Annotated in this window: 116 protein-coding genes and 9 pseudogenes (2 of these 125 only partly in view); 48 read left to right on the top strand and 77 right to left on the bottom strand. The window is 68.9% G+C overall.

Features of this window, described 5'->3' with window-relative positions; genetic code table 11:
- The 4 genes in view from rnr to F1642_RS10465 are tightly spaced (at most 4 nt apart) and all read right to left on the bottom strand, a layout consistent with a single transcriptional unit that may run on beyond the window.
- On the bottom strand, nt 1-148 hold the 5' end (the start) of the coding sequence (gene rnr, locus F1642_RS10480) for a ribonuclease R (RefSeq protein ID WP_046000803.1). Its footprint begins 2,102 nt before the window's first position; 148 of the gene's 2,250 nt are visible here — the first part of the coding sequence; the start codon lies at nt 146-148; its stop codon lies beyond the left edge, outside the window.
- Between the two features lie 4 nt (nt 149-152).
- On the bottom strand, nt 153-572 hold the full coding sequence (locus tag F1642_RS10475) for a GNAT family N-acetyltransferase (protein ID WP_046000802.1): 420 nt from the start codon (nt 570-572) through the stop codon (nt 153-155).
- Nucleotides 569-1,708, bottom strand: a complete 1,140-nt coding sequence (gene dapE, locus F1642_RS10470) for a succinyl-diaminopimelate desuccinylase (RefSeq protein WP_194886185.1) — start codon at nt 1,706-1,708, stop codon at nt 569-571. Before dapE ends, F1642_RS10475 begins: the two co-directional genes overlap by 4 nt.
- Entirely contained in the window at nt 1,708-2,475 is a 768-nt protein-coding gene (locus F1642_RS10465; protein ID WP_046000800.1) for a sulfite exporter TauE/SafE family protein, read from the bottom strand. Before F1642_RS10465 ends, dapE begins: the two co-directional genes overlap by 1 nt.
- 179 nt (nt 2,476-2,654) lie before the next feature.
- Here F1642_RS10465 and F1642_RS10460 point away from each other — a divergent pair, with 179 nt between their 5' ends.
- Both F1642_RS10460 and F1642_RS10455 read left to right on the top strand, forming a co-directional pair.
- Nucleotides 2,655-4,253: an acyl-CoA dehydrogenase family protein gene (locus F1642_RS10460; protein WP_370582867.1), complete on the top strand. Its 1,599-nt coding sequence runs from the start codon at nt 2,655-2,657 to the stop codon at nt 4,251-4,253.
- 81 nt (nt 4,254-4,334) lie between these two features.
- Nucleotides 4,335-4,790, top strand: a complete 456-nt coding sequence (locus F1642_RS10455) for an META domain-containing protein (RefSeq protein ID WP_052715267.1) — start codon at nt 4,335-4,337, stop codon at nt 4,788-4,790.
- A 3-nt stretch (nt 4,791-4,793) separates the two neighbouring features.
- Here the strand turns inward: F1642_RS10455 and recO are convergent, their stop codons facing one another.
- The 10 genes from recO to F1642_RS10405 form a co-directional block, all read right to left on the bottom strand.
- Entirely contained in the window at nt 4,794-5,537 is a 744-nt protein-coding gene (recO, locus tag F1642_RS10450) for a DNA repair protein RecO (RefSeq protein WP_194886262.1), read from the bottom strand.
- A gap of 101 nt (nt 5,538-5,638) precedes the next feature.
- Nucleotides 5,639-6,568: an EamA family transporter RarD gene (gene rarD / locus F1642_RS10445; protein WP_194886183.1), complete on the bottom strand. Its 930-nt coding sequence runs from the start codon at nt 6,566-6,568 to the stop codon at nt 5,639-5,641.
- Between the two features lie 40 nt (nt 6,569-6,608).
- On the bottom strand, nt 6,609-6,944 hold the full coding sequence (locus tag F1642_RS10440; RefSeq protein ID WP_194886182.1) for a DUF1491 family protein: 336 nt from the start codon (nt 6,942-6,944) through the stop codon (nt 6,609-6,611).
- Nucleotides 6,937-7,896 carry a GTPase Era gene (gene era / locus F1642_RS10435; protein ID WP_045981023.1) on the bottom strand — a complete coding sequence of 320 codons (960 nt, stop codon included), beginning with the start codon at nt 7,894-7,896 and terminating at the stop codon, nt 6,937-6,939. The genes F1642_RS10440 and era overlap by 8 nt, the downstream gene beginning before the upstream one ends.
- Nucleotides 7,893-8,582, bottom strand: a complete 690-nt coding sequence (gene rnc, locus F1642_RS10430; protein ID WP_127897782.1) for a ribonuclease III — start codon at nt 8,580-8,582, stop codon at nt 7,893-7,895. Before rnc ends, era begins: the two co-directional genes overlap by 4 nt.
- On the bottom strand, nt 8,579-9,370 hold the full coding sequence (gene lepB, locus F1642_RS10425) for a signal peptidase I (RefSeq protein WP_045981024.1): 792 nt from the start codon (nt 9,368-9,370) through the stop codon (nt 8,579-8,581). Before lepB ends, rnc begins: the two co-directional genes overlap by 4 nt.
- 73 nt (nt 9,371-9,443) lie before the next feature.
- Complete coding sequence (gene acpS / locus F1642_RS10420; RefSeq protein WP_045981025.1) at nt 9,444-9,854, bottom strand: holo-ACP synthase; 411 nt, start codon at nt 9,852-9,854, stop codon at nt 9,444-9,446.
- Nucleotides 9,855-9,891: 37 nt separating this feature from the next.
- Nucleotides 9,892-10,626: a pyridoxine 5'-phosphate synthase gene (locus F1642_RS10415; protein WP_045981026.1), complete on the bottom strand. Its 735-nt coding sequence runs from the start codon at nt 10,624-10,626 to the stop codon at nt 9,892-9,894.
- A gap of 30 nt (nt 10,627-10,656) precedes the next feature.
- The gene (locus F1642_RS10410) at nt 10,657-11,475 is read right to left on the bottom strand and encodes a 4-(cytidine 5'-diphospho)-2-C-methyl-D-erythritol kinase (RefSeq protein WP_194886181.1); all 819 of its coding nucleotides are present in this window, start codon (nt 11,473-11,475) and stop codon (nt 10,657-10,659) included.
- Nucleotides 11,472-13,280, bottom strand: coding sequence for a tetratricopeptide repeat protein (locus F1642_RS10405; protein ID WP_232303336.1), 1,809 nt, complete (start codon nt 13,278-13,280; stop codon nt 11,472-11,474). Before F1642_RS10405 ends, F1642_RS10410 begins: the two co-directional genes overlap by 4 nt.
- 1,296 nt (nt 13,281-14,576) lie before the next feature.
- On the opposite strand from F1642_RS10405, the gene F1642_RS10400 reads away from it, so the two are divergent.
- Nucleotides 14,577-16,406, top strand: coding sequence for a family 16 glycosylhydrolase (locus tag F1642_RS10400; RefSeq protein ID WP_194886180.1), 1,830 nt, complete (start codon nt 14,577-14,579; stop codon nt 16,404-16,406).
- Nucleotides 16,407-16,471: 65 nt separating this feature from the next.
- Here F1642_RS10400 and F1642_RS10395 read toward each other — a convergent pair whose 3' ends face one another.
- From F1642_RS10395 to F1642_RS16540, 10 genes and pseudogenes are all read right to left on the bottom strand, one after another.
- Nucleotides 16,472-17,320 carry a fumarylacetoacetate hydrolase family protein gene (locus F1642_RS10395; RefSeq protein ID WP_045981030.1) on the bottom strand — a complete coding sequence of 283 codons (849 nt, stop codon included), beginning with the start codon at nt 17,318-17,320 and terminating at the stop codon, nt 16,472-16,474.
- Nucleotides 17,321-17,335: 15 nt separating this feature from the next.
- Entirely contained in the window at nt 17,336-18,049 is a 714-nt protein-coding gene (locus tag F1642_RS10390) for an SDR family oxidoreductase (RefSeq protein ID WP_206692742.1), read from the bottom strand.
- 30 nt (nt 18,050-18,079) lie between these two features.
- A pseudogene (locus tag F1642_RS10385) lies at nt 18,080-19,546 on the bottom strand (UxaA family hydrolase).
- A gap of 47 nt (nt 19,547-19,593) precedes the next feature.
- Entirely contained in the window at nt 19,594-20,580 is a 987-nt protein-coding gene (locus F1642_RS10380; RefSeq protein ID WP_194886178.1) for a zinc-binding alcohol dehydrogenase family protein, read from the bottom strand.
- 21 nt (nt 20,581-20,601) lie between these two features.
- A pseudogene (locus tag F1642_RS10375) lies at nt 20,602-21,385 on the bottom strand (ATP-binding cassette domain-containing protein).
- A gap of 53 nt (nt 21,386-21,438) precedes the next feature.
- Entirely contained in the window at nt 21,439-21,705 is a 267-nt protein-coding gene (locus F1642_RS15125; protein ID WP_219729289.1) for a substrate-binding domain-containing protein, read from the bottom strand.
- Nucleotides 21,647-22,213: a substrate-binding domain-containing protein gene (locus F1642_RS15120; RefSeq protein ID WP_255522360.1), complete on the bottom strand. Its 567-nt coding sequence runs from the start codon at nt 22,211-22,213 to the stop codon at nt 21,647-21,649. The genes F1642_RS15125 and F1642_RS15120 overlap by 59 nt, the downstream gene beginning before the upstream one ends.
- The gene (locus F1642_RS15115) at nt 22,203-22,379 is read right to left on the bottom strand and encodes a hypothetical protein (protein ID WP_219729287.1); all 177 of its coding nucleotides are present in this window, start codon (nt 22,377-22,379) and stop codon (nt 22,203-22,205) included. The genes F1642_RS15120 and F1642_RS15115 overlap by 11 nt, the downstream gene beginning before the upstream one ends.
- Before the next feature lie 33 nt (nt 22,380-22,412).
- Entirely contained in the window at nt 22,413-22,886 is a 474-nt protein-coding gene (locus F1642_RS15110) for an ABC transporter permease (RefSeq protein WP_219729286.1), read from the bottom strand.
- A 160-nt stretch (nt 22,887-23,046) separates the two neighbouring features.
- Nucleotides 23,047-23,229 (bottom strand): annotated as a pseudogene (locus F1642_RS16540) (ABC transporter permease); the annotation flags it as partial.
- Here F1642_RS16540 and F1642_RS15845 point away from each other — a divergent pair.
- The 3 genes from F1642_RS15845 to F1642_RS10360 all read left to right on the top strand — a co-directional run bounded on the left by F1642_RS15845 (nt 23,147) and on the right by F1642_RS10360 (nt 24,460).
- Entirely contained in the window at nt 23,147-23,332 is a 186-nt protein-coding gene (locus F1642_RS15845; RefSeq protein ID WP_255522358.1) for a hypothetical protein, read from the top strand. The pseudogene F1642_RS16540 and the gene F1642_RS15845 overlap by 83 nt on opposite strands.
- Nucleotides 23,333-23,556: 224 nt before the next feature.
- A complete protein-coding gene (locus tag F1642_RS15040) occupies nt 23,557-23,808 on the top strand; it encodes a GntR family transcriptional regulator (RefSeq protein WP_206692719.1) in 252 nt (83 codons plus the stop codon).
- Nucleotides 23,765-24,460: a GntR family transcriptional regulator gene (locus F1642_RS10360; protein WP_206692718.1), complete on the top strand. Its 696-nt coding sequence runs from the start codon at nt 23,765-23,767 to the stop codon at nt 24,458-24,460. The genes F1642_RS15040 and F1642_RS10360 overlap by 44 nt, the downstream gene beginning before the upstream one ends.
- Here F1642_RS10360 and F1642_RS15840 read toward each other — a convergent pair.
- The 3 genes and pseudogenes from F1642_RS15840 to F1642_RS15830 form a co-directional block, all read right to left on the bottom strand.
- Nucleotides 24,431-24,664 (bottom strand): hypothetical protein, encoded by a 234-nt coding sequence (locus tag F1642_RS15840; RefSeq protein WP_255522357.1) that lies wholly within the window; start codon nt 24,662-24,664, stop codon nt 24,431-24,433. The two genes, F1642_RS10360 and F1642_RS15840, sit on opposite strands and share 30 nt — an antisense overlap.
- Nucleotides 24,645-25,256 carry an aldo/keto reductase gene (locus F1642_RS15835; protein WP_255522356.1) on the bottom strand — a complete coding sequence of 204 codons (612 nt, stop codon included), beginning with the start codon at nt 25,254-25,256 and terminating at the stop codon, nt 24,645-24,647. Before F1642_RS15835 ends, F1642_RS15840 begins: the two co-directional genes overlap by 20 nt.
- A gap of 10 nt (nt 25,257-25,266) precedes the next feature.
- A pseudogene (locus F1642_RS15830) lies at nt 25,267-25,386 on the bottom strand (aldo/keto reductase); the annotation flags it as partial.
- A 408-nt stretch (nt 25,387-25,794) separates the two neighbouring features.
- On the opposite strand from F1642_RS15830, the gene F1642_RS10350 reads away from it, so the two are divergent.
- Nucleotides 25,795-25,989, top strand: coding sequence for a hypothetical protein (locus tag F1642_RS10350; RefSeq protein WP_194886177.1), 195 nt, complete (start codon nt 25,795-25,797; stop codon nt 25,987-25,989).
- A 337-nt stretch (nt 25,990-26,326) separates the two neighbouring features.
- Nucleotides 26,327-26,551 (top strand): L-rhamnose mutarotase, encoded by a 225-nt coding sequence (locus F1642_RS10345; RefSeq protein WP_206692717.1) that lies wholly within the window; start codon nt 26,327-26,329, stop codon nt 26,549-26,551.
- Nucleotides 26,552-27,197: 646 nt separating this feature from the next.
- On the opposite strand, the gene F1642_RS15035 is transcribed toward F1642_RS10345, so the two are convergent.
- The 5 genes and pseudogenes from F1642_RS15035 to F1642_RS10335 form a co-directional block, all read right to left on the bottom strand.
- A complete protein-coding gene (locus tag F1642_RS15035; RefSeq protein WP_206692716.1) occupies nt 27,198-27,344 on the bottom strand; it encodes a hypothetical protein in 147 nt (48 codons plus the stop codon).
- Nucleotides 27,323-27,445 (bottom strand): molybdopterin-dependent oxidoreductase, encoded by a 123-nt coding sequence (locus F1642_RS15030; RefSeq protein ID WP_206692715.1) that lies wholly within the window; start codon nt 27,443-27,445, stop codon nt 27,323-27,325. Before F1642_RS15030 ends, F1642_RS15035 begins: the two co-directional genes overlap by 22 nt.
- A gap of 189 nt (nt 27,446-27,634) precedes the next feature.
- Nucleotides 27,635-28,864, bottom strand: coding sequence for a molybdopterin-dependent oxidoreductase (locus F1642_RS15025; RefSeq protein WP_206692714.1), 1,230 nt, complete (start codon nt 28,862-28,864; stop codon nt 27,635-27,637).
- The gene (locus F1642_RS15020) at nt 28,851-29,237 is read right to left on the bottom strand and encodes a molybdopterin cofactor-binding domain-containing protein (RefSeq protein WP_206692713.1); all 387 of its coding nucleotides are present in this window, start codon (nt 29,235-29,237) and stop codon (nt 28,851-28,853) included. Before F1642_RS15020 ends, F1642_RS15025 begins: the two co-directional genes overlap by 14 nt.
- Before the next feature lie 178 nt (nt 29,238-29,415).
- Nucleotides 29,416-29,850, bottom strand: a pseudogene (locus tag F1642_RS10335) ((2Fe-2S)-binding protein); the annotation flags it as partial.
- Nucleotides 29,851-30,174: 324 nt separating this feature from the next.
- Here F1642_RS10335 and F1642_RS10330 point away from each other — a divergent pair.
- The 4 genes from F1642_RS10330 to F1642_RS10320 are packed head-to-tail and all read left to right on the top strand — an operon-like array spanning nt 30,175 to nt 33,540.
- Entirely contained in the window at nt 30,175-31,692 is a 1,518-nt protein-coding gene (locus tag F1642_RS10330) for an ATPase domain-containing protein (RefSeq protein ID WP_194886176.1), read from the top strand.
- Nucleotides 31,689-32,543, top strand: coding sequence for a PAS domain-containing protein (locus F1642_RS16535; RefSeq protein ID WP_370582857.1), 855 nt, complete (start codon nt 31,689-31,691; stop codon nt 32,541-32,543). Before F1642_RS10330 ends, F1642_RS16535 begins: the two co-directional genes overlap by 4 nt.
- Nucleotides 32,519-33,133 carry a sensor histidine kinase gene (locus F1642_RS15820; protein ID WP_370582856.1) on the top strand — a complete coding sequence of 205 codons (615 nt, stop codon included), beginning with the start codon at nt 32,519-32,521 and terminating at the stop codon, nt 33,131-33,133. Before F1642_RS16535 ends, F1642_RS15820 begins: the two co-directional genes overlap by 25 nt.
- Before the next feature lie 32 nt (nt 33,134-33,165).
- Entirely contained in the window at nt 33,166-33,540 is a 375-nt protein-coding gene (locus tag F1642_RS10320; protein WP_194886175.1) for a response regulator, read from the top strand.
- A gap of 11 nt (nt 33,541-33,551) precedes the next feature.
- On the opposite strand, the gene F1642_RS10315 is transcribed toward F1642_RS10320, so the two are convergent.
- From F1642_RS10315 to F1642_RS10305, 3 genes are all read right to left on the bottom strand, one after another.
- Nucleotides 33,552-33,767, bottom strand: coding sequence for a hypothetical protein (locus F1642_RS10315; RefSeq protein ID WP_127897767.1), 216 nt, complete (start codon nt 33,765-33,767; stop codon nt 33,552-33,554).
- A 173-nt stretch (nt 33,768-33,940) separates the two neighbouring features.
- Entirely contained in the window at nt 33,941-34,162 is a 222-nt protein-coding gene (locus tag F1642_RS10310; RefSeq protein WP_127897766.1) for a hypothetical protein, read from the bottom strand.
- A 499-nt stretch (nt 34,163-34,661) separates the two neighbouring features.
- Nucleotides 34,662-36,317, bottom strand: coding sequence for an electron transfer flavoprotein-ubiquinone oxidoreductase (locus F1642_RS10305; protein WP_046000776.1), 1,656 nt, complete (start codon nt 36,315-36,317; stop codon nt 34,662-34,664).
- Nucleotides 36,318-36,562: 245 nt separating this feature from the next.
- On the opposite strand from F1642_RS10305, the gene greA reads away from it, so the two are divergent.
- Entirely contained in the window at nt 36,563-37,033 is a 471-nt protein-coding gene (gene greA, locus F1642_RS10300) for a transcription elongation factor GreA (RefSeq protein ID WP_046000775.1), read from the top strand.
- A 4-nt stretch (nt 37,034-37,037) separates the two neighbouring features.
- Complete coding sequence (locus F1642_RS10295) at nt 37,038-37,955, top strand: hypothetical protein (RefSeq protein ID WP_255522355.1); 918 nt, start codon at nt 37,038-37,040, stop codon at nt 37,953-37,955.
- Here the strand turns inward: F1642_RS10295 and F1642_RS10290 are convergent.
- Nucleotides 37,952-38,428 carry an N-acetyltransferase gene (locus F1642_RS10290; protein WP_052714859.1) on the bottom strand — a complete coding sequence of 159 codons (477 nt, stop codon included), beginning with the start codon at nt 38,426-38,428 and terminating at the stop codon, nt 37,952-37,954. The genes F1642_RS10295 and F1642_RS10290 overlap by 4 nt on opposite strands.
- A gap of 70 nt (nt 38,429-38,498) precedes the next feature.
- On the opposite strand from F1642_RS10290, the gene F1642_RS10285 reads away from it, so the two are divergent.
- Nucleotides 38,499-39,296, top strand: a complete 798-nt coding sequence (locus F1642_RS10285; protein ID WP_194886173.1) for an AzlC family ABC transporter permease — start codon at nt 38,499-38,501, stop codon at nt 39,294-39,296.
- The gene (locus tag F1642_RS10280; RefSeq protein WP_045983097.1) at nt 39,277-39,603 is read left to right on the top strand and encodes an AzlD domain-containing protein; all 327 of its coding nucleotides are present in this window, start codon (nt 39,277-39,279) and stop codon (nt 39,601-39,603) included. Before F1642_RS10285 ends, F1642_RS10280 begins: the two co-directional genes overlap by 20 nt.
- On the opposite strand, the gene F1642_RS10275 is transcribed toward F1642_RS10280, so the two are convergent.
- The 4 genes from F1642_RS10275 to F1642_RS10260 are packed head-to-tail and all read right to left on the bottom strand — an operon-like array spanning nt 39,591 to nt 43,150.
- Nucleotides 39,591-40,214: a hypothetical protein gene (locus F1642_RS10275; protein WP_194886172.1), complete on the bottom strand. Its 624-nt coding sequence runs from the start codon at nt 40,212-40,214 to the stop codon at nt 39,591-39,593. The two genes, F1642_RS10280 and F1642_RS10275, sit on opposite strands and share 13 nt — an antisense overlap.
- 16 nt (nt 40,215-40,230) lie before the next feature.
- Complete coding sequence (locus F1642_RS10270) at nt 40,231-40,383, bottom strand: aa3-type cytochrome c oxidase subunit IV (protein WP_064503561.1); 153 nt, start codon at nt 40,381-40,383, stop codon at nt 40,231-40,233.
- Nucleotides 40,384-40,436: 53 nt separating this feature from the next.
- Entirely contained in the window at nt 40,437-41,456 is a 1,020-nt protein-coding gene (locus tag F1642_RS10265) for an MBL fold metallo-hydrolase (RefSeq protein WP_370582855.1), read from the bottom strand.
- On the bottom strand, nt 41,453-43,150 hold the full coding sequence (locus tag F1642_RS10260; protein ID WP_194886171.1) for an acyl-CoA dehydrogenase: 1,698 nt from the start codon (nt 43,148-43,150) through the stop codon (nt 41,453-41,455). Before F1642_RS10260 ends, F1642_RS10265 begins: the two co-directional genes overlap by 4 nt.
- A gap of 111 nt (nt 43,151-43,261) precedes the next feature.
- Here F1642_RS10260 and F1642_RS10255 point away from each other — a divergent pair, with 111 nt between their 5' ends.
- The gene (locus F1642_RS10255) at nt 43,262-44,209 is read left to right on the top strand and encodes an L-threonylcarbamoyladenylate synthase (protein WP_194886170.1); all 948 of its coding nucleotides are present in this window, start codon (nt 43,262-43,264) and stop codon (nt 44,207-44,209) included.
- 75 nt (nt 44,210-44,284) lie between these two features.
- Here the strand turns inward: F1642_RS10255 and F1642_RS10250 are convergent, their stop codons facing one another.
- The gene (locus tag F1642_RS10250; RefSeq protein WP_046000768.1) at nt 44,285-45,712 is read right to left on the bottom strand and encodes a Glu/Leu/Phe/Val dehydrogenase; all 1,428 of its coding nucleotides are present in this window, start codon (nt 45,710-45,712) and stop codon (nt 44,285-44,287) included.
- Nucleotides 45,713-45,942: 230 nt separating this feature from the next.
- Between F1642_RS10250 and F1642_RS10245 the strand changes: the two genes are divergently transcribed.
- From F1642_RS10245 to F1642_RS10230, 4 genes are all read left to right on the top strand, one after another.
- Nucleotides 45,943-46,581 carry a TetR/AcrR family transcriptional regulator gene (locus F1642_RS10245; RefSeq protein ID WP_194886169.1) on the top strand — a complete coding sequence of 213 codons (639 nt, stop codon included), beginning with the start codon at nt 45,943-45,945 and terminating at the stop codon, nt 46,579-46,581.
- A 138-nt stretch (nt 46,582-46,719) separates the two neighbouring features.
- Complete coding sequence (locus F1642_RS10240) at nt 46,720-47,214, top strand: hypothetical protein (protein WP_194886168.1); 495 nt, start codon at nt 46,720-46,722, stop codon at nt 47,212-47,214.
- Nucleotides 47,215-47,219: 5 nt separating this feature from the next.
- Nucleotides 47,220-47,501, top strand: coding sequence for an I78 family peptidase inhibitor (locus F1642_RS10235; RefSeq protein ID WP_045983098.1), 282 nt, complete (start codon nt 47,220-47,222; stop codon nt 47,499-47,501).
- A gap of 46 nt (nt 47,502-47,547) precedes the next feature.
- On the top strand, nt 47,548-47,874 hold the full coding sequence (locus F1642_RS10230) for a DUF2794 domain-containing protein (RefSeq protein WP_045983091.1): 327 nt from the start codon (nt 47,548-47,550) through the stop codon (nt 47,872-47,874).
- On the opposite strand, the gene hrpB is transcribed toward F1642_RS10230, so the two are convergent.
- Nucleotides 47,871-50,318, bottom strand: a complete 2,448-nt coding sequence (gene hrpB / locus F1642_RS10225) for an ATP-dependent helicase HrpB (RefSeq protein ID WP_194886167.1) — start codon at nt 50,316-50,318, stop codon at nt 47,871-47,873. The two genes, F1642_RS10230 and hrpB, sit on opposite strands and share 4 nt — an antisense overlap.
- Before the next feature lie 116 nt (nt 50,319-50,434).
- Between hrpB and F1642_RS10220 the strand changes: the two genes are divergently transcribed.
- Nucleotides 50,435-51,805, top strand: coding sequence for a YcjX family protein (locus tag F1642_RS10220; RefSeq protein WP_046000766.1), 1,371 nt, complete (start codon nt 50,435-50,437; stop codon nt 51,803-51,805).
- On the top strand, nt 51,802-52,866 hold the full coding sequence (locus tag F1642_RS10215) for a YcjF family protein (protein ID WP_084693825.1): 1,065 nt from the start codon (nt 51,802-51,804) through the stop codon (nt 52,864-52,866). Before F1642_RS10220 ends, F1642_RS10215 begins: the two co-directional genes overlap by 4 nt.
- Here F1642_RS10215 and F1642_RS10210 read toward each other — a convergent pair.
- Together F1642_RS10210 and F1642_RS10205 are read right to left on the bottom strand one after the other, a co-directional pair.
- On the bottom strand, nt 52,863-53,312 hold the full coding sequence (locus tag F1642_RS10210; RefSeq protein ID WP_370582854.1) for an N-acetyltransferase family protein: 450 nt from the start codon (nt 53,310-53,312) through the stop codon (nt 52,863-52,865). The two genes, F1642_RS10215 and F1642_RS10210, sit on opposite strands and share 4 nt — an antisense overlap.
- On the bottom strand, nt 53,309-54,751 hold the full coding sequence (locus F1642_RS10205) for an MORN repeat-containing protein (protein WP_194886165.1): 1,443 nt from the start codon (nt 54,749-54,751) through the stop codon (nt 53,309-53,311). The genes F1642_RS10210 and F1642_RS10205 overlap by 4 nt, the downstream gene beginning before the upstream one ends.
- A 124-nt stretch (nt 54,752-54,875) precedes the next feature.
- On the opposite strand from F1642_RS10205, the gene F1642_RS10200 reads away from it, so the two are divergent.
- Nucleotides 54,876-56,534 carry an NAD+ synthase gene (locus F1642_RS10200; RefSeq protein ID WP_194886164.1) on the top strand — a complete coding sequence of 553 codons (1,659 nt, stop codon included), beginning with the start codon at nt 54,876-54,878 and terminating at the stop codon, nt 56,532-56,534.
- A gap of 3 nt (nt 56,535-56,537) precedes the next feature.
- Here the strand turns inward: F1642_RS10200 and F1642_RS10195 are convergent, their stop codons facing one another.
- Nucleotides 56,538-57,227: a hypothetical protein gene (locus F1642_RS10195; RefSeq protein WP_194886163.1), complete on the bottom strand. Its 690-nt coding sequence runs from the start codon at nt 57,225-57,227 to the stop codon at nt 56,538-56,540.
- 76 nt (nt 57,228-57,303) lie between these two features.
- Complete coding sequence (locus F1642_RS10190; protein WP_370582852.1) at nt 57,304-58,959, bottom strand: MFS transporter; 1,656 nt, start codon at nt 58,957-58,959, stop codon at nt 57,304-57,306.
- A 354-nt stretch (nt 58,960-59,313) separates the two neighbouring features.
- On the opposite strand from F1642_RS10190, the gene F1642_RS10185 reads away from it, so the two are divergent.
- The 3 genes from F1642_RS10185 (at nt 59,314) to F1642_RS10175 (ending at nt 62,272) form a co-directional block, all read left to right on the top strand.
- Complete coding sequence (locus F1642_RS10185; RefSeq protein ID WP_194886162.1) at nt 59,314-60,279, top strand: L,D-transpeptidase; 966 nt, start codon at nt 59,314-59,316, stop codon at nt 60,277-60,279.
- Nucleotides 60,280-60,408: 129 nt separating this feature from the next.
- Complete coding sequence (locus F1642_RS10180; protein WP_194886161.1) at nt 60,409-61,230, top strand: hypothetical protein; 822 nt, start codon at nt 60,409-60,411, stop codon at nt 61,228-61,230.
- Between the two features lie 49 nt (nt 61,231-61,279).
- Nucleotides 61,280-62,272 carry a lytic transglycosylase domain-containing protein gene (locus F1642_RS10175; RefSeq protein ID WP_255522351.1) on the top strand — a complete coding sequence of 331 codons (993 nt, stop codon included), beginning with the start codon at nt 61,280-61,282 and terminating at the stop codon, nt 62,270-62,272.
- Here the strand turns inward: F1642_RS10175 and F1642_RS10170 are convergent.
- Nucleotides 62,214-64,414 (bottom strand): annotated as a pseudogene (locus tag F1642_RS10170) (primosomal protein N'). The gene F1642_RS10175 and the pseudogene F1642_RS10170 overlap by 59 nt on opposite strands.
- Nucleotides 64,415-64,535: 121 nt before the next feature.
- On the opposite strand from F1642_RS10170, the gene fsa reads away from it, so the two are divergent.
- The 5 genes from fsa to F1642_RS10145 are packed head-to-tail and all read left to right on the top strand — an operon-like array spanning nt 64,536 to nt 68,298.
- On the top strand, nt 64,536-65,189 hold the full coding sequence (fsa, locus tag F1642_RS10165) for a fructose-6-phosphate aldolase (protein WP_046000760.1): 654 nt from the start codon (nt 64,536-64,538) through the stop codon (nt 65,187-65,189).
- A gap of 24 nt (nt 65,190-65,213) precedes the next feature.
- Nucleotides 65,214-65,894, top strand: coding sequence for a DUF484 family protein (locus F1642_RS10160; protein ID WP_194886160.1), 681 nt, complete (start codon nt 65,214-65,216; stop codon nt 65,892-65,894).
- On the top strand, nt 65,891-66,802 hold the full coding sequence (locus tag F1642_RS10155; protein ID WP_127897752.1) for a tyrosine recombinase XerC: 912 nt from the start codon (nt 65,891-65,893) through the stop codon (nt 66,800-66,802). Before F1642_RS10160 ends, F1642_RS10155 begins: the two co-directional genes overlap by 4 nt.
- A gap of 51 nt (nt 66,803-66,853) precedes the next feature.
- Entirely contained in the window at nt 66,854-67,429 is a 576-nt protein-coding gene (msrA, locus tag F1642_RS10150; protein WP_084697183.1) for a peptide-methionine (S)-S-oxide reductase MsrA, read from the top strand.
- Nucleotides 67,429-68,298: a 50S ribosomal protein L11 methyltransferase gene (locus tag F1642_RS10145; RefSeq protein WP_046000758.1), complete on the top strand. Its 870-nt coding sequence runs from the start codon at nt 67,429-67,431 to the stop codon at nt 68,296-68,298. The genes msrA and F1642_RS10145 overlap by 1 nt, the downstream gene beginning before the upstream one ends.
- Before the next feature lie 83 nt (nt 68,299-68,381).
- On the opposite strand, the gene F1642_RS10140 is transcribed toward F1642_RS10145, so the two are convergent.
- Nucleotides 68,382-68,576 carry a DUF1127 domain-containing protein gene (locus F1642_RS10140; RefSeq protein ID WP_042250734.1) on the bottom strand — a complete coding sequence of 65 codons (195 nt, stop codon included), beginning with the start codon at nt 68,574-68,576 and terminating at the stop codon, nt 68,382-68,384.
- Nucleotides 68,577-68,767: 191 nt separating this feature from the next.
- On the bottom strand, nt 68,768-69,487 hold the full coding sequence (locus F1642_RS10135; protein WP_046000881.1) for a 16S rRNA (uracil(1498)-N(3))-methyltransferase: 720 nt from the start codon (nt 69,485-69,487) through the stop codon (nt 68,768-68,770).
- 15 nt (nt 69,488-69,502) lie between these two features.
- Here F1642_RS10135 and ubiA point away from each other — a divergent pair, with 15 nt between their 5' ends.
- The 3 genes from ubiA to F1642_RS10120 all read left to right on the top strand — a co-directional run bounded on the left by ubiA (nt 69,503) and on the right by F1642_RS10120 (nt 72,991).
- Nucleotides 69,503-70,441: a 4-hydroxybenzoate octaprenyltransferase gene (gene ubiA / locus F1642_RS10130; protein ID WP_164871390.1), complete on the top strand. Its 939-nt coding sequence runs from the start codon at nt 69,503-69,505 to the stop codon at nt 70,439-70,441.
- Between the two features lie 61 nt (nt 70,442-70,502).
- Nucleotides 70,503-72,665 (top strand): OmpA family protein, encoded by a 2,163-nt coding sequence (locus F1642_RS10125; protein ID WP_194886159.1) that lies wholly within the window; start codon nt 70,503-70,505, stop codon nt 72,663-72,665.
- Nucleotides 72,662-72,991 carry a hypothetical protein gene (locus F1642_RS10120; RefSeq protein WP_045980936.1) on the top strand — a complete coding sequence of 110 codons (330 nt, stop codon included), beginning with the start codon at nt 72,662-72,664 and terminating at the stop codon, nt 72,989-72,991. Before F1642_RS10125 ends, F1642_RS10120 begins: the two co-directional genes overlap by 4 nt.
- A gap of 18 nt (nt 72,992-73,009) precedes the next feature.
- On the opposite strand, the gene F1642_RS10115 is transcribed toward F1642_RS10120, so the two are convergent.
- The 3 genes and pseudogenes from F1642_RS10115 to smpB all read right to left on the bottom strand — a co-directional run bounded on the left by F1642_RS10115 (nt 73,010) and on the right by smpB (nt 75,578).
- The gene (locus F1642_RS10115; RefSeq protein ID WP_194886158.1) at nt 73,010-74,191 is read right to left on the bottom strand and encodes an amino acid aminotransferase; all 1,182 of its coding nucleotides are present in this window, start codon (nt 74,189-74,191) and stop codon (nt 73,010-73,012) included.
- A pseudogene (gene sseA, locus F1642_RS10110) lies at nt 74,191-75,043 on the bottom strand (3-mercaptopyruvate sulfurtransferase). The gene F1642_RS10115 and the pseudogene sseA overlap by 1 nt, the downstream one beginning before the upstream one ends.
- A 61-nt stretch (nt 75,044-75,104) precedes the next feature.
- Nucleotides 75,105-75,578 carry an SsrA-binding protein SmpB gene (smpB, locus tag F1642_RS10105; RefSeq protein WP_045980939.1) on the bottom strand — a complete coding sequence of 158 codons (474 nt, stop codon included), beginning with the start codon at nt 75,576-75,578 and terminating at the stop codon, nt 75,105-75,107.
- An 89-nt stretch (nt 75,579-75,667) separates the two neighbouring features.
- On the opposite strand from smpB, the gene F1642_RS10100 reads away from it, so the two are divergent.
- The 5 genes and pseudogenes from F1642_RS10100 to F1642_RS10080 all read left to right on the top strand — a co-directional run bounded on the left by F1642_RS10100 (nt 75,668) and on the right by F1642_RS10080 (nt 80,789).
- Nucleotides 75,668-76,105, top strand: coding sequence for an ion channel (locus F1642_RS10100; RefSeq protein ID WP_046000753.1), 438 nt, complete (start codon nt 75,668-75,670; stop codon nt 76,103-76,105).
- A gap of 3 nt (nt 76,106-76,108) precedes the next feature.
- A complete protein-coding gene (locus F1642_RS10095; RefSeq protein ID WP_194886157.1) occupies nt 76,109-77,767 on the top strand; it encodes a thiamine pyrophosphate-binding protein in 1,659 nt (552 codons plus the stop codon).
- Nucleotides 77,764-78,753: a P1 family peptidase gene (locus tag F1642_RS10090; RefSeq protein WP_046000751.1), complete on the top strand. Its 990-nt coding sequence runs from the start codon at nt 77,764-77,766 to the stop codon at nt 78,751-78,753. Before F1642_RS10095 ends, F1642_RS10090 begins: the two co-directional genes overlap by 4 nt.
- 211 nt (nt 78,754-78,964) lie before the next feature.
- Nucleotides 78,965-80,435, top strand: a pseudogene (locus tag F1642_RS10085) (NAD-dependent succinate-semialdehyde dehydrogenase).
- Between the two features lie 99 nt (nt 80,436-80,534).
- Complete coding sequence (locus F1642_RS10080) at nt 80,535-80,789, top strand: GlsB/YeaQ/YmgE family stress response membrane protein (protein WP_198143153.1); 255 nt, start codon at nt 80,535-80,537, stop codon at nt 80,787-80,789.
- 152 nt (nt 80,790-80,941) lie between these two features.
- On the opposite strand, the gene F1642_RS10075 is transcribed toward F1642_RS10080, so the two are convergent.
- Nucleotides 80,942-81,703, bottom strand: coding sequence for a DUF1013 domain-containing protein (locus F1642_RS10075; protein ID WP_194886156.1), 762 nt, complete (start codon nt 81,701-81,703; stop codon nt 80,942-80,944).
- On the opposite strand from F1642_RS10075, the pseudogene F1642_RS16530 reads away from it, so the two are divergent.
- Nucleotides 81,588-82,211: pseudogene (locus F1642_RS16530) on the top strand (hypothetical protein); the annotation flags it as partial. The gene F1642_RS10075 and the pseudogene F1642_RS16530 sit on opposite strands and share 116 nt — an antisense overlap.
- Nucleotides 82,212-82,377: 166 nt before the next feature.
- Nucleotides 82,378-82,527: a hypothetical protein gene (locus F1642_RS16525; protein WP_370582851.1), complete on the top strand. Its 150-nt coding sequence runs from the start codon at nt 82,378-82,380 to the stop codon at nt 82,525-82,527.
- Here F1642_RS16525 and F1642_RS10065 read toward each other — a convergent pair.
- Nucleotides 82,524-83,510, bottom strand: coding sequence for an NAD(P)H-quinone oxidoreductase (locus F1642_RS10065; RefSeq protein WP_045980946.1), 987 nt, complete (start codon nt 83,508-83,510; stop codon nt 82,524-82,526). The genes F1642_RS16525 and F1642_RS10065 overlap by 4 nt on opposite strands.
- On the bottom strand, nt 83,492-84,175 hold the full coding sequence (locus tag F1642_RS10060) for a COQ9 family protein (RefSeq protein ID WP_255522345.1): 684 nt from the start codon (nt 84,173-84,175) through the stop codon (nt 83,492-83,494). The genes F1642_RS10065 and F1642_RS10060 overlap by 19 nt, the downstream gene beginning before the upstream one ends.
- Before the next feature lie 92 nt (nt 84,176-84,267).
- Between F1642_RS10060 and rpsU the strand changes: the two genes are divergently transcribed.
- Nucleotides 84,268-84,474, top strand: coding sequence for a 30S ribosomal protein S21 (gene rpsU, locus F1642_RS10055; protein WP_081994671.1), 207 nt, complete (start codon nt 84,268-84,270; stop codon nt 84,472-84,474).
- An 86-nt stretch (nt 84,475-84,560) separates the two neighbouring features.
- On the opposite strand, the gene F1642_RS10050 is transcribed toward rpsU, so the two are convergent.
- The gene (locus tag F1642_RS10050) at nt 84,561-85,295 is read right to left on the bottom strand and encodes a hypothetical protein (RefSeq protein ID WP_194886155.1); all 735 of its coding nucleotides are present in this window, start codon (nt 85,293-85,295) and stop codon (nt 84,561-84,563) included.
- A gap of 69 nt (nt 85,296-85,364) precedes the next feature.
- The gene (locus tag F1642_RS10045) at nt 85,365-85,826 is read right to left on the bottom strand and encodes an Lrp/AsnC family transcriptional regulator (protein ID WP_046000877.1); all 462 of its coding nucleotides are present in this window, start codon (nt 85,824-85,826) and stop codon (nt 85,365-85,367) included.
- Between the two features lie 134 nt (nt 85,827-85,960).
- On the opposite strand from F1642_RS10045, the gene ald reads away from it, so the two are divergent.
- Nucleotides 85,961-87,079, top strand: coding sequence for an alanine dehydrogenase (ald, locus tag F1642_RS10040; protein ID WP_194886154.1), 1,119 nt, complete (start codon nt 85,961-85,963; stop codon nt 87,077-87,079).
- Nucleotides 87,080-87,082: 3 nt separating this feature from the next.
- Here ald and mscL read toward each other — a convergent pair whose 3' ends face one another.
- The 3 genes from mscL to F1642_RS10025 all read right to left on the bottom strand — a co-directional run bounded on the left by mscL (nt 87,083) and on the right by F1642_RS10025 (nt 88,820).
- Nucleotides 87,083-87,526, bottom strand: coding sequence for a large conductance mechanosensitive channel protein MscL (gene mscL, locus F1642_RS10035; RefSeq protein ID WP_045980951.1), 444 nt, complete (start codon nt 87,524-87,526; stop codon nt 87,083-87,085).
- 115 nt (nt 87,527-87,641) lie between these two features.
- Complete coding sequence (locus F1642_RS10030; RefSeq protein WP_052714547.1) at nt 87,642-88,265, bottom strand: DsbA family protein; 624 nt, start codon at nt 88,263-88,265, stop codon at nt 87,642-87,644.
- A 30-nt stretch (nt 88,266-88,295) separates the two neighbouring features.
- Nucleotides 88,296-88,820: a DUF721 domain-containing protein gene (locus F1642_RS10025; RefSeq protein WP_045980953.1), complete on the bottom strand. Its 525-nt coding sequence runs from the start codon at nt 88,818-88,820 to the stop codon at nt 88,296-88,298.
- A gap of 85 nt (nt 88,821-88,905) precedes the next feature.
- Here F1642_RS10025 and mutY point away from each other — a divergent pair, with 85 nt between their 5' ends.
- The 3 genes from mutY to F1642_RS10010 all read left to right on the top strand — a co-directional run bounded on the left by mutY (nt 88,906) and on the right by F1642_RS10010 (nt 91,654).
- Complete coding sequence (gene mutY, locus F1642_RS10020; protein WP_046000743.1) at nt 88,906-89,931, top strand: A/G-specific adenine glycosylase; 1,026 nt, start codon at nt 88,906-88,908, stop codon at nt 89,929-89,931.
- A gap of 9 nt (nt 89,932-89,940) precedes the next feature.
- The gene (locus F1642_RS10015) at nt 89,941-91,071 is read left to right on the top strand and encodes an alkane 1-monooxygenase (protein WP_194886153.1); all 1,131 of its coding nucleotides are present in this window, start codon (nt 89,941-89,943) and stop codon (nt 91,069-91,071) included.
- 121 nt (nt 91,072-91,192) lie between these two features.
- Nucleotides 91,193-91,654 (top strand): BLUF domain-containing protein, encoded by a 462-nt coding sequence (locus F1642_RS10010; protein WP_052714550.1) that lies wholly within the window; start codon nt 91,193-91,195, stop codon nt 91,652-91,654.
- Between the two features lie 90 nt (nt 91,655-91,744).
- On the opposite strand, the gene F1642_RS10005 is transcribed toward F1642_RS10010, so the two are convergent.
- From F1642_RS10005 to F1642_RS09980, 6 genes are all read right to left on the bottom strand, one after another.
- Nucleotides 91,745-92,875, bottom strand: coding sequence for a site-specific DNA-methyltransferase (locus F1642_RS10005; RefSeq protein ID WP_045980956.1), 1,131 nt, complete (start codon nt 92,873-92,875; stop codon nt 91,745-91,747).
- Between the two features lie 90 nt (nt 92,876-92,965).
- Nucleotides 92,966-93,595, bottom strand: a complete 630-nt coding sequence (locus F1642_RS10000) for a ribonuclease HII (protein WP_194886152.1) — start codon at nt 93,593-93,595, stop codon at nt 92,966-92,968.
- Nucleotides 93,592-94,071: an ureidoglycolate lyase gene (locus tag F1642_RS09995; protein ID WP_127897734.1), complete on the bottom strand. Its 480-nt coding sequence runs from the start codon at nt 94,069-94,071 to the stop codon at nt 93,592-93,594. Before F1642_RS09995 ends, F1642_RS10000 begins: the two co-directional genes overlap by 4 nt.
- Before the next feature lie 9 nt (nt 94,072-94,080).
- On the bottom strand, nt 94,081-94,935 hold the full coding sequence (locus F1642_RS16520) for a glycosyl transferase family 90 (RefSeq protein ID WP_194886151.1): 855 nt from the start codon (nt 94,933-94,935) through the stop codon (nt 94,081-94,083).
- Between the two features lie 14 nt (nt 94,936-94,949).
- Nucleotides 94,950-95,627, bottom strand: a complete 678-nt coding sequence (locus tag F1642_RS09985) for a hypothetical protein (protein WP_194886150.1) — start codon at nt 95,625-95,627, stop codon at nt 94,950-94,952.
- Between the two features lie 63 nt (nt 95,628-95,690).
- On the bottom strand, nt 95,691-96,878 hold the full coding sequence (locus F1642_RS09980) for an MFS transporter (RefSeq protein ID WP_194886149.1): 1,188 nt from the start codon (nt 96,876-96,878) through the stop codon (nt 95,691-95,693).
- A gap of 196 nt (nt 96,879-97,074) precedes the next feature.
- On the opposite strand from F1642_RS09980, the gene F1642_RS09975 reads away from it, so the two are divergent.
- Nucleotides 97,075-97,830 carry a GntR family transcriptional regulator gene (locus F1642_RS09975; protein ID WP_052714552.1) on the top strand — a complete coding sequence of 252 codons (756 nt, stop codon included), beginning with the start codon at nt 97,075-97,077 and terminating at the stop codon, nt 97,828-97,830.
- On the opposite strand, the gene F1642_RS09970 is transcribed toward F1642_RS09975, so the two are convergent.
- The 11 genes in view from F1642_RS09970 to F1642_RS09920 are tightly spaced (at most 13 nt apart) and all read right to left on the bottom strand, a layout consistent with a single transcriptional unit that may run on beyond the window.
- Nucleotides 97,827-99,320 (bottom strand): class I adenylate-forming enzyme family protein, encoded by a 1,494-nt coding sequence (locus F1642_RS09970; protein ID WP_194886148.1) that lies wholly within the window; start codon nt 99,318-99,320, stop codon nt 97,827-97,829. The two genes, F1642_RS09975 and F1642_RS09970, sit on opposite strands and share 4 nt — an antisense overlap.
- Complete coding sequence (locus F1642_RS09965; RefSeq protein ID WP_194886147.1) at nt 99,317-100,126, bottom strand: oxepin-CoA hydrolase, alternative type; 810 nt, start codon at nt 100,124-100,126, stop codon at nt 99,317-99,319. The genes F1642_RS09970 and F1642_RS09965 overlap by 4 nt, the downstream gene beginning before the upstream one ends.
- Nucleotides 100,123-100,521, bottom strand: a complete 399-nt coding sequence (locus tag F1642_RS09960; RefSeq protein WP_194886146.1) for a PaaI family thioesterase — start codon at nt 100,519-100,521, stop codon at nt 100,123-100,125. Before F1642_RS09960 ends, F1642_RS09965 begins: the two co-directional genes overlap by 4 nt.
- A complete protein-coding gene (locus tag F1642_RS09955) occupies nt 100,518-101,516 on the bottom strand; it encodes an acyl-CoA dehydrogenase family protein (protein WP_194886145.1) in 999 nt (332 codons plus the stop codon). The genes F1642_RS09960 and F1642_RS09955 overlap by 4 nt, the downstream gene beginning before the upstream one ends.
- Nucleotides 101,517-101,520: 4 nt before the next feature.
- The gene (locus F1642_RS09950; RefSeq protein ID WP_194886144.1) at nt 101,521-102,702 is read right to left on the bottom strand and encodes an acyl-CoA dehydrogenase family protein; all 1,182 of its coding nucleotides are present in this window, start codon (nt 102,700-102,702) and stop codon (nt 101,521-101,523) included.
- Nucleotides 102,702-103,877 carry an acetyl-CoA C-acyltransferase gene (locus tag F1642_RS09945; protein ID WP_194886143.1) on the bottom strand — a complete coding sequence of 392 codons (1,176 nt, stop codon included), beginning with the start codon at nt 103,875-103,877 and terminating at the stop codon, nt 102,702-102,704. Before F1642_RS09945 ends, F1642_RS09950 begins: the two co-directional genes overlap by 1 nt.
- Nucleotides 103,874-105,958: a 3-hydroxyacyl-CoA dehydrogenase NAD-binding domain-containing protein gene (locus F1642_RS09940; RefSeq protein WP_255522343.1), complete on the bottom strand. Its 2,085-nt coding sequence runs from the start codon at nt 105,956-105,958 to the stop codon at nt 103,874-103,876. The genes F1642_RS09945 and F1642_RS09940 overlap by 4 nt, the downstream gene beginning before the upstream one ends.
- Before the next feature lie 13 nt (nt 105,959-105,971).
- Nucleotides 105,972-106,805 (bottom strand): IclR family transcriptional regulator, encoded by an 834-nt coding sequence (locus tag F1642_RS09935; RefSeq protein ID WP_045980968.1) that lies wholly within the window; start codon nt 106,803-106,805, stop codon nt 105,972-105,974.
- On the bottom strand, nt 106,805-108,133 hold the full coding sequence (locus F1642_RS09930; RefSeq protein WP_045980969.1) for a TRAP transporter large permease: 1,329 nt from the start codon (nt 108,131-108,133) through the stop codon (nt 106,805-106,807). Before F1642_RS09930 ends, F1642_RS09935 begins: the two co-directional genes overlap by 1 nt.
- On the bottom strand, nt 108,133-108,639 hold the full coding sequence (locus F1642_RS09925; RefSeq protein ID WP_194886141.1) for a TRAP transporter small permease: 507 nt from the start codon (nt 108,637-108,639) through the stop codon (nt 108,133-108,135). Before F1642_RS09925 ends, F1642_RS09930 begins: the two co-directional genes overlap by 1 nt.
- Before the next feature lie 4 nt (nt 108,640-108,643).
- Nucleotides 108,644-109,309 carry the 3' portion of a C4-dicarboxylate TRAP transporter substrate-binding protein gene (locus F1642_RS09920; RefSeq protein ID WP_046000728.1) on the bottom strand. The gene runs 393 nt beyond the window's last position, so only the last 666 of its 1,059 coding nucleotides appear in the window; its start codon lies beyond the right edge, outside the window; the stop codon is at nt 108,644-108,646.

Genomic DNA, 109,309 nt, shown 5'->3' with positions numbered 1-109,309 from the left:
CCAGCTCCTTCAACAGGCGCTTCAGCTCGATCCGCGCGGCGCCCTTGATGCCGAAGGCCTTGGCGATGTCGCGCTTGGAATTGGCGTCCGGATTGTCGGACACCCATTCGAGGATCTGCGCCTTGCTGGGGATCTGGGTCTGGGTCATCGGCTCACTTCAGGTCCAGGGCCATGTCGCGATGCGGGATGCCCGCGTCGTCATAGACGGGGCCCTCGGCGACAAAGCCCAGCTTTTCATAGAAACCCATCGCATGGGTCTGCGATCCCAGCCGCACCTGGCGCACGCCGCGGGCGGCCAGCGCGTCGATGGCGGCCCGCATCAAGGCGGCCCCCATGCCGGTGCCGCGCTGGTCGGCCAGCACGCAGACGCGGCCGATCTTGCCGATGTCGTCCTTGACCAGCAGGCGCGCGGTCGCGACCGGACGGTCCTCCGCATCGGTCGCCAGCAGGTGGACGGCGTCGCCGTCCAGGTCGTCCATCTCCTCGGCCTCGGGGACGTTCTGCTCCTCGATGAAGACGGTGCGGCGCAGCGCGTGGCAGGCGGCCAGGTCGGTCGTCTCGACGATGGTCATGCAAAGAACCTTTCCAGGATACGCTGATAGATCACCTGCAGCTGGCGGACCTGCTGGGCGGGGACACGTTCGTCCACCTGGTGCATGTGGGCACCGACCAGCCCGAATTCCACCACCGGGCAGTGATCCTTGACGAAGCGCGCGTCCGAGGTGCCGCCCGATGTGGACAGGACCGGCTGTCGGTTCGTCTCCTGCTGGACGACGCCGCGCACCATGTCGACGAAGGGGCCGGGCGCGGTCAGGAACGCCTCGCCCGAGATCTGGGCCTCGACGCTCAGCGTCACGCCGGTCTGCGCCTGCACCGCCGCCGCGCGGTCGCGCAGGCGGTCCAGCAGGCCCGCCCCGGTATGCAGGTCGTTGAAGCGGATGTTGACCACCGCCACCGCCCTTTCCGGGATCACGTTCGACGCGGGGTTGCCGCAGTCGATCGTGGTGATCTGCAGCCCCGAGGGGTCGAAATGATCCGTCCCTTGGTCCAGCGGTTCGACGGTCAGGTCGGCCAGATAGCGGGTCAGCGCGTGCAGCGGGTTCAGCGCCTTGTGCGGATAGGCGGCATGCCCCTGGCGACCCTTGGCGGTGATGGTGTAGGTGGCCGATCCGCGGCGGCCGATCTTCATCATCTCTCCCATCACCTCGGGGTTCGACGGCTCTCCGACGATGCAGGCCTCCATGCGTTCGTCGTTCGCGGCCATCCAGTCCAGCAGGGCGATGGTGCCGTCGCGGGACGGGCCTTCCTCGTCGCCGGTGATGGTCAGGATCACGGCCCCGTCCGGGGGCGTCTGGCGCACGAAATCCACCGCGGCGCAGACAAAGGCCGCGACGCCGGATTTCATGTCGGTGGCGCCCCGGCCCCAGATCACGTCATCCGCGTCCCAGTGACCGGAAAACGGCGGATGCGTCCAGGATGCCGGATCACCCGGCGGCACCACGTCGGTATGTCCGTTGAAGCCGATGGCCCGCGCCCCCTTGGCGCCCCATCGCGCGAACAGGTTCGGCGTGCCGTTGCGGTCGACGCGGTGGCAGTCGAAGCCCGCCTCCTCCAGCACCTCCTGCAGCAGGACCAGGGCGCCGCCCTCCTCGGGCGTCACCGAGGGACAGCGGATCAGGCGGGCGGTCAGGTCGGCGGCGTCAGGCATCACAGGCTCCAGAGATCAAAGGCGCGGCGGATCAGGTTCAGCCCGGTCAGGATCAGCAGCAGCAGCGTCCAGCGGCGGAACTGTTCGACATCCAGCCGGTCCTGCAGCGCAAACCCCGCCATCATCCCCGCAAAGGCCGGGATGCACAGGACCGCGGACAGGGGCAGGGTCGATGCGTTCAGCAGGCCGGAAAACAGGTGCGCCACCGTCAGGACGACCGCGCCGATCAGGAACACGACGCCCTGCACCCGCACCTGTTCGCGCTTTTCGGTGCCCACCGACAGCAGATAAACGATCAGCGGCGGCCCCCAGATGCCCGAGATGCCCCCGTACAGTCCGCCGATGACGCCCGACCACCCCTCAGCCCGCCTGCGGTGGCGCAGGTTCAGGACCAGCGGGCGGCCCGACAGCTGCCACAGCGCGAACAGCGTGATCGGCACGCCCAGCAGCGCGTACATCACCCATTGCGGGATCACCGCCGCGAACCCGGCGGAGACGCAGATGAAGATGCCGACCATCGCGATGTGCAGGCGGAACTTGACGGCCGAGGCCACGGCGGCGGGCCGCCCGTCGCGCACGGCCTGCTGGATGTTGGTGAACAGCGTCGGCAGGATCATGGCCGCCAGGGCCACCGGCGCCGGCATGATCGACCCGAAGGCCGAGATCATGATCATCGGCATGGCAAAGCCCAAGGCCCCCTTCACGAAGCCCGCGAAGGCGGTAACCCCGAAGGCCGCCACGAATTGCCAGGGCTCCAGTCCGAACATGGGGGCACGCTAACCGCGACGTCGGGAAAGGAAAAGGCCGCTTTGACGGATCAGCGACATGCGAATCCAGTGCGACACATTAGGTCGCAAGGCGGTCGCTGGACGCAAAATTGTTGCGCTGCAGGTGCGAAGGCGCTACCCATGCTGCAATGCCGCGAAAGGACGAATCGATGAAAGACATGACCCATCAGTCCCAGACCGTCCTGTCCGAACTGGACGATCTGCTGGCCCGCGCCAAGGATGCCCTGCGCGCCCGCGTGACGGTAGACGGCCGCGTCGACGCCGACGCGCTGGAGCGGCACCAGCATGCGGCGCATGCCCTGTCCTGGCTGGCCACCTATGTCATGTCGCTGCGCCAGCTGGCCGACTGGTCGGCGCGCGTGGACGGCCCCGTCGAGGCGCTGATCACCCGCATCGGCATGGGCGAATACCTGACCCAGATCCTGGGCGGCATCCCGATGAGCCAGACCGAATTCGCGCGCCTGTCCGATCTGGGCGTGACGTGGCAGCCGTCGGAACAGGCGCTGTCGCTGATGGCGGGCAACACGCCCGAGGCGCGGGCCGAACTGGCCGCCCTGATGGCGCGCGACGCCGGCGCGGCGATTTTCGGCGCCAGCGGCCTGGACGGGGATCTGGAGATGATCCGCGACCAGTTCCGCCGGTGGAGCGACGACAAGGTCGCCCCCCATGCCCATGGCTGGCACCTGCAGGATCAGTTGATCCCGATGGAGATCATCAGCGAACTGGCCGAACTGGGCGTCTTCGGCCTGACCATCCCCGAGGAATTCGGTGGCCTGGGCCTGTCCAAGGCCGCGATGGTCGTCGTGTCCGAGGAGCTGTCGCGCGGCTATATCGGCGTGGGCTCTCTTGGCACGCGCAGCGAGATCGCCGCCGAGCTGATCCTGTGCGGCGGCACCGAGGCGCAGAAGGCGCACTGGCTGCCGCGCCTGGCCAGCGGCGAGACGCTGCCCACGGCCGTCTTCACCGAACCCAACACCGGCAGCGACCTGGGCAGCCTGCGCACCCGCGCGGTCCGGGACGGCGACGATTGGGTGGTGACCGGGAACAAGACCTGGATCACCCATGCCGCCCGCACGCATATCATGACCCTGCTGGCGCGCACGGACCCCGCGACCGACGACTATCGCGGGTTGTCGATGTTCATCGCCGAAAAGACCCCCGGCACCGATGCCGACCCCTTTCCCACCCCCGGCATGACCGGCGGAGAGATCGAGGTCCTGGGCTATCGCGGGATGAAGGAATACGAGCTTGCCTTTGACGGGTTCCGCGTCGACGGCGCGAACCTTCTGGGCGGAGAGACGGGCCGCGGCTTCAAGCAGCTGATGGAGACGTTCGAATCCGCCCGCATCCAGACCGCGGCGCGCGCGATCGGGGTGGCGCAGAACGCGCTGGACCTGGGGTTGCGCTATGCGCTGGACCGCAGGCAGTTCGGCAAGCCGCTGGCGGCCTTTCCCCGCGTGGCCGACAAGCTGGCGATGATGGCTGTCGAAATCATGATCGCGCGGCAGCTGACTTATTTCAGCGCGTGGGAAAAAGATCACGGTCACCGCTGCGATGTCGAGGCCGGGATGGCCAAGCTGCTGGGTGCCCGCGTGGCCTGGTCGGCGGCCGACAATGCCCTGCAAATCCACGGTGGCAACGGTTTCGCGCTGGAATATCCGATCAGCCGGGTGCTGTGCGATGCCCGCATCCTGAACATCTTCGAGGGCGCGGCAGAAATCCAGGCCCAGGTGATCGCGCGCAGGTTGTTGGGCTGATGCGCGCGCGGGCTGGATCGGCGCCGAAAATGACGTTAGACCACCTCAGCCCCGCTTGTCTGCGCCCATAGGAGCCTGCCCATGTCCCTGACGATCCGCCCCGCCCTTGCCCTGGCCGCCATCGCCACGTTGACCCTGTCCGCCTGCTCGGAACCAGCGGGCGACCCGATGGGCGGCATCCCGGCCAACGACTATGTGCTGGTGGGCATCGGAAACGGCACCGTGCCGCTGCGCAACATCACCCTGACGACCCGCCCCGAGGGCGTGTCCGGTCGCGGGCCGTGCAACGGCTATGCGGCCAAGAACACCGTCCCCCTGCCCGCCGTCGCCTTCGAGCCGCTGCAGACGACCGGCGTCACCGACTGCAAGGACCTGGCCGTCGAACAGCGCTTCTTCGAGGCGCTGCAGCAGGCCAGTTCGATGGAGTTCTATGGCGGCGTTCTGCGCATCAAGGGCCCGACCTGGCTGATCTTCGAAAGCGGCCGCCCTGCCGAACAGGCCACCGACGCGCTGTCGGCCGCCCGCGGCAACCAGTAGGCCTCAGCCGTCCTGCGGCCCCGCGGCGGGCCGCAGCAGGCGCCGCACAAGCCGCCCCCGCGCGGCGGGCAAGGGGCGTCCGACCAGGTCGGGCGCCAGCCGCCGTTCCAGGAAATGCCCGGTGATGGCCAGCCCCTGGGCCAGATCGCGGCCGCGATTGTCGCCCGCCCCGCCCATGACCGCCGGCAGTGGCAGCAGGCGGTCCGCCCAGTCCCCCGCCCCCTGCCGGCTGACCGCACGGCCCGATCTTGGGCTGACATAGGCCAGCCCCTCGGTCGCGCCGGTCACCGCGCAGCTGGCAAGGTCCAGGCCGAACCCCATCTCGTCCAGCAGCAGCATCTCCCACGCCAGATAGGCGGGCGGCCAGTCGGCACCCGCCTCGATCTGGTCCAGCAGCGCCTCGGTCCGCTGGACCAGCATCGGGTGCGGATCGCGTTCGGGCAGCGCAAAGACCAGCAGCGCGCAGACGGCGTTCAGGCCGGCAAGCGCGGTCGGATCGGCCATCAGCCCCGCCCGCATCCGCAGCGGCTCGACGGCAAAGCTGCCCAGCTGGTCCGACTGGCGCGCGCGCCAGCGCAGGGTCAGCCGCGCGCCGGGCTGCAGCATGGCGGCGCGTTTCTGCGATGCCCCGCCGGGGACGACCCCGGCATGGCGCCCGCGTTCAAGGGTCAGCACGTCGATGATGACGGCCGTCTCGCCATGGGGACGGCGGCCGATCACGGTGCCTTCTGCCTGCCATTCCATCACAGCCTCCGGGTCCGCCGACACAGCTTGCGCGATCCGGCCTGCGGGGGCCAGAGGGCGTCACGCGGGCCACGGTCGCGCGCCCCGCCGGCATGGGGTGCCTATTACATGCGCCGGGCGGCCAGGTCGCGACGGTCGCGGCGTCTCTGGCCCGCCTGGCGGACCAGCGTCACCGAATAGATGACCAGCGCCGCCCAGATCATCGGGAACGCGATCAGGCGGGCCCCGTCGAAGGGTTCGCCGAACAGCACCACCGCGCACAGAAAGATCATCGTCGGCGCGATGTATTGCAGGATGCCGATGGTCGACAGGCGGATCAGCTTGGCCCCGTTGGCATAGAACAGCAGCGGGATCGCCGTGACCGGCCCGCATCCCAACAGCAACAGCGCCTGGCCCCAGCCGGCGCCAGTGAAATGCGACTGACCCTGCAGCGCCTGCCAGATCAGGAAGCCCGCCGCCAGCGGGGTCAGCAGCAGCACCTCCAGCGTGAAGCCCTGGTTGGGGCCAAGCGGCAGGCTTTTCTTGCAATACGCATAGAGGCCCCAGGACAGCGTCAGGCCGATCGCCACCACCGGCAGGCTGCCCGCCTGCACGGTCAGCACGATCACCGCGGTCGCCGCCAGCGCGATGGCCGCGACCTGCCCCCGCGTCAGCCGTTCCCCCAGCAGCGTCGCGCCCAAAAACACGCTGAACAGCGGGTTGATGTAATAGCCAAGCGCCGCGTCAAGCGCGTGATCGTTCGAGATCGCCCAGACATAGATCAGCCAGTTGACCGAGATCAGAACCGCCGTCAGCGCCGCCATCGCCAGCAGGCGCGGCTGGCGCAGGGCCTGGCCCACCTCGGCCGCGCGGCCCTGCCACAACAGGACGGCCGCCGCGATGGGCAGCGACCAGACGATGCGATGGGCGATGATCTCGGCCGCGGGCAGATGCGCGAGCGCCTTCATGTAGATCGGCAGGAACCCCCACAGCCCATAGGCCGCGACGGCATAGGCAAGGCCCTTGGGCGAATCGGTTTGCGGGGTGCTGCTCATGGCGTGATGCATATTCTGCAAACGGCGACCCCGCCAGAGGTCAGAACAGCCCGTCGCGATCCAGCAGCGTGGTGCCGTCGCGCGATTCGATCTCGATCACCCACAGGTCGCGGTCGCGGGACCGCTGGCGGGCGATGGCAGCGTCGATGTCACGCTCGGTGCCGCTGACGGTCGCGACCCAGGGACGGGTGTCGCTGTCCATGTCCCATTCGCGCATCCACAGCGCGGCGGTGCCGTCCAGATGGGCGCACTTCACCGCGATCGCCCCCGCCGTGTCGTCGCCGCGCGCCAGCACATAGGCGGGGATGGTGGCCTGCGCCAGGCGGGCCAGATAGGCCGCGACCCACAGGGACGCGGCCAGGCGGGCCTCAGCCATCGCCGTCGCGGAAGTTCAGGCCGATCTCGTCATAGCGTTCGGCCTCGTTCTCCCAGTTCTCGCGGACGCGGACCTGCAGGAACAGATGGACGCGGCGGCCCATGAACTCCTCCAGCTCGACGCGGGCGGCCTGACCCACGGCCTTGATCGTCTCTCCGCCGCGGCCCAGGACGATGCCCTTGTGGCCCTGGCGGGCGACATAGACGACCTGCTCGACGCGGGCGCTGCCGTCGTCCTTCTCCTCCCAGGCCTCGGTCTCCACCGTCAGCTGATAGGGGATCTCCTCATGCAGACGCAGGGTCAGCTTCTCGCGGGTGATCTCGGCGGCGATCATGCGCATGGGCAGGTCGGCGATCTGATCCTCGGGGTACAGCCACGGGCTTTCGGGCAAGCTGCGGGCCAGCCAGCCGCGCAGCTGCTGGCAACCATGGCCGCGCATGGCCGAGATCATGAACGTCTCGGTGAAGGGATAGGCCTCGTTCAGCTGCTGAGACAGGGCCAGCAGGGTCTCGGCCTTGACGCGGTCGATCTTGTTGATGATCAGCGCGACGGGCGTCCCCTTGCCCAGGTCGACCAGCTGATCCAGGATCGCCTGCGTGCCGTCGGTCAGGCCGCGATGCGCCTCGACCAGGACCAGCACGATGTCGGCGTCCGACGCCCCGCCCCAGGCCGCGGCGACCATGCTGCGGTCCAGCCGGCGGCGCGGGCGGAAGATGCCCGGCGTGTCGACAAAGACGATCTGCGCGGGGCCGTGCATGGCGATGCCGCGGATGCGTGCGCGGGTCGTCTGGACCTTGTGTGTCACGATGCTGACCTTGGCGCCGACCATCTGGTTCAGCAGCGTGGACTTGCCCGCATTGGGCTCTCCGATCAGGGCGACGAAGCCCGCGCGGGTGGGCCCGTCGGGTTGCGCCGCGGGCGGCTGATCGGGGGCGATGTCGTCGTCGGTCATGTCAGTCCTTCCAGCCGGTCCAGCAGCGATTGCGCGGCGGCCTGTTCGATGCTGCGCTTGGTGCCCGTGCCGCGGGCCTGCGCGTCGCGGCCGTCTTCCAGCCGCACGGTGATCAGGAAGACCGGCGCATGGTCGGGGCCGCTGCGTTCGGTCTGTTCATAGACGGGGGGCGGCATGCCCTGGGCCTGGGCCCATTCCTGCAGGGCGGTCTTGGCGTCGCGGCTGTCGGCATCGACCCGCGCCAGACGCGGCGCCCAATGGCGCAACACGACCTGACGGGCCGCATCGAAGCCCGCATCCAGATAGACGGCGGCCAGCACCGCCTCCATCGCATCGGCCAGAAGGGCATCCTTGCGACGCCCGCCCGACAGCATCTCGGACCGGCCCAGCTTCAGCACGTCGCCCAGGGACAGCTCGCGGGCCACCGCGGCGCAGGTCTCTCCGCGCACCAGCGCATTGTAGCGCGGGGCAAGCTGGCCCTCGCTGGCGGCGGTATCTGCGGTAAACAGCGCCTCGGCCATGACCAGACCCAGGACGCGGTCGCCCAGGAACTCCAGCCGCTGGTTGTCGGGCCGCGTGACGCTGGCGATCGAGCCATGCGTCAGCGCGCGGATCAGCAGTTCGGGCCGCGCGAATTCATGCCCCAGACGGGCCATGAAGGCCCTGATGTCGGCCGAGGGCGTCAATTCACCGCCTTGAAGAAGCGGTCGGACCGCCACGTCCAGAAATACAGCAGCGACCGCCCCGCCGACGAGAACATGATGCGGTCGGCGCGGCCGATCAGGTATTCGGCCGGCACGAAGCCCAGGCCGCCGATCTCGGCCGGGAAACGGCTGTCTTCGGAATTGTCGCGGTTGTCGCCCATGAAGAAGTACTGTCCTTCGGGGACGGTGAAGGTCGGCGTGTCGTCGGCCACCCAGCCATCGACGATGTTCAAGATGTCATGGGTGTTGCCGCCCGGCAGCGTCTCGGTCATGCGTTCGCTGATGCAGTCGCCACCCTCGGGCACCGGGTCGTTCACGCAGCGCGGGATCAGGCCCTGCGGCCCCTGCTGTTCCTTGACCTCGATGAACTCTCCGGCGGGGGTGACCTGGACCGGCTCTCCGTTCAGCCACAGGCGGCCGCCGCGCATCTGCACGGTGTCGCCCGGCAGGCCGATCACGCGCTTGATGAAATCGACGTTGCGGGTCGGGTGGCGGAACACGGCCACGTCGCCGCGCGCCGGTTCGCGTTCCAGGATGCGGCCGCTGATCGGGCACATCGAGAACGGGCAGCTGTGCGCGGAATAGCCATAGGCCATCTTGTTCACGAACAGGAAATCACCGATCAGCAGCGTGTCCTTCATGCTGCCCGACGGGATCCAGAAGGGCTGGAAGAACAGCGTGCGGAAGATGCCCGCGATCACCAGCGCCCAGAAGATCGTCTTGATCGTCTCCCAGATGCCGTCCTTTTTCTCGGGCGCTGCCGTTGCCATTCCGCGTGGTCCTCTTATCCCTCGGGCCGGGGGCCCTGCGTCGCGTGTTCATGGGCCGGGCACAGGGTCAAAGTCAAGCAGGCGCAGGGCCGGGACGCGCCTCGATCACCACGAAGGCCTGCGCCCAGGGGTGGTCGTCGGTCAGCGTGACATGCACGACCGCGTGATGATCGGCGGGCGTCATCGCCGCCAGCCGGTCCGCGGCCCAGCCCGTCAGCGCCATGACCGGCTGGCCCGACCGCAGGTTCGTCACCGCCATGTCGCGCCAGCTGATGCCCATGGCAAGACCCGTGCCAAGCGCCTTGGAGCAGGCCTCCTTGGCGGCCCACCGCTTGGCCAGGGTGCCGGCCTCGTCGGCGCGGCGGGCAGCCTTGGCCAGTTCGGTCGGCGTGAAGACCCGGTTGCGGAACCGGTCGCCAAAGCGGTCCAGCGTCCCCTGGATGCGGTCGATGTTGGCCAGGTCCGTGCCGATGCCCAGGATCATGCCGTACGTCCAGACGGGGCTTTGGACAGGAAAGGGATCACGCCCGCGCCGCGTCCATGCGCGCGCGCATCTCGCGGATCGCGCCCTCCAGCCCCAGGAACACCGATTCCGAGATCAGGAAATGCCCGATGTTCAGTTCGGCCACCTGGGGAATGGCCGCGATGGGACCGACCGTGTCGAAGGTCAGCCCGTGGCCCGCATGGACCTCCAGCCCCAGGTCATGGGCCAGCGCGGCACCCTCGCGCAGGGCGGCCAGTTCGGCGTCGCGCTCGGCGTGGCGGCCTTCGGTGTCCAGGTCGCAATAGGCGCCGGTGTGCAGTTCGACCACCGCCGCGCCGATCCGGGCGGCGGCGCGGATCTGGGCGGGTTCGTGACCGATGAACAGCGACACCCGACAGCCGGCCTCGCGCAGCGGCGCGATGTATCCGGCCAGCGCATTGTCGTTGCCCGCGACGTCCAGACCGCCCTCGGTCGTGCGCTCCTCGCGCTTTTCGGGAACGATGCAGACGGCATGCGGACGATGGCGCAGGGCGATGGCCTGCATCTCCATCGTGGCGGCCATCTCGAAGTTCAGGGGCTGGGTCAGGTTGGCCATCAGCGCGTCGATGTCGGCGTCGCTGATATGGCGGCGATCCTCGCGCAGATGGGCGGTGATGCCGTCCGCGCCCGCGGCCTGGGCGATCAGCGCGGCCCGCAGCGGGTCGGGCCAGGGCGTACCCCGCGCGTTGCGGATGGTGGCGACGTGGTCGATGTTGACGCCAAGGCGCAGCATGGGTTCCTCCGGGATCGGGTCGGGCGCAGTCTAGCCGCGTGCCGGGGCGGATGCCAGTTCGGTCGCCACCGCCCACCAGCCGTTGCGCGCAAGGGCCGCAGCCGCGCGGTCCGCGGCGCCGGGGTCGGCAAAGATGCCGAAGCAGGTGGCCCCCGATCCCGACATCCGCGCCAGCCCCGCGCCCTGCCCTTCCAGCGCCTGCAGCACGTCGGCGATGACCGGCGCCGCGGCGATCGCGGGGGGCTGCAGGTCGTTCCGGGTGGTGCCCAGCCAGCCCAGCAGCGCATCGACATCGGCAAAGGCGGGAATGGGCGGCAGGGGCGGATTGTCGCGCGACCCCAAGCCCGCGAAGATCGCCGGGGTGGGCACCGCGATGCCGGGATTGACCAGCACCAGGTGCAGCGGCGGCAGGGCGGGCAGCGGGGTCAGCACCTCTCCGACGCCCTGCATGCGCGCGGGCGTCGAGGCCAGGCAGACCGGCACGTCGGCTCCAAGCCGTTCGGTCTCATCGGGCAGCGGATGGCCCATTCGCGCCAGCCCGCGCAGCACCGCCGCCGCATCGGCGGACCCTCCCCCGATGCCCGAGGCGACGGGCAGCGCCTTGGTCAGCCGGATCGCGGCCTGTCCCCCGACCAGACGCGCGGCGCGCAGGCACAGGTTGTCGTCGGTGGACAGACCCGCCGCGAAGGGGCCGTCGATGCTCAGGGACAGCGGGCCGGGGGTCAGGGCGATGCTGTCGCCGACCGCCGCAAAGCAGACCAGCGAATCCAGCAGGTGATAGCCGTCGGGCCGCCGACCCGTCACGTGCAGCGCCAGGTTCAGCTTGGCGGGGGCCGCCTCGATGATCATTCGGCCGCGTCGGCCTCGGTCTGCGGGGCTTGGGTGGGGTGGCTGGCGACGGGGCCGTCCTCCTCGTCCATCACCGCGTTCAGGCCGCGATCCAGCTTGGCGCGGATGCGGTCGGCATCGACCTCTCCGCTTTCGCCGGGCTCCAACGACAGGGCGCGCTGCCACTGGATCTGCGCCTCGCGGTGGCGACCGACCATCCAGTAGATGTCGCCCAGGTGGTCGTTGACCAGCGGATCGGCGGCCATCGTGGCGATGGACTGCTCCATCGGGGCCACTGCCTCCTGATAGCGGCCAAGCCGGAAATAGGCCCATGCCAGGCTGTCCAGGATATAGCCGTCGCCGGGCGACAGCTCGACCGCGCGCTTGATCATGTCCAGCGCCCGGTCCAGGTTCTGGTTCCGGTCGATCCAGGAATAACCCAGATAGTTCAGCAGGCTGGCCTGATCGGGGCGGATCTCCAACGCGGCCAGCAGGTCGGCCTCGGCGCGGTCGAACTGGCCCGCACGCTCCAGCGAGATGCCGCGCGCGTAAAGCGGGAACCACCGCGCCTCGGGCGGGGCGTCGGCCAGAAGGTCCAGCGCCCGGTCATAGCTTGGGATCGCCTCGGCGTATTTCTCCTGCTGGCGGGTCACGTCGCCAAGCGCGATCCAGGACTGTGCCAAGCCCGGATAGGCCGCGGTCAGCGCCAGGGCCGCACGCTCCGCCTCGGCGGGGCGTTGGGCGCGCGACAGGGCGTCGATGCGCGACAGCTCGGCCTGGGGGCGCATCTCGCCCATGCGGCGGACGGCATCGAACTCGGCCTCGGCCAGGTCGAACTGCTGGCGGTCCTGCAGCAGCTGCGCGGTGGTCAGCCGGGCCTCGGGGTTCTGGGGCGCGATCCAGGACGCCAGCCGCGCATGGATCAGCGCCAGCGGTTCCGGGTCCGGGCTGCTGGACAGGGCCGAGGCAAAGGACAGCAGCAGATGCGCGATCCCGTCCGCCGGGCCGCCCACCACGTCGAAGGGCACCGGCTGCCCCTGTTCCAGGCGCTGGCGCAGGGCCAGCAACTGCGGCTCGGCCTCCAGCCCGTCGATCTGGGACAGCAGCGCCAGCGCCTCGTCGCCGCGATCCAGCTGCGACAGGATCTGGACGCGGGCAGTCAGGCCCATCAGGTGGCCGCTGGCCTCGGACTGCACGATCAGGCGGTCGGCGGCCTCATAGTCGCCCGCCAGCGCCCGGGCCAGCGCTAGGTGATAGTTCACGATGGGGGCCAGGTCCGCATTCGCGGCCATCGCCTCGAATGCCGCGATGGCGTCGGTGGCGCGTCCCGCACCCAGCAGCGCCCAGGCACGGATGGTGCCGTCCATCAGGTCCTGGTCCAGCGGGACGTCCGGCGCATGGGTCGCATCGATCAGGTCGACCACGCCCTGCCAGTCCTCGGCCCGGACCAACTGCGCGCGGCGCAGAAGGCCGGCCAGTTCCGTCGGACGATCCTCGTCGAACAGCCGTTCGGCCATGGCCACAGCCTGATCGACATCGCCCGCAGATGCCAGCGCGACCAGCGCACTGTCCTGCAGATAGACGTCCTGCGGATCCTGCGCCGACGCCATGACGAAATAGCGCGCCGCCGCGCGAAAGTCGTTCTCTACGGTCGCCATGCGAGCGGCAAGATAGGGGCCGGCCAGGCCGCTGATCTGCGCAGGCTGCTGCGTCGGCTTCGGTTCGGGCGGGCCGTCCTGCGCCAGAGCCGGCAGGGCGGTTCCCGTCGTCAGCGCAGCCAGCACGGCAAGACGCAGCAGGGCAGCAAGGGGGCGGGTCTGGGTCAAGGGCGGCACTTCCCGAAATCACATTTGCGTTGCCCGCAAGCCTAGCGGCCGGGGCCAAAGCAGGCAACGCCCCTGCCCCAAGGTTTCATCACATATTCGAGTTATCAGGCATGTTTTGGATTTTGACAGGGTCCCTTAAGGCATATCGCCGGCTGCCGTTGAAGACTGCACGATGCGCTGTCTGTAGCGCACGGCGACGAGGGATACCCGCCCTGATCAGTTTGCAATTGTTAGCCGACGCACCGTCACGCTTGCCAAAAATTGAGGCATCGGCAGCAATCCGTGAAAATCGAACCATGTAACGGCATGATTTCGCCGCTTTTGTCCCGGATGTCACCTCTGCCTAGGCGTTTTGCCAATGTGCATGGTACGATCCATTAACCAAGATCGAAACGGTCATCTGCTCGCATCCTGGTTTCTGAATGAAACGCTGTGGCCACCTGTCCTTGCAGGGGGTCGGCTATCGAATGGAGGGGTCGGATGATCGCAGCCAATCTTGCCTTTGCCCTAGCCGTGGCCATCGGCGTCATGATGCTGTTCCTGTTTAACGGGTTCGCATATTGGGAATGCCTGACGGCCTATGCACTCTGCGGAGGATTCTCGGTGCTGGCATTTGCATGGGCATCGGCATCGCGGATGCCCGTCCGCACAGACCAGAGGTCATGACGGACGGGCACGTTGCCTGACTGGTAACCTGTGACACAAGGGAACGACCGGCGACGGGACGAACCTTATCTCTGACAATCGATACGCACGTCTTAGACTTGTGCATATGGTGCAATACGTCAATCTAATATAAGGTTGAATATAAATTAACAATTCACGCTTAAGTTGTTAATAAAAGTTTTGATATTGCCATAGTGGTCGTATGCGATCGCTTTCTGAAAACTTTTTAGAGCTTTGATAAAATAGCAAGCGCATCAACATTTTACGCCTTATCCGACGGTACACTCCCCACTCTACGCCTCAGGTATCGCGTAGATTAGATTTGCGAACCGAACCCGCGCAGGGGCAGCACACAATGCAGTGTGTCTTCTGCTGGATCTTCCGATCACTTTTGACGGGGCCATTAATATAGCTCGCCGACAGAATATAGCGTTGTTCTGGCAGATCCGACGCCCATCCTAACTCCAAGCTCGTCCCACATGGGACAAAGCACAAACCGCGCAGCGCAAGATCGCGTTAAAGTTGCATTAGGGTGTCCGGGTCATACTGAACCTTCCGGCTTCCTGATCGGACCGCGTGCTGCCCTGCCCGTCTCGGCCGCCGCCGTCCCTGCGACCATCTGAGGTGAGCATGACCACGACCCCGACCGCCCCTGCCCTTGATCTGTACGAGATCGGCGAACAGCACGACAATGACAGCTGGCTGATCTCGGACTGGGCGGCCGGGCAATCAAGCATCATGCAGTGGTCGGACGACAATGTCCGCGTCGGCGCGGATGGTGCCATCGAACTGGTCCTGGGCCGGTCCCCATCCGGATCGCCCCGTCCCTATCAAGGCGGCGAGATTCAGGGCGCCCAGATCGCCACCACCGGAACATGGGGATGGACCGTGCAGGCCCCCGACATGCAACCGGGCGCGGTATTCGGACTGTTCACCTACAAGGCGGACTGGCAGCATCAGCCTTGGGTCGAATTCGATTTCGAATTCGTGGGGGGCGACACCACGCAGGTCCAGCTGGCCATCCACATGGAGGACGCTGCCGGAAACCACATCACGCTGAATGACGCCGGTCAGCGACGCGCGGTGATCGACCTGGGCTTTGACGCGGCGGAAGGCTTTCACACCTACGAAGTCACCGTGACCGACCGTTCCGCCGTCTTCTATGTCGATGGGCGAGTTGTTGCGCAATTCAGCGCCGCGGACATGCCCGGCGGCATCTGGAACATCGGCCCCATGTCCAGCTATGTCGATCTGTGGGCTGTGGCGCCGGGGCAGGAAAGCTGGGCCGGACGATGGAGAGATCCCGAAGAACCCCTGGTTGCCCGCATCGCCGGGGCAGAGATCAGGCCCGGCGAATACGGCAGTAGCGTTCCCCCCGACCCCGTGGTCGGCGGGCCGGGTCCGACCCCCGATCCGGTCCCCGGCTTTCCGCTGTTCCCCGCCGATGCCCCTCCGGGCAGCATCATCGGCAGCGCGGGTGCCGATCGCCTGCGCGGGACCGCGGCAAATGACACGATGTTCGGGCTGTCGGGCAATGATGTCATCGACGGCATGGCGGGCGCCGACAGGATGCACGGCATGGCCGGCGACGACGTCTATCACGTCGACAACGCGGGTGACCGGGTGATCGAAACGGCGAACGGCGGTCGGGACGTGGTGCATGCCGGCGTGTCCCACGCGCTGTCCGCCCATGTCGAGCATCTTGTGATGACCGGCACGGGGCGGGTGACCGGTATCGGCAACGATCTGGCCAACCGCATGACCGGCAATGGGGCCGATACCATCCTGCGCGGCGCGGGAGGCGCGGACACGATCGCCGGGGGCGGCGGGGCCGACAGCCTTTTCGGCGGGAACGGAAACGACGTCCTGCATGGCGGGGTCGGCGACGACATGCTTTGGGGCGGGGCGGGCAACGACACGATCGATGGCGGCGCGGGAACGGACTGGGTCTCGTTCATGGGTCAGGCGCGGGCCGCGCGGATCGATCTGGCCATGACGGGTGCGCAGGCCACGGGGCACGGGGCCGACGTGATCCGCAACATCGAGAACATTCATGGCGGGATGGGCCGCGACATCCTGCTGGGCGACGCCCGGGCGAACGTGATTTGCGGCGGGTTCGGTGCGGACATCCTTCACGGAAGGCAGGGCAATGATCGCCTGGACGGTGGGGCCGGAAACGACAGCCTGAACGGCGGTGCGGGACGCGATCAGCTGTGGGGCGGCGCGGGGGCCGATGTCTTCGTCTTCGGTCACGGTGCCGGGCGCGATGCAGTCATGGATTTTCAGGACGACATCGACACGATCCGCATGGTCGACTTCGGGATCGCCAGCTTGGCGCAGGCGCGGGACCATGCCGCACAGATCGGCGCGAACGTCGTCTTCGATCTTGGGGACGGTGACGTGCTGACGGTGCGCAACATGACGATCGACGGGCTGGGCAACGACCTGATCTTCGTCTGACCAGGATTGGCCCGTGACGCCCGGCCCACGCGGGGCCAGGCGTCACGGGCGACGGCATGCGCCCATCAGGCCGGGTCGGCAATGACCTCTTGGCGCTGCTGGCCCAGCCCCTTGATGCCCAGCTCGACGACATCGCCCGCCCGCAGGAAGCGTTGCGGCCGCATCCCCATCCCCACGCCCGGAGGCGTTCCGGTGGAAATCACGTCGCCCGGATGCAGCGTCATGAACTGGCTGAGGTAGTGGATCAGGAACGGCACCTGATAGACCATCGTCGCCGTCGACCCGTCCTGCATCGTCTGACCGTTCACGCTCAGCCACATCGCCAGGTCCTGGGGATCGGCGATCTCGTCCGGGGTGACCAGCCAGGGGCCGATCTGGCCGAAATTGTCGCAGGACTTGCCCTTGGTCCACTGGCCCGCGCGTTCGGTCTGGAACGCCCGTTCGGATACGTCGTTGGTCACGGCAAAGCCCGCGACATGGGACATGGCGTCGGCTTCGTCGACATATTTGGCGGGCTTGCCGATGATGACGGCCAGTTCGACCTCCCAGTCGGTCTTTTCGCTGCCGCGCGGGATGATGATCGGATCGTTCGGGCCGCAGATCGCGCTGGTAGCCTTCATGAAGATCACAGGCTCGGGCGGGACCTGCATGCCGGATTCGGCGGCATGGTCGGCATAGTTCAGGCCGATGCAGATGAACTTGCCGGTACCCGCGACGGGCGGGCCCAGACGCGGATCGCCCTGGACCAGCGGCAGCGTCGCCGGATCAAGGCGCGCCAGGCCGGCCAGTGCATCGGGGTGCAGCGCCTGTCCGGACAGGTCCGACACATGCGCCGACAGGTCACGGATCTGGCCGTCCGCGTCGATCAGGCCGGGTTTCTCGGCGCCCGCGGCACCAAAGCGAACAAGTTTCATGTCGTCTTCCTTGGGTCAGAGTGTCCAGCCGCCGTCGATGCAGACGGCTTGGCCCGTGGTATAGGTCGCGCCCGCCAGATACACGGCCAGATCGGCGATTTCCGCCGCATCGGCGATGCGCCCCATGGGCTGGCGCGCGACGAAGGCCGCGCGGGCCGCCACGGCATCGCCCGTCGCGGCAAGGCGGTCGTCCAGGGACGGCGACTGCACCGTGCCGGGGCAGATCGCGTTGCATCGGATGCCGTGGCCCACATGGTCGGCGGCGACCGACTTGGTCAGACCCAGGACGGCGGCCTTGGTGGTGGAATAGGCAAAGCGGTTGGGCACCCCCTTGATGGACGAGGCGACCGAGGACATGTTGATGATCGCCCCCCGCCCCCGGTCGACCATCCCCGGCAGGACCGCCCGGATCGTGCGCATCATCGATCGCACGTTCAGGTCGAATGCGAGTTCCAGGTCGGCCTCGGATGCCTCCAGGATGCCCCCCGCATGCACGACCCCGGCGCAGTTGAACAGCACGTCCACCGGTTCCAGATCGGTAAAGAACGCCGCCACGGCGGCGCCGTCCAGCACGTCCAAGCGCGCGGTGCGGCACCCGTCCAGCGTCGAGAGCCCGTCCATGTTGATGTCGGTGGCGATCACCTCGGCGCCCGCCGCGGCAAAGGCCAGCGCGCTGGCGCGGCCGATCCCCTGGGCCGCCGCGGTGATCACGACGCGCTGTCCGGTCATGGGGGTTGGTGTCATTCGCTGTCCTTTCACTTACATCACCGCGCCGATCTGCCAGGGCACGAACTCGACCGCGCCGAAGCCCTGCGCCTCGCTTTTCGTCGGGGCACCGGAGGCGACGGCCAGCATCAGGTCGAAAATCTCGCGCCCCTTCTCCTGCAGGGTCGCCCCGGAGAGGATGGCACCGCAATCGACATCCATGTCCGGCTCCATCCGGCGCCACAGGTCGGGGTTCGACGCGATCTTGATGCAGGGCACAGGGCGATAGCCCGACACGCTGCCCCGCCCGGTGGTGAAGGCGATCAGGTTGGCCCCCGACGCGACCTGCCCCGTCACCGAACAGGGGTCATAGCCGGGGCTGTCCATGAAGACGAAACCCGGCCGGTCGATGGGTTCGCCATAGCGATAGACCGCCGACAGCGGCGCGCTGCCCCCCTTGGCCACGGCGCCCAGGCTCTTTTCCAGGATCGTGGTCAGGCCGCCGCGCTTGTTGCCGGGCGAGGGATTGTTGTCCATCTCTCCGAAGTTGCGGGCGGTGTAATCCTCCCACCATTCGATCAGGTCGATCAGCTTGCGGCCGGTCTCGGGATCGGCGCGACGGGTCAGCAGATGTTCGGCGCCATAGATCTCGGAGGTTTCCGACAGGATCGAGATGCCCCCCTGCGCCACCAGCAGATCAGAGGCGATCCCCAGGGCCGGGTTGGCCGTGATCCCGGAATAGCCGTCCGACCCCCCGCATTGCATGCCATCACCAGCGCGGATGCCGGGGCGGTCCGGCGCGTGGCACGGTCGGCCTCGGCGGCCAGTTCCCGCAGGATCGCCACGCCCTTGTCGACGGTGGCCTGCGTGCCGCCCGTCTGCTGGATGGTCATATAGCGGAACCGGGCGCTGTCCTTCAGCGCGCGCCGGTCGATCAGGTCGGGGATCTGCATGACCTCGCAGCCCAGGCCCACCATCAGGATGGCGCCGAAATTGGGGTTGTGGCCATAGCCCGCGATGGTGCGGAACAGCGTCTCGTACCCTTCGCCCTTGCCGGACATGCCGCAGCCGGTGCCGTGCACGATGGGCACGATTCCGTCCACGTTGGGGTAATCGGCCAGCCAGCCCTGACGCTCTGCCTCCTCGGCGATGAAGCGGGCGACCGATCCCGCGCAATTGACCGAGGTCAGGATGCCCACATAATTGCGCGTGCCCACCCGCCCCGATGGCCGGTGAAACCCCTGGAAGGACGCCGGCGCATCGGGGGCGGGCAGCGCACCCGCCGCGCTGCCAAAAGCCGTAATCCTGCTTGTGCGCCCCCATGCCCAGGTTCTGGACATGGACATGCGCCCCCGCCGCGATGGGCCGGGTGGCGATGCCGATGACCTGACCATATTTCAGGACCGGTTCGCCGGGCGCGATGGGGCGGATGGCGACCTTGTGGCCCGCGGGGATCGCCTCTGTCGCGGCGCATCCGGCATCAAGCGGCGCACCGGGGGCCAGGGCGATCAGGGCGACCATGATGTTGTCGCGGTCATGCAGGCGGATGGCGGTCGGCGGGGCTTGCGTCACGGGGTCACCAGGATCTTGACGATGTCGTCGCGGTCATCGACCAGCGCGGCGAAGCGGTCGGGCAGATCGGCCAGCGGCACGACCTCGGACAGCAGCGCATCGGTGGGGATCAGCCCGTCGCGAATGGCCGCGATGACCCGGTCGAAATCGGGGGCCTGCGCGTTGCGGCTGCCGATGATGCGGGCCTCGCGCTTGTGGAACTCGGCATCCGAAAAGCGGATGTCGCCCTTGACCACGCTGACCAGCACCGTGCTGCCGCCATGGGCCACAAGGGGAAAACCCGCCTCGATGGCCGGCGCGCTGCCGGTCGCGTCGAAGACGACGTCGAAGCCCTGCGCCAACTCGCCGGTCAGGATGTCGTCGCCCGGACGATGCAGCAGGTCGAACCCGCACAGGCGCTGCGCCAGCGCCAGCCGCCGGTCGCTGAGATCCATCAGATGCACCTGGGCCCCGGCCAGCCGCGCGAACAGCGCGGTGCCAAGCCCGATCGGCCCCGCCCCCGTCACCAGCGCCAGATCGCCCTGCCCCACGCCCGAACGGGCGACGGCATGGGCGCCGATGGCCAGGAACTCGACCATCGCGGCCTGATGCACGCTCAGCCCGTCGGCGGGGTACAGGTTGCCCGCCGGAACCGCGATCCGCGCGCACATGCCGCCGTCGCGATGCACGCCCAGCACCGCGATCGCGGCGCAGCAGTTGGGCTTGCCGCGCAGGCAGGCACGGCAGGCCCCGCAGGACAGGTATGGGTTCACCACGACCAGGCGCCCGGCATCCGGTCCGCTGGCCACATGCCCGGACAGCTCGTGCCCGATCACGCGGGGATAATCCAGATAGGGATGCTTGCCCTCGAAGATGTGGTAATCCGTGCCGCAGATGCCGATGGCGGCGATGTCGACAAGCACCCAGCCCTCGGGAGCATGGGTCGGCAGGGGGCGCGTCTCGATGCGGAACCGGCCGGGTTCGACGCAGACGCCGCATGCCATCGTGGGTGGCGGATGCGTCCTTCATTGCACCGGCTCCGGCCTGCGGGCGGACCAGTCGGACGGCAGCTCTCCCTTGACGATCAGGCTGAGGACGTCGTCCTTGCTGACATCGCCGATGGCATGGGCGCCCACGACGCGGCCCTTGTTCATCACCACGACCCGGTCGCACAGGTCGAACACGTCATGGATGTCGTGGCTGACCAGGAATATCCCGATCCCGTCGGCCTGCAGCTTGCGGATCAGGTCGGCCACCATCGCCGTCTCGGACGGGCCCAGGGCTGCGGTGGGTTCGTCCATGATCAGCACGCGGGTGTCGGAAATAGATCGCACGCGCGATCGCGATCACCTGGCGCTGGCCGCCCGACAGGCTGGACACGGGGTCGCGCAGGTTGCGGAAGTTGGGGTTCAGCCGGGCCAGCACCTCGCGCGCGGCGCGCAGCATGGCCGCGTCGTCCAGGTTGCCGAACCGGGTCTTCAGCTCCCGCCCCAGGAACAGGTTGCTGGGCGCGTCCAGATGATCGGCCAGGGCCAGCGTCTGATAGATCGTCTCGATCCCCTTGGCGCGGGCATCGTTGGGTTCGGCAAAGCGGACCGCAGTGCCGTTCACGCGGATCTCTCCGCTGCTGGGGGTCATGGCGCCCGACAGGATGCGCATCAGGCAGGACTTGCCCGCGCCGTTATGCCCCAGAAGGCCCACCACCTCGCCCGGATAGAGGCTGACCGAGACATGATCGACGGCCCGGACGCCGCCGAAATGCTTTTCGATGTCGATCATCTGGACCAGCGGCTGGTCTGACATGGGCATGCCCCTTGCAACGTGTCGGTGATCGGGGACCGCGCAGGCGGTCCCCGGCAGCATCAGTAGAGGACGTTCCTGGCCTCGTCGGACTCGATGTTGGCCTTGTCGACCATCACCACGCCGGTGTTGATGAACGGCTCGACCGTCTCTCCGGCCAGGATGTCCATCACGGTCTGCACGCCCATCTCGCCCATGGCGAACGATCCCTGCACCGCCGTCGCCGTCAGCACGCCGTCGCGCACGAACTGCTGCAGGTCCTCGTTGCCGTCAAAGCCCAGGGCGGTCAGCTGGCCCGCCTTGCCCGCCTGCTCGATCGCGCGCCCCATGCCGACGGCCGTGGGTTCGTTCGCCCCGAAGATGCCGGACCAGGTCCGGGTTCGACGCCAGCATGTCGGTGGTCTGGTTCAGCGCGTTGGCCATCTGGCTTTGCGAATAGAGCGGACCCACGATCTCCAGGTCGGAATTCTCCTGCAGGTAGGTGGTGAAGCAGCCGACGCGCCCGATCTCGGACCCGACGCCCGCGACATAGGACATGATCCCCACCTTGCCGGTTGTGCCGGCCTCGTCGATCATACGCTTGGCCACCTGCTCTCCGGCGCGCAGTTGTCGGTCGACCAGGAAGGCCTGGAACGCGCCTTCTACGCCCTCGCCCAGGGCGCTGTCGATGATCACGACCGGGATGCCGGATTCATAGGCGCGCTGCACCACGGGGATCAGCGCCTCGGGGTCGGACGGGGCCAGGACCAGCCCGGCCACGCCGCGGTTGATGGCGTTCTCGACCAGGCTGACCTGGTCGGCCACCGCGCTTTCCGCGGCCGGACCGTCAAAGCTCAAGCGTATGCTCGGACTGGCCCTCGATCGCGGCCTGGGCGCCCAGGTTCACGTTCTGCCAGAAGTTCGAGTTGGTCGTCTTGACGATGACCGCGATCTCTCCGGCCTGGGCGCCGGCGGCGGTCAGGGCAAGGGCGGATACGGCCAGGCATGTCTTCAGCAGTGTCATCTTGGTTCCTCCTCCGATGATGATGATACGGGCCTAGCGGCGGTTGCGGACCTGATCGATCCAGACCGCGCCGATGACCACGAAGCCGATGACGATCTGCTGGATGAAGGCGGACACGCCCGACATGTTCAGACCGTTTCGCAGAATGCCGATAATGAACGCACCGATCATCGTGCCCGCGACGGTGCCCACGCCCCCCGACAGGGACGCGCCGCCGATCACCGCCGCCGCGATGGCATCCAGTTCGTACATCACCCCCTCGCTTGGCTGGGCGGTGACCAGGCGCGACATCAGCACGTTGCCCGCCAGCCCCGCCAACGCGCCCGACATCGTGTAGGCGTACATCTTGGTCCAGTCGACATTCACGCCGGACAGGCGCGCGGCCTCCTCGTTCGACCCGGTCGCATAGATGTGGCGCCCGATCTGGCGGCGGCGCAGCAGATAGGTCGCGACCACCGCCACGACCAGCAGCAGGATGGCCGGATAGGGGATGCCCGGAAAGATCACGCGCGGGAAAGCCGTTCGGCTGCATCTCGACCACGCGGAACAGCGCGCCGTTGCCAAGCCGCCCGAAGCCCGCGCCCAGCTGCGAGATCGGCGTGGCCCCGGTCAGCTGCAGCGCCACGCCGCGCGCGATCAGCATCATGCCAAGCGTCGCCACGAAGGGCGGGATCCGCAGCCGGGTGATGACAAGGCCGTTGAACGCCCCGCAGGCGGCCCCGGCCAGGACGCCTGCGCACATCGCGGGCACTACCGGCAGGCCGGCCTTGACCGCCATCGCCGATACCACGCCCGACAGCGCCAGCACCGAGCCGACCGACAGGTCGATCCCGCCGGTGATGATGACCATGGTCAGGCCGATCCCCAGCAGCCCGATGACCGATGTCTGCAACAGTACCGTCAGCCCGTTGTTGACGACAGGAACGCCGGGCTGGCCATCGCAAAGCCGATGATCAGCAGGCACCAGCGTCAGCAGGGCCGATGCGCGGTGCAGCTGGTCGCGGGCGATCGTCAGCCGACGCGCCTTGCCGTCGGCCCAGGGCTTGCTTGCGTCCGTCATCGTTCCTCCCGACCGATTTCGTCCTGATGTCGGCAAAGCATGTGCAGGCACCTTGCACCTGTCAATTGTTTTTAATAATTTAGGACAAGAACCGCCTGACCCAAGGAAACTCCGACCATGGCCCGCAGCGACACCCGCTATCGCGAGGCGTACAACCGCCTTCTGGACCACTGCGCGACCCTGACCCCGGGGGCCGACCTGCCCGCCGAGGCCGCGCTGAGCGAGATCGCCGGGGTCAGCCGCACCGTCGTCCGCCGCTGCTTGGCGCGGGCTGGCGGAGCTGGGGGTGATCGCGCTGGACGGGAGGGCCAAGCGGGTGCTGCGCATGCCGGACCAGGACGACCGGATCGCCGTGATCCGCGCCGCTGACGGCCTGCAGGCGCTGGAGCAGCGGTTCCTGGACTGGATCCTGCGCTTCGACGTGCCCGCCGAAACGCCGCTGTCGGTGGCCCGAGCTGGCGCGGACCTTCGGCGTCACCCAGCATCAGCTGAACGAGTTCCTGGCCGGGCTCAGCCGTTCGGCCTGGTCGCGCGCAGGCCCAAGGGCGGCTGGATGCTGCGCGGCTTCACCAAGGAATTCGCGGTCGAGCTGTCGGACTTTCGACTGGTCCTGGAACTGGACGCGATCGCCAAGCTGGTCGAGGCACCGGTCGATCACCCCGTCTGGCCACGGCTGGCCACGCTGCGCGTCCAGCACCTGGCCCTGGCGGACCAGATCGACACGCATTTCCACGAGTTCTCCAAGCTGGACGAGGCGTTCCACGAGGCCATCAACGCCGTCGTCCGCAACCGCTTCGTGGCCGAGTTCCAGAAGGTCATCTCGCTGATCTTCCATTATCACTACATGTGGGACAAGACGCAGGAAAAGCAGCGCAACGGCGCCGCGATCCAGGAGCACCTGGCGATCATCGACGCGCTGGAGGCCCGCGACGCCGGCCGCGCGCTGGATGCCGCGCGCCAGCACCTGCGCACGTCGAAATCGACGCTGCTGTCATCCCTGCGCCATCACGACCTGGGCTAGCGCAGGGCCTCCAGGTTGCGGCGCAAGGTCGCCGGAGTTGGCCGTGCCCAGCAGCACCGCCGCCGCCGCGGGATGGTCGCGCGCGAAATGCAACGCCGCGGTCGCAAGCGGCATCCCCTGCGCGGCGGCCTGATCCTGCAGGGCAGCCACACGGTCCAGCACCTGCTGCGGGGCGGGGCCGTAATCATAGGTCGCGCCGGCCACGGGCCCGGTCGCCAGGATGCCGGAGTTGAAGATTCCCGCCCAGCACCAGACTGGTCCCGGCCACGCGACAGCGCGGCACCAAAGCGTCCTCGGCCGAACGGTCCAGCAGGGTCAGCCGCCCCGCCAGCAGGATCACGTCCAGCGGCCCGTGATCCATCACCTGCAGGCAGATCTCGGTTTCGTTGACGCCAAGACCGAATGCGCCGATGCGGCCGGCCTCCTTCAGCCGGACCAGCCGTTCATACCCGGACCCCAGAAACCCCTGCAGATGCCGGTCGTTGTCGGTGCCATGGGTATAGGTGCCCAGATCGTGGACATAGACGATGTCGACCCGCGCAACGCCAAGCCGGTCCAGGCTCTGCTCCAGACTTTCCTCGATCCCGTCACCGGAATAGTCGTAATGCACGTCGTTCTGCGCGGGGCGGACATAGCTGTCGGCCTCGGGGATCGGCGCGGCGGCAGGGGTCAGGACGCGCCCGACCTTGGTCGACAGAACGGCCCCCGTCCTGCCCGTCAGGAACCGCCCCAACCGCTGTTCGGGACAGGCCGCGCCCGTAATGGGGCGCCGTGTCGAAATAGCGGATCCCCGCATCCCATGCCGCCTGCAGAACCTGCTGCGCGTCCTCCTCCGCGACCTCGCGATACAGGTTGCCGATGCTGGCACAGCCGAACGCGATGCGGGTGATCTCCACCCCCGTCCGGCCGATCCTGATGGTCTTCATGCCGCCTCCTGTCCTCCCGGGTCGGGCGTTGACACGCCACGACCGCCTCCATACGGTTTATTATGATTAGAGACACAACCCGGCAAGGACATTCCCGTGATCATCGACGCCCATCAGCATTTCTGGCGGATCGCCCGGGGCGATTACGGTTGGATGACCGATCAGGTCGCGCCCATCCGGCGGGGACATCCTGCCTGCGGACCTGGAACCCTTGGCGCGGGCGTCCGGGTGTCACCGGCACGGTGCTGGTACAGGCCGCCCCCACGCTGGACGAGACGCAGTTCCTGCTGGGGCTGGCCGACCGGTCGCCGATGATCCGCGGCGTCGTCGGGTGGATCGACCTGACCGGCGACGTGGCCGCCCAGCTGTCGCGCATCGCCCACCCTGCGCTGCGCGGCATCCGCCCTGATGCTGCAGGATATCGACGACACCCGGTGGATCCTGCAGGACGGCGTGATCGACTCCCTGCGGCACGTCGCAGGGGCCGGGCTGCGGCTGGACGCGCTGATCACCCCCCGCCATCTGCCGGTCGTCGAGGAATTGGCCAGGCGGGTGCCGTCCCTGCCCATCGTTGATCGATCACTGCGCCAAGCCCGTCTTTGACGGCACGGACCCCGGACCGGGACTGGCGCCGGGGGCATCGACGCCCTGGCCGCCCATCCGCAGGTGTCCTGCAAGCTTGTCGGGGCTGGCCAACGAATTCGGGCCCGGGCTGGTCCGCAGACACCCTGCGCCCGGTCTTCGACCATGTCCTGCGGGCATTCGGCCCGAACGGCTGATGTGGGGCAGCGACTGGCCGTGCGGAGCTTGCGGGGCACCTATGCCGACTGGCTGCAGGTCGCGCAGACCCTGTGCGCGGCCCTGTCCGATGCGATCGCGCGCAGGTCTTTGGGCAGACAGCCATCCGCTTCTATGACCTTGACGCGAAGGAACAGCGCCCATGAAACGCATGGCCCATGTCATCGGGATCGACCCGGACCGGATCGACGAATACACCCCGCCTGCATGCCGATGTCTGGCCCGCGGTGCTGGACCGCTGTCGCGGTCGCATATCACCAACTATTCGATCTTCCTGCGCCAGCCAGAAAACCTGCTGTTCAGCTATTGGGAATATCGCGCACCGATTTCGCGGCCGATGATGCGGCCATTGCCGCCGATCCGGTGACGCGCGAACTGGTGGGCGCTGTGTGCCCGATGCAGCGCCCGCTGGACACGCGGCCCCTGGTGAATGGTGGGCGGGCCTGACCGAGGTGTTCCATTCGGACTAGGCCGCGCCTGCCGGGTCAACCCGTCGATCAGGCCGGACAAGGATCTCCTTGATCTGCCGGGTGCAGGCGTCCTCGTCCCCATCCTGGGCCAGGGTGCGGGCTTCGCCCAGCGGGCACGCGCCTCGATCAGCTCCTCGCCACCGTCCCCGGCCTCCTCGGCCTCCTCGACCGCCGCGGCGGCGTCGTCCTGATAGGGGACGGGTTCCTCCGCCGTCTCCTCGGTTACGGCTTGGGCCTCGAGGGCGCCCGCGACCCCCCTGCCCGCCCGTCGAGGCCGAGATGGCCAGCCGCGACGCATCGTCCAGCGCCTCTTCGAGGAAGTGATCCGGTCGGCGCAATCGCCAGCGCCGGGACCGGCCAGGACAGCAAGGGCCGCCGGCCAGAAGCATCTGTTTCAGGGTCATGGACATGTCCTTAGCTGCGAAGTTGATCGGCCACCGGCAGGGCGGGCGGATGCGGTGCCCGTCGCGGCAAAGATCGCGTTGACGATGGCCGGGGCGACGGGCGGGCAGGCCCGGTTCCCCGACGCCCCCCAAAGGGCTGTCATAGCCGCCCGAGGACACGAGATGCACGTTGATCTCCCGCGGCGCGGTCTCCCATGCGGGGGATCAGATAGGTGTCAAAGTTGTCCTGCTGCGCGCGCCCGTCCTGGAAGGTGATCTCGGCCGTCAGGGCCTGCCCCGCGCCCATGATGACGCCCCCTCCATCTGAGAGCGGATGCGGTCGGGATTGACATGCGCGCCGCAGTCGATGGCGATCTCGACGCGCGGAATGCGCACCGCGCCGTCCACGACCTCACCTCGGCCGCCACGGCGACATGGCTGACAAAGCTGTAATGCGCGGGCGATGCCCAAAACCGCTGCCGGCGGGCATCTTGGCGACCCCATCCGATCGCCTCGGCCACGGTTTCGTGACCGCCCGCAAGCGTCCGGTGTCGATGGGATAGCGCGCAGGGTCCTCGCCATAGTTCCAGACATCGCCTATTTCGCTCGGGTCGATGAGGCGGGCGGGGGCCGATCGTCTCCAGCAGGTATTCCAGCGGATCGCGGCCCGCCGCCGCCGCCAGTTCTGCGATGAAGGACTGGATCGCGAAGGCGTGCGGGGATGTTGGAGACCGACCGGTACCAGCCGCATGCGCACATGGGCCGGGGCTGCGGGTTTCTCGGCACGGACGTTGGGATGTCCAGGGGCATGTTGGTCAAGCCCCATGCCCAGCTCGAACGGCAGCTTCTCCTTTGGGGTCGGGGGCAAAGATCGACCCGATCGTGGGGGCGGCGGTGCGGTGCAGCCAGGCCACGGCCTTGCCCTGTGCGTCCAGCCCCGCCTCCAGCCGCTCGACCGAGACGGCTGTGGTAATAGCTGTGGTGCAGATCGTCCTCGCGCGTCCAGGTCAGCTTTGACCGGGGCGCCCATCTCGCGGCTTGAGGATCGCGGCCTCCAGCACGAAGTCGGGCCTTGGACTTGCGGCCGAAACCACCGCCCAGCAGGGTGACGTTGACGGTCACGTCCTCTTCGGGCAGTTCCATCCGCTGTGCCAGGCGCAGGCGGGTGACCTGGCGGTGCCTGCACGCAGGCCCAGACCTCGCAGGACCCGTCCGCGCACATCGGCCACGGCGGCGGGCGGCTCCATCGGGGCCTGCCGCCAGGTGGGGAATATAGTATTCGGCGACCACGCGGGTCTCTGCCTCGGCCAGGGCCGCGTCGACGTCGCCCCGGTTCAGGATCAGGCTTGCCGTCGCCGGTCTGCACCGCCGCCCTTCAAGCTCTGCCCTGAAATCGTCCGAGGAATAGGCGGCATGCGGCCCATCCTCCCATTCGATGACCAGCGCTTCGCGCCCCTGATGGCGGCCCAGGTGTTGCGGGCAATGACCGCGGACACCGCCAAGCGGCTGGAATTCCGCGGGGGATGGCGGGCGGGTCCAGCCGCACGATCCGCTCGACCCCGGGCACCTGCAGGGCGGCGCTGTCGTCCAGGCTGGCCACGCTGCCGCCAAAGGACCGGCGGGCGGGGCGATGACGGCATACAGCATCCCTTCGCGGCGCACGTCGATCCCATAGGTCGTGGTGCCGCGGGTGATGTCGTCATTGTCGACCAGCCCGATATCGGCCTTGCCGACGTAACGGAACGTCGCGGGGTCCTTCAGGCGCAGGCCTCGCGGTCGGGGAACCGGCAGGGCGGCGGCGGTGGCGGCCAGTTCACCAAAGCCCATCGTGCGGTCCGATCCGGCATGACGTACGACATGCCCCGCGGCGCGCACTTCGGGACAGGGGCACGTCCCAAGCCTCGGCGGCCGCCTGCTCCAGCATGGTCCGGGCCGAGGCCCCGGCACGGCGCATCGGGCCGAAGAAATGGCGCAGGCTGCGCGAACCGTCGGTGTCCTGGTTGCCATAGCGCGGCTCGTTGCCGGGGGCCTGGGTCACGCGGACCATGTCCCAGTCGGCCTCCAGCTCGTCGGCAACGACCATCGCGATCGAGGTGCGCACACCCTGCCCCATCTCGGAACGGTGGACGGTCACGGTGACGATACCGTCCTCGGCGATCGAGACGAAGACGTTCGGATCGTCACGCCAGCCGTTGGGCATCGCGTCAGCGCCGAACTGAACCGGCGCGTCCTGCGCGCGGCCCGGGCGGGGCAGTCCGATGGCAAGAACCAGGCTGCCGGCCCCCATTCCCAGCAGCAGGGACCGGCGGCTGACATTGGCGATGCGGAGGGATTCGGGGGACGCGGTTCGACATCATTCGGTCCTCGCTTCGGCGGCCCTGCTTGATGGCGGCACGGATGCGCGGATAGGTGCCGCAGCGGCACAGGTTCGCGCTCATCACCGTGTCGATGTCCTCGTCGGTCAGGTCGGGGGTGGAATCCACCAGCGCCGCGGCCTGCATGATCTGCCCCGCCTGGCAATAACCGCATTGCGACACGTTCAGGTCACGCCAGGCGACCTGCACGGGGTGGTCGCCGTTCTCGGCCAGACCTTCGATCGTGCGGACGTCCGACCCATCCGCGATCGAGATGGGGGTGATACAGGCAAAGGTCGGGTAGCCGTCCAGATGGATCGTGCAGGCGCCACATTGGGCGATGCCGCAGCCGAACTTGGTGCCGGTCAGTCCCAACTCGTCGCGCAGGTACCACAGCAGCGGCATTTCGGGATCGCCATCGAAACTGTGTTCCGTCCCGTTCACGGTCAGGGTGATCATGATGGCTTCCTCGCTTTCGGATCAGGGCCGGTCGGCGTCTTGCGCGCATGTGACCGTTAAGGGCAACGCCCTTCGGTAAACCGGGTTCCCAAAAAATCGCGCGCCAGTTGCCGGCATGGTCCGGAAAAGCATTGAGCCCGGTCCAGGCACCGGTCCCGTGCCAGGACCATCCTTTATCAGGTGGAGCTGTCCGCGGCGACGGATTAGGCGTGATGATCAGACTGCGCCTTTGGCGCTTGACGACCGGCACCCTGTCGGGACAGGGATCCGCCTTGTGTCCGGGGCACGCGCGGGCCGATACCATCCAAGGCATGGGGACAGCAGATGAGCCAGGAAACAGCAGGCGCGGACATCGACGCGCGCTTTCGCACCGGAACCCCCGGCCTGGATGCCGTGCTGCTGGGCGGGCTGACGCCATCGCGGCTGTATCTTGTCGAGGGCACGCCCGGATCGGGCAAGACCACGCTGGCGCTGAAGTTCCTGATGGAGGGACGCCAGGCGGGTGACCGCGGCCTCTACATCACCCTGTCCGAGACCGAGACAGAGCTGCGGGCCGTCGCGCGGTCGCATGACCTGACGCTGGACGGCATCGACGTCTTCGAGATGATCGCCGAGGACGAATTCGGTATCGACCACGAACAGTCGCTTCTGCATCCCAGCGAGGTGGAGCTGGGAGAGACGGTGCGCGGCATCTTCGATCTGGTGGACCGGACCGACCCGGTGCGCGTGGTGCTGGACAGCCTGTCGGAACTGCGCCTGCTGGCGCAGAACCCGCTGCGCTATCGCCGCCAGATCCTGGCGTTGAAGCATTTCTTCGCGCGCCGGAACTGCACCGTGCTGATGCTGGACGACCGCACGGCCGAACCCGGCGACCTGCAGCTGCACTCGATCGCGCATGGCGTCATCTCGCTGGAGCAGCTGGCCAACGATTTCGGCTCGGAGCGCCGCAGGCTGAGGGTCGTCAAGATGCGCGGCCTGAAATATCACGGCGGCTATCACGACTTTACCATCGAACGCGGCGGCATCCGCGTCTATCCGCGCCTGATCGCGGCCGATCACCACCGCCGCTTTTCGGCCGAACCGGTGACCACGGGGCTTGCCGGTCTGGATGCGCTGCTGGGCGACGGCCTGTTTCCCGGAACCAACACTCTGCTGGCGGGGCCTGCCGGGGTGGGCAAGACGACGACCGCCGTGCGCTGCATGATCTCGGCCCTGCAGCGTGGCCAGAAGGCGGCCTATTTCCTGTTCGACGAACGGCTGGCCACGCTTATGACCCGATCCAGGGCGCTGGACATGGACCTGCAGCCGTTCATCGACGCCGGCCTGCTGACGATCCGCCAGATCGACCCGGCCGAACTGTCCCCCGGAGAGTTCGCCAGCGCCGTCCGCAGCGCGGTCGAGCAGGACGATGTCGGCTTGGTCGTGATCGACAGCCTGAACGCCTATCTGCACGCGATGCCAAGCGATAATTTCCTGGTGCTGCAGATGCACGAACTGCTCAGCTATCTGGCCCAGCAGGGCGTGGTATCGCTGATGATCCTGGGTCAGCACGGGGTGACGGGCGATCTGCGGTCGGACCTGGACATCAGCTATCTGGCCGACACGATGATGATGCTGCGCTTTTTCGAGGCCGACGGAGAGGTGCGGAAGTCGATCGCGGTGATCAAGACGCGCACGTCGGACCACGAACGCACCATCCGCGAATTGCGGATCGACGGGGGCGGCATCGTTATCGGCGCACCGATCCGGGGCTTTTCGGGCATCCTGTCCGGGACCCCGGTGCTGGTGGGCACCGAAAACGACCTGATGGCGACCGATCCGCAAAGGGACCGGGGACGGTGACCGACCGGTCGGCCGCGCGCGACGACCTGGCCCTGGCGGTGGCGATCCTGGCGCCGCGGGGCCGCGACGCCGCCGTGGCGGCGGCGCTGCTGGACAAGGTCGGCATCGCCTCGGTCCAGGCACGGGACCTGCCCGCGCTGGCGGGGCTGGTCGGTGTGACCATCGGCGTGGCCCTGGTCACCGAGGAGGCCCTGGTCGCCGCGGATGAGGGGTTGCTGCAGCAGGCCCTGGCCGATCAGCCGTCCTGGTCGGACGTTCCCTTCATCGTTCTGGCGAACGGGACGTCGCGGCATCGATCGGACCGGGCCAAGGCCCGCATCGACGCGCTGCAGAACGGGGTGGTGCTGTCGCGGCCGCTGCATGCGGAGGAGCTGGTGCGCGCGGTCCGCTCTGCCCTCAAGGCCCGCGCGCGGCAGTACGAGGCGCGCGATCGCATGCACGAGCTGCAGACCCGCGAGGCGCAGCTGCACGACAGCGAGGCCAAGTTCCACGCCATCGCCGATTCCGTCGACCAGATGATCTGGTCGACCCGCCCGGACGGCTTTCACGACTATTACAACCACCGTTGGTACGAATTCACCGGCGTGCCCGAAGGCTCGACCGACGGCGAGGCCTGGGCCGGGATGTTCCATCCCGACGATCAGGACCGCACATGGGCGCGCTGGCGTCAAAGCCTGGAGACCGGCCAGCCCTACGAGATCGAGTATCGCCTGCGGCACCGGTCCGGCGAATACCGGTGGGTCTTGGTCGCGCCAAGCCTGTCCGCGACGCGACGGGCCGGATCACCCGCTGGTACGGCAGCTGCACGGACATCAACCGCATCAAGGTGGTCGAGGAACAGCTTCAGCTGATGCTGGGAGAGATGAACCACCGGGTCAAGAACTCGATGGCGATGGTGCATTCCATCGTCTCGCAGACCCTGCGCCAGGCCGAGACGCTGGACCAGGCCCGCATGTCCATCCAGTCGCGCATCGGCATCATGGCGCAGGCCCATGACCGCTTGGTCAAGGCGACCTGGACAGAAACCGCCATCACCGAGGTGGTCGAGGCGGCCCTGGGCCCCCACCGCATGAGCGCGGACCGCTTCCGGGTCGCGGGGCCGGACCTGGCCCTGGGGTCCAAGCAGGCGCTGGCCCTGACCATGGCGCTGCATGAACTGGCCACCAATGCGATGAAATACGGCGCCCTGTCCGCCGAGACGGGCCATGTCCAGATCCGGTGGGACCGCGACGACGAGGCGGAGCCTGTCGGATTTCGCCTGTCCTGGCAGGAACATGGCGGGCCGACCGTCACCCCGCCCCGCCGCCAGGGCTTTGGCAGCCGGATGATCGAACAGGCCCTGGCGGGATACTTCGACGGGATCGCGGAACTGGACTATGACCCCGGCGGTTTGCGTTTCGAACTGACATCACCGCTGACCGGCCTGACGCAGCAGGACTGAGCGTCCGCCACCCCATCCCCGGAAGAACCATCATGTCCCAGCCCCGCAACGCCGTCCTTGTCGTCGAGGACGAGATCCTGATCCGGATGGAAGCCGTCGACATGATGCACGACGCGGGCTTTCGGACCTACGAGGCCAAGTCGGCCGACGCCGCGCTGGCCACGCTGAACGGCACCTCCGACATCGCCATCCTGTTCACCGATGTCGAGATGCCCGGATCGATGAACGGCCTGAAGCTTGCGGCCCATGTCAGCGCCACCTGGCCCGACATCCGCATCATCGTCGCGTCGGGGATCCTGGGCGTCAGGGACGCCGACCTGCCGCCCGGTGCGCGGTTCTTTCCAAAGCCCTATCACACGGACCAGATCATCGATGCCCTGCACCAGATGACCGGCGATCCGGCCTGACGCCCTGCGCGCTACCGGGACGGCGCGTTCGACAGCGCTGCCGCGCGGGCCGCGATGATCTGATCGCGCGTCTCGCGGACATGGACGATCTGCTGGGACCCCTGCCGATGCAGGCCGAGGATAGTCGCCCCCTCGGGTCCGTTCTCGATGGTGAACCGGGTGTCGGCCTCGAAACTGAGAACGACCGGGTGGTGCCCCGGCATTCCCGTCAGCGTCATACGGGGCATAACTTGCCACCTCCTGCGCGATGCTTTGATCCGCAGAGTTGGATACCGAATGCCACCTTCCATCAAGTGATTTCGAAGGCAAAGCGTACCCAGGTCGGACACCGTCCAGGCACCGACGCCGCCTGCCCTGCATCGCAGACGGCCCCGCCTGGATTGATCGCGACGCCGCCGGCCTATGCGGTCGAGCGGCGATCCTGACGCGGCCCGGCCGGGGTCCGCGCCCTGTCGTCGCGCGCGTCGCGGTGGCCGGCGACCTTGGCGCTGCGCGTCGCACCGTCCAGCGCGCGGACCATGGCGACCTGCATGTCCAGCTTGTCGCGCAGGTCGCGATAGACCGCATTGTGGGAATAAGCCGTCAGCGCCGTGTCGATGATCTCCCAGTCCTTGTCGGACATGGACAGCCGAAACGTCGTTTCCGTCGGAACACCTTGCATACTCGATACCTCGAACAACTACACGATGTGTGTACCCCCGTTTGTCCATTTTGCGCACTTGGCTATTTGTACAGCCATCTGCCGGGACAGCGATCGCGGCGCCCGCGCCTACGACAATCCGCCGATCGGGTGAGTTTGGTCTGGCCAAATGACCGAACCGTATGGTTCAATACACGCTCTGCGTGCATTTCTGGCCAAGAGGAGCATGTCATGACGATCATTGACCCCCAGATATGCGCCATCCTGCAAAAGATGGTTCAGACCTGCGAGGATGCGCAGACCCGGTCCCGTGCCCGAAAGATCGCCTGTGACAGCGACCTGAGGGGCGCCCCTGATCCAAGGGCCGGAACCTGCCGCAGCGGCTAGACGGGCCATACCGCCCCGGCACGGGGCGCAAGACGGCAAGCCACCTGCAGGTCGGGACAAGGAACCCGCCTCGACCTGCCTTGTCGGAGCACGGTCACATGTTGGGATAGTTCGGCCCGTCTCCGCCCTGCGGGGTCGTCCAGACGATGTTCTGGCTGGGATCCTTGATGTCGCAGGTCTTGCAGTGGACGCAGTTCTGGAAGTTGATGACGAAGCGCGGGCCCGACGCATCCTCGACCACCTCATAGACGCCTGCGGGGCAATAGCGCTGCGCGGGTTCGGCATATTCCGGCAGGTTCACCGCGATCGGCACCGAAGGGTCGCGCAGCTTCAGGTGGCAGGGCTGGCTTTCCTCGTGGTTGGTAAAGGAAAACGCCACGTTGGTCAGCCGGTCGAAGGACAGCTTGCCGTCCGGGCGCGGATAGTCGATCGGCTTGTGATCGCGCGCCTTGCCGGTGGCGGCGGCGTCCGACTTGCCGTGGCTCCAGGTGCCCAGGGGGTTCCAGCCGGTCAGGTTGGCGGTCCACATGTCCACCGCACCCAGCATCAGGCTGGCCGACAGACCAAGGCGCGACCAGATCGGCTTGACGTTGCGCACGCGTTTCAGGTCGGCACCGATGGCACCGCCGCGCACCGCGCCGTCGTAATCGGTCAGCCGGTCGCCCTCGCGCCCCGCCTTGATCGCGGCGGCGGCGGCATCGGCGGCCTCGATCCCCGAGATCATCGCGTTGTGGTTGCCCTTGATGCGCGGCACGTTGACCATGCCCGCCGAACAGCCCAGCAGCACGCCGCCGTCGAAGGACAGCTGCGGCAGCGACTGCCAGCCGCCCTCGGTGATGGCACGGGCGCCATAGCTGATGCGCTTGGCCCCCTCCAAGAGGTCCGCGACCATCGGATGGTGCTTGAAGCGCTGGAACTCCATGTAGGGATACAGGTACGGGTTGGCATAGTTCAGGTGAACGACAAAGCCGACCAGCACCTGGTTGTTCTCAAGATGATAGATGAAGCTGCCGCCGCCGGCATTCTTGCCCAGGGGCCAGCCCATCGTGTGCACGACGCGACCCTTGTGGAACTTGTCGGGAGAAACCTCCCAGATCTCCTTCATGCCCAGGCCGAACTTCTGCGGATCGCCATGGGCCGACAGGTTCAGCCGCGCGTCGATCTGCTTGGCCAAGCTGCCGCGCACGCCTTCGGCGATGAAGACGTACTTGCCGTGCAGCTCCATCCCCGGCTCGTATCCGTCGCCGATGCTGCCGTCGGGTTCGCGGCCGAACTCTCCGGCGACGACACCCTTCACGCGATCCCCGTCCCAGACCACCTGGCTGGCGGCCATGCCGGGGAAGATCTCGACCCCGAGGGCCTCGGCCTGTTCGGCCAGCCAGCGGCAGACATTGCCCATGCTGACGATGTAGTTGCCGTGGTTCGACATCAGCGGCGGCATCGGCCAGTTCGGCACGCGCACCTGCCCCGCCTCGCCCAGGACATAGAAGTTGTCGTCGGTCACCTCGGTGGTGACCGGGGCGCCCTTGTCGCGCCAGTCGGGGATCAGCCGGTCCAGCCCGCAGGGGTCCAGAACGGCACCCGACAGGATGTGGGCGCCCACCTCCGAGCCCTTTTCCAGGACCACGACGGACAGTTCGGCATCGATCTGCTTCAGCCGGATCGCGGCCGACAGGCCCGCCGGCCCCGCGCCCACGATCACGACGTCGTATTCCATCGATTCGCGAACGATCTCGGTCTGGTCTGTCATGTGCTGGGGCCCCCTCCGTGGCAATCTGGCTGCCAAACAGATAGCGACCCCGGCGGGCGGGGGCAATCGTGACGCGGCGGTTGGCCGCGTGCGATTGCGCGATTCGGGCCATGCAGGCTTGCATTAAGCGTCATTTTGGTGACCATGTCCCCGATCAGCTTCCGCGCCCCTGCCATTCCGCAATGGCAGGGGCGTTGGTTTGGCACCCGCAGGACAAACGCATCCCAACAAGGACCAGGGCAGCGATGGAAAAGATACCGATGACCCCCACCGGCGCGGCAGCGCTGGAACGCGAACTGGGGCAGCTGAAATCCAAGGAACGTCCCGCCATCATCCGCGCCATCGCCGAAGCGCGCGAACATGGCGACCTGTCGGAGAACGCCGAATACCATGCCGCCCGCGAAAAGCAGGGCTTCGTCGAGGGGCGCATCAAGGAGCTGGAGAGCCTGCTGTCGCGCGCCGAGGTCATCGACCCCGCGAAACTGTCGGGCAGCATCAAGTTCGGCGCCCGCGTCAAGCTGATCGACGAGGACACCGAGGAAGAGCGCAACTATCAGATCGTGGGCGAGGCCGAGGCCGACATCGAGCGCGGGCTGCTGAACATCCGCTCTCCGCTGGCGCGCGCGCTGATCGGCAAGGACGAGGGCGACAGCGTCGAGGTGACCACCCCCGGCGGCCAGCGCAGCTATGAAATTGTCGAGATCCGGTACGGATGACGCCATGTCCCTGATTGCACGCATCGCCAGCCTGGCCAACCGCGACCGCCTGACCACGGTCGGCTTTACCCTGACCGGCGTCTGGCTGTTCCTGGTCGCGCTGGTCTGGCTGCTTGGGCCCGCGGGTACCGATGGCGGCCCGTCGGGCGTGGCGCGCCTCGTCTCTATCATGGGGACGGTCCTGCCGCTGGCGCTGATCTGGCTGGGCGTGTCGCTGGCCCGCCAGCTGGCCATCCTGCGCGCCGAGGCCGAGGATCTGCGCGCCCGCCTGACGCATCTGCGCGGCGAGGCAGCCCCGGTGGACGACCTGCCGCCGCCCGCCCCCCGCGCCGCAGCCGCCCCCGCCGAACCGCAGCCGGCCGCCGCGCCGCGCCCCGCCGCCCCGCTGCCCAAACCCCGCCAGACCGCCGATCAGCGCCAGGCCGCCCTGCGGTTCGAGGCCCAGGGCGCCCCGGTGGACGCCACGACCCTGATCCGGGCGCTGAACTTTCCCGACGGTCCCGACGATGTCGACGCGATCGACGCCCTGCGTCATGCGCTGAAGGATCCGGCCCATTCCAAGGTGCTGCGCGCCGCGCAGGATGTCGTGACGCTGATGGCGGGCCAGGATGTCTACATGGACGACCTGCCGCCAGAGATCGCCCGACCCGACGTCTGGCGCCGCTATGCCGCCGGTGAACGCGGCAGCGCCGTCGCGGCCTTGGGCGGCATCCACCACCAGCCCGCGCTGGAGATCGCCGCCACCATGCTGCGCGAGGACGAGATCTTTCGCGACACCGCGCATCACTTCCTGCGCCATTTCGACGGGCTGACGGCCCGCCTGGTACCGGAACTGGACGACCTGCAGATCGCCGTACTGGCCGACAGCCGGTCGTCGCGCGCCTTCATGCTGCTGGGCCGCGTGTCGGGCGTCTTCGGCTAGACGCTCAGGTGCAGCAGATGGACCTGCCCCCACCAGGGCAGGCCATAGCGGCCCCGCCCCCGGTCCGAAAACCCCACCCTGTCGTAGAAGGCCAGCGCGCCCCGGTTGCGGGCGCGCACCTCGGCCCGCAGGCCAGGGCGGCCGTCGCGGGCGGCGACCAGCGCCCCCGCCTCGATCAACGCGCGCCCCGTGCCCTGCCGGGTGTCAGTGACGGCAAGCCCGTCGATGACCAGATCGCCCGTGGGCGGCGCCGCGCGGAACAGCCAGCCTGACAGCCCCGCGCCGCCCTGCGCGAACCCGCCGGCACCGTCGCGCAGACCCATCACCCCGCAGACCGCCCCGGATGCATCCACCGCCACCACGCCATGCCCGGCGCGGACCCGCGCAGGCCAGCGTCCGCGCCCGAAATGCGCGCGCCACAGCGCCGCCGCGGCGGGCAGCAGGCTGTCGGGGATCGGGTGCAGGATCTGCATCGGCTGGCCTTGTCTTGCCTTGCGTGTCGTGCAAGCAAGGTGCCGCGAAACGCAGGAATACGAAAGCGCCATGTCCCCCGCCCCCGAACCCAGGCCCTCGACCCGGCAAGCCGCCGCCGATCAGGCGGCAATCCGCGTATTGGCCCGGACGCCGGCCGCCGCGTTCCGCCACGGCATCGTCCAGTCGCTGCCTTTCCTGGTGGTGATCGTGCCCTTTGCGGTGTTGTTCGGGGTGGTCGCGACCGAGGCCGGGCTGAACCTGGCGCAGGTAATGGGGTTTTCGGTGCTGGTCCTGGCGGGCGCGTCGCAGTTCACGGCGGTGCAGCTGCTGACCGACAATGCGCCGGCGCTGATCGTGATCCTGTCCGGGCTGGCGGTGAACCTGCGCATGGCGATGTATTCGGCGTCCCTGCTGCCGTGGCTGCGGGACGCGACACCCGGCCACAAGGCATGGGTCGCCTATGCGCTGATCGACCAAAGCTATGCGCTGTCGATCCAGCATTACGAACAGTATCCGCGCCTGACCATCGCGCAGCGGCTGGCCTATTTCGGCGGCACCGCGCTGGTTCTGTGCGTGCCGTGGATGATCGCCACCTGGGCGGGCGCCACCGTGGGCCAGGCCATCCCCGAGGGGATCGCGCTGGATTTCGCGATGCCCATCACCTTTCTGGCGATGATCGCGCCGATGCTGCGCACGCCTGCGCATCTGGCCGCCTGCTTTGTCGCGATCGTCGCGGCGCTGGCGCTGGCGGGGCTGCCGTCGGGGCTGGGCCTGCTGATCGCCGCGCCCTTGGGCATGGCCACCGGCGCCCTGGTCGAGATCCGCACCGAACGCAAGGAGGCGCGCGATGCAGGCGTCCGCGACTGAGATCTGGGTCATCATCGCGGTGCTGGGCGTCGGCACCTACCTGATCCGCTGGTCGTTCCTGGGCGCGTTGGGCGACCGCGACCTGCCGAACTGGATGCTGCGGATGCTGCGCTATACCCCGGTGGCGGTGCTGCCCGCGCTGGTCGCGCCGCTGGTCGTCTGGCCCGCCGCGACCGGCGGCAACGCCGATCCGGCCCGCATGGCCGCCGCCGCCGCGACCGTGGCGGTGGGCGTGCTGACCCGCAACGTGATGCTGGCCATCCTGGCCGGGGGCATCACGCTGGCGGGCCTGCTTTACCTTCTGTAACCGCCGATCGTCCCGTCCTTCTGGCGCAGCAGGACGTCGTGGTTGTTGGCCGGGTCGCCGTCATAGTGACGCTTGGACACCACGCCCGGCTGGCGCAGGAACCATTCGCGCAGCTTCAGCGGAGAGAACCCCCGCGGCACCGTCTCGAACCCCGGCACGCCGGACAGGACGTTGCCCGATTCGATCGCGCAAAAGCTCTTGTTGGCAGAACCGTTGGCCTCGGCCCGGCGGATCGCCAGGTCGGCCACCTCGCGCGGGACCAGGATCGTGTCCTCGGCCACCCAATAGGTCTTGCGCGCGTGGTAATCGATGTAGAAGTTCTTGAAGTTGTCGGTGATGCCGTAAAGCACGTCGCGCCGTTCGGGAATGCGCGGATGGCTCCAGCTGCCGGCGGGATCATAGATCACGCGCTGGCTGCCGTTGAACATCAGCGCCGAATGGCCCCCCTCGCCGCGCGGGATGCCGATCACCGTGAACAGCGTGATCGAGGTTGGCGTGGCGGACACATAGCGCGCGTCGCGCACGGCTTCGTCGCTGGCCCAGATGTTGTCGGCTCCGCAGGCGGTCAGCACGACCGGCAGCGTGGCCGCCAGGAAGACGCGTCGCTTCATGTCCCCGCCCGTCCGATCAGGCGTTCGTCAGGGCCATGAAGACCAGGACCGCCAGCGATCCGACGATGACCCAGGTGGATCCGCGGATGAAGCCCGCGAAGGTCTTCTTGTGGTCGGTCAGGTCCATCGTTCCCTGGGTCGCTTCGGGTTTGTTGTCGTAGTCGGCCATCACTGCCCCATCGGTTTGCGTTCATCCTGCGATAGCGGAAAGCGGCGCAGCTGTCACGCCCCCCACAGCACCGCACCCTGCGTTTCGCCCACAGGCCGGATGCGCCCGGCGCGGTGCAGGTGGTTCACATGGGCCACGGCCTCGACCATGGCCAGGCCGTACTCGGCCTCGCCGATGCGGCGGCGGAACAGGATGTCGAAACACCCGACCGCGGTGCGCGGTCCGTCCGCCAGGGCCTGCGCCAGCCGGTCCAGCCCGGCGCGGTGGTTCTGGATCAGCTGTTCCAGCCGGAAGGGCAGCCCGGTGAAGGGCAGCTTGTGTCCCGGAAGCACCAGCTGGTCGGGCCGCGCCAGCGCCGCCAGCCGGGTGCAGCTCTCCAGCCACTCGCCCACCGGGTCGGCCTCGGGCTCGGTCGGATAGACCCCCAGGTTCGGAGAGATCGACGGCAGCAGCTGGTCGCCGCCGATGACCAGATCGCAGTCCTGCGACCACAGCGTCGCGTGGCAGGGCGCATGGCCATGCCCCATCGCCACCCGCCAGCGCCTTCCGCCGAAGGTCACCGTGTCGCCCTCGACCAGGCGGGTGAAGCCCAAAGGCAGCGCGTGGACCACGTCGGCAAAGTTGAAGGGCCGGTCGCTGGCGCGCCGGTCCAGCATCTCGGCCGCCATCCCGGCCCGCCGCCAGAACGCCAGCGCCTGCTGGCTGGCACGGTCCTGCACGTCCAGGACCAGCATCCGCGCCATCAGCCATGCGGTGCGGCTGATCCACAGGTCGGCGCCCCGCTCCATGAACCAGCCGGCCAGCCCGATATGGTCGGGATGGTGATGCGTACCGATCACCCGCACGACCGGCCGCCCCTGCAGCGGCCCGTCCAGCAGCACCTGCCAGATCTCGCGCGTGCGCGCCGTGTCGAAGCCGGTATCGACCACCGTCCAGCCGTCGGGATCGTCAAACGCATAAACGTTGACATGGTCCAGCTTCATCGGCAGCGGCAGGCGCATCCACAAGACGCCCGGGGCGACGGTGATGGCCTGCCCCTCGGCGGGCGGGCTGTCGTGCGGCGTGCGGATCACGCCGCGAAGTCGCCCGCCAGCGCGGCATCGCTCAGCGCGGTCAGGTCGCCCTGGCCCGCCTGCGCCTCGGCCAGATCGCCGGTGAACCGCGGCAGGACGCGCGCCATGAACACCCGTGCCAGCGCCAGATGCGCCGGTCCGCCCTTCAGCGCCGCGCGCAGGTGGTAATGCCCGCCCAGCACCCGCGCAAAGGCGGTCAGATAGGCGACCGCGCCCGCGAAACGGTCGGCCATGTCACGCTCCAGCAGGGCTTGGGTTGCCTCGCGCAGGGTCTCGGCGGCCTGCCACAGCTGGTGGGCCAGCTCGGGATGCGCGGACTGCGCGGCCTTGGCCCCGTCCAGCACCTCGTCCAGCAGGCGCATCGCGGCCTCGCCGCCGTCCGACAGCTTGCGTCCGACCAGATCCATCGCCTGGATGCCGTTCGTGCCCTCGTAGATCGAGGTGATGCGCACGTCGCGCAGATACTGCGCGGCGCCCGTCTCCTCGACATAGCCCATGCCGCCATGCACCTGCACGCCCATGTCGGCCACGCGGATGCCCACGTCGGTGCCATAGGCCTTGGCGATCGGCGTCAGGAAGGCCGCGCGGGCGGCCTGATCGGCATCCCCCGTGGCGCGGTCCATGTCGATGGCGGTGGCGCAGGCCAGGCCGATGGCGCGGGCGGCGAACACCTCGGCCTGCGCGGTGGCCAGCATCCGGCGCACATCGGGATGACCGATGATCGGCCCCATCTGGTTGCGGTCCGCTGCATAAGCCACGGCCTTCTGCAGCGCGGCCTCGGCCACGCCCACGCCCTGCATGCCGACGCCAAGGCGGGCCACGTTCATCATCGTGAACATTGCCGCCATGCCCTTGTTCTCCTCGCCGACCAGCCAGCCGGTGGCGCCGTCATAGGACATGACGCAGGTCGGGCTGCCGTGGATGCCCAGCTTGTGCTCCAGGCTGACCACCTTGAGGCTGTTGGCGACGCCCGGGTCGCCCTGCTCGTCGGGGATCAGCTTGGGGACCATGAACAGGCTGATGCCGCGCGTCCCCTTGGGCGCGCCCGGCAGACGCGCCAGCACCAGGTGGCAGACGTTCGACGTGACGTCGCTGTCGCCCCAGGTGATGTAGATCTTCTGCCCGCTGATCCGATAGGTGCCGTTGCCCGCCGGTTCCGCCCGGGTGGTCAGCGCACCCACGTCGCTGCCCGCGCCCGGTTCGGTCAGGTTCATCGTGCCCGACCATTCGCCGCTGATCAGCTTGGGCAGATAGCGCGCCTTCAGATCGTCGCTGGCATGATGCTCCAGCGCCTCGATCTGGCCCTGGGTCAGCAGCGGGTTCAGCTGCAAGGACAGGCAGGCGCCCGACATCATCTCGGCCACGGCCATGTTCAGGGCCTGCGGCAGGCCCATGCCGCCGTATTCCGGATCGGCCGACACGCCGACCCAGCCCCCCTCCGCAATCGCCCGGAACCCGTCGGCAAGGCCGGGCGAGGATCGCACCACGCCATTCTCCAGCCGCGCGGGGGTCTGGTCGCTGCCCCGGTTCAGGGGCGCCAGAACGTTCTGGGCCAGCTTGCCGGCCTCGGACAGGATGGCGGTCGCGGTCTCGGCCGTGGCCTCGGCAAAGCGGTCGGTCAGGGCCAGGTCGGCGAAGGGGACGACATGGGTCAGGATGAAGTCGATCTGGGCTGTCGGGGCCTTGTAGGTCATCGGGTTCTCCTCCTGGCGCCTTGGCATCGGGCCGCGGCGCGTCTATCAACGGGCGCTGGCGGCATCTTGTGCCGCCGTCCTTTCAGGCTCAACCGAAACCCCGCGTCACGAATGCAGACCCTGCGACTGATCCCCGACCCTGCCGGCTTGGCCCAGGCCGCCCGCCTGCTGGCCCAGGGCCGCTGCGTGGCGATTCCGACCGAGACGGTCTATGGTCTGGCCGCCGACGCGCGCGACGGGGCGGCGGTGGCCGGCATCTACCAGGCCAAGGGGCGGCCCAGCTTCAACCCGCTGATTGTGCATGTGGCGGACCTGGCCGCGGCGCAGGCCGTCGCCGACCTGCCGCCGCAGGCGCTGACCCTGGCGCGGGCCTTCTGGCCGGGCGCGCTGACGCTGGTGGTGCCGCTGCGCACCGATGCGGGCATCGCGGGGCTGGTCACGGCGGGACTGGACACGATCGGCATCCGCGTTCCTGCCCATCCCGTGGCGCAGGCGCTGCTGCGCGCATCCGGCGCGCCGCTGGCCGCACCGTCGGCGAATGCCTCGGGGCGGATCAGCCCGACCACCGCGGATCATGTGCTGCACCCGGACGGGGGCCTCGACGGGCGCATCGCCGCGGTACTGGATGGCGGTGCCTGCCCGGTCGGCGTGGAATCGACGATCATCGGCTGGCAGGACGGTCGCCCGACGCTGCTGCGTCCCGGCGGCATCCCGGCCGAGGCGATCGCCGCGGCCCTGGGCGAACCCCTGGCCGCCCATCACGCCGACCCTTCGGCCCCAAACGCGCCCGGACAGCTGTCCAGCCATTACGCGCCGCAATCGGCGCTGCGCCTGAACGCGGCCCCCGCCCCCGGAGAGACGCATCTGTCCTTCGGCGTCCCCGGCCCGTTCAGCCTGTCTGAGACGGGCGACCTGACCCAGGCCGCCGCGCGCCTGTTCGACCTGCTGCGCCGTGCCGATGCCCTGGGCCGCCCGATCTCGGTCGCGCCGATCCCGGACCACGGGCTGGGCCAGGCGATCAACGACCGCCTGCGCCGCGCCGCCGCCCCCCGCCCCTGATTTCTCCTTTGTCGGAAATACCCCGGGGGGAGTCCGCAAGACGGGGGGCAGCGCCCCCCTGACGCGCAGTCCTCCTCAAAGCCCCAGGGAGTTGTAGACGTTCGAAATCCGGCGGATCGCCACCACATAGGCCGCGGTGCGCATGTCCTGGACCTTGGGATTGCTGATCCAGACCTCCTTCATCTTCTTGAAGCTCTCGCGCATCGTGTCGTCCAGGCCGGACCGCACCAGCTCCAGCTCGTCCGCGCCGGTCAGGAACGCCTCCTTGAAGCCCTTGGACAGGGTCCAGTTCAGGCCGGTATCGGCCGACAGACGCTCCAGCTCCTCGACGATCATGCGGGCGCGGGCCTCCTCGTGGCGGCGCTCCAGACGACCCAGGCTGATCTGCGACAGGTTCTTGACCCATTCGAAATAGGACACGGTCACGCCGCCGGCATTGGCGTACATGTCGGGGATGATCACGATCCCCTTGCGGCGCAGGATCGCGTCCGCGTCGGCGGTCACGGGACCGTTCGCCGCCTCGATGATCAGCTTGCAGCTGATGCGTTCGGCGTTGTCGGCATGGATCACGCTTTCCACCGCGGCGGGGATCAGGATGTCGCACTCCTGCTCCAGCATGGCCAGGCCGTTCTCGTGATAGTCGCCGCCGGCAAAGCCCTTGATGCCGCCGGTCGCGCGGATATGGCCGCGCAGCGCGTCGATGTTGATGCCCTGCGGGTTGGTGATGGCGCCGTCGCGCTCGATCACGCCGGTGATCAGGCACTTGTCCTCGACCGACAGGAACTGGGCGGCGTGATAGCCCACATTGCCCAGGCCCTGCACGATCACGCGCTTGCCCGCCAGCACGCCGGTCAGCCCTGCCTGCTTCATCACGTCGTCATGGCGGAAGAACTCGCGCAGCGCGTATTGCACGCCGCGGCCCGTCGCCTCGACGCGCCCGTCGATGCCGCCCGCGGTGCGCGGCTTGCCGGTGACGCAGGCCTTGGCGTTGATGTCGTCGGGATGCAGCCGCTTGTAGGCGTCGGCCATCCACGCCATCTCGCGCTCTCCGGTGCCCATGTCAGGCGCGGGCACGTTCTGGGACGGAGAGATCAGGTTGCGGCGCGACAGCTCGTAGGTGAAGCGGCGGGTTATGCGCTCCAGCTCATCCTCGTTCCAGGCGCGGGGGTCGATGCACAGACCGCCCTTGGACCCGCCGAAGGGCACCTCGACCAGCGCGCATTTGTAGGTCATCAGGGCTGCCAGCGCCTCGACCTCGTCTTGGTTCACGTCCAGCGAATAGCGGATGCCGCCCTTCACGGGCTCCATGTGTTCGGAATGGACCGACCGATAGCCGGTAAAGGTGTGGATCTGGCCGCGCAGCCGCACCCCGAACCGCACCGTATAGGTGGAATTGCAGACCCGGATCTTCTCCTCCAGCCCCGGCGCAAGGCTCATCAGGCCTGCGGCATGGGTGAACATGCGGTCCACTGAATCCCGGAACGAGGTCGTGTTGACGGACATTGCTGCTTCCTCCTGGTGACGGCGCAAGGTCGATATGGCCGCACGCTAGGCCAATCCGCCCGGTGCCGCCACAGCGGATCGTCGCCGACGGCGCCATGTTTGCGATAAAAACCAGCAGCTTTTGCACGACGCGCAGCCCTGGCGGGGTTTTCCTTTTCACACCATTTATTATGCTGATAGGGAAACCGCCTCTCTATCCGCGGTGTTTGGATGGAAACCAAGGAAGAAGAATGAAGACCGATACCACCCATGCACCGGCCCCCGGCATCACGCGGGGCCGCAAGTTCGATCAGGTCCGTGACGGAGCTGCCGTCATCTTTCTGCGCGACGGCTATGCGGCCGCCAGCGTCGACGACATCGCCCGGTCCGCCCGGGTATCCAAGGCGACGCTCTACAGCTATTTCCCCGACAAATCTCTGATGTTCCGCGAGGTGCTGCGCGCCACGATGGACAGCGCCTTCCGCCAGCAGCCCTTCGCGGCCGACCCCGCGTCCCAAGCCCGGACCGAGTTGCCGCGGGTATTGTCGGACCTGGCGACATGGGCGCTGTCGGAACCGCGGCTCAGCCTGCTGCGGGTGATGACCGCCGAATCGACGCGCTTTCCCGACGACGCGCGCGACTATGACGACGCCTTGGCCAACCGCGTCGCGGCCCCCCTGGCACAGATCATCGACGGCTGGATCGCCGCGGGGCAAATCAGCGACCATGACAGCGGTCAATCCGCCCGCCAGCTGGTCGCGTTGATCACCGGGCAGGTCCAGCAGCCCGCCCTGCTGACCGGCACCACGCTGCCCGACGCGCAGGTCGCGCGGATCGCCCGCGACGCGGCGGCACTGTTCCTGTCGGCCTACGGCCTGCAGGCCGCCTGAGGGGGCGACGCGCCCACGGGCTGTTGCATTCCTGCGATGATCGAAACGTGATCCATCACCCCGCTTCTCAAGGCCGGGGGCGCGGCCTATGCTGGCGGGAACAAGGTCCGGAAACAGGACCGGCAGGGGTGACAGGCGATGATCAGCAAGGACTGGACGATTCGGGCCGCGATGGCCGCCGGCATGGCGCTGGCCGTGCAGGGCTGCGCGTCGTCGCCGAACCGCATGCCGCCCGCGGGCGGCTATGCGGGGCCTGCCTATGCGGTCCAGCCCGGCTATGCGCCCGCGCCCTATGCCGCCGCGCCCGCGCCCTATGCGGCACCCGCACCGGCCCCCTATCCGACGGCGCCCTATCCGGCCGCGGCCCCCTTCCCGGCGGCACCCGTGGTGGCGGACCTGCCCGCTGCGACGACCGGCATCACCGGGGTGACCGAACGCAAGCCCGACCTGTGCAAGGCCAGCAGCTACGCCTCCAGCGTGGGCCAGCCCGGCAGCACGATCCCGACGCTCGGCCTGCCCGGCGCCTATCGCGTGGTCGAGTATCGCGGGATCGAACCCCAGGACTATGACCCCGACCGGCTCGTCTTCCGCCTGGATGCGACCGGCACCATCACCAAGATCGATTGCGGATGACCCCCATGCACAAGACCACGCTTGCCCTGATCCTTGCCGCGACAGCCCTTGCCGCCTGCGAACCCGCCTATGTCGAGCCGACCCCGCCCCCGGTCGTCGACGAATGCGGCGCCGCCGGCTATCAGGGCCTGATCGGCCAGCCCCGCACGGCCCTGTCGGCGATGAACTTTCCCCTGGGCACCCGCGTCATCGGCCCCGAGGACATGGTCACCGCCGATTTCCGCCCTGACCGGCTGAACATCGAATACGGCGTGAACGGACGCATCACCAAGGTCAGCTGCTTCTGACCCGTTTGGCGTTGCGCCGGCCGCGGCGGGCTGTCACCATTCCGACATGATGAACGCGATCCCGCCCGATGCCGACCGCGTGGTGTTCGACCGCAGGGAACTGAACCTGATCCTGTCGACCTACGGCCGCTTCGTGGCCGCGGGTGAATGGCGCGACTACGGCATGTCCTTTCTGCGCGACGCGGCGGTGTTCAGCGTCTTTCGCCGCGCCGCTGAACATCCTCTCTACCGGATCGAAAAGCGTCCTCGGCTGCGTGCGGCCCAGGGCGCCTATGCCGTGATCGCGATGGATGGGCGCATCCTGAAACGCGGCCACGACCTGGCCCAGGTGCTGCGCGTTCTGGACGCCAAGCTGATCCGCCCCATCGACTAGGTGCCGCGCGGCTTGGCCCGCACCGTCGGATCGGCCGCGGTCGGGTCCTCGGGCCAGGGATGGCGCGGATAGCGGCCACGCATGTCCTTTCTGACATCGGCATAGGAGCTGGCCCAGAATCCCGGCAGGTCCATCGTCACCTGCACCGGCTTGCCGCCCGGCGACAGCAGCGTGATCCGCAGCGGCCGCCCGCCCACCGCCGGATGGCGGGTGACGCCGAACAGCTCCTGCAGGCGCAGCTCGATCGACGGGTCCGCGCCCCCGTAATCGATCGGCACGCGGCGACCCAGGGGGGTGGTGAACTGCCCCGGCGCCTCCTGGTCCAGCCGCTGCTGGCCTGCCCATCCGATCCGCGCCTTCAGCGGCTCGACCAGGTCCAGCCCGCGCAGATCGGCCAGCGTCCGCACCCGGCCCAGCCAAGGCAGCAGCCAGTCGCCATCCGACAGCAGGTCGGCATCCGCCACAGAGCCAAGGTCCGGCACCAGCGTGATCCGCGCCCGCAGACGCGCCGCGGCCGGGGTCCACGGCAGCCCGTCCAGGCGCAATCCCTCCAACGCGGCCGCAGCCATCGCCTCGGCCGGGGCGTCGGGCCAGGGCCGGTCCGACAGCACCAGCGCGCCCAGCCTCTCCTGCAGGCGGGCGATGACGCGACCCTCGCGGCGCGACCATTCGCACAGGGCCTGCTGGCCGATCCGGTCGCCATGCAGCGCGCGCAGATCAGCCTCGTCCAGTCGCGCGGCCAGCCTGATGCGCGCCTCGCGCTGATCCCCGTCCAGATCCAGCGCCACGATCATCCGTTGCGCCGCCAGACTGTCCTCTGACGCCAGCACCGCACCCTTACCGCCCGACAGCACGAACCGCGCGTCGTCACCCTTGCGACGCAGCCCGATCCGGTCGGGATAGGCCAGCGAGGCCATGCCGCCCGCCGACAGGGCAGACAGGGGGGGTGCGGGGGGGACATCGTCCCCCCCGCCGTCGCGGGACGCAACCAGCCGCCGCAACCGCTTGGCCTCGGCCCTGATCCTCTCGATGCCCTGCCGGTTCACCTCGAATGCCGCACGCGTACCCGGATCGCGGATCGCGCGCAGGCGATGCTCCAGATCGGCCCCCGCCCCGCGCAGCGGGTCGCGGTCCGACAGCAGCGCCGCCAGTTCGGCGGCAGCCGGCCCCGCCAGCGCCAGCATATGCGCCAGACGCGGATGCAGCGGCAGCCGTGCCAGCACCCGGCCATGCGCCGTGATCCGCCCCTCCGCATCCAGCACGCCCAGATCGGCCAGCAGCGCGCGCGCCTCGGTCAGCGCGGCGTCCGGCGGCGGCGTCAGGAACGCCAGATCGGCGGCCCCCGCCCCCCAGACGGCCAGCTCCAGCGCCAGCCCGGTCAGGTCGGCCACGGCGATCTCGGGTGGCGCGTAAGCCGGCAGCGCCCCCTCCTCGGCCCGCGCCCACATGCGATAGCAGATGCCCGGTGCCACCCGCCCCGCCCGGCCGCGCCGCTGCTCGGCCTCGGCGCGGCTGACCCGCTCGGTCACCAGGCGCGACATGCCGCTGCCCGGATCGAACCGGGCACGCCGCGCGCGCCCCGCATCCACCACCACCCGCACGCCGGGGATCGTCAGCGAGGTCTCGGCAATGGCCGTCGCCAGAACGATCCGCCGCACGGCTCCCGGCGGGGCCAGCGCCGCGCGCTGCGCCGCGGCCGGCAGCGCGCCATACAAGGGCAGCACCTCGCAGCCCGTCCCCGACAGGGCCGCCGTCACGCGGTGGATCTCTCCCTCTCCGGGCAGAAAGGCCAGGATCGTGCCGCCGGTCTCGCGCGTCTCGTCATAAGCCCTTGCGATCAGACGCGCGGCATCGTCCGCCAACCGCCCGCCCGCGGGCAGGGGCCGGTCCAGCCAGCGCGTCTCGACCGGAAAGGCCCGCCCCTCGGACGTCACCACGGGTGCGTCGTCCAGCATTGCCGCCACCGGCCCCGCGTCCAAGGTGGCGGACATCACCAGCACCGCCAGATCCTCGCGAAGGGCGCCCCGCGCCTCCCAAACCAGGGCCAGCCCCAGATCGGCGTTCAGGCTGCGCTCGTGGAACTCGTCGAAGATCACGCAGCCCACGCCCTCCAGCGCGGGATCGGTCTGGATCATCCGCGTCAGGATGCCCTCGGTCACCACCTCGATGCGGCTGCCCCGAACCGATTCCCCGCGCATCCGGTATCCGACCTGCCCGCCCACGGCCTCGCCCAGGGACTGCGCCAGGCGCTCGGCAGCGGCGCGCGCGGCCAAACGGCGCGGCTCCAGCATCAGGATGCGGCCCGCGACCTGATCCATCAGCGCCAGCGGCACCCGCGTCGTCTTGCCCGCGCCGGGCGGGGCCACCAGCACCGCGCGGCCGTGGCTGCGGATCGCCGCGCACAGCGCAGGCAGGGCGTCGTCGATGGGCAGGGCATCCGTCATGCCCGCCTTCTAGCGCCGCCGGGGCACCGGGCACAATCGCGCCGCTACACATCGCGCCTCCGCGGACCTATCTTGCACCCGCGGCGTTGGGTGTCGCGAAACGAACAGGGGCAGACATGGGTATCCGCAGCGACGTGATGGAGGGGCTGGGCCTGTCCGATCCGGTGATCCGCATCGGCGTGACGGGCCTGTCGCGGGCCGGCAAGACGGTGTTCATCACCTCGCTGGTGGCGAACCTTCTGGAACGCGGGCGCATGTCGTCGCTGCGCGCCGCCGCCGACGGGCGGCTCAAGGCGGTGTGGTTGCAGCCCCAGCCCGACGACACCATCCCCCGCTTCGACTTCGAACGCCACCTGGCCGCGCTGACCGGGCCCGATCCGCACTGGCCCGACGGCACGCGTCACGTCAGCCAGCTGCGCCTGTCGCTGCGCCTGCAGGGCGGCGGCATGTTCGGGGGGCTGCGCGGCGCGCGCAACCTGCATGTGGACATCGTCGATTATCCCGGCGAATGGCTGCTGGACCTGCGCCTGATGGAACGCGACTTTGCGCAATGGTCGACCGAGGTGCTGGACCGCATCGCGGGCCGCCCCGGCGCCGACCGGTTCCTGACCGCGCTGCAGGCGCTGCCCCGCGATGACGGCTTCACCGAACCGCAGGCCCAGCAGCTGGCCGACATCTATACCGCGCATCTGAACGCGGCGCGCGACGCGGGCTGGTCGGACTGCACGCCCGGCCGGTTCCTGATCCCCGGAGAGCTGGCGGGATCGCCCGCCCTGACCTTTGCGCCCCTGCCGCCCGACCTGCAGGCCACGCGGCTTGGCCGCGAATTCCGCCGTCGGTTCGATGCCTACAAGTCGCGGGTGATCCGGCCCTTCTTTCGCGACCACTTTGCCCGCATCGACCGCCAGGTGGTGCTGGTCGACATCCTGGGCGCGATCCATCAGGGCCCCCAGGCGGTCGAGGACATGCGCCGCGCCATGGCAGACATCCTGTCGGCCTTCCGCCCCGGCCGCGCAGGCTGGCTGGGCCAGCTTCTGGGCACGCGGCGGGTCGAACGCATCCTGTTCGCCGCGACCAAGGCCGACCACCTGCATCACACCCAGCACAACCGCCTGACCGCGATCCTGTCCGCCATGCTGCGCGAGGCCCGCGACCGCGCCGATTTCCAGGGCGCCCGGACCGAGGCGATGGCAATCGCCGCCCTGCGCGCCACGACCGAGGACATGATCGCCCAGCCCGACGGCGACCTGCCCGCCGTGCGCGGACGCCTGCTGGACGGGCGGCAGGCCGCGTTCTTTCCGGGCGAACTGCCCACCGACCCCGCGGTGCTGCTGCATCCCGCACGGCAGGGCGCGCAGGCGTGGCTGGATGCCGATTACGCGATCATGAACTTTGCCCCCGCCCCCCTGACCACGCGTCCGGGCGACGGCCCGCCCCACATCCGGCTGGACCGCGCGGCCGAATTCCTGATCGGAGACCGCCTGTGACAGACGCCCCCAAACGCCCGCGCGGCCCGGTCCTGATGCCCCTGGACGACGATACGGGCACCCGGCCGCGGCCGCCCCGCACGGAAACCCGCGCGGACGACGCCCCAAGCCCCGCCGATGCCCCTGCCATCGACATCAGCGACGCCCCGCTGCCCCAGCCGCGCACCATGCAGATGGTGGCCCGCCTGGTCGGGCGGCCGCCGTCGCGCCTAACGCGGCTGTTCATCAATGCCGGGGCGGCGCTGTTCACTTTCCTTCTGGGCGTGATGGCGCTGGATTTCATTGACGGGCTGATGACCCGCTATCCGCTGCTGGGCTGGATCGCCGTCACGCTGTTCGCGGTCTTCACCATCGCGGCTCTGGGGATGGCGCTGCGGGAATGGCGGGCATGGCGGCGGATGGCCCGGATCGACGCGCTGCAGCGGCAGGCCGGCGCCGCCTTGGCCGCCGAAAGCCTGGATCAGGCCAAGGCGGTTGCCGACGGCCTGGTCGCCCTCTATGCCAAGCGCCCCGAGATGGAGTGGCAGCGTCAGCGCCTGGCCGACCGCCGGGCCGAAACCTTTGACGCCCAGGCCCTGCTGACCCTGGCCGAGACGGAGCTGCTGGCCGGGCTGGACCAGCAGGCGCGCCGCGAGATCGAGGCCGCCGCCCGGACGGTCGCCGCGACGACCGCGCTGGTCCCGCTGGCCCTGGCCGACGTTGCGGCCGCCCTGGCCGCGAACCTGCGCATGATCCGCCGCATGGCCGAAATCTATGGCGGGCGCGCCGGTGCCGTCGGCGGCTGGCGCCTGGCGCGGACGGTGATGACGCATCTGATCGCCACCGGCGCGGTGGCGGCCGGGGACGACCTGATCCACACGATGGCGGGGGGCGGCATTTTGGCCAAGCTGTCGCGCCGTTTCGGCGAAGGGTTGGTGAACGGCGCGCTGACCGCCCGCGTGGGCATCGCCGCGATGGAGGTCTGCCGGCCGCTGCCGTTCCTGTCCCAGCCCCGGCCCAAGGTCGGAAACCTGGTCAGCCGCGCGCTGACCGGCCTGTTTTCGAACGACGACGCCCGCTAGTCCAGCGCCAGCTTGTATCCGACATGCGACGGGACGAACCCCAGCCCGTCATAGAACCGGTGCGCATCCGTGCGCGACCGGTCCGTCGTCAGTTGCACCAGCGCGCAGCCCCGCGCCCGGCATTCCGCGATGGCCCAGTCCATCATCGCCCGGCCCAGGCCCGCGCCACGATGGCTGCGGGCGATGCGCACCGCCTCGATCTGGCCACGCAGTGCGCCGCTGCGCGCCAGCCCCGGGATGAAGGTCAGTTGCAGGGTGCCGACCACCCGGTCCCCGTCCTGCGCCACGGCCAGCAGCTGCGCCGGATCAGCGTCGATCAGGTCGAAGGCCGCACGATACCGCGCGGCATCCGCCGGGTTCTCTCGCCCTGCGCCCAACTGATCGTCGGCCAGCAGGGCAAGGATCGCGGGCAGGTCGGCCGCGGTGGCGCGGCGGAACGCGGTCACGGGGCCTCGGCCGGCAGGTCGGGCGCGTCTTCGGTGGGGGCCATGTCGGTCGATCCCTGGTCGGCCTCGATCAGGCGGTTGTCCTGCCATTCGCCCGACGCGATCTGACCGGTGGCATAGCGCATGACGCCCTGCCCCTGGCGCTTGCCCGCGGCAAAGGTGCCCTCGTACCGGTCGCCGTTGCCATAGGCCGCGACGCCGGTGCCGTCGATCTCTCCCGCCTTCCAGCCGCCTTCATAGATGAACCCGTCGGGCGTGGTCAGGCGGCCCTGGCCCTCGCGCAGCCCGTCCACGAAGCTGCCGGTATAGACCGTGCCGTCGGGATAGGTGGCCTGCCCCTCGCCGTGGCGCTGGCCGTCCTTCCAGGCACCGGAATAGACATAGCCGTCGGGATAGGACATGCGCCCCTGCCCGTCGTTGCGCGCGTTGCGAAAGCCCCCCTCATAGACCATGCCGTTGGCATAGCTGGCCTTGCCCTCGCCCTCGATCACGCCCTCGGACCACTGGCCCTCGTAGGTCGAGCCGTCGGCATAGGTGATCTTGCCGGTGCCGTCGGGCCGGTCGGCGCGCATCTGGCCCAGATAGACGGACCCGTCGGGATAGGTGATCTGGCCGCGGCCCTCCATGCGGCCTTCGGACCATTCGCCGACATAGACATAGCCGTCCGCGCCGGTGAACGTGCCCTGGCCGTGGCGGCGGTCATCGGCAAAATCGCCGTCATAGACGTCGCCGTTGGCATAGGTCGCGACACCCTTGCCCTGCCGGCGCCCGCCCTGCATCTGGCCCTCGTACCGGTCGCCCGTCGGCTGGACCAGAACCCCCGACCCGGACATCTGGCCCGCCGCCCAGACCCCCTCGTAGGTCAGCCCGTCCGACATCACCAGCTTGCCCTGGCCCGCGCGCTGGCCGGCCAGCATCGCGCCCTCGTAGGTGGCGCCGTCGGGATAGGTGATCTTGCCCTGCCCCTCCTTGACGCCGGCGTTCCAGTCGCCCTCGTAGCGATAGCCGTTGGCCTGAGTCAGCACGCCGCGCCCCTGATGCAGGCCGCTGACGAACTGGCCCTCGTAGACGGACCCGTTGGCATAGCGGGCGACGCCCTGCCCGGTGATCTCTCCCTCGGCCCAGGCGCCTTCGTAGGTGCCGCCGTCGGCATAGGTGATCTTGCCCTGGCCATGCGGCTTGCCGCCCGCGAACTGGCCCTCATACACGGACCCATTGGGAAACGCGGCGCGGCCCTGGCCCATGATCTGGCCCTCGACCCAGTCCCCCTCGTAGCGATAGCCGTTGGGCAGGACATAGCTGCCCTGGCCGTGCTGCAGCCCGTTGCGGAAGGTGCCTTCGTAGACGCCGCCATCGTCGTACTGCTTGGTGATGACCTGAGCGGCCGCAGGGCCTGCCCAGATCGCCAATGCCAAGGCCGTTCCGATTGCCGCTTTCATCGCCTGTCGCCCCTTACGGTGTTTTGCCGCAGGTTTACCCCGGAAGGCACCCATGCGCAAAGGCCGACTTTTCCTTGGCCGGGCGATCCTCTATCCAAGGGGCCACACAACCGGGGTGCCCGTGATGACCGACCGTTTCCGCCTGACCATCGGGCAACTGAACGCCACCGTGGGCGACCTGGACGGCAATGCCGCCCGCGCGCGCGATGCCTGGGAACAGGCGCGCGACGCCGGCGCCGACATGCTGGCCCTGCCAGAGATGTTCATCACCGGATACCAGACCCAGGACCTGGTGCTGAAACCCGCCTTCACCGCCCAGGCCGAGGATGCGATCATGGCGCTTGGCACGTCGCTGACGGGCGGCCCCGCCATCGGCATCGGCGGGCCGTGGCGCGACGGCGGCCGTCTTTACAACGCGTGGTGGGTGTTCCGGGACGGGGCGCTGGTGGCGCGCGTGCTGAAGCATCACCTGCCCTACAAGCAGCTGTTCGACGAATTGCGCCTGTTCGACAGCGGCCCGATCAGCGGCCCCTATCCGGTGGGCGCGGCCCGCATCGGCAGCCCGATCTGCGAGGACAGCTGGTACCCGGACGTGGCCGAGACCCTGGCCGAGACCGGGGCCGAGATCCTGGTCGTGCCGAACGGCAGCCCCTATCACCGCGACAAGCTGGACCTGCGCATGGGCCACATGGTCGGCCGCGTGGTCGAGACGGGCCTGCCCCTGGTCTATGTGAACATGGTCGGCGGCCAGGACGACCAGCTTTATGACGGGGCAAGCTTCGTGCTGAACCCCGGCGGCCACAAGGTCGTGCAGCTACCCGCCTTTCAGGAGGCGGTGGTGCATGTCGACTTTACCCATGGCCCCGATGGCTGGCAGGCCGAACCGGGCCTGATGGCGCCCCAACCCGACGCGTGGGAGCAGGATTACCATGCGATGATGCTGGGCCTGCGCGACTATCTGCGCAAGTCGGGGTTCCGCAAGGTGGTGCTGGGCATGTCGGGCGGCATCGACAGCGCGCTGGTCGCCACCATCGCCTGCGACGCGATCGGGCCGGAAAACGTGCGCTGCATGATGCTGCCGTCGGAATACACCTCCCAAGCCAGCCTGGAGGACGCGGCCGATTGCGCGACGCGGCTTGGCGCGCGGCTGGACACTGTGCGCATCGACGGGGCGCGCGACGCAGTGGGGGATGCGCTGGCGCATCTGATGGAGGGCACGAGCCCAGACATCACCGAGGAGAACATCCAGTCCCGCCTGCGCGGCGTGATGCTGATGGCGCTGTCCAACAAGTTCAACGAGATGCTGCTGACCACCGGCAACAAGTCCGAGGTCGCAGTGGGCTATGCCACCATCTATGGCGACATGGCGGGCGGCTATAACCCGATCAAGGACCTCTACAAGACGCGGGTGTTCGAAACCTGCCGCTGGCGGAACGCCAACCATCGCGACTGGATGATGGGCGCGCCCGGAGAGGTGATCCCCCAGCGGATCATCACCAAGCCGCCGTCGGCCGAACTGCGCCCCGACCAGCGCGACGACGACAGCCTGCCGCCCTATGAGGTACTGGACGCGATCCTGGACGGGCTGGTGGAACAGGATCTGTCGCTGGCCGATCTGGTCGCGCGGGGGTTCGATGCGGACACGGTGCGGCAGGTGGAAAAGCTGCTCTATGTCAGCGAATGGAAGCGGTATCAGGCCGCACCGGGGCCGCGCATCTCGACCCGCGCCTTCTGGCTGGACCGCCGCTATCCGCTGGTGAACCGCTGGCGCGACCGGCTGTAGGTTTCAGAACTCCAGCCAGGTGCCCAGCCGGACGGCCTGTTCGGACGGGCCGGACAGGGGATTGACCATGCCCAGTTCCACCTTGACCGGGCCGGGCACATCGAAGACCAGCGACGACATCAGACGGGCGGAATATTCCTCGTCCTGGTGGTGCTCCAGCCACAGGCTGTTGATGACCATCAGCCCGTCACGCGGACGCAGGCCCAGGGTCACGTCGGTCTTGATCACCCGTTCGGCGGTCAGGAAGCTGGCGGCAAAGGACGGGCGCATGGGCGCGCGCGGGTCCGGCGCGCTGCCGGTCATCTTGGCCAGCACCTGCGCGGTGATCCAGCCCCGGTCGAAACCGCGCCCCCAGGACAGCGCGCCCTGGACCACCGGCAGGGCAAGGTCGTCCCGCCGGATCACCCCCGCGCCCGATTGCATGGCAAAGCGGTGCGGCCCCTGACCGTCATCCAGCGCGCGCTGCAGCCACAGGATGGCACTGGTCTCCGCCTTGTCGGCGCGGCCCAGTTCCATCCCCAGCGTGGTGCGCGGCGTCAGCCCGTATTCGGCATAGACCGAGGCATAGCTGCTGTCCGCGCGATTGCGTTCCCCCGACAGCGACAGGAACGTCCGCCCGGCCTCGCGCGGCCAGGGCCCGGCCTGCACTGCGGCGGGCAGCATCAGCGCCAGGAACAGGACAAGTCTGATCATCGGCCGGCCCTTTCGTGCCACGGGTCGCACCAGATCTGGCACAACCCGCGCGTGCGGGCGAGAGGGAAACGATCCGTCAGGGGATCTCGATCTTGCCCACCAGGGGTACGTCGTCCTGGGGACCGACAGTGTGACGCTCGATCATCCGGTGGACCAGCGGGTCGGTGTCGCCCTTGTGCAGCGCGCGCAGGGCCACCGCGACCTCGGCATCCGACTTGGTGCGGCGCAGGTTGTGGCGGACATATTCGTCCCAGGTCGCGATGTGATAGCTTTCGCTCCACTGGTCGGGATGCTCCAGATCGCGCAGCAGCGACCAGTTGCGCGCCCCGTCCCGCCTGCGGATGTTGCGCCGCCGCTGCATCAGGCGCAGGAATTCCGGCACATCGGCCTGGTCGATGCGGTAATCGACCATCACCATGATCGGCCCCGACCGCCCCCGCAGGTCCAGCATCAGCGCGGGCTCGCGGAAGCGGTTCACCGGGTCCAGATCCACCGCCCCGAATTCGGGCGCCCGCAGCCAGAACCCGATGGCAGCCCCCAGCAGCAGCACGCCCCCGGCGGCCGTCAGCGCCGCATCAAGGCCCTGCGTGCCCGCCACCATGCCCCAGATCCAGGCGCCCGCCGCCATGCCGCCGAAGGTCGCCATCTGGTACAGCGCCAGTGCGCGCGCCACGACCCAGCGCGGCGTGGACAGTTGCACCGTCACGTTGAACAGCGACAGCGCCAGCACCCAGGACGCCCCCGCCGGCAGCATCGCCGCCGCGTGCAGCCAGACCGACTGGGTCTGGCCCAAGACCAGGGCCGAGACCGCAAAGCCCGCAAAGGCCATGCGCACGACGTTCTCGTTGTTCAGCCGGGCGCGGATGCGAGGGTTCAGCAGCGCCCCGCCGATCGCGCCGACGCCATAGCATCCCAGCAGGCCGCCAAACAGCAGCGACCCCCCCTCGGGGTGGCTCTTGGCGACCAGCGGCAGCAGCGCCAGCACGGCGATGGCGGCAAAGCCGAATAGCGCGCCCCGCGACATCACCCGCAGCAGGTTGGGCGACAGCGCGACATAGCGCAGGCCTGCCCCCATCGCGGCCATGAACGGCTCTGGCGTGGTGATGCGCGGCGCCAGCTTGGGCTTCCATTGCGACATCGCCCCCAGCAGCGGCAGATAGCTGATGGCGTTGACCGCAAAGGCAGCCGACGCGCCCAGCGTGGCCACGATCAGGCCGCCCGCCGCGGGCCCCACGCTGCGCATCAGGTTGAAGCCCACCGAGTTCAGGCTGACCGCCGCGGGCAGGTCCTTCCGGTCGACCAGATCGCCCATGCTGGCCTGCCAGGGCGGGTTATAGACCGCCTGCCCCGCTCCCAGCAGGAAGGTAAAGCCCAGCAGCAGCCACGGCGTCAGCCCCCCCGTCCAGGCCACCGCGGCCAGGGCCAGCGACACCACCGCCATGAAGATGAGCGCACCCATCAGCAGCGTCTTGCGGTCAAAGATGTCGGCCAGCGCCCCCGCCCCGATCGCCAGCAGCATGATCGGCAGCGTGTTAGACGCCTGCACCAGCGCGATCAGCGTGGCGCTGTCGGTCAGCTGGGTCATCAGCCAGGCCGCGCCCACGGCCTGCACCAGGCCGCCGAAATTCGACACCAGCGTCGCGCTCCACAGCAGACGAAAGTCGCGATAGCGCAGCGGCGCCAGCGCGCCGGTCCGGGCGGGGACGGTGGTGGGGTCTGTCGAAGGGGTCACGGATCGGCCTTTCCTGCGGCGGGCATCGCGGTCAGCCTAGGCGGGCACCCGCGAACCCGCAACGCCGGCGCCCGCCCGATCGCCGCAAAGTTTTCGCCTGCACATGAAACCCGAAGACACGCCAAGTTGTTCATTAGGCGCATAAAGGTGATCCACCTGACGCCGTAGCGCCACAGAGATCGGGCGCAGACGCGGCACGAACCCCGTCGAGGGTGGCTCGGGGTTGACGCGGATCGGCGGGCGGCCTCATGGAAGAACATGCGAATCGCGCCCGCCTTGCGGCGCAACAGAACAGATGCTGCCTCGGAACCGCCTCTGCCGGCGCGACCGACGATGAACAAGGAACAAGCAACGATGCGCCTCGCTTCCCTTTTCGCGGCGCTGGCCCTGGGGCTGGCGGCCTGCGGTCCCTCGCAAGAGACCACGACCCCCACCGCCCAGCAGCCGGTCGAGATCCCCGAGATCTACAAGGCCCGCACCGACCGCGGCCCGGATGGAGAGCCGATTCCCATCGCGGCCGTCCGCGCTGCCTATCTTAACGACCGCAACACCCGCCAGCTGGTGTCCTATAACGGCACCGAGGCCCCCGGCACCATCGTCGTCGACCCCTATGCGCGCGTCCTCTATCACGTGCAGCCCGGCGGCCAGGCGATGCGGTACGGCGTGGCGGTGGGGCGCGCAGGCCTGACCTTCGAAGGTCGCGCCACGATCGCGCGCAAGGCGGCCTGGCCCAGCTGGCGCCCGACCGACAACATGCTGCGGACCGAACCCCAGCTTTACGGCCAGTTCGCGGGCGGCCTGCCCGGCGGCATGCAGAACCCCCTGGGGTCGCGCGCGCTGTACCTGTACCAGGGCAGCGTCGACACCTATTACCGCATCCACGGCACGCTGGACCCCTCGTCCATCGGCAAGGCCACGTCGGCGGGCTGCATCCGGATGTTCAATCAGGACGTTATCGACCTGTTCGAACAGATCCCCACGGGAACCGAGGTGATCGTCCGTTCGCAGGCCGAAAGCGTCGCGATGGAAGGCCCGATGCAGGAAACGCCCGAAGGCTATGTCGTGCCCGCCGCCGCGGTGCAGCCGACGGCCGACCCGGCTGTGACCGCGACCGCGCAGGTCGCATCCGCGCCGATGCAGACTGCGACGGTCGCATCCGCACCGGTCGAATCTGCCGTGCCGACGGGGTTCACCGATCCCTATGCCGCAATGACGGCGGTGCCGGCCGCGACCTCGGTCCAGCCGTCGCTGGTCAGCGATCCGTTCGCCACGGATGCGGGCTTCGTCTCGCCGGTCGAAAGCGCCGTGCCCTCGCGGTAACGGGGCGGCCACGCCTGCGAAAAGATCAGGGGGCTCCGGTTGCGACCGGGGCCCTTTCCAATTGCAAATGCGCCGATTCCTGCGCACAGTCCTGCCGAACACATCATCCGTCCGCCAAGGGTCCCGCGAATGCCGAATTATGCCAAGCGCGAACAGGAACTGCTCAACCCCGATCAACTGACGCTGGCCGAACAAAGCCGCCATCCCGCGCTTGGGGCGCTGGACGATGCGGCGTTGCTGACGCTGATCGACGCGCTGCGCGCCGCGCGGGCCGAGGCGACGACCGCCGAGGGCGACCCGGCCCCGGCCGAGATGCTGCGCGCGGCCCTGCGCCGGACCGACATGGAACGCCGCAAGCGCCGGCTTGCCGCGCCCGGCACCCCCTCCGCCGCGCCGGCGGCGGCCAAGGCGGCAGCCAAACCTGCCGGTGCCAAGCCCGCGACCGCCAAGCGCAAGCAGGCGACCGTGCCGCGCACCCCCGCCGACCGCAAGTCCGCCGAGACGCGCAAGACGGACCTGCGGACGGAACCGCACCGCATTCCCAAGCGCGGTGCAAAGGCCGCGCCCGCCCCGGCCGACGCCGTGGCAGAGCCCGCGACCACCGCGACTGCAGGCGACGACAAGGCGCAGAAATCCGCCAAGCAGGCGGCCCGCAAGGCCCAGAAAGATGCCGCCAAGGCCGTCGAGAAGGAAGCCGCCAAGGCCGCCCGCAAGGCGGAGCGCCAGGCTGCCAAGCAGGCCCAGAAGGCCGAGGCCAAAGCCGCCAAGGCCGCCGAGAAGGAGGCCGCCAAGACCGCGCGCCGCGCCGCCCGCAAGGCCGAACGTCAGGCCGAGACCCCCGAGGCCAAGGCCGCGCGGAAAAGCGCAAAGCCCGCTAAGGACAAGCCCGCAAAGGCCAAGTCGGCCGATGCCAAGCCCGCCAAGAAATCCAAGTCGAAGAAGTCCAAGTGATCATCCGCCCGCGCACCGGGCGCGGGCGGATGAACGGCCCGTCGCGATGATGACCCTTTTCAGACATCTTGGTGCCGCCGTCGTGGCGCTGTTCTGCGTGGCCGCGCCCCTGTCCGCGCGCCCCGCCATCGACGCCGCCCACGGCCTGCCCCCGCCCCGCACGTCCGAAGACCTGCGCTGCAGCGATGACGGGCGCGACTGCATCGCGCGCGACAGCTATGCTGCGGATGTCTGCAAGCTGATCGAACGCAATGCCGCCGATCACGGGCTGGACCCGGCCTTCCTGGCGCGCCTGCTGTGGAAGGAGAGCCGGTTCGAACCCTCTGCCGTCAGCCCGGCGGGCGCGCTTGGCATCGCGCAGTTCATGCCGGGCACGGCCGATCTGTATTGGCTGGACGATCCGTTCAACCCGGCCCAGGCCATTTCCAAGGCCGCGTGGTATCTGGGCCAGCTGCGCGACCGGTTCGGCAATATCGGCCTGGCCGCCGTCGCCTATAACGGCGGAGAGAACCGCGCTGCGCGGTTCATCGCGCAGGCCACGACCCTGCCCTATGAGACGGTCGACTATGTCGAATCGATCACCGGGTTCAGCGCGCATCGCTGGCGCGACAACCCCCCGCCCCAGCAGGAGGTCAAGCTGGCCCTGGCCGACGACCAGGCCTTTCGCCCGGCCTGCGAGCGGATGGCCGGCGAGCGGTCGCTGCGCGAGTTCAACACCCAGCCCCCGGCGATGCCCTGGGGCGTGGTCGTGGCCAGCCATCCCAGCCAGGCGGGCGCGGCCCAGCAGGTCGCGCGGCTGAACCGCACCCTGCGGCCGATCCTGACCGACGGGGCGCGGGTGGGCTATGTCCGCAAGCGGCTGAACAGCATGCCGCGCGCCGTCTTCACCGCGCAGGTCGGCTATTCGTCGCGCGACGAGGCCACGCGATTCTGCAACCGGTTTCAAGTCGCTTGGCGGGCGCTGCATCGTGCTGAAGAACTGATCACAGAAAGCTTAGTGGGTCGATGTCCACGGACAGGCGCATGTTCGTGGGCAGCTTGACCCCCGCGAGCCAATCGGCGATCGCCGCCTGCAGCGGCGCCTGACGCGGCGCGCGGATCAGCATGCGCATGCGGTGGCGTCCCCGCACCCGCGCGATGGGCGCAGGCGCCGGCCCCCACAGTTCGGCCCCGACCTCGGCCAGGGGGGTGGCCAGACCGGCCAGATGGCGCGCGAAATCGGCAACCGTGCCCAGGTCCGGATGGGACAGGATGATCCCCGCCAGCCTGCCGAAGGGCGGCATGCCCGCCGCCTGACGGCCCGCGGCCTCGGCATCCCAGAACGTCTCGTCCTGGCCTGACAGGATGGCGCGGATCACCGCGTGATCGGGCTGGTGCGTCTGCAAGAAGCGCCACCCCCGGCGCCGCCCCCGACTGTCGCCCGGCCCGCCCCGCCACCTGGCGCATCAGCTGAAAGCTGCGCTCCGCCGCGCGCAGATCGGCCCCCTGCAGGCCCAGATCGGCATCGACCACGCCCACCAGCGTCAGACGCGGAAAGTTATGCCCTTTGGCCACGATCTGCGTGCCGATGATGATGTCGGTGTCGCCTTCCGAGATCTGGGCGATCGTCTCCTTGAGCGCGCGGGCGGAATGGAACAGGTCCGACGACAGCACGGTGGCCTTGGCATCGGGGAACCGCGCCGCGACCTCCTCGGCGATGCGCTCGACGCCGGGGCCGATGGGGGCCAGCTTGCCCTCGACCCCGCAGCTGGGACAGGCCGTGGGGATGGGCCGCGTCTCTCCGCATTGGTGGCAGACCAGGCGGTTCTGGAAGCGGTGTTCCACCATCCGCGCATCGCATTGATGGCACCCGATCTGCTCGCCGCAGGCGCGGCAGACGGTGACCGGCGCAAACCCGCGCCGGTTCAGGAAGATCAGGGATTGCTCACCCTTGGCCAGCCGGTCGGTCACCGCCTGCGCCAGCGTCGGAGAGATCCAGCGCCCCTGCTCCATCGCCTCGGCGCGCAGGTCGATGGCGGCCATCTGCGGCAGCTCGGCCTCTCCATAGCGGGATCGCAAATCCAGGCGCGCATATTTCCCGGTCGCGGCGTTCACCCAGCTTTCCAGAGACGGCGTGGCCGAGGCCAGCACCACCTGCGCACGGTTGATGGAGGCGCGCAGCACCGCCATGTCGCGAGCGCTGTAATAGACGACGTCCTCCTGCTTGTAGCTGCCGTCATGCTCCTCATCGACGACGATCAGGCCCAGATCGGCAAAAGGCAGGAACAGCGCCGAACGGGCGCCGACGACCAGCCCGACCTGACCGCGCCCGGCCATGTGCCAAAGCCGGCGGCGTTCGGTGCGGGTGATGCCACTGTGCCATTCGCCGGGCCGCGCGCCGAACCGCGCCTCGACCCGGTCCAGGAATTCGGCCGACAACGCGATCTCGGGCAACAGGACCAGCGCCTGCCGCCCCTGCGCCAGGCATTCGGCCACGGCCTCCAGATAGACCTCGGTCTTGCCCGACCCGGTGACCCCGCGCAGCAGCGTGGTGCCGTAACCGCCCGCCCGGATCGCGCCGCGCAGCGTGTCGGAGGCAGCCTGCTGATCGGGGGCCAGGGGCTTGCCCGGCCGCGTAGGGTCCAGCGTGGGATAGGGGCAGATCGCGCGGTGCCTCGATCTCGGCCAGGGCACCGCTGGCGACCAGGCCCTTGACCACCGACGTGCCGACGCCCGCCAGCTGTGCCAGTTCGGAGGCCGCAAAGCTGGCCCCGCCGTGATCGGCCATGACCTGCAGCACGCGGGTCCGCGCCTCGGTTGCGCGACCGGGCTGGCCCGACCCGGGCACAATGATGCGCCGCGCGGCGGGCGGCTGGTCGATGTCGGGCGCGCGCGTGGCCATGCGCAGCATCAGCGGCAGCGGCGTCAGCGTGTATTCCGCCGCCCGTGTCAGGAAATCCAGGAACCGCGCGTCGAAGGGCTGTGCGTCCAGCACGCGGGCGACGGCGCGCAGCTTGGCCAGGTCGAAATCGCCCTTGCCCGGCCCCCAGACCAGCCCAAGCACCCGGCGCGGCCCCAGGGGCACCAGCACCAGCTGTCCCTGGCGCACGCCCTCGTCGGGTGCCAGATAGTCCAGCACGCCGACCGTCTCGGCGGTCAGCACCGCGATGCGGGCGCGGGGGGGAAAGAACTCGGGCGGGGTCATGATGGCGCGATAAAGACGGGGCCGCGCGTCGGTTGCAAGCCCCCGCATGGGTTGTGCCCCTTCCCGCCCGCCCCCCATCTGCAGTATCACCCAGACAAACGCACCCTGAGGAGACGCGCCCATGAAATTCTTTGTCGACACCGCCGATATCGCCGCGATCAAGGAGCTGAACGACCTGGGCATGGTCGATGGCGTCACCACCAACCCGTCGCTGATCTTGAAGTCGGGCCGTGCCATCGCCGAGGTCACGGCCGAGATCTGCGCCATGGTCGAGGGTCCCGTCAGCGCCGAGGTCGTGGCCGAGAAGGCCGACGACATGATCGCCGAAGGCCGCCACCTGGCCAAGATCGCGCCGAACGTCTGCATCAAGGTGCCGCTGACCTGGGACGGCCTCAAGGCCTGCCGCGTGCTCTCGGACGAGGGGCACAAGCTGAACGTCACGCTGTGCTTCAGCCCGGCGCAGGCGATCCTGGCCGCCAAGGCGGGCGCGACCTTCATCAGCCCGTTCATCGGGCGTCTGGACGACATCCACCTGGACGGCATGGACCTGATCGCCGACATCCGCGAGATCTATGACAACTACGGCTACGAGACCGAGATCCTGGCGGCATCGATCCGCACGGTGAACCACATCGTGGACGCGGCCAAGATCGGCGCCGACGTGATCACCGCGCCGCCCTCGGTCATCAAGTCGATGGCGAACCACATCCTGACCGACAAGGGTCTGGCACAGTTCAACGCGGACTGGGCCCAGACCGGCCAGAAGATCCTCTGATCCGCGCCCCCCGGAGAGACCCGCATGACCGACGCGCTGGACCCTGAAACCCGCGATCGGCTGCTGGCCGATCCGGGCGCGATCCTGGCCGACCGGGACCTGATGCGGGCCCTGGTCGCCGCACGCGAGGCCGAGGTCGGCGACAACGTCATCGACATCCGCGGCCGCGCGATGCAGGCGCTGGAGACCCGGCTGGACCGTCTGGAATCCACGCATGAAAGCGTGATCGCCGCCGCCTATGACAACCAGTCCGGCATGGCGGTGATCCACCGTGCCGTTCTGGGCCTCTTGGAGACGGCCGACCTGGCCGACTTCATCGCCGCCCTGCAGACCGACATCGCCCCCTTGCTGCGCATCGAGACACTGCGCCTGGTGGTCGAGGACGATCCCGCCCTGGACCTGCCGCGCGATGCGGTGGCGGTCCCGCACGGCACCATCGACCGCATCCTGACCGCCGGGCGGCGGGCACCGCGCGGCGACGACATCGTGTTGCGCGCGGCCCTGGTGGTGACCCGCCCCCTGCATGGCCGCACCATCGCGTCCGAGGCGTTGCTGCCCTTGGACCTAGGTCCGGCGCGGCCGCGCACGGTACTGCTGATGGGCAGCAGCGATCCGACGCGGTTCATGCCCGCGCATGGCACCGACCTGTTGCGGTTCTTCGGCCAGGTGTTCCGCATGGCCCTGCTGGCCCGGTTGCCCGAATGATGGCCCCGGCCACGGCCGACGCCCTGCACCGCTGGCTGGAGACCGAGGCCGCGGCCCGCGACCGGTCCGACCATACGGTGACCGCATACCGCGCCGATCTGGTCGCGTTCCTGCAGTTCATCGCGGCCCATTGGGGCGAACCCGTCCCCCCCGCGGCCCTGGCCCGCCTGCGCCAGGCCGACATGCGCGCATTCGCGGCATCCGAACGCGGTCGGGGTCTGGGCGCGCGGTCGCTGGCGCGGCGCATGTCCGGGGTGCGGTCGTTCCTGCGCTGGATCTCGGACCGCGAGGGGCTGGACCTCTCCGCCGCCCTGTCGACCCGCAGCCCGAAATACAGCCGCAGCCTGCCACGGCCGCTGACCCCCCTGCAGGCCCAAGACACGCTGGACCGCGTGGCCGATCACGCGACCCCCTGGGTGGGCGCGCGCGACCTGGCGGTGCTGACCCTGCTGTGGGGGTCGGGGCTGCGCATCTCCGAGGCGCTGGCGCTGGAGGGGGCGGACTGGCCCTTTCCGGAAGGGCTGATCATCCGCGGCAAGGGCGGGCGCGAACGGCAGGTGCCGGTCCTGCCGGTGGCCCGCGACGCGATCGCGGCCTATCTGCGCCTGTGCCCCTGGGGGCACCGCACCGACGCGCCGCTGTTTCGCGGCATCCGCGGCGGCCGCCTGACCGCCAGCGCGGTCGAGGGCGCGATGCGCCAGGCCCGCGCGGCCATCGGCCTGCCGGCCAGCGCGACGCCCCATGCCCTGCGCCACAGCTTTGCCACGCATCTTCTGTCCGCGGGCGGCGATCTGCGCACGATCCAGGAACTTTTGGGCCATGCCAGCCTGTCGACCACCCAGGTCTATACCGGGGTGGACGACGCGCGGCTGATGGCCGTCTATCGCGCCGCGCACCCGCGCGGTTGAACCCCGGCACGCCCGCAGGCGTTTGCCCCATCATCCATCAACGAGGCCCCGATGACCGATCACGCCATCTTTCACCGCCCCCTGGGGGCCACCCCGCCCGCCGGCTATGACCAGGCGATCTTCGGCATGGGCTGCTATTGGGGGGTGGAGCGGCTGTTCTGGAAGCAGAACGGCGTCTGGCTGACCGAGGTCGGCTTTGCCGGTGGCGACGTCCAGAACCCCACCTATGATCAGGTCAAGCGCGGCGACACCGGCCATGCCGAGGTCGTGCGCGTGATCTATGACAGCTCGCTGATCAGCTATGATCATCTGCTGCAGCTGTTCTGGGAAAACCACGACCCCACGCAGGGGGACCGGCAGGGCAACGACGTGGGCAACCAGTATCGCAGCCTGATCATGACCTTCACCGACCTGCAGGAATCGGCGGCCGAGGCGTCCAAGATCGACTATGACAATCGCCTGGCCGTGCAGGGCATGGACAAGATCACCACGCAGATTGTCCCCGCCGGCCCCTTCTGGCCCGCGCACGAGGCGCATCAGCAATATCTGGAAAAGAACCCCGACGGTTATTGCGGCCTGAAGGGCACCGGCGTACAGGCCAGCATTCCCAACCCGGATCCGATCTGATGGCCACCTATACCGCGCTGACCCACCTGCCCGGCCGCGAAGCCGCCGAAGACCTGGCGCTTGCCTGCGAGGACCTGACCCCCGAGCCCGTCGGCACCGGCGTCTTCGAGATCGAGGACGGCAGCGAACGGTGGGAGGTGGGCGCCTATTTCACCGAAGCCCCCGACGAGATCGCGCTGGCGATCCTGGCGGCCGCCTATGGCGCGCAGCCGTTTGCGGTGTCCGAACTGCCCGATGTCGATTGGGTCGCCCATGTCAAACGCGAACTGACCCCCGTCCGCGCGGGCCGGTTCTTCGTGCATGGCAGCCACGATGTCGACCAGATCCCCGAAGGTGTCGAGGCGCTGTGGATCGAGGCCGCGATGGCCTTCGGCACCGGGCATCACAACACCACCAAGGGCTGCCTCGAGGCGCTGGACCGCCTGGCCACCGACGGGTTCAAGGCGACGCGCATCGCCGATATCGGCTGCGGCACGGCGGTCTTGGCGATGGCCGCGGCCCGGCTGTGGCACGTCACGGTCCTGGCCAGCGACATCGACCCGGTTGCCGTCGACACCGCCGCCGCCAACGTGATCGCCAACGGTCTGGACGGTCGCGTGGAATGCGTCGAGGCGGCGGGGTTCGACCACCCGATGCTGGAACGTGCGGCACCCTATGACCTGGTGCTGGCCAACATCCTCAAGCAGCCGCTGATCGATCTGGCGCCCGACATGGCGCGCCATGTCGCCAAGGACGGCCGCATCGTGATGTCGGGCATTCTGACCACCCAGGCGGATGAGGTCACCGCTGCGTATCAGGCCGTGGGCTTTGCCCCTGACCGGCGTGACGACATGGGCGACTGGACCACGCTGGTGATGATCCGGGGCTGACCCCACGCCACCATCCTGACATGAAAAAACCCCCGCGAGCATTCCGCTTTCGGGGGTTCGTTCGTCAATGCTGGCAGCAAGCCTTAGAAGCCGCGCGCAACCCGCTCGATGTCGCCGCGGCACAGACCGATATCGTCCAGCTCGCGGTCCGACAGGCGGCCCAGTTCGCGACGCGTCATGCGGGTTTCCCGCCAGGACGCGATCAGCGACGTGATTTGCGCCACGACGTTGCCCACGCCTCCGACAGCCACGCTGCGGTTCGTTTCGATCGTCGACATCAGTTCACCTGTTTTCACTTTGCCCGGTCAGCGGGCACATTTCGGATAAACAGGAGATAGTTTCGGCAGCCCGCGAACGGTAGCCGCAAAACCGGCAACCCCGCTATGCGCTTTTCGCAACAGGTTGGCGTGTTTCTGTCGCAAAAAGGTCACGAAGGGACGCAAATCGAACCCCTTCGTCTGCCTGTCGGTTAACGCCAGTCGCCCAAGGCCGATTGCCACAGTGCCAGCGCGGCCACCGCCGCCGTGTCGGCGCGCAGGATTCGCGGCCCCAGGCTGACCGGCGTGACGAAGGGCAGGCGCGCCAGCCGCGCGCGTTCGGTGGCGGAAAACCCGCCTTCGGGGCCGATCAGGATGGCCCAGGGGCCCTGCGGCAGCCCCGCCAGCGTCGCGGCCGGCCCGGCGCGGGATTCGTCCGCCCACAGGATGCGCCGCGCCGGGTCCCACCCGTCCAGCACGCGCGACAGCGGGGCCAGGTCGGCCACCGGTGGCACGAAGGTGCCGCCGCATTGTTCCGCAGCCTCGATCGCGTGCGCCTGCAGGCGATCCTGGCGGATGCGGTCGGAATTGGTGTGGTCGGTCTGCACGGGCATGACGCGCGCCGCGCCCATCTCGGCCGCCTTCTCGACGATGAAGTCGGTGCGGGCCTTCTTGATCGGCGCGAAGATCAGCCACAGGTCCGGCGGGTCCTGCTGGATCGCGGTCTGCGCGACCACCGACAGGCTGCCGCCGCGCTTGCCGGCATCCAGCAGGGTCGCCTGCCATTCGCCGTCGCGCCCGTTGAAGACCGACACCGCGTCGCCCTGCCGCAGGCGCATGACGCCCGACAGGTAATGCGCCTGCGCGCCGTCCACGGGAACGGGTTGTCCTGCAACCAACGGGTGATCTATGAACAGTCTGATCTTAGCCATGATGGGCGCGACGCTATGCAAAGCCGGACAGAAAGGCCAGACGCCGTCTTTGACGCGCCCCCGGACAACTGGGTGGACCGCTTTGCGCCGGTGCGCACGCGGCCCTGGCTGCGGCTCAGCCGGGCGGACCGGCCCATCGGGACATGGCTGCTGCTGCTGCCCTGCTGGTGGGGGATCGGGCTTGCGATGATGGCGGACGGGCCGCGGCTTTTCGATCTGTGGATCGCGCTGGCCTGCGCCATCGGCGCCTTCGTCATGCGCGGCGCGGGCTGCACCTGGAACGACATCACCGACCGCGACATCGACGCGCAGGTGGCGCGCACCCGGTCGCGGCCGCTGCCCTCGGGGCAGGTCAGCCTGCGCGGCGCCTATCTGTGGCTGGGGGCGCAGGGGTTGGTCGGACTGGTGATCCTGCTGACGCTGGGCCGGGCGGCGGTGTGGATGGGGGTCGCGTCGCTGGCGCTGGTGGCGATCTATCCCTTTGCCAAGCGTTTCACCTGGTGGCCGCAGCTGTTCCTGGGCTTTGCCTTCAACTGGGGGGTCATGCTGGCCTACGCCGCGCATATGGGCCGGGTCGATCCGGCGCCGGTGGTGGCCTGGCTGGGCGCGATCGCCTGGACGATCTTCTATGACACCATCTATGCCCATCAGGATGCCGATGACGACGCACTGATCGGGGTGAAATCCACCGCCCGGCTGTTCGGCGACCGCAGCCCCGCGATTCTGGCGGGTTTCGCGCTGGTGACGGTGGCGGTTCTGGCCGTGGCCGTCGCGCTGACGGGTCGCAATCTGTTGATGGGTTGGGCCGGCGTGCTGGCCCTGGGGCTGCACCTGACGTGGCAGCTGCGGAATTTCCAGCCGGATCAGGGCGCTGTCTGCCTGCGTCTGTTCCGGTCGAACCGCGATGCGGGGCTGATTCTTGCGCTGTTTCTTGCCATTGCGGGGCTGGCATGATTGCGCCACCGCCCCCCCGTCGCTAGACGTTGCACGCTTGCAACAGCACAAGGTTTTTCCGATGGCCCGACGCCGCCGCCTTTCGACATCCCTGGCCACCATCATCGTGTTGGCCGGCGCGGGCGGATTGTCCTGGATGGGGGCCGAGGCCGCAGCGACCTTCGTCGAGGATCGCGCCGCGCGCGACGTCACGCAGGCGCTGCAGGCCGCGGGCCATGACTGGGCGCAGGTGGCGACCGACGGGCTGCGCGTCCGCCTGACCGGCACCGCCCCGTCCGAGGTCGAGCGGTTCCGTGCGGTGACCCAGGCCGGCACCGCCGTCGACGCCACGCGCATCCTGGACGAGATGACCGTCGCCTCGGTCGAGGCGATGACGCCCCCCGATTTCAAGGTCGAGCTGCTGAAGGGCGAACAGGGCCTGTCGCTGATCGGGCTGGTTCCTGCCGCCACCGACCGCGACGCGATCCTGCGTGGACTGCGCCCGGCGGGCCAGCAGGTGACCGACCTGCTGGAGGCCGCGGACCACCCCGTCCCCGACGGCTGGACCGAGGCGCTGCGCTTCGGGCTGCAGGCCGCCCAGATGACCGCGCAGGCCAAGATCTCGATCGCGCCGGGACAGGTGCAGGTGGCGGCGCTGGCCGCCGACCGCGAGGATCAGGGCCGGCTGGAACAGGCGCTGCGCCGGGCCGCGCCGCCGCAGGTCGCGCTGGACCTGCAGATCACCGCGCCGCGTCCGGTGATCGCGCCCTTCACGCTGCGGTTCGTGATGGATGACGACGGCGGCCACTTCGACGCCTGCGCGGCCAGCGACGATGCGGGCCGCGACCGGATCGTGCAGGCGGCCCGCGATGCCGGCATGCCCAGGGTGCCAACCTGCACCCTGGGCCTGGGCGCCCCGTCCGACGACTGGGCCGAGGCTGCCGCCGCCGCCATCGCCGCCGTGGGGCAGCTGGGCCAGGGCCAGGTGACGCTGTCGGATGCGGACGTGGCGCTTGTGGTGCCTGCATCGGTGACGCGCCAGCGGTTCGACCAGGTCGCCGGCCGCCTGGAACAGGCGTTGCCCCCGACCTATCGGCTGCAGGCCCAGCACGAACAGGCGCCGGCCCAGGCCGCACCCATCGAATTCCAGGCCACGTTGCCGCCCTCGGGCAGCCTGTCGATGCGCGGACGCATCGCGGATGCGCAGATGCAGCAGGCCGTGGACAGCTTTGCGCGGTCACGCTTTGACGTGGCGCAAAGCGGCCTGCGGACCGATCCGTCGGTTCCCGGCGGCTGGACCGTCCGCGTGATCGCGGGGCTGGAGGCGATGGGCGCGCTGCACGCGGGCCAGGTTCGCGTGACCCCCGACATGATCGAGTTGACGGGCGTGTCAGGCGATCCACGTGCCAGCGACCGGGCCGCGGCGCTGCTGTCGGAACGGCTTGGCCCGGGCGCGCGCTATCGCCTGGCGATCAGCTATGACCGCCGCATGGACGAGGCCCTGGGCCTGCCCGACGGAGAGGAATGCGTCGCGCGCCTGAACATCATCATGTCCGAGAGCGAGATCGGCTTTGAACCCAGCCGCTCGTCGATCGCCGGCGATCCGGGGCCGACGATGGAGCGGTTCGTCCGCGCCATGGCCGATTGCAGCGATTTTCAGATCGAGGCCGGTGGCCATACCGACTCTCAGGGTTCGGAGGCGTTCAACGCCGAACTGTCGCGGTCGCGCGCGCAGGCGATCGTCTCGGCGATGGCCGATGCCGGGATCAGCGTGGCGAACCTGTCGGCCCGCGGCTACGGCGAAAGCCGCCCCGTCGCCACCAACCAGACCGAGGAAGGCCGCGAGATCAACCGCCGGATCGAGTTCCGCCTGCTGTCGCCGCACCCCCTGGATGCCGACACCATCCCCGCCCCGGTCACCATCGCCGGCGTCACCGGCGCCGAGGTCGACCCGGACCCCGCCGAGGATCTGACCCAAGGCCCGCGCCTGCCGCCGATGCAGGGGCCGCAGCTGCCCGACCGGGCGGCGCAGATGCAGGGCCCGCAACTGCCCCACAGCCGTGCCGCGTCCGGGATGGTGCCGATGACCGTGGGCGTCGCGGAACAGTTCCAGACGCTGGACGAACGCGAGGAAAACCTTAGGGTGCCCGTGCTGACGCCCGATGACGACACCCCCCGCCCCGGCCCGCGTCCCGACAGCGTCGCAGAGCAGGCAGGCGCGCAAGACGAAGCGACAGACGAATGAACAGATCCGAATTCATAGCCGTGACCGCCCTGATCCTATTCGGGGCATTCGTGCTGGGCTGGATCGCCAGTTGGCTGGTCCATCGCGTCGCCCGCCCTGCCCGTGCCGACATGTCCGAGCTGGACCGCATGGCCCAGCAGCTGCACGAGGTCGAGGAGGAGCGCGACGAGGCCGTGGCCGCCCTGGCCGAACGCGAGGCGGCGCTGACCACCCGCCTGGCGGGCACGCAGGCCGAACTGCGCGATGCGATGGACGGCCTGCGCGACAGCCGCAACGAGGTCGAGGACCTGCGCGACTACATCGAGCAGGCACTGGCGCGTCGCTGACGCGCCAGTCTGCCCGGATCAGATGCCGGCGTCGATGATGGCGCGGGCCAGGACCGGCACCGTGTCGCGGTTCAGACCCGCGATGTTCAGGCGCGAATCGCCCACCATGTAGATGGCCGCATCGGTCTTCAGGCGCTGCACCTGTTCGGGCGTCGCGCCAAGGCGCGAGAACATGCCGCGGTGATGGCGGATAAAGTCGAACCGGTCGCTGCCCGACAGATCGCGCAGTTCGGCCGCCAGCTGGTCGCGCAGGCCCAGCATGGTGTTGCGGACCTCCTCCAGTTCCGCCGCCCAATCGGCGCGCAGCGCGTCGTCCATCAGGATGGTGCTGACGATACGCGCGCCATGATCCGGCGGGAACGAGAAGTTCTGGCGGTTCAGGAAGGCCATCGACCCCTGCGCCAGATCGCGGCCCTTGGTGGTGTCGGCCAGCGCGATCAGGATGCCGGTGCGTTCCCGGTAGATGCCGAAGTTCTTGGAACACGACGCCGCGATCAGCACCTCGGGCAGGCTGCGGGCGACCAGACGCGTGGCCTCGGCATCCGCGTCCAGCCCGTCGCCAAAGCCCTGATAGGCCAGGTCGATCAGCGGGATCGCGCCCGATTTCTGCAGGATCGCCACGACCTCGGACCATTGCTCCAGGGTCAGGTTCGCCCCGGTCGGGTTGTGGCAGCAGCCGTGCAGCAGGACGACGTCGCCCTTCCCCGCCTGCGCGATGTCGGCCTTCATACCCTCGAAATCGACGCCGCGGGTTTCCGCGTCGAAATAGCGGTATTCGGTATAGGGCAGGCCCATGAAGGCCATGATCGACAGGTGGTTCGGCCATGTCGGGTTCGACACGAACACGCGCACACCCGGATTGGCCAGCCGCGCCAGTTCCAGCGCCTGACGGATGGCCCCCGTGCCACCGACGGAGGCGACCGAGGCCAGACGGTCGGCAGGCAGATCGCCCAGCACCATCGTGGCCAGCGCGTTGCGATAGTTGGCCTCGCCCGCCAGTCCGGTATAGGCCTTGGTTGTCTGCGTCTCCCAGATGCGCTGTTCGGCGGCCTTGACCGCACGCATGACCGGGGTGACGCCCTGCGGGTCCTTGTAGACGCCCACGCCCAGGTCGATCTTGCCCTGTCGGGTGTCGGCCTTGAACTCCTCGATCAACATCAGGATCTTGTCGGGGCTTTGGGCTTTCAGGTCGGTCAGCATCAGGCGTCTCCGGTTGCGATGTTCAGGTCGGCGAAGCTGCCCCATTCGGTCCAGCTGCCGTCGTAAAGCGAATGGTCGCGATGGCCCGCCCGCTCCAGCGCGAAGGACAGCACCGCCGCCGTCACGCCGCTGCCGCAGGTGGTGATGACCGGCTTTGACAGGTCGATGCCCGCCTCAGCAAAGGCCGCGCGGATCGCGTCGGGCGCGATCATCGTGCCGTCGGCGTTGAACAGGCGACCGAAGGGCAGGTTGCGCGAGCCCGGGATATGGCCCGCGCGCAGGCCCGCGCGGGGTTCGGGCTGATCGCCGCGAAAGCGTTCGGGGCTGCGCGCATCGACGATCTGCGGGTCGCCCAGCTTGCTGGCCGCGGCCACCTGGGTCACGTCGCGCACCAGGCCCGCCTGGCGCTGGACGGTGATGTGGCGGTCGCGCATGACGGGGGGCATGTCCTCCAGCGGGCGACCCTCGGCGCGCCATTTCGGCAGGCCGCCGTCCAGCACGGCCACGTCGGTCTTGCCCATCAGGCGGAAGGTCCCACCAGACGCGAAAGGCGCTGCGCACGTCGGAATTGTCATAGATGACCACCTGATGCCCGTCGCCCACGCCCATCGCGCGCAGGCGGCTGATGAACATCTCGGGCGGGGGGGCCATGTGCGGCAGGGCGGACCGCTTGTCGCTGATCGCGTCGATGTCGAAGAAGCGCGCGGCAGGGATGTGGCCCGCGTCGTATTCGGCCCGCGCGTCGCGGCCCGTGGCGGGCATGTGCCAGCTGGCGTCGATGATGCGCAGGTCGGGATCGGACAGATGCGCCGCCAGCCAGTCGGTCGAGACCAGTGTCTTCGGATCGTCCATCGCCGTCCCCCTTGGCTTGTGCCGCCCCGATCTACAGGCCGGGGGCCAGGGCTGCAATGGCCTATCCCTGCTTCAGCAGGCGCGCCTTTTGACGATTCCAGTCGCGGGCGGCGCTGGTTTCGCGCTTGTCGTGGTTCTTCTTGCCCTTGGCCACGGCGATCTTCAGCTTCACGATGCCGCGGTGGTTGAAATACATCACCAGCGGAACCAGCGTCATCCCCTCGCGCGCGGTGGCCTGCCACAGGCGGGCCAGCTCGCGCGATTTCACCAGCAGCTTGCGGCGGCGCCGCTCCTCGTGGCCGAAGACGCCGGCCCGCGACAGGGCCGCGATATAGCCGTTGATCAGCCACAGCTCTCCGCCCTCCACCGAGGCATAGCTTTCGGCGATGTTCGACTGGCCCACGCGCAGGGACTTGACCTCGGATCCGGTCAGCATGATCCCCACCTCGAGATCGCTCTCGATGGCATAGTCGTACCGGGCCCGCCGGTTCTCGGCGATCACCTTGTAGTTCTTGCTGTCGTCATCCTTGGCCATGGCAGGTCAGATAGGCGCGGCGGGTGCATCTGTAAAGGCATGCGTTGCGCGATGGCCGTGCGCTGCGCTAGGTCTGTCGCAGGGGGGACATGCTGGGTCAGATCGCGTTCGGATCGGTGCTGATGGTGATCAGCGTGCTGATGGCCGCCCTGGCCATCTGGGCGCTGGAGACGGCGTTCTCACGCAACGCCCGCTGGCTGGCCCGTGCGCCCCATCGGCCCAAGCTGGCTTTGGTGATCGTCGCGACCAGCCTGGCGGTGCTGGCGATGGTCACGGCGTCGGTCTGGTTGTGGGCGGTGGCGTTCCACCAGATGGGCGTCTTCGCCACCTTCGAGGAGGCGATGTACTTCACCTTGGTCACCTTCACCACGCTTGGCTATGGCGATGTGCTGATGCCCCAGGACTGGCGCATCCTGGGCGGGCTGGCGGCGGCCAACGGGCTGTTGCACTTTGGCCTGATGACGGCATTCATGGTCGAAGCGTTGCGCCATGTCCGCGTGCGCCAGATCGAATTCACGGAAGGGTAGCCGATGCGGCATGGCGGTCAGATCTTGGTGCAGGCGCTGCGCGCCAACGGCGTCACGCGGGTGTTCTCGGTTCCGGGCGAAAGCTTCCTGGCGGCGCTGGACGGGCTGGTCGACAGCGGCATCCGCAACATCGTCTGCCGCCACGAAGGCGGCGCGGCCATGATGGCCGAGGCCACCGGCAAGCTGACCGGCAGGCCCGGCGTGGCCTTCGTCACCCGCGGACCGGGGGCCACGAACGCCAGCGCCGGCGTGCATGTCGCCCGCCAGGACAGCACCCCCATGATCCTGTTCGTGGGCCAGATCGCGCGCGGCGACCAGGACCGCGAGGCCTTCCAGGAGGTCGATTACCGCGCCATGTTCGCCCCCTTGGCGAAATGGGTGGCCCAGATCGACGCGACCGACCGGATCGCGGAATACGTGGCCCGCGCCTTTCACGTGGCGATGTCGGGCCGACCCGGTCCCGTGGTCCTGGCCCTGCCAGAGGACATGCTTTCCGGCCAGGCCGACATTCCCGACCTGCCCCCCGCCCCGGCCCCGCTGTCCCACGTTGCGCCACAATCGGTGCAGGCCGTGGCCGACGCCCTGGCGACGGCACGGCGTCCGCTTGTCGTCGCCGGCGGCAGCCAGTGGTCGCAGGACGCGGCCGAGGACCTGGCCCGCCTTGCCGCGGCGTGGGATCTGCCGGTGGCCGTGCCCTTCCGCCGCCAGGACCGCATGGACAACCGCCTGCCCCATTACGTGGGCGACCTGGGTGTCGGCATGAACCCCGCGCTGGCCGCGGCGCTGCGCGAGGCGGATGTGATCCTGTCGCTTGGCTCGCGCCTGGGGGACACGCTGACCGGGGGCTACAGAGCGATGGACCCGGTGCGTCCCCATGCCCGCGTGATCATGGTTCATCCCGACCCCGATCAACTGGGCACGCTGTGGCGGGCCGATCCGGGCCTGGTCGCCGATCCGCGCCGCGTGGTGGCCGCGCTGGCCGACCTGCCCGCCCCCACGACGCGCTGGTCCGATTGGCGGGCCCGGCTGCGCGCGTCCTATGACGACTGGCAGACCCCGCGCCCCACGCCCGGCGCGCTGCGGCTGGAACAGGTGGTGGGCTGGCTGGCGCAGAACCTGCCGGCCAACGCGATCGTCACCAACGGCGCGGGGAACTATGCCAGCTTCCTGCACCGCTATTACCGCTGGCGCTGCCATGGCACGCAGCTGGCGCCCACATCGGGGTCGATGGGATACGGCCTGCCCGCGGCCATCGCCGCCAGCCTGACCCATCCCGACCGGACCGTCGTCTGCCTGGCGGGGGACGGCTGCCTGCAGATGACCGTGAACGAGCTGTCGACCGCTGCCCAGTACGGCGCGACGCCCATCGTCATCGTGGCCAACAACGGCCGCTATGGCACGATCCGGATGCATCAGGAGCGCCACTATCCGGGGCGCGTGTCGGGCACCGACCTGTTCAATCCCGACCTGCCCGACCTGGTCCGCGCCTATGGTGGCCATGGCGAGCTGGTCGAGCGGGACGAGGATTTCGCCCCCGCCTTTGAACGCGCCCGCCTGTCGGGCCGCCTGTCCGTGATCGAATTGCGGCTGGACCCCGAGGCGCTGACCCCCGGCGCGACCCTGACCCAGACGCGCGACGCGGCGCTCAGGGCGCGGGCATGATCCCCGGCCCGCGCAACCGGATCACCGACGTGGCCGGGCTGCGCGTGGGCCACGCCCAGGACGACGCCCTGCGATCCGGTGTCACCGTGCTGACCGCCGATGCGCCCTTTGCGGCCAGTGTCCACGTGATGGGCGGCGCGCCCGGGACGCGGGAAACCGACCTGCTGGCGCCCGACAAGCTGGTGGGCGGGGTCGATGCGCTGGTGCTGGCAGGCGGGTCGGCCTTCGGCCTTGCGGCCTGCGACGGGGTGATGGCGGCGCTGCACCGGGCGGGGCGCGGCTTTGCCGTGGGCCCCGCGCGGGTGCCGATCGTGCCGGGCGCGATCGTGTTCGACCTGTTGAACGGCGGCGACAAGGGATGGGACGCCAATCCCTATCCCGCGCTTGGCGCCGCGGCTTGGACCGCGGCGGGGGTGGATTGCGCGATGGGATCGGTGGGCGCGGGCACCGGTGCGCTGACCGGCACGCTGAAGGGCGGGGTCGGGTCTGCATCTGCCGTGCTGCAGGGTGGCGCCACCGTCGGCGCGCTGGTCGTTGTGAACGCGCTTGGGCAGGCGACCGTGGGCGACAGCCGCCATTTCTGGGCAGCCCCGTGGGAGCTGGAGGCCGAGTTCGGCGGCCTGGGCCTGCCCGCGCGCTTTCCCGCCGCCCATGAACCCGCCCCGGCCAAGCGCCTTGGCGAGGCCACGACCATCGCCATCATCGCGACCGATGCCGTACTGGACAAGGCCGGGCTTCAGCGCATGGCGACCGCCGCGCATGACGGCCTGGCCCGCGCCCTGGTGCCCAGCCACACGCCGCTAGACGGCGATCTGGTCTTTGCGGTGTCCACGGGCGCACGGCCCTTGGCGGACCCTGTCGGCGATGCGTTCGTTCTGGGCCATGCGGCGGCCTGCGTGCTGGCGCGTGCCGTGGCGCATGGCGTGCACAGCGCCGCGCCGCGGCCGGGTGACCTGCAACCCAGCTGGCAACGGCGGTTCGGATAGGAAAAGGGCGGCGCGACCAGCGCACCGCCCCCGAGAGATCGCCAAGAGGGACAGCTTAGCGATTGTAGGCCGAACGCCGAACCCCGCCCCCGGTTGCGAAGCCCGCTTCACGTTTCCGTCATCGTCGGCACCGACCGGCCCTGCGGCGGCTTTGACTTTGCCGCGCCGGACATGTTCACATGCCGCAACCGAAATGCACCCCGAGGACGCCATGACCAAGCCGACCGATCTGAAAAGCCTTCTTCGCGACCCCTCGCTGTTGGAAACCCGTGCGTTCGTGGGCGGCGAATGGGTCGACGCCGATGACGGCGCCACGTTCGAGGTCACCAACCCCGCCCGCGGCGACGTCATCGCCCATGTGGCCGATCTGGGCCGGGCCGAGACCGCCCGCGCCATCGACGCCGCCGCGGCGGCGATGAAGGACTGGGCCGCGCGCACGGCCAAGGACCGCGCCCAGGTCATGCGCAAGTGGTTCGACCTGATGATGGCCAACCAGGACGACCTGGGCACCATCCTGACCGCCGAACAGGGCAAGCCCCTGGCCGAGGCCAAGGGCGAGATCGCCTATGGCGCCAGCTTCATCGAATGGTTCGGAGAGGAGGCCAAGCGCGTCTATGGCGAGACCATCCCCGGCCACCAGGCCGACAAGCGCATCAGCGTCATCCGCCAGCCCATCGGGGTCGTCGGCTCGATCACGCCCTGGAACTTTCCGAACGCGATGATCGCGCGCAAGGCGGGACCTGCGCTGGCCGTGGGCTGCGGCTTCGTCGCGCGCCCGGCGACCGAGACGCCGCTCTCGGCCCTGGCCATGGCGGTCCTGGGCGAACGCGCGGGCCTGCCCAAGGGCATCCTGTCGGTGATCCCCTCGACCAGCGCCAGCGACATCGGCAAGGAGTTCTGCGAGAACCACCTGGTGCGCAAGCTGACCTTCACCGGTTCGACCGAGGTGGGCCGGGTGCTGCTGCGCCAAGCCGCCGACCAGGTGATGAAATGCAGCATGGAGCTGGGCGGCAATGCGCCCTTCATCGTCTTCGACGATGCCGATCTGGATGCCGCGGTCGAGGGCGCCATGGCGTCCAAGTTCCGCAACAATGGCCAGACCTGCGTTTGTGCCAACCGCATCTATGTCCAGGCCGGGGTCTATGACGCCTTTGCCGACAAGCTGAAGGCCCGCGGTCGAGAAGCTGCACGTGGGCGACGGGCTGACCGAGGGGACCACCACCGGCCCGCTGATCAACCAGAAGGCCGTCGACAAGGTCGAGGAGCATATCCGTGACATCACCCAGGGCGGAGGCCAGGTCCTGACCGGCGGCAAGCGCAAGGACGGCCTGTTCTTCGAGCCGACCATCGTCACCGGCGTCACCCGCGACATGAAGGTCGCGACCGAGGAGACCTTCGGCCCGCTGGCGCCGCTGTTCCGCTTCGACACCGAGGATCAGGCGGTGGCTGCCGCCAACGACACCATCTTCGGTCTGGCCGCCTATTTCTATGCCCGCGACATCGGCCGCGTCACCCGCGTCCAGGAATCGCTGGAATACGGCATCGTCGGCGTGAACACCGGCATCATCTCGACCGAGGTGGCACCCTTCGGTGGCGTCAAGCAGTCCGGCCTGGGCCGCGAGGGCAGCCATCACGGATTGGAGGACTATCTGGAGATGAAGTATATCTGCCTCTCGGTCTGACATTTTCGAAGACGTCTTGGAACCGGGGGCCGGAGGCCACGTTGCGCTCACAGAAGGCGCCGACCGTCAGGGTCGGCCGGGACAATCAAGGAGAATGGCATGGGCTGGCTTGCAGCTATCATCGTCGGGGGCATTGCCGGTTGGCTTGCTGAAAAGTTCATGAAGTCCAACATGGGCCTCCTGATGAACATCATCCTGGGCATCGTGGGCGCGGTGCTGTTCAACTTCATCTTCGGCTCGCTTCTGGGCCTGTATGCGGCCGGCGCAAGCTTCAGCTTCGCCTATCTGCTGGCAGGCTTCGTGGGTGCATGTATCCTGATCGCCATCGCTCGTGCGGTGCGCGGCCGCGCCTGACACTCAGGCGTTTGCAGAAAGGGCCGTGTCGGGGAAACCCGGCGCGGCCTTTTTCATGCGATCGTTGTTGCGGGCGGGCGGGCAGCTGCGTGTCCATCCCAAGACAAAAGGCCGGGCGATTGCCCGGCCTTTTTCATCATCTGCGGTGCCAATCAGCGGCGCGACTTGCCGTGATCGTCCTCGTCGTCATCCTCGTCATGCGTGTCGGGCAGGTTGAAGAACGTGTCCTTGTCCAGCTCCCGCTCGGGCTTGTCCTCGTCGCGCGACAGGCTGAAGTTCTCCAACCCGGCGATCGAGCTGGGCAGGCGCGGCTCCTCGGACATGGACAGCGAGGTCTCGGTGCTGACCAGCTTGCGACGCTCGTCGTCGGTCATCACGCCGCCTTCGGCGGCCTTCTTCTTGGCGGCCTTCTGGACGGCCGCGTCCAGTTCGGTCTGCCGGCACAGGCCCAGGGCGACCGGGTCGATCGGCTGGATGTTCTGGCTGTTCCAGTGCGTCCGCTCGCGGATCGACGCGATCGTGGGCTTGGTCGTGCCGACCAGCTTGGCGATCTGCGCATCGGCCAGTTCCGGGTGGAACTTGACCAGCCACAGGATCGCCGCGGGACGGTCCTGCCGCTTGGACAGGGGCGTATAGCGCGGCCCGCGGCGCTTTTCCTCGCCGTCGGCGGCGGGGTTGTGCTTCAGGCGCATGCGATAGATCGGGCTCGCCTCGGCGCGCTTGATCTCTTCGGGGTCCAGCTGGTTCGAGGCGACGGGGTCATAGCCCTTGACGCCCGCGGCTACGTCGCCATCGGCGATGCCCTGGACCTCAAGCTCGTGCAGACCGCAGAAATCGCCGATCTGCTTGAAGCTGAGCGTCGTGTTGTCGACCAGCCAGACGGCGGTGGCCTTGGCCATCAGCGGCTTGCTCATGTCAGTCTCCTTCGCGTGTCTCTTGGTCCCGAACATGGGGGCGAGGGCCGGAAAAACGGCTTCGGCTTGCGCCATTCCTCGTTTTCGGGGGGAATTGGCAGGTCATATACCGATTCCGGAGGCCGGGGAAAAGAGGATTCGCACGTTTGCCGGTGCATGCCGGCGCGGGCGTCGCTATTGTCGCAGGATGCGCATCCTGTTCCTGACCCTCGCGGTCCTGCTGACCCCCCTGCCCCTTGCCGCCCGCGACGTCGCGGGGCGGTTCGATTATTACGTGCTGGCGCTGTCCTGGCAGCCGACCTGGTGCAGCACGACGGGCGACGACCGCGACGCCCCCGAATGCCGCGACGGCACGGCACGCGACTTTTCGGTCCACGGACTGTGGCCGCAATACGAACGCGGCTGGCCGCAGGACTGCACGACGCCCGAACGCGACCCGTCGCGCCGCGAAAGCGCCGCGATGGCCGACGTGATGGGGTCCGGCGGGCTTGCGTGGTATCAGTGGAAAAAGCACGGCCGCTGCAGCGGGCTGTCTGCCGCGGGCTATTACGACGCGACCCGGCAGGCGGCAGGAACCATCGTCATCCCGTCGGTGCTGGATGATCTGGCCCGCGACGTCGCGGCCCCGCCCGCGGTGATCGAGGAGGCCTTCCTGGAGGCCAACCCCGATCTGGATGCCGGACGGCGTCACCATCGCCTGCCGCAACGGCGCCCTGACCGAGGTGCGGATCTGCCTGACCCGCGACCTGGAACCCCGGACCTGTGCGCCCGACGCGCGCCGCGACTGCGACGCGCCCCGCCTGCTGATCGAGGCCGTGCGCTAGCCTGCGACCTTCAGGACGATCTTGCCGATATGGTCGCTGCTTTCCATCCGGCGATGGGCGTCGGCCGCGTCGGCCAGCGCGAACTCGCTGTCGATGGTGACGGCGACCGACCCGGCGGCGATCATCGGCCACAGCCGCTTGCGGATCTGGTCGGCGATCTCGGCCTTGGCGACGTCGGATTGCGGGCGCAGGGTGGACCCGGTGATCGTCAGGCGGTTCACCATGATCTGGGCAAAGTTCAGCTCGACCTTGGGGCCTTCCAGAAAGGCGATCATCACCAGCCGCCCGTCCTGGGCCAGCGTCTTGATGTTGCGGGGGATGTAGCTGCCCCCGACCATGTCCAGGATCAGGTCCGCACCACCCGCCTCGGCCAGCACCTTGGTGAAATCCTGGCTGCGATAGTTGATGGCGGTGGCGCCAAGCGCGGTGATGGCCGCGCATTTGTCGTCGCTGCCCGCGGTGGCAAAGACGCGCGCGCCCAGGGCGTGGGCGATCTGGATGGCCATCATGCCGATGCCGGAGGTTCCGCCATGGACCAGAAAGCGGTCGCCCCCGGTCAGTCCGCCGCGCTGGACGACGTTCGACCAGACGGTGAAGGCGGTTTCGGGCAGGCATGCCCCGTCGCGCAGCGACAGTCCCTTGGGGATGCGCAGCGCGTGATCGGCGTGGCACACCGCGTATTCCGCATATCCGCCGCCGGGCAGCAGGGCGCAGACCTGTTCGCCCTTCCGCCAGCGCGTGACACCCGCGCCAAGGCCCACGATCTCGCCCGAGGCCTCCAGCCCGGGCAGGTCGGACGCGCCCGGCGGCGGGGCATAGCTGCCCGATCGCTGCAGCACGTCGGGACGGTTCACGCCGGCATAGGCGATCTTGATCAGGATCTGGTCATGGCAGGGCACCGGCACGGGCCGGGTCGTGGCGCGCAGCTGATCGGCGGCGCCGGGGCCTGCGATCTCGATGGCGGTCATCTGGTCGGGGAACATGGGGTCGTCCTTATCGGGTCTTGCCGGGCAGTGCCCGGTCGCGGGGCGCACGGATCCAGCCCAGGGCGGCATCGGCCAGTCTGGATGCGCCGGGCAGGCTGCGCAGGCGCGCCTTGACGGTCTCGACCGACATCACGCCGGTCGATGCGGCGTTCGATGAAGGCGCGGGTGTCGGCGCGGCCCTCGGACTCGTCGCCCAGCCAGAACAGCACCGTAGCCGAGATCACCGCCGTCAGCGTCGCGCGTTTCGAATACCAGTTCACGTCCTGCGACCGATCGCCCAGGGCGGTCCAGATCACGTCCGAGGTCTCCCAGACCAGCCGCGCGGCCAAGGCGGCACTCTGCGGCAATGCCAGCGTCGCGGCCCCGGCGCGGACCAGTTCGGGGTCCGACAGCTCTAGCCGCTGCCACAGGGCCTGGGCCACGCGGTCGCGGAACCGCCCCTCCGGCGGGGTGGCGGCCAAGGCCTCGCGCAGCGCCCGGTCGGCACGGCGGTGATAGGCGGCGGCCAGTCCGGCGCCGCCCTGCGGGAAATGCACCCGGATCAGGGCCGCATCCATGCCGATGTCGCGCGCACCGGCGGCCAGCGCCCGCTCGTTCATCCCCTCGAAGGGGACATGGACCAATGCGGCATCCAGCAGCGCGTCTCGGTCGGTGTTGGTCATGCATACCTCGTCTGGACATTTGCGCCCGCCCCTGTTAGGGGGACGCTTCCTGCAATCTATCAACTCTAACCTAGGAAGGTGGTGACAACCACATGCAGGTCAATGTTCGCGACAACAACGTCGAACAGGCGCTCCGTGCTCTGAAGAAGAAACTTCAGCGCGAAGGTGTCTTCCGCGAAATGAAGCTCAAGCAGCATTTCGAGAAGCCGTCGGTCAAGAAAGCCCGTGAAAAGGCCGAGGCCGTTCGCCGCGCCCGCAAGCTGGCCCGTAAAAAGGCACAGCGCGAAGGCGCGCTGTAAGACGACGCGATCTTGTGTCATTTGAAAACCCCCGCGGCGCCATGCCGCGGGGGTTTTCTTTCGTGCTGCGTCAATCCGGGACGCGATCAGCCGTTGCTGTCCGAACCGCCATCCGAACCGCCGTCTGATCCACCATCGGAACCGCTGTCCGATCCGCCGTCGGAACCACCGTCCGAACCGCCATCCGAATCACCGCCGTCGGATCCACCGTCCGTGCCGCCATCAGACGCGCCGCCGTCGGATGCGCCGTCATCGGCGCCATCGTCCGAACCGCCATCCGCGGCACCGTCATCACCGGTCCCGCCATCCATGCCGTCATCACCGGCACCGTCATCCGTGGCGCCATCTTCGGTCGATCCGTCATCGGTCGCGCCGCCGTCCACGGCGCCTGCCGTACCGACGGGCGCCACGCCGGAATCATCGCCTGCCGAGGATGTCTCGGGGTCGGCACGCGTCTCTACCCCGTTCACCGAGACCAGCCGCCCGTTGGCGGTGCTGTACACCAGTTCGGTCGGCACGCCGGCGCGCTGTGCGGTCACCGTCAGGATGGGTCCCTCGCGCTGGATGTAGATGTCGGAATAGCCCTGGTCGGACAGGGTGTCGGCGATGGCCTCATAATTCTCCAGGCTTTCCAGCCGCGGATAATCGCTTTCCGAGACGAAGCCGCCGGACGGCGATTCCTCCAGCGCGTCATCAGGGACGATGACGGTCGATTCGGGGGTCTCGATCACGGTGGTCTGTGCGATCGCGGTCGTGGCCATCAGGCTGGCTGCGGCGATCTGGCCGCCGACCAGCAGGGCCTTGAACGGAGTCTTCAGCATCGTGCGTCTCCTGTTGTCTGTCTGGCGGCATAACGCGCATCCGGGCCCGCAGGGTTCCCTGACCGCCGATCAGACGGGAATCGCGGTGGTCCGGAACACCGTGCGCAGGGCAAAGCTGGAATGCATCTGGGCAACTCCCGGCAGGCGCGACAGGTGCTGACGGTGGATGCGGGCGAAGTCGTCCGTATCCTCGACCACGATCTTCAGCAGATAGTCGGCCGTGCCTGCCATGAGGTGGCATTCCAGCACGTCCGGGATGGTGCGCACGCCGCGTTCGAAGGCGTCCAGGACCTCGTCCGCCTGACCCGACAGGGTGATCTCGACGAAGACCGTCGTCTGGCGGCGCAGGGCGCGCGCATCCAGAAGCGCGACATAGCCCGAGATGACGCCAGCCTCCTCAAGACGCTGCACGCGCCTGTGGCAGGCGGACGGAGACAGATGCACCCGCAGCGCCAGCTCGGCATTGCTGATTCGTCCCTCGGTCTGAAGCAGGGACAGGATTCGTCGGTCTATTGCGTCAAGATCGGCCATGCCGGCAGAGTCTTCGAAGACCGGTCCCGATGCCAGCGGTTTCTTCGTTGATCATCCGCCTATGGGAGGAATGTTCGCAGCACCTTGCGGGCCGGACGGGGCATCATCGGACCACAGCTCTGGGAGGAGAGACCATGAAGATCGGATGCCCCACCGAAATCAAGCCGCAGGAATTTCGCGTCGGCCTGACCCCCGCCGCCGCCGCCGAGGCCGTGCTGCGCGGCCACGACGTGCTGGTCCAGTCCGGCGCGGGCCTGGGCGCGGGATTCGCGGACCAGGACTACGTCGATGCCGGCGCCACGATCGCCCCCGACGCGGCGACGGTGTTCGCCGATGCCGAACTGATCATCAAGGTCAAGGAGCCGCAGGCCGCCGAACGCAAGATGCTGGCCCGCGGCCAGATCCTGTTCACCTATCTGCACCTGGCGCCCGACCCGGACCAGACCCGCGACCTGCTGGACAGCGGCGTGACCGCCATCGCCTATGAGACGGTCACCGACGCACGCGGCGGCCTGCCCCTGCTGGCCCCGATGTCCGAGGTCGCCGGTCGCCTGGCCCCGCAGGTCGGCGCATGGGCGCTGCAAAAGGCCAATGGCGGCAGCGGCATGCTGATGGGCGGCGTGCCCGGCGTGCGGCCTGCGAATGTCGTGGTGATCGGCGGCGGCGTGGTGGGCACCGCGGCGGCGCGCGTGGCGGTCGGCATGGGGGCCAACGTGACGGTCATGGACCGGTCGGTGCCGCGCCTGTCCTATCTGGACGACATCTTCATGGGCCGCCTGACCACCCAGTTCGCCAGCGCCGCGGCCACGGCCGAGGCGATCCGCACGGCCGACATGGTGATCGGCGCGGTCCTGATCCCCGGCGCCGCCGCGCCCAAGCTGATCAGCCGCAACCAGCTGTCAACCATGCCGCAGGGTGCGGTTCTGGTCGACGTGGCGATCGATCAGGGCGGTTGCTTCGAGACGTCGCGCGCCACCACGCACCAGGACCCCATCTATGACGTCGACGGGATCGTGCATTACTGCGTGGCGAACATGCCGGGCGCGGTGGCCCGCACCAGCACGCAGGCGCTTGGCAACGTGACCATGCCGCATCTACTGGCCCTGGCCGACAAGGGCTGGCGCCGCGCGCTGACCGATGACGCGCATCTGCGCGCCGGGCTGTCGGTCCACGAGGGCCAGCTGACCTCACCCCCGGTGGGCGAGGCCCTGGGCCTGGACGCCGTCACCCCGGCATCGGTGCTGGGGCTGTAGGCGTCAGGCGGGGCTGGCGCGGTCGGCCAGCAGGTCGCGGATCTGCGCCAGCAGCTCTTCCTGTGTGGGGCCGGCCGGGGGGGTCTCCTTGGCCTCCTCCTTGCGCATCGCGGCGCGCTGCAGGCGGTTCACGCCCTTGACCAGCAGGAACACCGCCCAGGCCACGATCAGGAAGTTCAGCACCGCCATCGCGAAGGCGCCATAGGCAAAGATCGCCGCCCCGGAATCGCGGGCGGCGGCCAGGCTGGCCCCGTCGGCTACGTTGCCGGACAGGACGACGTACTTGTCGGTGAAATCGATCCCGCCGGTCATCAACCCCAGGATCGGGTTGATCAGGTCGACGACCAGCGAATTGACGATGCCCGTGAAGGCCGCGCCGATGATGATGCCCACGGCAAGGTCGATGACGTTGCCGCGGGCGATGAAAGTCTTGAATTCCTGAATCATGACACACTGTCCCCGTGCTGCGCGTCAATTCCGCGCCCGCCGATCCTGCGACCATGCCGGACGAAAATCAATCGCGTGCGTGCAGGGCCCGCGCGGGGCCCTGCGGGGCGATGCGTCACTGGGCCGGGGCGGCCTCGGCCAGCTTGGTGTCGATGATTTCCTTCATGCTGTCCCAGGGCTGGTTCGACACCTTCTCTCCGCCGATGATGAAGGTCGGGGTGGCCTCGACCTCGTCGGCGGTGGCGTTCGTCTGGAACGTGGCGATCAGCTGTTCGACCTTGGCGGTATCCTCCCAGCAGGCGGTCATCTGTTCCTCGGTCATCCCGGCCTTCAGGCCGATGCGGCGCAGGTTCGTCGCGATCTCGTCGCCCGAACCGCCGGCCAGCCACTGTTCCTGCTCGTCGAACAGCATCCCGGACACGGGGAAGAACTTGTCGTCGCCGCCGCAGCGCGCCAGGATCCCGGCCCACAGGCCCGGCTGGTCGAAATAGACGTCGCGCTGGACGAAGCGGACCTTGCCGGTGTCGATGTATTCCGCCTTGAGCTGCGGATAGACGTTGGCGTGGAAATTCGCGCAATGCCCGCAGGTGAAGCTGGCGTATTCGACGATCGTCAGGGGCGCGTCCTCGGCGCCCTGGGCGATGTCGGGCAGGGTTTCGGGGGTCGCGGCGGCGTCCTGTGCAAAGGCGGGGGCGGCCAGGGTCATCGCGACGGCGGTTGCGGCAAATCGCAGAAACATGGAAAGTCCTTTCAGGTCGTGCATGTCATGTCAGGTCCGGCGGCTGGCGACGTTCATCGCCAGTTGCGCCATGGCCTGGGCAAGGGTCGGATCGGAAAACTGCTGCCCCACCCCCCGGGCCTGCGCCACGATCGCGGGATCGGGCGCGCGGTCCGGGCGGGGCGCATGGGAAAAGGCCGCCTGCCCTTCGGCAAAGCCAGTTGCGGCGGTCTGCGTCAGGGTGATGCGGCTGACGGCGTTGTAGCCGTAGCAGGCGTTGACGCGGTCGCGCAGCCGGGGCAGCTGCATCTCGACCATGGGCGCCATGGGGCCGGTGGTCAGCAGCGTCAGCGTGGCGCCAAAGCCCGTGCGGGCGTGGCTGATGCGGACCGGACGGGTAACGGGGGCCAGCTGCGGGCCCGCGATCTCGGCCCAGTTGGTCAGCAGGCGGGTGACCGCGAATCCCCGCCCCTCGGCCGCCTTCTGGACGCGGTCGGCCAGCAGGGTGGCCGCCGCCTGAAAGCCGCGGCTGCGACGACGGATCCGGGTCTTTGGGGCGTCGGACGGGTGGGCCATGGGCGCCTTTGCTGCTATCACCCGGCCATTCTTAGCCAGCCATCCCCCCGGATGAAAGCGCGCCCTTTTGCAAAGGCCCACATAATTGCGTGAAAGCAAGGTGATCGCCCCCGACCTGCTGGACTGGTACGACCGCCATGCCCGCAGCCTGCCCTGGCGGGTGCCCCCCGGCGGCGGCCCTGCCGACCCCTATCGCGTCTGGCTGTCCGAGGTGATGCTGCAGCAGACCACCGTCGCGGCGGTCAAGGCGTATTTCCTGCGGTTCACTGCGCTGTGGCCGACGGTCCAGGACCTTGCGGCGGCCGATGACGCGCAGGTGATGGCCGAATGGGCGGGGTTGGGATACTACGCCCGCGCCCGAAACCTGCTGGCCTGCGCCCGTGCGGTGGCGGCGCGGGGCGGCTTTCCCGACACGCGCGACGGGTTGTCCGCGCTGCCGGGGATCGGGGCTTATACATCGGCCGCGATCGCCTCGATCGCCTTCGACCGGGTGGAAACCGTGGTGGACGGCAATGTCGAACGCGTGGTGTCGCGACTGTTCGCGGTCCAGACACCCCTGCCCCGCGCCAAACAGGAACTGGTGGCGCTGGCCGACAGGCTGACACCGCAGTCCCGCCCGGGTGATTACGCGCAGGCGATGATGGACCTGGGCGCGACCATCTGCACGCCCCGCAGCCCCGCCTGCGTCATCTGCCCCGTCCAGGCCCAGTGCGACGCCCGCGCCCAGGGGATCGCGGCAGAACTGCCCCGCAAGACCCCCAAGGCCGCCAAGCCCACGCGTCAGGGCGTGGTCTGGCTGGCGCGCCAGGGCGATGCGCTTGTGCTAGAACACCGCCCGCCCAAGGGGCTGCTGGGCGGCACGCTGGCCTTTCCGTCGGCCCAATGGGATGGGCGCGACATGCCCCCGCCTGGCCCCGCCGACTGGCGCGACCTGGGCGCCGTGCGCCATGTCTTCACGCATTTCACGCTGGATCTGACCGTGCTGCTGGGCGATCTGACCGGCAATCCCACGCGCGGGGAACTGGTCCCCCTGCGGCAGATCGACCGCGACGCCCTGCCGGGGCTGATGCGCAAGGCCTGGGATATGGCGCAGCCGCATCTTCAGGGGTAGCATCGCGGCATGAGCCATGCCCCCCTGCCCGCCGCGGCGCCTTTCTGGCTGTCCGTTGCCCTGATCCCCCTGGTCGCACTGGCGGCCTGGGGGGGCGGGATGTGGTGGCTGATCGTGCCGGTCTATGCCTGGTACCTGACCACGGTACTGGACCGCGTGCTGGGCCTGAACGAGGCCAATCCCGACCCGGACACCGCCACCGACCAGCTGTTCTGGCACCGCGCCGTGACGCTGATCTGGTTTCCGCTGCAGGCGGCCACGATCCTGGCCTGCCTGTGGGTGGCCGGGCGCACGGACCACCTGTCGGGGTGGGAATCGCTTGGGCTGTTTTTTGCCATCGGGGTCATGTCGGGCAGCGTCGGCATCGTCTATGCGCATGAACTGCTGCACCAGAAGACGCCGGCCGAACGTTGGCTGGGGGACCTGCTATTGGCGTCGGTTCTTTATTCGCATTTCCGCACCGAGCATCTGCTGGTGCATCACAGCTGGGTGTCGACCCCGCGCGACGCCGTTTCGGCCCGCTACAACGAAGGCTTCCACCGCTTCTTCGCCCGCGTCCTGATCGACGGCCCCCGCAGCGCGTGGCGGGCCGAGACGCGGTTCCTGGCCCGCGCGGGCCGCAGCCCTTGGGACCGCCGCAACCCCTTCTGGCGTTACGGCGTGCTACAGAGTGCGATGCTGGGGCTGGCCATGGCCGCGGGCGGCTGGACCGGGCTGGGGCTGTTCCTGTTCCAGGCGCTGATCGCCGTCTGGCAGCTGGAGCTGACGAATTACGTCGAACATTACGGGCTGTCGCGCAAGCATCTGGGGGACGGCCGCTATGAACCCGTCCGCCCGCGCCACAGCTGGAACGCCAGCCACACCGCGACCAACTGGCTGCTGATCAACCTGCAGCGCCATTCCGACCATCACACCAAGCCCGACCGCCGCTTTCCGCTGCTGCAGACCTATGGCGCGGACGAGGCGCCGCAGCTGCCGATGGGCTATCCGGCGATGACGCTGCTGGCGATGGTCCCGCCGCTGTGGCGGCGGCGCATGAACCCCCGCGTGCGCGCCTGGCGGCGCCAGTTCTATCCAGAGATCACCGACTGGACCGACTATAACCGCGGCACCCTGCCCCTGCCCCGCAACGCGCTGTAGCGCGCCTGCCGCAGGGGCCGGCAAATATCGCTAAAAGGCTGCGCAGCTTGTTTCCGGCGCAACCTTGCATTGTGTGCACAAAATGGAAAAATGTCCCAAGGCGTAACAGGGACCGACCGGAATGAACGACGATTCGATGCTGATGCACAGCGATGCGCAGCCCTATCACTTCGCCGCGGGCGACAGTCTGGGCTATCTTCTGTACCGCAGTGTGGCCCGTCCCGGCATGCAACGCGACGACCTGGAACGCATCCTGCATCATGCGCGCGACCGCAACCGGGCGGCGGGGCTGACCGGATGCCTGCACCACGAGGACGGGCTGTTCTTCCAATGGGTCGAGGGGCCGCGCTTTCGCCTGTTCCGGCTGATCGACGTGCTGCGCGAGGATGACCGCCACCTGAACTTCACGGTGCTGGACCAAGGCCCGCTGCAACAGCGCCTGTTCAGTGACTGGGAGATGCGGTTTTCCGACCGCGAGGCCGCATCGCTGCTGGAATGGCTGGCCGAACGGCGCGACCGTGCCGGGTCCGACCAGGACGACGCCGAAAGCATTGCGGCCTTCATGCGATCGATGAACGGCTGACGGATGAAAATTCCCCGCCATGCGGACATGGCGGGGCAAGGTGGTTCCGGCCGCGCGCATGGCACGGGGGGAACGGGCGAAGGGTGAAGCTCAGTTGGGCCGGGGGGCGTCGCCCTCCATCTCGGCACGGATCTGCTGGCGCAGGATGTCCAGCGGGATCATCTTGCCCTCGCGCCGGAAATGCCAATAGGTCCAGCCGTTGCAGCTGGGCGCGCCTTCCAGCGCGGCGCCGACCTGGTGGATCGATCCCTTGACGTCGTTCCCGATCAGCGAGCCATCGGCGCGGACCTTGGCCTTGTGGCGGTTGCCGATCGAGAACAACTCCTCTCCGGGGCGCAGCATGCCGCGCTCGATGACCTGCCCGAAGGGGATGCGCACCTCGGCGCGCTTGGCGCGGGTGGTGGCGATGGCGTCGGCGTCCAGCCGGCGCACGCGCGACAGGCGGCGGCCCGCGACCTCGCGATAGGCCTCCTCGCGCTCGATCCCGATATAGTCGCGGCCCAGCATCTTGGCGACCGCACCGGTGGTGCCGGTGCCGAAGAACGGGTCCAGCACCACGTCGCCGGGGTTGGTCGTGCCCAGGATCACCCGGTGCAGCAGCGATTCCGGCTTTTGCGTCGGATGGGCCTTGTCGCCGGCGGCGTCCTTCAGCCGCTCGCCGCCGTTGCAGATCGGCAGCACCCAGTCGCTGCGCATCTGGACGCCCTCGTTCAGCGACTTCAGCGCCTCGTAGTTGAACGTGTATTTCGAGCTTTCCGACTTTGCCGCCCAGATCAGCGTCTCATGCGCGTTGGTCAGGCGCTTGCCGCGAAAGTTCGGCATCGGGTTCGACTTGCGCCAGATCACGTCGTTCATGATCCAGAACTGCTGGTTCTGCAGTTCGGCGCCGACGCGGAAGATGTTGTGATAGCTGCCGATCACCCAGATCGCGCCGTTCGGCTTCAGCAGGCGGCGGGCGGCGGCCAGCCAGTCGCGGGTGAAGGCGTCATAGGTGGCAAAGCTGGAAAACTGGTCCCAGTGATCGTCCACCGCATCGACCAGGCTGTTGTCGGGGCGATGCAGGTCGCCCTTCAGCTGCAAGTTATAGGGCGGATCGGCAAAGATCAGGTCCACGCTGCCCGCGGGCAGGCTGTTCATGATCTCGATGCAATCCCCGCCCAGAATCTGGTTCAGCGGTAATGGCCGCGCGGAATCCGCGCGCTGGTCCTTGGTTTTCGTCATGCTCTGCCTTCGGGAAATGCCGACTTTTGCCGGTCTGGTATGTCCCCAAAGATGATTCAGATGCGAATCGCCGTCAATTTCTTTTTCGAATCAGTCACTTACCAAAGGGGCTTTACACAAGATGTTGTGGACCGGCCTGAACGACCGCCTATGATGTGGGGTTATCCCCAGATCTAGCAGGGCGCGTTTGTGGCCCGGCGTGGGGTATCCGGCATTCACGTCCCAGCCATATCCGGGGTGCTGTTGCGCCAAATCCACCATGATGCGATCGCGCAACACCTTGGCCACGATCGAGGCCGCGGCGATCGACAGGCAGCGCGCATCGCCCTTGACCACCGCCTGCGCAGGCAGGGTCAGATCGCGGGGCAGCATGTTGCCATCGATCAGAACGTGGCAGGGCGGCTGGCGCAGCCCGGCCAGGGCGCGGCACATCGCGACATGGCTGGCGCGCAGGATGTCCAGGGCGTCGATTTCGACCGGATCGACATGGGCCACGGACCAGTCGCAATGCGCCATGATCCAAGCGGCCAGCGCGTCGCGCCGCGCGGCGGTCAGCTTCTTGCTGTCGTTCAGGCCGTCAGGGATGTTCTGCGGGTCCAATACCACGGCCGCCGCGGTGACGGGGCCGGCCAGCGGCCCACGCCCGGCCTCGTCCACGCCGGCCACGCGACGCGCGCCCCCGGCCATGGCCAGGGTCTCGACGCTGTAATCGGGGGTCATGCGGTGATCCGCACCGCGGGGATGGTCACTTCCTCAAGGTTCGTGCCGGTCCCCTCGCGGTCCACGACCAGGAAATCGGCCGGCTGGTCCAAGGGCGTCAGCACGCCGTGCCAGGTTCCCGCATGCAGGTTCACGCCGGTATGCGCCGGGACCAGGAACGCCCGCAGGGCGCCGGGTCGGCCGTCGTCATCGGGCGCGACCACCGACAGCCACGGCCGGTCGCCAAGCGGCATGAACGCCTGCGACCCAAGCGGGTGACGTTCCAGCAGCGTGCAGTCATAGGGCAGGCTGACGGCCTGGCTGCGAAAAAGGGAAATGATCGCCTCTCCGCCGCCGCGTTCGACGGTGGCCAGGGCATGGTGGCGTTCGCAGCGGCCCGCATTGATCATGCGGTCGGGCGTGGCGCGCGGGGTCAGCACCTCTCCGAAGGGGGCGAAGGCGGCGGCGGTCAGGGGTTCGATGCGGATCGTGCTCATGGCGGTGTTCTAGCGCGCCGCAGCCAGCCCGTCGAGGATCAGACGCATCAGGTCCGCCCGTGCGGCGGGGTCGCGCAGATGCGCGGCCTCGGCGCGCGCGGCACGCGACATGGCGCGACAGGCGTCGGGATGGGCGCGGGCCCAGGCCAACTTATCCTCCAGGTCGGTCAGGTGGCGCGCGACGGGGATGAAATGCTCCCAAGGCCGGAAGCGCCCCGAATAGAACACTTGCCAGCCGTCATCCTCGGCCAGCAGCACGCCGTTCTGGTCCAGCCCCGAGATGAAGTTCGACCCGTGGTCATACCCCGACAGGCACAGCTGATAGCGATAGGCCCGAAAGTCGCGCGGCCCCATACGCGGGCGGCAATAGGGCGCGATCAGCGGGTCGTCGGCGTGCTGGCGAAAACCGTGCGCCATGACGATGCCCACATCGAAATCGGGATGATCGTGAAACCGGCGGACAAAGGCCATGCGGTTGGTGCGGCACAGGCCCTGCCATGCGGCCTTGCGATCCGCGGGGGTGGCGGCCTGGGCCAGACGCTGCAGCCAGACATGGCTGGCGGGACCGGGCTTGACCCCCTCGCGCATTTCCGACCCCGAGATCATGCCGCGCCACACCAGCCGGTCCTGCTTGTCGTCCCAGGGGATATCGTCGTCGTGCGCGGCGGGATCGAACCCCGGCAGGCCGATCGCGTGCTGGTCCGGCAGGGGCCACAGGACCGCGTTCACCGCCCCCGCCCGGCGGTTGTGGCACAGGACCGGACGATCCAGGGGCGCGCCCTGGGGGCTGCCGAACCAGCGGCTGTCCTCCATGTCGATCCAGACCGGATCGCGGCGGTCCAGCGTCAGGATGTCGTTGATCACCCCCTCGGCCCGGATCAGCTTGAAGGGACGCCCCTCGCGCGCCAGGGCCAGGGGCCGGTGACCGGGGGCGTCAGAAGGGTGAACTGCCGCGGCGCGCCCGCCGCGTCGGTCACCGCGCCGCTGCCCGACAGGGTGCCGTCCCAACGGCAGGCAAATCCCGACAGCCCCTGCGCGCCGCCTGCCGCACCGGGGTTCAGGCCCGCAAGACAGAAGCGCGCGACATCCTGCGCCCAGCCCGGCGGTGCCTTGGGCATCGGCGGCGGGTCCACGACGGGGTCCGGGACGGGCCAGTGGTCGGGCAGCCCCCGGTCCAGCGCCAGCATCGGCCGCAGCCGTGCGGCCAAGTCCGCGGGGGTGGTGTCGGTCAGGTCCAGCGTGATCAGCCGCGTGTCGTCCGCGAACAGGGCGCGCGTCGCGTCCAGATGCGCCTGCATCCCTTCGGGCCAGCGATGGCGGGGCGGGATGGTCAGCAGGAACAGCGCTTCGGGCAGACGGTCGCGCAGAAAGGCGACGCAGCGCCAGGCCTGCAATGCCGGGCGCCAATGGGGCCTTTCGCGGTACAGCCCGGCGATCAGCCGCGCGTTGGGCCAGCCGCGCAGGGGCTGCGTCCCCTGCCCCATCGCATAGAGGATGTCAGCAGCCAGGCGCCCCCCGTCATGGCAGACCGCACGATGGCCGTTGGCCTGGAACATCCGCGCCAGCGCCGCATCGATGGGCCGTCGGGGCCGACATGGATGACGACCGGGTGGCCCATCTCAGCCCAGGCTGCGGCGCGGCAGCAGGATCGTCAGAAGCCCAAGCACCGGCAGGACCGAGCATAGCAGGAAGACCGACCGGATCCCCTGCGCATCCGCCAGCACGCCCAGAGCCGCGGCCGAGATCCCGCCCATGCCGAACGAGAAGCCGAAGAACAGCCCCGCGATCATGCCGGTGCGGCCCGGCACCAGCTCTTGCGCAAAGACCACGATGGCCGGAAAGGCCGATGCCAGCACCAGCCCGATCAGCACCGCCAGCACGCCCGTCGGCACCAGCCCCACATGCGGCAGCGCCAGCGTCAGCGGCAGCGCGCCCAGGATCGACACCCAGATGACCGTCAGCGGCCCGACCCTGTCGCCGATGATCCCACCCAGCATGACGCCCGCCGCCATGCCCGCCAGGAACAGGAACAGCATGATCTGCGCGCCTTGGGTCGACAGGCCGAACTTGTCGATCGTGAAGAAGGTGAAATAGCTGCTCATCGAGGCGCTGTAGATGTTCTTGGTGAAGACCAGCACCGCGATGGCGCGGATCACCGTCGCGCGCGGCAGGCGCAGGGTACGGTCGGGGGTGGCGGTGCTGGCGCGGCGCCGATCCTCGGCCCAGGTGCCGACCTGCCACAGGATCGCGGCGCCCAGGGCGGCGGCGACCGCGAACCAGGCCACGGCCGGACGGCCCAGCGGCACCACGATGAACGCGGCCAGCAGCGGCCCCAGCGCCTGCCCGCCATTGCCGCCCAGCTGGAACAGCGACTGCGCGGTGCCGAACCGCCCCCCCGACGCGATCCGCGCCACGCGCGAGCTTTCGGGATGGAACACGGCCGATCCGATGCCGATCAGCATCGCCCCCGACAAAAGCCAGGCATAACCCTCGGCCATGCCCAGCATCAGCACGCCGCACAGCGTCGAGGCCATGCCGAAGGGCAGCGACCGCGGCTGCGGGTGGCGGTCGGTGGCCATCCCGATCAGCGGCTGCAGCAGCGACGCGGTGACCTGGAAGGCCAGCGTCATCACGCCGATCTGGGCATAGGACAGGTCGAATTCGACCTGCAGCAGCGGATAGATGGCCGCCAGCATCGACTGCATCACGTCGTTGATCATGTGGCACAGGCTGATCGCCATCAGCACGCCCCAGGATGTCAGCGTCGCGGGTCCGGGTGTCACCGAGGGATGGGTGGTCGAGCGCATCGAAAATCCGCCATCATGCTTGCACGATCTGCATTTATCAGACATCCTGCGAAAGGAAAGCGTCGCGCGCCCGTCCGCCCGGGGTTTTTCTCCGGCCCGCGGCCAGCCGGGATGTCGCATGGCGAATTGGATAGCTTCCATTCTTGTGCGTATCATTTATCAAATCGGGACAGGTATATGTCACGAGTTCTTCAAAATGGCCAAGTTGTCCCAAGGTTCGTCCGTTACGATCCGCTCTTCCGGCGTCGACGCCGAACGGCGGCGACTCAACACATGGCAGGCGATCCGCGCGGATGTGCTGGGCCGGATCAGATCGGGCGAATGGCCGCCGGGCAGCCTGATCCCCACCGAACAGATGCTGTCGATCGAGATGGGCTGCGCGCGCGCCACGGTGAACCGTGCGCTGCGTGAGCTGGCCGACAGCGGCATCATCCAGCGCCGCCGCAAGGTGGGCACCCGCGTGACCGCCACCACGTCCCGCCGCACGACCCTGTCGCTGCCGGTCCTGCGCGACGAGATCGAATCGCTTGGCGCGCGCTATGCCTATCAGATGACCGAATGCCTGCCCTGCAATCCCAGCCCCGCCGCCATGCAGGCACTGCAGGTCGATGCCGACGACATGATGCTGCTGGTCAAGTCGCGCTATCTGGCCGACGACCGCCCGCATTGCTGCGAGGCGATCTGGCTGAACCCCCGCGCGCTGGCCCTGCCCGATTTCCACCTGTTCGCGCATGAGCCGCCGCAGGAATGGCTGGCGCGCAGCCTGCCCGTCACGCAAAGCCGCTTTTCGATCCTGGCCGAAGGGGCCAGCGGGTCCTGCGCGGTGAACCTGACCATCGATCCGGGCACACCGGTGATGACGATCGAGCGGGTCAACACGCTGGATTCGCTGCCTGTGTCGTTTGCCCGCCAGTTCTACCCGCCGATGCACCGCCTGGTGCTGGACGACTAAAGACCCAACAGGTCCGCGAAATGCGCGACAAGGCGGTGCTTGAGCACCTTGCCCGTCGCCGCCGCGGGCAGCGCGCCCGTCAGGATGATCCGCGTGGGCCGCTTGTAGGCCGACAGCCGTGCCGCCGCATGGGCCGCCAGCGCATCGGCCGTCACCGCATCCGGCGAAATCAGCTGACAGAAGGCCAGGATATCCTCATCCCCGCCCTCGCGCGCGCGGCCGATCACGGCGGTCTGCAGGACGGCCGGATGATCGTTCAGCGCGGCCTCGACCTCGGGCGGATAGACGTTGAAGCCGCCGCGGATGATCAGCTCCTTGCAGCGCCCCACGATGTGCAGCCGCCCCTGCGCATCGATCCGGCCCAGATCGCCGGTGCGCATCCAGCCGTCCCGCAGCACCTGCGCCGTCCCCTCCGCATTGCGGAAATAGCCGCGCATGATGTGCGGACCCCGCGTCAGCACCTCTCCGGTGCCGGGTTCGCGGCCGATGGTCTCGTCCAGCGCGATCTGGACCCCCGGCAGCGGATGGCCCGCCGAGGGGTCCGGGTCGCCGATGGCGTTGTTCGTGACGGTCACCCCCGCCGTCGTCTCGGTCATGCCGTAACCGTTCTGCAGCGCGATGCCATAGAAGGCCTCGGCCCGCCGCTTCCAATCGGGGTCCAGGGGCGCCGCGCCGCTGCTGACATAGCGCAGGGGCCGGGCCAGACGCTCCAGCCCCTGGGCTCGCGCCTCGGCCATGATGGCCGCGTGCATCTGTGGCACGGCGGGCAGGACGGTCACGTCCGATTGCAGCGCGGCCAGCGTTTGCGCAGCGGAAAAGCGCGGCTCCAGCCGGATATGCGCGCCCGTGGCCAGCCCCGCGGCCAGCATCGAGGTCAGCCCGAAGACATGCGTCAGCGGCAGAACGCCCCAGATCACGTCATCCGCCTGCATCCCCCGCAACCGGGCCGAGCTTTCCCCGCCAAAGATCAGGTTCCCGTGGGTCAGCATCACCCCCTTGGGCGTGCCCGTCGTGCCGGTGGTGTAAAGGATAACCGCCGTCATCGCGTCCTGCGGCTCGACCTGCTCCGGCACGGCGTCGAACGGCCCCGCCACATGCAGTGCCGCCCCGGCCAGCGTGACGGCGCGCGCATCGCCCGCATGGACACGCGCGGGTTCGCTGACATCGGACAGGAACAAGGTCAGGCGCGGTTCGGTATGGGCCGCGATCTTGGCCAGCTCCGGCGCGGTCATGCGCGCGTTCACGGGTACCAGCACCGCGTCCATGCGGCTGGTAGCCAGCAGCAGGACCGGCACCGGGGCTGCGTTCTCGGCCACCACCAGCAGCCGGTCACCGGGGCGCAGGCCCATCGCCGCCAGATCCGCCTGCGTCCGCCGGACCAGATCGTCCAGCGCGGCATAGGTCAGGGTGCGTCCTGTTCCGTCGGTCAGGGCCGGGCGGTCAGGATGGGCCGCGCGGGCGGCGTCGAACATCTGGTGGATACGGGTCATGAATCCTCGCGAAGGCGGCGGAAATCGGGGGGGCGCTTGGCCAGAAAGGCGGTGATGCCCTCGGCCGCCTCGCGCGAGGCAAGGGCCGTGGCCATCGCGTCGCGTTCGGCGCTCAGCTGCGCCTCCAGCAGGGTGGCGCGGGCGCCGGTCAGCAGATGCTTGATCGCGGCCTGCGCCTCGGCCGGGCCTGCGGCCAGGCGGTCGGCCAGGGCCATGGCGGCCATGATGGCCTCTCCGGGCTCGGTCAGTTCCTGGATGACGCCCAGGGCGTGCAGGCGTTCCGCGCCCACGGGCTGGCCGGTCAGGGCCATGGCCGCGGCCAGCTGCGGCGGCAGGCAGGCGGTCAGCGCCGCCGTCAGCCCGCCATCGGGCACAAGTCCGGCATTCACATAGGCCGCCGTGTAACGCGCATCGCGGGCCGACACGATCATGTCGCAGGCCAAAGCCAGCGACAGGCCCGCGCCGGCGGCCCCCCCCTCGACCACGGCGATGACCGGGCGGGGGCAGGCCACGACCGCGCGCATCAGGTCGTTCAGCGCGTCGATGCGGGCGCGGCGCTGCTCCTCGGACATCTCCTGCGCCTTGATCAGCATGGTCAGATCGCCGCCCGCGCAGAAGAAATCGCCCTCGCCCATGATCAGCACGGTGCCGATGCGGGGGTTGTCGGTGGCCAGCTCCAGCGCGCGGTGCAGGCCCTTGTAGAAGTCGGGGGTCAGCGCGTTGCGGCGGGCGGCGTTGCGGTTCTCGACCACCAGGCGGTCGCCCAGGTCGCTGATTTCGCAATGCGGATTGGTGAGTTCGGTCATGGGGCGGCCCTTGTCTTGCGGAAGACGCCGGTCGCGGTGGCGATCAGCGTGCCGTCCTCATGCCGCAAGGCGCCCTCGATGAACAGGGTGGCGCGCCCGCCGCCGGTGACGCGGCCCGTGGCGGTCACGCGCCCCGGCAGGCCCGGCGCCAGATAGTTCACCGTCAGCGACAGCGTGGTGAAGGGATGGCGGCCCGTGGCATCGACCGTCAGGCTGCCCGTTGCCCCCATCGCACTGTCCAGAAGCGTCGCGGCCAGCCCGCCATGCAGGATGCCCTGCCGGTTCAGGTGGCGGTCGTCCAGATCCAGCCAGCAGACCGCCCCCGCCCTGTCCCCCACGTCCAGGACATAGCCGATCAGGGACTGGGTGCCGGTTTCGCCGTGGATCAGGGTCATGCGAAGGCAGGCTCGCCGCGCGCGAACCGCTCCAGATGGAAATCCGCATCGCCCATGGCCGAGTCGGCGGCCAGCAGGCGGCGGATCATGCCGCCAAGCGCGTATTCCTCGGTCATGCCGATGCCGCCATGCAGCTGCACCGATTCCTCGGCCACCAGGCGGGCGACCCGGCCAAGCGTGACCTTGCAGGCCTGCAGATGCCGGTCGCGCAGGGGTGCATCCGCATCCAGATGGCCCGCGAAATTGGTGACGGCGGAACGGGCCTGTTCGACCTCGACCGACAGGTCGGCAGCGCGATGCGCCAGCGCCTGGAACGCGATCAGCGGCTGGCCGAACTGCTTGCGGGTGCGCAGATAGTCCAGCGTCAGATCGACCGCCGCGCTCAGCGTGCCCAGGGCATAGGCCGCATGGGCCAGCACGCCGCGCGCCAGCACCGCGTCGAAATCGGCCAAGGCCCCAAGCCGCGTGGCGGGGGTGGCGTCAAAGATCAGGTCGGCGCCGCGCTGATCGTCCATCAGCGGATAGGGGCGCACCGTCAGACCCGCCGCGTCGGGCGCGACCCCCCACAGCGCATCGGCGGTGGTGACGATGATCGCCGCCGCCCCCTCGGCCCCCGCCACCATGGTCTTGCGCCCGGTCAGGCGGTCGCCCTCCGCGCGGATCGCCACGCCGCGGTCGTAACGCGTGCCGGGTTCGGCATCGGCGAAGGCGATGGTCGCATCGTCCGCGGCGGCCTGGCCCGCCTGCGCCAGGGCGGCCGCCCCGATCATCGTGCCGATCAGCGGCAGGGACGCGCCCGCCCGGCCCAGGGCCTCGAAGATCAGCGCCACGGCGGCGCCCGATCCGTCAAAGCCGCCCTCGGCCTCGGTCAGCAGGGCCTGGGGGACGCCGGCCTCGGCCAGGGCGGGCATCAGCGCCTCGCCGGAATGCCGGGCCAGGATGCCGCGCAGGCTGTCCTGCAGCATGCGGTGGTCGTCGGAAAGCTGAAAGTCCATGGGCTTATCCTTTCGCCAGCGCGCCGGAGATGATGCTGCGCTGGACCTCGTTCGAGCCGCCATAGATCGACAGCTTGCGGTTGTTCAGCCAGGTGGCGCTTGCGGCCAGGGCCTCGTCGGCGCCCTCGGGGCCTTCGTTGCCCTCCAGCGTCAGGGCCATCGCCTGCCCGCCATAGGCGCGCCGCGTCAGCGCATCCAGGCGCTGGCGGATCTGGGTGCCCTTGATCTTGAGCATGCTGCTCTCGATGCCGGGCGCCTGGCCCTGGGCCGCCGCCGACAGCATGCGCAGGTTGGTGGTGGACATGGCCATCAGCTCGATCTCGACCCCCGCCATCTCGGCGGCGAACAGCGGATCGTCGGACAGGGGCTGGCCGCGATGGCGCTGTGCCTTGGCCACGCGTTTCAGGTTGTCCAGCGCGGCGGTGGCAAAGCCCACGCCCGCGATGTTCGTGCGCTCATGCGTCAGCAGGTATTTGGCATAGGTCCAGCCCTGGTTCTCCTCGCCGACCAGATTGGCGGCGGGCACGCGGACATTGTCGAACCAGACCTCGTTCACCTCGGCCGTGCCGTCCAGAAGGACGATGGGGCGCACTGTGACGCCCGGCGTCTCCATGTCGATCAGCAGGAAGCTGATGCCTTCCTGCTTCTTGCCCGTGGCATTGGTGCGCACCAGGCAGAAGATCATGTTGGCGTGCTGGCCAAGCGTGGTCCAGGTCTTCTGCCCGTTGACGACATAGTGGTCGCCGTCGCGCACGGCCTCACAGCGCAGGCTGGCCAGATCCGACCCGGCGCCGGGCTCGGAATAGCCCTGGCACCACCAGTCGTCGCCGTTCAGGATGCGCGGCAGCCAATAGTCCTGCTGTTCCTTGGACCCGAACTTCTGCAGGACCGGCCCCAGCATGGCGATGCCGAAGGGCACGATGCGCGGCGCGTGCGCGCGGGCCGATTCCTCCTCGAAGATGTGGCGCTGGATCGCGGTCCAGCCGGCGCCGCCGAATTCGCGGGGCCAGTTCCCGGCCAGCCAGCCACGCGATTGCAGCTTGGCGTGCCAGCCCTCCATCTCGGCCTTGGTCAGGTCGTGATGGAGCCGCACCTTGCGGGCCAGCGCGGGGTCCAGTTCGGCCTTCAGAAAGGCGCGGATCTCGTCGCGGAAGGCGGTTTCCTCGGGGGTAAAGCTCATGTCCATCAGAAGATCTCCAAAAGTCCGGCGGCGCCCTGGCCACCGCCCACGCACATGGTGACGACGCCCCATTTGGCGCCCCGGCGGCGGCCTTCGCGCAGCAGATGGCCCGCGGTGCGCGCGCCGGTCATGCCGAAGGGATGGCCGATGGAAATGGCCCCGCCGTTCACGTTGTATTTCGCCGGGTCGATGCCAAGCGTGTCGCGGCAGTACAGGCACTGGCTGGCGAAGGCCTCGTTCAGCTCCCACAGGTCGATGTCGTCCACCGTCAGCCCGTGGCGCTCCAGCAGGCGCGGCACGGCAAAGACCGGGCCGATGCCCATCTCGTCGGGCGCGCAGCCCGCGACGGCAAAGCCGCGAAAGGCGCCAAGCGGTTCCAGGTTCAGCGATGCGGCCAGGTCGGCCTCCATCACCAGCAGCCCCGCCGCCCCGTCGGACAGCTGGGACGCGTTGCCCGCCGTGATGAACTGACCCGCGCCGCGCACCGGCTCCAGCTTGGCCAGCGCCTCCAGCGTGGTGCCGGGGCGGTTGCCCTCGTCGGCGGCGATGGTGATGTCGCGGTCGGCGGTCTCGCCGGTGGCCTTGTCGGTGACGGACATGGTGACCGTCATCGGGATGATCTCATCGTCGAAAATGCCGGCGGCCTGCGCGGCAGCCGTGCGGGCCTGGGATTCGACGGCATAGGCATCCTGCGCCTCGCGGCTGACGCCGTAGCGGGCGGCCACGACATCGGCGGTCTCGATCATGGTCATGTAGAGGTCGGAGCGGTTCGCCTCGATCCAGGCCTCGCGCGAATGGCGCACCGGCGGCTGGACCATCGAGATGCTCTCCACCCCGCCGACCAGCACGGCGCGCGCGCCTTCATGGGCGACCATCTGCGCGCCCTGCGCCAGCGCCTGCAGGCCCGACGCGCAGAAGCGGTTGACCGTGGCGCCCGCGATGCTGTCGGGCAGGCCCGCGCGGATCACCGCCTGGCGGGCGATGTTGCCGCCCGTCGCGGCCTCGGGATAGCCGCAGCCCCAGATGCTGTCCTCGATCAGCGCGGGGTCGATGCCCGCACGCTCGACCACGGCGCGGGCGGTTGCGCCGGCCAGCACGGCCCCGTGGGTCTGGTTGAAGGCGCCGCGTTTCGCGCGCCCGATGGCGGTGCGGGCGGTCGAGACGATCACGGGCTGTTTCATGCGGATGTTCCTTGGTTCAGGTCGGCAAAGCCGCGGCCGTCGGCCACCAGTTCGGCCAGAAGCGGCGCGGGCTGCCAGAAATGGTCGTCGTCTTCGGCAAAGCGGCGGATGTCGGACAGGATGCGGTCCAGCCCGTGGGCGTCGGCCCAGTGCATCGGCCCGCCCCGCCAGCGCGGAAAGCCGTATCCGTTCAGCATCACCACATCGACGTCCAGCGGGCGCAGCGCGGTGCCGTCAGCCACCGTGCGGGCAGCCTCGTTCACCATTGCGGCCATGGTGCGGGCGACGATCTCCTCGTCGTCGAAGGTGCGGGGCGTGATGCCCAGATCGGACCGCACCGCGTCCAGGATCGCGGGCAGGTCCGGGTTCGGCTGCGGCTTGCCGTCGGCATAGACGTAATAGCCGCGCCCCGTCTTGCGGCCCAGATCGCCCTGTTCGTACAGGCGGTCGGCAAAGACCGGAACACGGTCGCGCGGATGGCGGTCGGCCGCCTTGCGCTGGCGGGTCATCGCGCCGATGTCCAGGCCCGCCAGATCGCTGACCGCATAGGGGCCCATGGCGAACCCGAAATCGGTCAGCGCGCGGTCGACCTGCTGGGGCGACGCACCGTCCAGCACCATCGCATCGACCGCCGCGCGGTAATGCGACAGGATGCGGTTGCCGATGAAACCGTCGCAGACGCCCGCGCGCACGGCGATCTTGCCAAGGCGCTTGGCCAGGGCAAAGCCCGTGGCCACGACCTCGGGGGCGGTGCGGTCCGCGACCACGACCTCCAGCAGGCGCATGACATGGGCCGGAGAGAAGAAATGCAGGCCGATCACGTCGCGCGGGCGGCGTGTCGCGCCGGCGATGCGGTCCACGTCCAGATAGGACGTGTTGGTCGCCAGCACCGCATCGGGCTTTGCCACGCGGTCGATGGCGGCAAAGACCTGTTCCTTGACCTCCATCGATTCGAACACCGCCTCGACGATCAGGTCGGCCTGACCAAGAGCCGCGTAATCCGTGTCGGTGCGGAATGCCCCGGACAGGATCGCATCCCGGCGTGCCGCGGCCAGCTTGCCGCGGCTGACGGCCCCCGCCAGCAGGTCGCCGACCGTCGCCTGCGCGCGGGCGGTCGCCTGGTCGTCGCGTTCGATCAGGGTCACGTCCAGTCCGGCCAGCAGGCAGGACACCGCGATGCCCGCGCCCATCGTGCCGCCGCCGATCACGCCGATCCGGTCCAGGGGGCGCGGTGCCACGCCCTTGATCTGCGGCAGATGGGCCACGGCGCGTTCGGAAAAGAAGGCATGGATCAGTGCGGCGCGCTGCGGGCTGTCCATCAGCGCCATAAAGCCCGCGCGCTCAATCGCCATGCCCTGGTCGAAGGGCTGCGCCAGGCCGTCGCTCACCACGTCCACCGCCGTCGCCTGCGCGATCTGGCCGGGCAGCTTGCGCGCCAGGGCGGCCTTCAGCGCCTGCGCGGCATCCGGGTCCGGGGCGGGTGCGGGCAGATCGCGCGTCCGGCGCGGCGGCTGGCCCGCCAGCGTTTCGGCCAGCGCGATCGCGTCCGCGGTCAGATCGCCCTGCGACAGCGCGTCGATCAGTCCCAAGTCCAGCGCCTGCGCGGCGGGAACCTCGCGGGCGCTGGTGATGATGTCCAGGGCGGCGGCGGTGCCGATCAGGCGCGGCAGGCGTTGCGTGCCGCCCGCACCGGGCAGCAGCCCCAGGGTCACCTCGGGCAGGCCCATGCGGGTGCCGGGGGCCGCGATCCGCGCATGGCACCCAAGGGCCAGTTCCAGCCCGCCGCCCAGGGCGGTGCCATGCAGCGCCGCGACGACGGGCTTGTCCAGGGACTCGATGGCGGCGATCACGTCGGGCAGGATCGGCGCCTGCGAAGGCTTGCCGAATTCCGAGATGTCGGCACCTGCGACCCAGGTGCGGCCGGCGCACAGGATCACGGCAGCGTCTGCGCCTGTGTCCGCGGCAAAGTCGCGCGCCGCGTCCATCAGGCCCTGCCGCACGGCATGGCCCGTGGCGTTGACCGGCGGGTTGTCGATGGTGATCAGGCCGATGCGGCCTTGGCGGGCATAGGATACGGACATCTGGGAAAACCTCTCAGTCATTCGGGCTGCCGGGCCAGGCGGGCACGCCGTCGGCACCGACCAGCCGTTGCAGGCGGGCGACCGTTTCGCGCAGCACGGGGCCGACATGGGCATGGATGCGGTCATCGGGCAGCACGTCGTCCAGCGCCCCGCAGGAGAACATCACCGGGCCGGCCAGCCGCGCCGACCGGAACGGCACCGACACCGCCGAGATGTTGGACGAATAGCGCAGCCCCTGGCGCACCACGGTATAGCCCTTGGCGATCAGTTGGCCGCGCGCCTCCAGCCGCAGATCCTCCAGCGTGCCGCCGTCCAGCGGTGGTTCGGGATGATCGGCCAGCAGGCCCGCGAATTCCTCGCGCGTGGTGGCGCCCAGCAGGGCCAGGCCCGACGACGATCCGGCGATGGGCAGGCGGTGGCCCACCTCCAGCCAGATCGACGCCGCGCGCTGCGGCCGCCAGGTGCGCATCAGGGCGACCTTGTCGCGGTCGCGCACCGCGAACAGGACCAGAGTGCCGGTCTGGTCGGCCAGGGCCTGCATCATGCCCTGCGCCGAATCCAGGAAGGCCAGCGATGCCGCCGCCACATGCCCCATGGCCAGCAGCGTCGGGCCGGGACGATAGCGGTCGTTGCGCTGCGGCTGCGTCAGGTAGCCCAGGCAGCCAAGCGTGTAGGTCAGCCGCGACACGGTCGATTTCGGCAGGCCGGTGCGTTCCGCAATCTGCGCGTTGCTCAGCCCGTCGTCATCGGTCCGGAACGCCCGCAGCACCGACAGCCCGCGCGCCAGCGCGGTGGCAAAGTTGCGGTCGTCCTCATAATCGGGGCGCGTGTCCGGGGCCGGGGTCATCACATGGACCCCGGAATCAGCAGCGACAGGATGGGGAACAGGATCAGCAGCAGCAGGACCAGCATGTCCACGGCCAGGAACCGCGTGACGCCGGCAAAGATCTTGTCGATCCCCACCGACTTGGTGACGTTGCTGACGACGAAGACGTTCAGGCCCACGGGCGGCGTGATCAGCCCGATCTCCAGCAGCTTGACGACGATGACGCCGAACCAGATCAGGTTCAGGCCGTAACCTTCGATCAGCGGCACCATGAAGGGCAGCGTCAGGACCATGATCCCGATCGGGTCCAGGAACATGCCCAGCACCAGATAGATCACCACGACGACCAGCATCAGCATGGCCAGCGACAGTTCGGCGTCCGACACCATGCCCACGACCGCCCCCGCCATGCCCGTCAGCGCGACGAAGCTGACGAAGATCTTGGCGGCGCCCGCGATCAGGAAGATCGCCGCGGTCTGCACCAGGCTTTCGCGGACGGCGCGCCACATCACGCCCATCGTCAGCCGGCGTTGGGCAAAACCGATGATCGTGGTCAGCACGACGCTGACGGCCGCGGCCTCGGTCGCGGTGAACATGCCGCCATAGATGCCGCCGACGATGACCACGAACAGCAGCAGGGCGGGCCAGGCCGCGATGGCCGCATCGGTCCGGCTGGCATCGCCGCGTTCGCCGCGGGGGGCCGCGTCCGGGTCGCGGTTCACCCACCAGGCGATGACCAGCAGCATGCCCGCCAGCGACAGGATGCCCGGCAGGATGCCCGCCAGAAACAGTTGCGCGATCGATGTCTCGGTGAAGATGCCATACAGGATGAACAGCACGGATGGCGGGATCAGCGACCCCAGGGTGCCGCCCACCGCCACCGATGCGGTGGCCAGCTTGGGGTCATAGCCCATGCGCAGCATCTCGGGGACGCAGATGCGTCCCATCGTCGAGGCGCAGGCGATCGACGACCCCGAGATGGCCGAGAACCCGCCGCATCCCAGCACCGATGCCATCGCCACGCCGCCCCGCACCGGCCGCAGCCAGACCGCCGCCGCATCATAGATGCGCGTGGTGATGCCGGCATAGAACGCGATGTTGCCCAGGGCCACGAACAGCGGCACCATCGACAGATCGTAGGAATGGACCAGGTCGAAGAAGTTCGAGAAGACCACCGAGCTGGTGGGGTTCAGCGCCCGTTCCGGCATCCACGCGCCGGTGCGCGTGGCATAGACCAGGAACGTGCCGACGCTGGCCACGCCCGCCAGGGCGAACGCGATGGGCACGCGCATCGCCAGCAGCACCAGAACCGCCGCCATCGCGACAAGGCCGATCGTCATCGGGTCCATCAGTTCACCTCGTTTCCGTCGGCATCCAGGATCACGTCGCTGTGGCGCAGCTGCCGCAGGTCACCCACCAGCAGCATCGCCAGCCGCACCCACATCAGCAGCAGCCCGGCCATGAACAGCGCCACGCCCGGCCAACGCGGCAGGTTCAGGTCGCCATAGTAGAACTCGCCCGAGGCGAAGGCCTGACCGGCCACCCGCCAGGACGCATAGATCAGCGGCATCAGTGCCAGAAGGCCCACCACATGGCCCAGCACGATCAGGGTCGCGCGCAGGCGGGGCGGCATGCGGTCCGACAGGAAGGTGACGGCGACGTGGCTGCGCGCCGCCGTCGCCGCCGCCATGGGCAGCAGGATGGCCGCGACCATCAGTTCGCGGACCAGGATGATCGCATCGGGCACGCTGGTTCCCAAGAACGCGCGCATCGCCACGTTGGCAAAGATCACCAGCCCCAGCGCGATCAGCGCCAGGACGGCCAGGTCCAGAAGTGTCCGTTCGATCACGCGCATGGGATCAGCCGCGCTCCCAGGGATAACCCTGCGTTTCCAGCTCCTGCGTGTATTGCGCGATCAGCCCGCGGTATTCGTCCAGCAGCGCCTGTCCGTCCAGGCCCGCGGCATCCGCCCGTGCGACCCATTCGTCCAGGTAGGGCTGGCCCGCCTCGGTCAGCCGCGCGCGATCCTCGTCCGAGAAGCTGACGATCTCCTTGCCGGCATCCTCCAGGATCTTGATCGATTCGGCGTTCGCCTGTTCGATGATGCGGCCGAATTCGTCGGCCAGCCCCTCGCCCGCGGTCATGATGACCTGCTGCTGCTCGGGGGACAGCGAATCGAACATCGACTTGTTCATGACGATGCCAAGCGCGCCGACCTGGCCCCAGTCGATGAAGGTGTAGCTGTCGAAGACCTCGTCGAACTTCAGCGCCGCGACCAGGTAGGAATAGGTCTGGGTGCAGTCCAGCAGGCCGTTCTCCATGCCCTGATAGGCCTCGTATACGCTCATGTCGACCAGGGTCGCGCCCAGGTCGCGGAAGGTCTGGCCATAGGCGCCGACGCCACGCACCTTTTTGCCCGCCAGCTGGTCGACCGAGGTCACCGCCGGCCCCTTGCAGCCCATCTGCACCGCAGAGGTCGTGTAGGTGCCCACATAGACCAGGTTCTGCGCGGCCAGGTTGGCCTT

This window comes from Paracoccus sp. NBH48 (assembly GCF_015390265.1).
Lineage (GTDB): Bacteria > Pseudomonadota > Alphaproteobacteria > Rhodobacterales > Rhodobacteraceae > Paracoccus > Paracoccus marcusii.
The sequence above is the reverse complement of the archived record's forward strand: the minus strand, read 5'-3'. Positions and strand labels throughout refer to the sequence as shown.

Coding starts and splice junctions, on each gene's coding strand:
- F1642_RS10360 (WP_206692718.1), top strand. CDS start 23,765: ATGCCGGACCAGGACGACCGGATCGCCGTGATCCGCGCCGCTGACGGC.
- F1642_RS10295 (WP_255522355.1), top strand. CDS start 37,038: ATGTCCCTGATTGCACGCATCGCCAGCCTGGCCAACCGCGACCGCCTG.
- F1642_RS09980 (WP_194886149.1), bottom strand. CDS start 96,878: ATGCGCTCGACCACCCATCCCTCGGTGACACCCGGACCCGCGACGCTG.
- F1642_RS10160 (WP_194886160.1), top strand. CDS start 65,214: ATGACCGACGCGCTGGACCCTGAAACCCGCGATCGGCTGCTGGCCGAT.
- F1642_RS15125 (WP_219729289.1), bottom strand. CDS start 21,705: ATGGGGCGCGCGATCGAGCAGGCGGGCAAGGCGGGCCAGCTGACCGCC.
- F1642_RS15020 (WP_206692713.1), bottom strand. CDS start 29,237: ATGCCCAACGGCTGGCGTGACGATCCGAACGTCTTCGTCTCGATCGCC.
- F1642_RS10280 (WP_045983097.1), top strand. CDS start 39,277: ATGCAGGCGTCCGCGACTGAGATCTGGGTCATCATCGCGGTGCTGGGC.
- F1642_RS10475 (WP_046000802.1), bottom strand. CDS start 572: ATGACCATCGTCGAGACGACCGACCTGGCCGCCTGCCACGCGCTGCGC.
- F1642_RS10060 (WP_255522345.1), bottom strand. CDS start 84,175: ATGACCAACACCGACCGAGACGCGCTGCTGGATGCCGCATTGGTCCAT.
- F1642_RS10380 (WP_194886178.1), bottom strand. CDS start 20,580: ATGGCATGCGGCGTCTGCGTCGAACCCGGCCGGTTCCGCATCGAGACG.
- F1642_RS10270 (WP_064503561.1), bottom strand. CDS start 40,383: ATGGCCGACTACGACAACAAACCCGAAGCGACCCAGGGAACGATGGAC.
- F1642_RS10205 (WP_194886165.1), bottom strand. CDS start 54,751: ATGAAAGCGGCAATCGGAACGGCCTTGGCATTGGCGATCTGGGCAGGC.
- F1642_RS10140 (WP_042250734.1), bottom strand. CDS start 68,576: ATGTCGACGATCGAAACGAACCGCAGCGTGGCTGTCGGAGGCGTGGGC.
- F1642_RS10245 (WP_194886169.1), top strand. CDS start 45,943: ATGAAGACCGATACCACCCATGCACCGGCCCCCGGCATCACGCGGGGC.
- F1642_RS09925 (WP_194886141.1), bottom strand. CDS start 108,639: ATGCGCGTGATCGAACGGACACTTCTGGACCTGGCCGTCCTGGCGCTG.
- F1642_RS10400 (WP_194886180.1), top strand. CDS start 14,577: ATGACCACGACCCCGACCGCCCCTGCCCTTGATCTGTACGAGATCGGC.
- F1642_RS10285 (WP_194886173.1), top strand. CDS start 38,499: ATGTCCCCCGCCCCCGAACCCAGGCCCTCGACCCGGCAAGCCGCCGCC.
- F1642_RS09935 (WP_045980968.1), bottom strand. CDS start 106,805: ATGACCCCGGCCCCGGACACGCGCCCCGATTATGAGGACGACCGCAAC.
- F1642_RS10350 (WP_194886177.1), top strand. CDS start 25,795: ATGCTGCAGGATATCGACGACACCCGGTGGATCCTGCAGGACGGCGTG.
- F1642_RS16525 (WP_370582851.1), top strand. CDS start 82,378: ATGCCGGACGGCGTCACCATCGCCTGCCGCAACGGCGCCCTGACCGAG.
- F1642_RS15025 (WP_206692714.1), bottom strand. CDS start 28,864: ATGGGCTTTGGTGAACTGGCCGCCACCGCCGCCGCCCTGCCGGTTCCC.
- F1642_RS10255 (WP_194886170.1), top strand. CDS start 43,262: ATGCAGACCCTGCGACTGATCCCCGACCCTGCCGGCTTGGCCCAGGCC.
- F1642_RS10460 (WP_370582867.1), top strand. CDS start 2,655: ATGACCCATCAGTCCCAGACCGTCCTGTCCGAACTGGACGATCTGCTG.
- F1642_RS09970 (WP_194886148.1), bottom strand. CDS start 99,320: ATGACCCGTATCCACCAGATGTTCGACGCCGCCCGCGCGGCCCATCCT.
- F1642_RS10235 (WP_045983098.1), top strand. CDS start 47,220: ATGCACAAGACCACGCTTGCCCTGATCCTTGCCGCGACAGCCCTTGCC.
- F1642_RS10440 (WP_194886182.1), bottom strand. CDS start 6,944: ATGGCTGAGGCCCGCCTGGCCGCGTCCCTGTGGGTCGCGGCCTATCTG.
- F1642_RS09945 (WP_194886143.1), bottom strand. CDS start 103,877: ATGAAACAGCCCGTGATCGTCTCGACCGCCCGCACCGCCATCGGGCGC.
- F1642_RS10345 (WP_206692717.1), top strand. CDS start 26,327: ATGAAACGCATGGCCCATGTCATCGGGATCGACCCGGACCGGATCGAC.
- F1642_RS10260 (WP_194886171.1), bottom strand. CDS start 43,150: ATGACCTACAAGGCCCCGACAGCCCAGATCGACTTCATCCTGACCCAT.
- F1642_RS10095 (WP_194886157.1), top strand. CDS start 76,109: ATGCGGCATGGCGGTCAGATCTTGGTGCAGGCGCTGCGCGCCAACGGC.
- F1642_RS10050 (WP_194886155.1), bottom strand. CDS start 85,295: ATGCTGAAGACTCCGTTCAAGGCCCTGCTGGTCGGCGGCCAGATCGCC.
- F1642_RS09955 (WP_194886145.1), bottom strand. CDS start 101,516: ATGGACTTTCAGCTTTCCGACGACCACCGCATGCTGCAGGACAGCCTG.
- F1642_RS10320 (WP_194886175.1), top strand. CDS start 33,166: ATGTCCCAGCCCCGCAACGCCGTCCTTGTCGTCGAGGACGAGATCCTG.
- F1642_RS10415 (WP_045981026.1), bottom strand. CDS start 10,626: ATGCTGCGCCTTGGCGTCAACATCGACCACGTCGCCACCATCCGCAAC.
- F1642_RS10455 (WP_052715267.1), top strand. CDS start 4,335: ATGTCCCTGACGATCCGCCCCGCCCTTGCCCTGGCCGCCATCGCCACG.
- F1642_RS10075 (WP_194886156.1), bottom strand. CDS start 81,703: ATGAGCAAGCCGCTGATGGCCAAGGCCACCGCCGTCTGGCTGGTCGAC.
- F1642_RS10135 (WP_046000881.1), bottom strand. CDS start 69,487: ATGGCTAAGATCAGACTGTTCATAGATCACCCGTTGGTTGCAGGACAA.
- F1642_RS10010 (WP_052714550.1), top strand. CDS start 91,193: ATGAACGACGATTCGATGCTGATGCACAGCGATGCGCAGCCCTATCAC.
- F1642_RS10125 (WP_194886159.1), top strand. CDS start 70,503: ATGGCCCGACGCCGCCGCCTTTCGACATCCCTGGCCACCATCATCGTG.
- F1642_RS10195 (WP_194886163.1), bottom strand. CDS start 57,227: ATGATCAGACTTGTCCTGTTCCTGGCGCTGATGCTGCCCGCCGCAGTG.
- acpS (WP_045981025.1), bottom strand. CDS start 9,854: ATGATCCTGGGCATCGGCACGGACCTGGCCAACATCGACCGCATCCAG.
- F1642_RS10290 (WP_052714859.1), bottom strand. CDS start 38,428: ATGCAGATCCTGCACCCGATCCCCGACAGCCTGCTGCCCGCCGCGGCG.
- F1642_RS15115 (WP_219729287.1), bottom strand. CDS start 22,379: ATGACACTGCTGAAGACATGCCTGGCCGTATCCGCCCTTGCCCTGACC.
- F1642_RS10045 (WP_046000877.1), bottom strand. CDS start 85,826: ATGGCCGATCTTGACGCAATAGACCGACGAATCCTGTCCCTGCTTCAG.
- F1642_RS10310 (WP_127897766.1), bottom strand. CDS start 34,162: ATGTCCGACAAGGACTGGGAGATCATCGACACGGCGCTGACGGCTTAT.
- F1642_RS15835 (WP_255522356.1), bottom strand. CDS start 25,256: ATGCGGGGATCCGCTATTTCGACACGGCGCCCCATTACGGGCGCGGCC.
- ubiA (WP_164871390.1), top strand. CDS start 69,503: ATGCAAAGCCGGACAGAAAGGCCAGACGCCGTCTTTGACGCGCCCCCG.
- lepB (WP_045981024.1), bottom strand. CDS start 9,370: ATGGCAACGGCAGCGCCCGAGAAAAAGGACGGCATCTGGGAGACGATC.
- F1642_RS10395 (WP_045981030.1), bottom strand. CDS start 17,320: ATGAAACTTGTTCGCTTTGGTGCCGCGGGCGCCGAGAAACCCGGCCTG.
- era (WP_045981023.1), bottom strand. CDS start 7,896: ATGACCGACGACGACATCGCCCCCGATCAGCCGCCCGCGGCGCAACCC.
- F1642_RS10000 (WP_194886152.1), bottom strand. CDS start 93,595: ATGACCCCCGATTACAGCGTCGAGACCCTGGCCATGGCCGGGGGCGCG.
- F1642_RS10185 (WP_194886162.1), top strand. CDS start 59,314: ATGCGCCTCGCTTCCCTTTTCGCGGCGCTGGCCCTGGGGCTGGCGGCC.
- rarD (WP_194886183.1), bottom strand. CDS start 6,568: ATGAGCAGCACCCCGCAAACCGATTCGCCCAAGGGCCTTGCCTATGCC.
- F1642_RS10230 (WP_045983091.1), top strand. CDS start 47,548: ATGATGAACGCGATCCCGCCCGATGCCGACCGCGTGGTGTTCGACCGC.
- F1642_RS09975 (WP_052714552.1), top strand. CDS start 97,075: ATGGCCAAGTTGTCCCAAGGTTCGTCCGTTACGATCCGCTCTTCCGGC.
- F1642_RS10015 (WP_194886153.1), top strand. CDS start 89,941: ATGAGCCATGCCCCCCTGCCCGCCGCGGCGCCTTTCTGGCTGTCCGTT.
- F1642_RS09995 (WP_127897734.1), bottom strand. CDS start 94,071: ATGAGCACGATCCGCATCGAACCCCTGACCGCCGCCGCCTTCGCCCCC.
- F1642_RS09985 (WP_194886150.1), bottom strand. CDS start 95,627: ATGTTCCAGGCCAACGGCCATCGTGCGGTCTGCCATGACGGGGGGCGC.
- F1642_RS10030 (WP_052714547.1), bottom strand. CDS start 88,265: ATGTTTCTGCGATTTGCCGCAACCGCCGTCGCGATGACCCTGGCCGCC.
- F1642_RS10315 (WP_127897767.1), bottom strand. CDS start 33,767: ATGCCCCGTATGACGCTGACGGGAATGCCGGGGCACCACCCGGTCGTT.
- rpsU (WP_081994671.1), top strand. CDS start 84,268: ATGCAGGTCAATGTTCGCGACAACAACGTCGAACAGGCGCTCCGTGCT.
- F1642_RS10465 (WP_046000800.1), bottom strand. CDS start 2,475: ATGTTCGGACTGGAGCCCTGGCAATTCGTGGCGGCCTTCGGGGTTACC.
- smpB (WP_045980939.1), bottom strand. CDS start 75,578: ATGGCCAAGGATGACGACAGCAAGAACTACAAGGTGATCGCCGAGAAC.
- F1642_RS09930 (WP_045980969.1), bottom strand. CDS start 108,133: ATGGACCCGATGACGATCGGCCTTGTCGCGATGGCGGCGGTTCTGGTG.
- F1642_RS10120 (WP_045980936.1), top strand. CDS start 72,662: ATGAACAGATCCGAATTCATAGCCGTGACCGCCCTGATCCTATTCGGG.
- fsa (WP_046000760.1), top strand. CDS start 64,536: ATGAAATTCTTTGTCGACACCGCCGATATCGCCGCGATCAAGGAGCTG.
- F1642_RS10090 (WP_046000751.1), top strand. CDS start 77,764: ATGATCCCCGGCCCGCGCAACCGGATCACCGACGTGGCCGGGCTGCGC.
- F1642_RS10200 (WP_194886164.1), top strand. CDS start 54,876: ATGACCGACCGTTTCCGCCTGACCATCGGGCAACTGAACGCCACCGTG.
- F1642_RS09960 (WP_194886146.1), bottom strand. CDS start 100,521: ATGACCCTGATCCACGGCGAAACCGGCACCCAGTCCCTGATCGGCTAT.
- F1642_RS10180 (WP_194886161.1), top strand. CDS start 60,409: ATGCCGAATTATGCCAAGCGCGAACAGGAACTGCTCAACCCCGATCAA.
- F1642_RS10240 (WP_194886168.1), top strand. CDS start 46,720: ATGATCAGCAAGGACTGGACGATTCGGGCCGCGATGGCCGCCGGCATG.
- F1642_RS10410 (WP_194886181.1), bottom strand. CDS start 11,475: ATGATCATCGAGGCGGCCCCCGCCAAGCTGAACCTGGCGCTGCACGTG.
- msrA (WP_084697183.1), top strand. CDS start 66,854: ATGACCGATCACGCCATCTTTCACCGCCCCCTGGGGGCCACCCCGCCC.
- hrpB (WP_194886167.1), bottom strand. CDS start 50,318: ATGACGGATGCCCTGCCCATCGACGACGCCCTGCCTGCGCTGTGCGCG.
- F1642_RS09940 (WP_255522343.1), bottom strand. CDS start 105,958: ATGTCCGTATCCTATGCCCGCCAAGGCCGCATCGGCCTGATCACCATC.
- F1642_RS09950 (WP_194886144.1), bottom strand. CDS start 102,702: ATGGACATGAGCTTTACCCCCGAGGAAACCGCCTTCCGCGACGAGATC.
- F1642_RS10175 (WP_255522351.1), top strand. CDS start 61,280: ATGACCCTTTTCAGACATCTTGGTGCCGCCGTCGTGGCGCTGTTCTGC.
- F1642_RS10250 (WP_046000768.1), bottom strand. CDS start 45,712: ATGTCCGTCAACACGACCTCGTTCCGGGATTCAGTGGACCGCATGTTC.
- F1642_RS10155 (WP_127897752.1), top strand. CDS start 65,891: ATGATGGCCCCGGCCACGGCCGACGCCCTGCACCGCTGGCTGGAGACC.
- F1642_RS10065 (WP_045980946.1), bottom strand. CDS start 83,510: ATGTTCCCCGACCAGATGACCGCCATCGAGATCGCAGGCCCCGGCGCC.
- greA (WP_046000775.1), top strand. CDS start 36,563: ATGGAAAAGATACCGATGACCCCCACCGGCGCGGCAGCGCTGGAACGC.
- F1642_RS10220 (WP_046000766.1), top strand. CDS start 50,435: ATGGGTATCCGCAGCGACGTGATGGAGGGGCTGGGCCTGTCCGATCCG.
- F1642_RS15035 (WP_206692716.1), bottom strand. CDS start 27,344: ATGGGCGCGGGGCAGGCCCTGACGGCCGAGATCACCTTCCAGGACGGG.
- mscL (WP_045980951.1), bottom strand. CDS start 87,526: ATGATTCAGGAATTCAAGACTTTCATCGCCCGCGGCAACGTCATCGAC.
- ald (WP_194886154.1), top strand. CDS start 85,961: ATGAAGATCGGATGCCCCACCGAAATCAAGCCGCAGGAATTTCGCGTC.
- dapE (WP_194886185.1), bottom strand. CDS start 1,708: ATGCCTGACGCCGCCGACCTGACCGCCCGCCTGATCCGCTGTCCCTCG.
- F1642_RS10305 (WP_046000776.1), bottom strand. CDS start 36,317: ATGACAGACCAGACCGAGATCGTTCGCGAATCGATGGAATACGACGTC.
- F1642_RS10080 (WP_198143153.1), top strand. CDS start 80,535: ATGGGCTGGCTTGCAGCTATCATCGTCGGGGGCATTGCCGGTTGGCTT.
- F1642_RS10330 (WP_194886176.1), top strand. CDS start 30,175: ATGAGCCAGGAAACAGCAGGCGCGGACATCGACGCGCGCTTTCGCACC.
- F1642_RS10275 (WP_194886172.1), bottom strand. CDS start 40,214: ATGAAGCGACGCGTCTTCCTGGCGGCCACGCTGCCGGTCGTGCTGACC.
- F1642_RS10115 (WP_194886158.1), bottom strand. CDS start 74,191: ATGCTGACCGACCTGAAAGCCCAAAGCCCCGACAAGATCCTGATGTTG.
- F1642_RS10145 (WP_046000758.1), top strand. CDS start 67,429: ATGGCCACCTATACCGCGCTGACCCACCTGCCCGGCCGCGAAGCCGCC.
- F1642_RS10100 (WP_046000753.1), top strand. CDS start 75,668: ATGCTGGGTCAGATCGCGTTCGGATCGGTGCTGATGGTGATCAGCGTG.
- F1642_RS09965 (WP_194886147.1), bottom strand. CDS start 100,126: ATGACCGAACTCACCAATCCGCATTGCGAAATCAGCGACCTGGGCGAC.
- F1642_RS10005 (WP_045980956.1), bottom strand. CDS start 92,875: ATGACGAAAACCAAGGACCAGCGCGCGGATTCCGCGCGGCCATTACCG.
- F1642_RS15040 (WP_206692719.1), top strand. CDS start 23,557: ATGGCCCGCAGCGACACCCGCTATCGCGAGGCGTACAACCGCCTTCTG.
- F1642_RS10025 (WP_045980953.1), bottom strand. CDS start 88,820: ATGGCCCACCCGTCCGACGCCCCAAAGACCCGGATCCGTCGTCGCAGC.
- F1642_RS10390 (WP_206692742.1), bottom strand. CDS start 18,049: ATGACCGGACAGCGCGTCGTGATCACCGCGGCGGCCCAGGGGATCGGC.